A 115,343-nucleotide genomic window follows, 5' to 3' on the forward strand; every position below is an offset into this window, starting at 1 on the left:
TGATCGCCTCTGTTCCGTGCTGTCTTCGAGACGAATGACCGATTCAATGAACGAGTAGCCTCTTCCTTTAACGCTTGCGATATATCGGTTGCCGAATTGGCCATCCCCGAGCGCTTTGCGGATGGCGGCCACGTGAACCCGGAGGCTGCCCTCCTCCACGGTGACGTCCGACCAGACATGATCGATGAGCTCCGCCTTTCCGATGACCTTGCCTGGACGTTCAGCGAGATAGAACAAAATCTCGAATGCCCGACTGCCAAGGGAAAGCGTGACCCCATCACGACGCAGCACCCTCTTGCTACTGGAAAGCTCAAACGGACCAAATCTCAGCGTTCTATGAACACCACTGCCAGACATAGTCCGCTTATGCTCCATTTGACCGCGATGGTTTCGCTTGGTCGTTGGGCTCAGTAGGGTCCGGCCTGTACCGTCGCACTCTTCCAGACCGGCGCGCGGTGGGCGAGGCGCACCACGGTGCAGATCGGATTGACGGAGGCCGCTCCTTGCTGGTCGGGGTAGACGTTGCGGATTGTGATCCCTCGCAATCGACACGGCGCCGAGAATTCCTGGACAGTGCTCAGCCCTGTAAAGATTGCGTACATGCGTGCGGGAAGATTGGGCGCGGCGACATGGAACGAGCCAAATGAACGCGCCTCGTTGGCGCCGCCGTGGCCGGTCGGCCTGCTCGATCGCCCGACATAGATACCGCAACCGAATTTGCCGCAGGAGGTCGAAACCGGCCAAAGGGCCTGTCCGAACGGTCAACGCGCCGGAAGAGATCGCTCGCATCACCGGCCTGCCGCTCACACGTTGCGACGGCCGCGCTCCGAAGAGCGCTGTCGAGCGCTAATTTAATGCTCCATTCGTCGATTTGCGATCCCGGCGGCTCGGCACCTGCAGTGTTAGCCTGCCTTGATCCGCGGAGTTAGATTAGCGAAAAGATGGCCTCGCCATTTGGAAACGCCTGCCAACCTATTGAATTTGCTGGAGGCCATCTTGGCCATTTCTTCCAAATGCGCTTTGAAATCATTACATATCAAGCAGGTTTTGATTCCGCCATTCGGAGGTTCGATCCCTCCCGCCCCAACCATATTTAAACTATTGATTTTATTAGTAAAAAAATCAGAGGCCAGCTTGGCTGGCGGCCGGTTTGGAAATCGGCTCGGACCACCTTGTTCCAGGCTCCGTTATTTTTTTTCTGGGTACTTTTATACCGTCTAGTTTCGAGCCCCGCAGATGGCGCCTGCGCTTCTGATGTGGACGGTCACGCTGTGCTATTCACCCCTGCCACCAGCGATCCGAGGCGACGACATTCGCGATGATCGAGCGAATTTCGACGGCGATGGCCGACCTGGATTCGCTCGATGCGGAATGCGACCGGGTGGTTTGCACCTGGAGGGGCGCTGGCATCTGGAGCTTGAGCGGCAAAGGGAGGCCTGCCTCTCGTTGGACTTCAACTCCAAGACGCTACCAACTTGAAAGGGCGTTTCTGCAGGCCCCGACCGATATGTTCTCTATATTGGCGTGTGGTTGATCGAAGTTGTGCATGGTAGCTCTTCCAGATCGAGCCCGGAATGACGAAGGCGAATCTCGACGATGTTGTCTCTCCCTAAAACCAAGATACGCGTCCTGCTGCTGGAGGGCGTGAACGACTCGGCAGCACGCATGTTCGAAGGCAATGGCTATACCGAGCTGCAACGTCTGCCGAAGGCGCTGGGTGCTGGCGAGCTCAAGCAGGCACTTTCCGGCGTCCATATGCTGGGGATCCGCTCGCGGACACAGTTGACCGCGGAGATCCTGGAGGCTGCCGACCGGCTGATGGTGGTTGGCTGCTTTTCGGTCGGCACCAACCAGGTCGATCTTGATGCCGCGCGACGCTTTGGGATTCCGGTATTCAACGCTCCATACTCCAACACTCGCAGCGTGGCTGAGCTGACCATCGCCGAGATCGTGATGCTGTTGCGCCGGATATTTCCACGGTCGATCTCCGCTCATGCTGGCGGCTGGGACAAGTCCGCCGAGGGTAGCCGCGAGGTGCGCGGCAAGACGTTGGGCATCGTTGGTTATGGCAACATCGGTTCGCAGTTATCGAATCTCGCGGAAGCCATGGGCATGCGCGTGATCTATTTCGATCACACCGACAGATTGCGTCACGGCAATACCGAGCCGGTTGAGACACTGGACGATCTGCTTGCGGCCAGCGACGTCGTTTCACTGCATGTGCCGGAGACGCCGGCCACCGCCAACATGATTGGCGCGGCCCAGCTTGGGCTGATGAAGCCGGGGGCCTATCTGATCAATAACTCGCGCGGCACCGTGGCCGATCTCGATGCGCTGGCAAGCGCCCTGCGTGAGGACCGGCTGGCAGGTGCTGCGGTCGACGTGTTTCCGGTCGAACCGGCGTCGAACAACGACCGCTTCGTCTCGCCGTTGCAAGGCTTGTCCAATGTGATCCTCACGCCGCATGTCGGCGGTTCGACGGAGGAGGCGCAAGATCGTATTGGCGGGGAGGTCGCTCGCAAGCTGATTGATTATTCCGATGTCGGCTCGACCTTCGGCGCGGTCAATTTTCCGCAGGTGCAGTTGCCGGCGCGGCCGACCGGCACGCGCTTCATCCATGTCCACCGCAACGTTCCCGGCGTGATGCGTCAGGTCAACGACGCAGTGTCTCGGCACGGGATCAACATCCAGGCGCAATACCTGCAGACCGACCCGGAAGTCGGCTACGTCGTGCTCGAAACCGACGTTGTCGGCGGTGAAGGCGAGGAGCTGCTGGCCGAGCTGAAGGCTATTCACGGCACGATCCGCGTGCGGGTGCTGTACGACCAGAACCGGCCGCAGGGGTGACGAGATGGCAGTACGTGGCGAAATGCTGTCCTGTTGGCGGTAAGTCGAAAGGGCTTCCATCCGCCTTTGGACCGGTTCGGTGGCAGTGCAACACCGGTTGTGGCGGAAGTGGAATGTTCCGCGGGTGAAGCTCCCGCGGTGGCCGCCAATTGCCTCGTCAAACCCGCTCTACCGGAACGGCGAATACATATCCGACGCCGCGCTCGGTCTGGATCACGCGTGGCGCGCTTGGATCGCGCTCAAGCTTACGCCGCAGTCGGAGAATCTGCACGTCAATGCTGCGGTCGAAGACATCTTCGTGGACGCGGGTCGCCTGCAATAGGTGCTCGCGGCTAAGCGGACGTTGTGGCGCTTCGAGAAAGGCCAGCAGCATCGCGTACTCGCCCTTAGTCAATGCGACCGCGGCGCCGGCCGGGTCCGTAAGCTGCCGGATCCTGCGGTCGAGCTGCCAGCCGGAAAATCGAAATCGGCCACGCTCTGGATCGCGCGCCGGCGTGGCCCTCCCGGCATCGAACCGGCGCAGGATCGCGCGAACACGCGCGAGCAATTCACGCAGGTTGAATGGCTTCGTCAGATAATCGTCGGCGCCAAGCTCGAGACCGACCACTCGATCGATGTCGTCGCGGCGGTGACCCGTGATGATGATCACGGGCACTTCGGAGTTCAAGCGGATCTCCCGAAGAAGATCCAGTCCGTCTTCTAGTCCAAGCCGGAGATCAAGGATCACCAGATTGACCTCGGCACTGCCAAGCCGACCGACCATTTCCTGCCGATTACTTGCTGCCAGGGTCCGGATGTTGTTCTCCGCGAAATAGTTTAGGATCATGCGCTGCAAGGCAGGATCATCTTCCACGACGAGGACGCACACTTGGCGATCAACGCTTCCGCGAGGACCCGGGTCATTCAGTGATGAGCCGCTCATTGCATCCAGTTCCTTCAACGGCACCGCCGGTGGCCGTGTACAGCTGCGGTTTCGCGTGTCTGCTGCTGGCGCTCGTTTGTCTCAGCGCGTTCTCGCCGGCAGACGCTCAATCGCCGGGCTCTGAGGCGCGCGCCGACCGCGAGCCTATCACGCCAATTCCCGCGCCGCGTGCCCAAGACCCACAGCGTGTCCTGCTTGGAGAACGATTGTTCGGCGACCGGCGTCTGTCTCACGATAATACACACAGTTGTTCATCGTGCCACGATATAGGAACCAATGGCGCCAGCGCCAGGATCCACGATACGCGTGAAGGCCAACCGATCGCCCTCAATACGCCGACGGTCTTCAATGCGAGTCTGAACTTCCGCCTGAATTGGGAAGGCAACTTCCGCTCGTTGGAAGAAGGAATCGAGGGCAGTCTTCGCAATCCAGCGATTATGGCGTCGAGCGTTGACGAAGCCCTGGGCAAACTGCGTGCTGACCCCGAAATCGCGGGGCAGTTTCGTGATGCCTATGGAATGGAGCCTGATGTCGCCGCCATGCTGGATGCGATCGCGACATACGAGCGGACATTGGTTACGCCAGATAGCCGCTTCGACCGATGGCTTGCCGGGGAAGCCAACGCCATGACGCCGGACGAGTTGTCGGGTTATCAGGTTTTCAAATCGCTCGGCTGCATCGCCTGCCATCAGGGTGTCAATGTGGGCGGCAATCTGTTTCAACGGCACGGCATCTTCCATCCGTTGGGCTCGCCGGAGCCGGCATTGGTTCGCGTGCCCAGCTTGCGAAATGTGGCGACGACAGCGCCATACTTCCATGATGGCAGCGCGGCCACGTTGCCGGAGGCGGTCAAAGCGATGGGCGTCGCCCAACTCGACCGCGTTTTGACCGATCAGCAAACAGCCGCCATCGTCGCCTTCCTCAACACGCTGACCGGGACATATCGAGGTCAAGCCGTAAGGCCGGCCAACGCCACACCACGCACTGGCTCGCAGATCCCATGAGGAATCTGCCGTTTATTCTCGGGGTTTCATTTCTGCTCGCGCTGCTGACCTGGCTGTTGTTGCGCGGCATAGATACCAACGCGTCCGCTTATGCTGTGACGCTCCAGACGCTCGACGAATATGCGCTTGCCGAGGCCTCGCTTCACCGCGACGTGCTTCAGGCGCGAGCCGGCCTGCTTCGTGACTACGATGCATTTGCTGTCGATGCGCGAGCGATGGACGATGCGGTCAGTCGGCTCCGATCTCACGCACGGGCCGAAGGTCTCGATCCGAAGCCAATTGACCAGCTGGCGTCGGCGGTTGTCGAGCAGGAAGAGCTGCTGGAGCGTTTCAAGACCAGCAACGCATTGTTGCAGAATTCGCTCTCCTATGTAGGCCTGCTCAGCACGAGCCCGGCGTTCCTTGCCAACGACGTGCAACTCGCGCCGGCAACGGGCGCGTTGGCGGCCGCGATCCTCTATTTGTCGCGAGACACCTCATCCGGTGCGATGCGAGCGCTCCAGGAAAAGATCGACCAGTTTGCGCAGCAAATGCCCACCACGGGACCGGACGCGGAATCGGCGCGCGCGATGCTGGCGCATGCACGGCTGCTCTCCGAGCAGCTCCCAGCGGTCGATGAAACGCTGAAGGCCTTCATCGCCGCGGCCAGCACGCATGCCCTGGAGGAGGTCCGCGAACTGTTTTCCCGCCGTCGGTCCGTGGTCGAAGCGGGGGAGCAGCGCTATCGGCTGCTGCTCTACGTTGTCTCCCTGCTGTTGGTCGTCATGCTCGTCATTCTCGGCCTTCGGCTACGAGCTCGGGCGGTGGCGTTGCGTCGGCGGGCAGCATTCGAACACGTCATTGCCGAAAATTCGACGCGTCTGATCAACTGCTCGCCGGCCGAGACCGGGACGCGATTGAAGCAGGTGCTGGGTGAATTCAGTCGGATCATCGACGCGGATCGCGCGTATGTGGTTTTGGACGAGAGGCCGATCCGGGTCCACGCATGGTCGAAGGACGGAGTGACGTTTCCGCCAGGTTGGCCTCGACGGGCCTTGGCGGTGGCCGAGCAGCTCGGCGGAGGGGACGGCGTCACGATTGCCGACGCGAGCGCCTTGCCGCCCGGCGCTATCAGGGATGCATTGGCGGGCACCGGCGTGCGCGCGTGGGCCTGTTTGCCGCTGGTTCGGCCGGGTCGGGTCCAGGGCATCATGGGTTTTGACCGCTTCCGCCCGATACGGAACAAGGTCTCTCCTATCCCGCTCGCGCGGCTTGCCAGTGACGCCGTAGCTAATGCGCTCGAGCGCGAATTTCTGGAACGCGAGCGGACCAAGCTTGCCATGCGGCTGGAGCGGGCACGTCGCATGCAGATGATAGGATCGCTGGCCAGCGGGATCGCGCATAACTTCAACAATATCATCGGTGCGATCCTTGGCTATTCGGAGATGGTGGAGCCGCAAATCACCCGCGGTTCCAAACCGGCACAGCACATCGACGAGATACGCCGGGCCGCCGAGCGCGGTCGCGACCTCGTCGACAATATCCTCACCTTCGGCCGGCGGACCGACGGGCGTGCTCGTCCGGTTCAGGTGCGCACCTTGCTCAACGAGGCGGCCTCGTTGTTGCGTGCCTCGTTGCCGTCGGATGTAGAGCTTGTCTTCGAAGACGTTCCGGCCGACGTCGCCGTATCAGGCGAACCGGCGCAGCTTCAGCAGGTCATTCTCAATCTCTGCACCAACGCCGCGCAAGCGACGACCGATGGCGGTTGTGTCCGCGTGGCCGTGAAACAAGAACAGATGGCCGCTTTCGTGGAGATGAGCGAGGGTGGGCTCTCCCCGGGTCGCTACGTATGCCTTTCCGTCAGCGACAGCGGGAGCGGAATCGATGAACGCGTGGCGCGGCGGATGTTCGAGCCATTCTTCACGACGCGGGTGGCAGGAACTGGCCTTGGTCTCGCAACGGTTCGCGAGATCGTCCGCGATCATGATGGAGCCATCAACGTTCAGAGCGAACCTGGCTGTGGAAGCCGGTTCGAAGTCTGGCTGCCCGCTGTGGCGGCGGACTCCATCGCGGCTGACGGATTGCCGGCGCTTCCGCTTGGACGCGGCGAGACGGTGCTGATCGTCGAAAGCGAGCGGGAACGCTTGCTGCGCGATGAGGAGAAGCTGGCGGCGCTGGGATACGAGCCGGTCGGCTTTGAGGTCGCGGCGGATGCCCTTGCTGCATGCCGTTCCGACGCTGCGCGATTCGATATCATTCTGGTCGGTCACGCCTCGCGGCCCCAGGGCGGGGTGGAATTGGCGCGAGCCCTGCACGAGGTAGCGCCGTTGCAGCCCGTGTTGCTTGCCGTCGCGACTGCCGCCGATGTCAGCATCGATTTGCTGACGGACGCCGGTATCTCCGAAGTGCTGCACTGGCCGCTGGATAACGCCGAACTTGCTGCGGCATTGGACCGCTGCCTGCGAACGCCGGCCAGGTTACAGCCGTAACACGATTACCCTTGCCTGAAATACTTCCGTAGCGCAGGGCCGCCATTTCTGGTGGCCCGCAGCCGTGCATGCGCGCGTCAAGATGACGGAGGTGACAACGGCGACCAGATCGAGCGTTAGCACCAACGAAACCACCACCCCAGGAATGAGCGTTCGCGCTGATTCATCAATCCTCGAAAGGACCGCTTCAATGGCAATCACAGCCAGTTTTTCGGCAGGCTCCGGCGTGCTGACGGTGTTCGACGACGCCCTCGACAACTCCATCGTCGCCAGCCGCGATGCGGCCGGCAACATTCTCATCAACGGCGGCGCGGTGACCATCCTCGGCGGCCGACCGACGGTTGCCAACACCGCGACGATTCAGGTGTTCGGTCAGGCCGGAAACGACACGATCTCGGTCGACGAAGCCAACGGTGCGATGCCGGCGGTGCAACTGTTTGGCGGCGCGGGTAACGACATCCTGATCGGGGGCTCGGGCACTGATCTGCTGTTCGGCGGCGCCGGCAACGATGTCCTGCAAGGCAAGGGCGGGGACGATCTCCTGTTTGGCGGAGACGGCAACGACACCCTGACCGGTGGCACCGGCAGCGACCAGATGTTCGGCGGGGCCGGCAACGACCGCATGATCTGGAATCCGGGCGAGGGCACCGACCTGATGGAAGGCGGCGACGGCATCGATACCGCCGAGGTCAATGGCGGCAACGGCGCCGAAGTCTTTTCGATCACGGCCAACGGCACCCGCGTGCGCTTCGATCGGATTAACCCAGCGCCGTTCTCGCTTGATATCGGAACCACCGAGAACCTCGTGCTTAACATGAACGGCGGTGACGACGTTTTCACCGCCGGAAACGGCCTCGCCAACCTGATCCATCTCACCATCGACGGCGGCGATGGCAACGACACCATTACCGGCGGTGACGGCAGCGACACGCTGATCGGCGGAGCCGGTAACGACGTCATTATCGGCGGCCGCGGCAACGACAGCCTGCTCGGCGGCACCGGCGACGACACCTTCATCTGGAATCCGGGCGACGGCAGCGACACCGTCGAAGGCCAGGACGGCATCGATACGCTGGTCTTCAACGGCGCCAACGTCAGCGAGAACATCAATATCACCGCCAACCACGGCCGCGTGACGTTCAGCCGCGACGTCGCCAGTATCACGATGGATCTCAACGGCATCGAGCACATCGATTTCAACGCGCTCGGCGGCGTCGACAACATCAATGTCGGCGACCTCACCGGAACCGGCGTCACTCAGGTCGCGATCGATCTCGAGTCCACACCTGGCAGTGGCGTCGGCGACGGCGCGGCCGATACCGTGACCGTCAACGGCACCAATGGCAGCGACAACATTCAGGTGACGGGAGCGGGAGGCTCGGTCACGGTCGCCGGCCTGCCCGCAACGGTTACCCTTGCCGGATCAGAGGGGGCCAACGACCAGCTCATCGTCGAGGGTGGTGCTGGCAACGACGTCATCACCGCTGCCGGCCTTGCGGCCGGTGTCATCGGTCTCATCATCGATGGCGGTGCCGGCAACGACACCATCACCGGAAGCCAGGGCAACGACACGCTGATCGGCGGCAACGGCAACGACACCGTGATCGGTGGTCGCGGCAATGATGTCGCGTCGCTTGGCAATGGCAACGACACCTTCGTCTGGAATCCGGGCGACGGCAGCGACACCGTCGAAGGCGGGGCAGGCACCGATACGCTGGTGTTCAACGGCGCCAATGTCGGCGAGAACATCGACATCTCGGCCAATGGCTCGCGGGTGAGGCTGTTCCGCGATGTCGGCAACGTGACCATGGATCTTGGTGGCGTCGAGCACGTCCAGCTCGCTACCCTCGGCGGCGCCGACACGGTCACAGTCAATGACCTCTCCGGAACCGACGCCAAGCAGATCGCAATCGACCTGTCGGCGACGCCGGGCAGCGGTCAGGGCGACGGCGTGGCGGACACCGTGAACGTCAATGGCACCGCCGGTGACGACCGCATCAGCGTCGTCAGCACGGGCTCGTCCATCGTCGTCAACGGATTGGCGGCACAAGTGATGGTCAGTGGTATGGACGCCGGGCTCGATCGGCTTGTCGTCAATGGCGGCGATGGCAACGACACCATCACCGGCAGCGCGGGCAACGACACCGTCATTGGCGGGCGCGGCAATGACGTGGCGAAAATGGGTGCCGGCGACGACACCTTCGTCTGGAACCCGGGCGATGGCAGCGACACCGTGGACGGAGGGGCCGGCAACGACACCCTGCTGTTCAACGGCGCCAACGTCAACGAGAGCATGGATATCACGGCCAGTGGCAGCCATGCGATCTTCAGCCGCGACGTCGGCGTCGTCACCATGGATCTCGATCGCATCGAGACCATCGACGTCAACGCGCTGGGTGGTGCTGATACCATCACGGTGGGCGACCTGTCCAAGACCGACGTGAAGCATGTTGCGATCGACTTGTCCGCGCCTATCGGTAGCGGTCAGGGCGACGGTCAGGTCGACACGGTCGTGATCAACGCCACCAATGGCGACGACGCGATCTCGATCAACGACAACAACGGCGTGATCACGGTGTCGGGTCTGGCGACCGACGTCACGATCACCGGCTTCGAGGCCAACGATCGCATCGTGATCAACGGCCTCGGAGGCGATGACGTCGTCAACGCCTTCGGGCTCGGAGGGGCGATGCAGTTCATCGCCAATGGCGGCGACGGCAACGACATCCTGATCGGCAGCCGCGGCAGCGACACTCTGAGCGGCGGCGCAGGGGATGACACCCTGATTGGCAATGGCGGAACCGACGTTCTCGACGGTGGCACCGGCAACAACCTCCAGTTCCAGGCGGTGATGAATCCCGGCAGTGCCGTGAGTAACGCTTCGTCTGTGGCGAGTGCTGCCCTGCTGGGCCAGTTCATGGCCTCAAGCCTGGTCTCGACGGGGGCTGCACTCGGCGGCATGCCGCTTGCCGATCCTGCGCCTGACCAGCAGCCGCTGCTGACGCAGCCGCACGCGGCCTGACGCAACATCACCCTGGAGAGCATCCATGAGCAACGAAACCAACAGCACGGGACCGGTCGATCAAGGTCTCGAAGCCCTTGTGACGCTGCTGCATCTCCAGGGGGTTGCGGCCGATGCCGGACAGATCGCGCATCGGCTGGGCACGGAGAAGATCGGCACACCGGAGATGCTCCGGTGTGCCAAAGACCTCGGGCTCAAGGCGCGTGCTTGCCGGACCGACTGGTCCCGGCTCGGCAGCACGCCCTTGCCCGCCATCGCGGCCCTGCGCAACGGCGGATTCCTGGTGGTCGCCAAGGCCGCCGAGGGCAAGGTTCTGGTGCAAGCGCCGGCGTCCCGGCCCGCACTGATGACGCAGGACGAACTGGTGTCGGTCTGGGACGGTCAACTGATCCTGATGACCCGTCGCGCCGGTCTGTCGGATATCACTCGCCGCTTCGGCATCGCCTGGTTTCTGGGCGCGATTCACAAATATCGTCATCTGCTCGGTGAGGTGCTGGTCGGATCGTTTTTCCTGCAGCTGTTCGGCCTGGTTTCACCGCTGTTCTTCCAGGTGGTGATCGACAAGGTGCTGGTGCACCGGTCGCTAGCCACCCTCGACGTCCTGGTTCTTGGACTGGTGTCGATTTCGCTGTTCGAGACCGTGCTGGGGATCCTGCGCACCTATCTGTTTTCCCACACCACCAACCGGATCGACGTCGAACTCGGCGCACGCCTGTTTCACCATTTGCTGGCTTTGCCGATGGCCTATTTCCAGGCCCGTCGTGTCGGGGATTCGGTGGCGCGGGTGCGCGAACTGGAGAACATCCGCAATTTTCTCACCAGCTCGGCGTTGACCCTGCTGATCGACCTGTTCTTCACGTTCGTCTTCCTGGGCGTGATGTACTTCTATTCGCCGCTGCTGACGTGGATCGTGATCGGCTCGTTCCCCTTCTATATCGCGATATCGGCCGGGGCGACGCCCCTGTTCCGGCGGCGGCTCGACGAGAAATTCCGGCGTGGTGCCGAGAACCAGGCTTTTCTGGTCGAGAGCGTCAGCGGCATCGAAACACTCAAGGCGATGGCGGTCGAGCCGCAGATGCAGCGCCGTTGGGAAGAGCAACTGGCCGGCTATGTGGCGGCGAGCTTCCGGGTCCTCAGTCTCGGCAACAGCGCGAGCCAGACGGTACAGCTGGTCAGCAAGATCGTCACGGCCAGCATCCTGTATTGCGGTGCCAAGCTCGTCATCGGTGGCGATCTCTCGGTCGGCGAACTTGTCGCCTTCAACATCCTGGCCGGCAGGGTGAGTGCACCGGTGCTGCGCCTGGCGCAGATCTGGCAGGATTTCCACCAGGCACGGTTGTCGATCGCGCGGCTCGGCGACATCCTCAACACCACCGCCGAGCAGACCTATTCGGCCGGGCGGGCGCGGCTGCCGTCGATCCGCGGCGACATCAAATTCGACCACGTCTCGTTTCGCTACCGCGTTGACGGACAGGAAGTGCTGCACGATGTCTCGTTCGAGGTGCCGGCCGGCCAGACCGTCGGCATCGTCGGACCCTCGGGCTCGGGCAAGAGCACGTTCGCCAAGCTGGTGCAGCGGCTCTATGTCCCGGAGCGTGGGCGGGTGCTGGTGGACGGCATGGACCTTGCCATGGCCGATCCAGCGTGGCTGCGCCGCCAGATCGGCATCGTGCTGCAGGAGAACGTGCTGTTCAACCGTTCGGTGCGCGACAATATCGCGCTTGCCGATCCGGCGATGCCGATGGAACGCATCGTTGCGGCGGCGCGGCTCGCCGGAGCGCACGACTTCATTCTCGAACTGGCCGAAGGCTACGATACCGTGGTCGGCGAACGCGGCTCGACGCTTTCGGGCGGTCAGCGGCAGCGCATCGCCATCGCGCGGGCGCTGGTGGGCGATCCGCGCATCCTGATCTTCGACGAGGCGACCAGCGCGCTGGACTACGAGAGCGAGCGCATCGTTCAGCAGAACATGAAGGACATCGCCAAAGGGCGGACGGTGCTGGTGATCGCACACCGGCTCTCGACCGTCCGCGCGGCGGACCGCATCGTCACGCTCGATCGCGGTCGCCTGGTCGAGGACGGCAGCCACGACACGCTGATCAAGACCGGCGGCCGCTACGCGTCGCTGCACCGGTTGCAAGGAGGATTCCATGAAGTCGTCTGAAGCGGCGGTTGCCGCCGGATCCGAGCCACGCGTGATCCCGTTCCGCCCTGCGCAACGCAAAAGCAGCGAGGAACTGGCGTTTCTGCCGGCGGCGCTCGAGATCGTAGAGACGCCACCGTCGCCGTTGGGGCGCGCGACCGCGGCCAGCATCGCCCTGATGTTTTGCGCGGCCTTGCTCTGGGCCTGGTGGGGCACCATCGACATCGTGGCTTCGGCGACCGGAAAAATCCTGCCGGGCGACGGCACCAAGGTGGTGCAGCCGTTCGAGACCGGCGTCGTGCGGTCGATCAGGGTACAGGACGGGCAGGCGGTCAAGGCCGGCGACGTGCTGATCGAACTCGACCCGACCGTGAACGCGGCGGAGCGCGATCATTTGCGCAATGATCTGCTGGCCGAGCGGCTCAACATCGCGCGCGTGCGCGCGGCGCTCGCCGGCAGCGACGATCCCGCTGCCGACTTCACGCCGCCCACCGGGGCCGACCCGGAACTGGTTGCGACCCAGCGTCAGTTGTTGCTCAACCAGGTGACCGAGCAGCGCGCCAAGATCGCGGCACTCCTGCGCCAGCAGGCGCAGAAGGAGGCCGAGCAAGCCACCGCATCGGCGACAATCCACAAGCTTGAGACGATCATTCCGGTGATCCAGTCGCGCGTCGACATTCGCAAGACGCTGGTCGAGAAGGAGCTGGGCTCGAAGCTCGGCTATTTCGAGGTGCTCCAGCTGCTGGTCGAGCAACAGGAAGAGTTCAACGTGCAGAACAGCCATCTGCATGAGACCGAGGCGGCGATCGCGGCGATCCGCGAGACCCGCGGGCAGGCGGCGGCGGAGTATCGGCATACGCTCTCCGACGAACTGGCCAAGTCCGAGCAGAAGGCGAACGGGCTCGCGCAGGACCTGATCAAGGCCGAGCAGAGGACCAGGCTTCAGCAGCTGACGGCTCCCGTCGACGGCGTGGTGCAGCAGCTCGCGATCCACACCATCGGCGGCGTGGTCACGCCGGCGCAGTCGCTGCTGGTGGTCGTGCCGAGCGACAGCCGGCTGGAAATCGAAGCCATGGTGTCGAATCACGACATCGGCTTTGTCCATGCCGGGCAGCAAGCCGAGATCAAGATCGATACCTTCAATTTTACCCGCTACGGGCTCCTGCATGGTCAGGTGCTTTCGGTCTCGCAGGATGCTGTCGTCCGCGATCGTCAGCACGATCGCGCTAGCGATCGCGCTCTGGTGACGCAGAGCGAAACCAGCGAGCCAAAGGGACAGGAACTGAACTACAGCGCGCGCATTTCGCTCGATCGCACCGAAATGCAGATCGACGACAGGATCGTTAGTCTTTCACCCGGCATGGCGGTGACCGTGGAGATCAAGACGGGATCGCGGACGGTCCTGAGCTATCTGCTTTCACCGCTGCTGCGCTACCGCCAGGAAGTCTTGCGCGAGCGCTAGGCCGGCGAGCACTCCGGCTTCGCCGCCGTCAGCCGACCCGTTACGATTAAACTGCAACCAAGCCGAGAAAACCGATGAAGATTCCGACTGCTTTCCTTCGCGCCGTTTCGTTTGCTGCCCTCTGGCTCGTCAGCAGGGCGGCCGCGCAAGAGCCGTTGGCGATTGCGGTGCGCGACAGGACCGTCATCACCACCCTCCATGCCGAGGGCGCGCAGGTCTACGAATGCAAGCCGGACGCTGGGAAATCCCAATCGAGAGTTCGCGCGCTGACTTGGCAATTGCGCGAGCCGATCGCGACGCTCATGCTGGACGGAAAGTCGATTGGACGGCATTACGGCGGACCGAGTTGGGAGCTCACGGACGGTAGTGCGGTGAAGGGCAAGGTCGTCGCCAGCGCGCCCGGCGCAACCTCGAACGACATTCCGTCGCTCGAGCTCGAAGTGGTCGACCAGCGCGGCAACGGTGTGCTGTCGGCCGCGACCGTTGTCCAGCGCATCAACACCGAGGGCGGGGTCGCGCGGGGATCGTGCGAGAGAGCCGGGGACTACCGCAGCGCTCCCTATTCCGCGGACTACGTGTTCCTGCGCAAGAGCGGCTGATGGTACCGGTCCCACGGTACCTCATGGCGCAAGGCTGACGTCCTTTAACCCACCTTGGTATCTTGGATAGGTGATCGCCTGACGCGCGTCGAGCTATCTCTGCTAGTCCGTCCATAACGGCTGATATCGGCGCTTCAAAGATCAAGAGACAGTACGCGAACCTAGCAAGCGGCACCCTCCGGGCCAATGCAAAAGCACGTGGTCGAAGCCCGAATACGACTAGCGCAATCATCGCTAGCTCACTCGGATTCAAAGTTGCCGGCTACGAGCGGCGATCGCCACGTTGTGGAAAATGCGCGAGGCCGCATACTTCAAATGGTTGAACGACGCCAATATAATCAAACGAGTTCTGACGTTCGCTTCCATAGTGCAGCAGCGATCGTCGCGCATAGGCCGGTGCGGCGGGAAATCCCGATGATCGTTCTTCGAGCCGAGTCGCCGAGCCCCGACGAAAGTAGTTTCGTCATTTGGAAACGAGAACTAAGCTATTGAAGTTACTAGAGCGCATTTTGGTGTTTTTTCTAAGCGCGCCTTGATTTCGTTGCATAATCAGACTGATTTTGCTTCCGCTATTCGGAGGTTCGATCCCTCCCGCCCCAGCCAGCAAGCGAATCATTGATTTAATAAAGAAATTGAGCTCCTTCCAGACTGGGGCGTCACCGGCATTTCGAGCGATTTGCCCCGCTATCTGGAAATCTGTGCCGGTTTCGTTTCCATGCCGGTAGGCGACAAGCGCCGAGTCGCCCCCTGACCGGCGATCGTACTGACGAAATAGCGATGGATCCGACGTGGCGAAACCCAGGAAAGCCCGCGCTGCTGCTGGCGCGAAGAAGAAGAAAAGCAAGGGATTGGCGCGCTCCGGGATCTCGTCTTCCTCGCCTCTCGGCATGTTGGCCCTCCATCTCCTCGAGCAATGGAAAAAGTCCGGCCGTGACGGCATCGTTTTCCTTTCTGAAAGCGAGAACAGGGCCGAGCGGTTGGGCAGCGTGCTCCATTCGATCGATCCTTCGCTCGAGGTGCTCGTGTTCCCGAGGCTGAATACCCTGCCATTTGATGGGCTGGAACCGTCTCCGGAGATCGCCGGCAGACGGAGTTCGGTGTTGAGGCGTCTCGCCAGGAGCAAGAAGCCGGTCTTCCTGGTGTCGACCGCGGAGGCGATCATGGAACGGCTGCCGTTACCCGCGAGCTGGGGCCGCCTCAGCATCAGCCTGAAGGTCGGGGCGAGCTATTCCGAGCAGGATCTCAAGGATCGTCTGGAAGCGCTGGGGTACGATCTCGACGAAGAGGCGGATTATCCCGGAAGCGTGCTGTTCCACGGAATGACGTTCGAAGTGTTTCCCGCCGGCGCCCTTGGGCCGTTCAGAATTGAGCATTCCGGTGGAGTGATCCGCAGAATCGCAGGCGTCGATCCGGTCGAACACGACGTCGTCTTCGACACGCAAGAACTACTCATCGATCCGATGTCCGAACGGATCGCGTTGAGAGGCAAGCGGACGCAGCGCGCAGTGCTGCCGGATTATTGCCCTCGCGCTCGCTGGATCGCGGACGCAGGAGTTTTGGGCCACGCCGACAGCTGGCTGGGTACGATCAAGGAGGCTGCCGGCCGCAGGGAGGCGGAGCGCGAGTATTTTGGGCCCGGTGACTGGAAGCGGCTGACCAAGCGCATGAGTGCGCTGCCTCGAAAGGCGGCGTTCATCCCCACGCCTGATTTCTCCAAGGTCGCGTCGTCGCGCAAGGCTCTTCGCGCATTCGTCGCCGACACGCAGCGCGCCGGATCGCGGCTGCTTCTTGTCGCGGCGGTGGAGGACGATTTGCGCGCGATGGAGCGAATGAGCGGGATCAAGACGGAGCGTTTCGCCGACTGGAACGAAGCGGCGAAGGGACGCGGTGGCGACGGGGCATTGCTGGCTGACTTCGACACCGGCTTCATCGGCTCTGGCCGCAAGCCGCTCATCGTCGTGACGGCGACCGACGTGCTCGGCAGCAGGGCCCATCATCCGCAGCCCATGGCAAGGGCCTGGAGTGCGGCTTTCGATCATCCTGATGTGCCGGAGCGAGGCGCGGTTGTCATTCATCTGCACCGGGGGCTCGCCATGCTCGATGGCTTGCAGACCCTCGACATGGGGAAGGGGTCGTCGCGCGAGATGATCAGGCTGGCATTTGCGGGAGATGACGCCGTCCTCGTTCCGCCGGCCGATCTCGCCCTGATCTGGCCGTATGCGGCGGAGCGCGGCAAGCTGGCATTGGACCGGGCCGATGGAAGTACGTGGTGGGCGCGGCGTACCGAGGCGGAGAAAGACATTCAGATTGCCGGCAGGGAGCTTGCCAAACATATCGCCCAACGGCGTCGCCGGCGTGCTCCCAGGCTGGTCGCTCCCGGTCCCGCATACGAGCGGTTTGTCGCGCGCTTTCCATATTTCACGACGGTCGACCAGGCGAAGGCAATTCGCGACGTGCTGGATGATCTCGCATCTGGCCACCCTATGGATCGGGTCGTCTGCGGCGACGTCGGGTTCGGAAAGACGGAGGTTGCGCTGCGCGCGGCGGCGGCCGTTGCGCTGTCGGGCAGACAAGTTGCTGTCGTCGTGCCGACGACCGTTCTGGCAAGGCAGCACGTCGCAACCTTCCGCAAACGGTTCGCCCCGCTTGGCATCGAAGTGGGAAGCTTGTCGCGCGCGACGTCGGCTCAGGAAACGAGGGAGACCAAGGAGGGCCTGCGAAGCGGTAAAATGAAGGTCGTGGTCGGCACACAGGCGATCGCATCGAAGGACGTGAAATTCGCCAAGCTGAGTCTGGTCATTGTCGACGAAGAGCAGCACTTCGGGGCGGCGGAGAAGGTAAAGCTCTCGGGCCTGGCGAAGGGCGTCCATACGCTCTGGATGAGTGCCACGCCGATCCCGCGCACGCTTGCGGCGGGTCTCGCGGGCTTCAGGGATCTCAGCGTGATCGCATCCCCGCCTGTGCATCGGCTGCCGATCGTGACCAAGATCGCGCCACTTTCGGACGCGGCCATTGCCGCTGCATTGCTGCGCGAGCAGCGCCGTCACGGGCAAAGCTTTTTGATCTGTCCGCGTATCCAGGATCTGGAGCCGCTATTGGCGCGCGTGCAGGCGGTCGCCCCGGAGCTCCGCATCGTTTGCCTGCACGGCAAGCTACCCGCCGACGAGATTGACGACCGAATGATGAGTTTCGTCGAAGGCGAGGCGGACGTTCTCCTGGCGACCAATATCGTCGAAAGCGGTCTCGACATTCCGCGGGCGAATACCATCGTGGTCTGCTGGCCGGAAAAGTTCGGTCTGGCACAACTCCATCAGCTCAGGGGACGGGTGGGGCGTGGCGGGACGCGCGCCTTCGCCTCCATGCTGACTGAATCCAGTTCGGAACAATCCGGCAAGCGTTTGGCTGTTCTCGAGGAGTTCAGCAAACCGGGTGCCGGCTTCGCCATCAGCGAGCGCGATCTGGACCTCAGAGGTGCAGGCGATCTGCTCTCCGAGCGGCAATCCGGCCACGTGCAGGTTTTCGGCCCCGTGCTTTATAGCCACCTGCTGAAGCAGGCCTCGGAGAAGACGAACGACCGGGCCGCCGATCTGTGGGTGCCCGACCTCAACCTTCCGCTCGCGGATCTGCTGCCCAGGAGCTACGTGCAATCGGAAACGATGCGCCTTGAAATCTATGGCCGCGCCGCCAGGTGCCGGAGCGAGGACGATCTGGAAGATCTGGAGGAAGAGACCTCGCGCCGCTTCGGCGGACTGCCATCGGCCGGCCGAGATTTCTTCGCGGCGGCGCGCCTCAGGATCGATTGCAAGCGGCGAGGTATCGTGAGGCTCGACGTCGGGCCGGAGGCTGTCGCAGCGACGTTCCTCCCGGGGAGGCTGCCGAAATCCAGAGCGCGATCGCTCCAGCGCGACGGCGATCGCGTGTTCTACTCGGACAAGACCAACGAGCCGCCTTTCGAGCGGATCGACCATCTGCTGGATATTCTGGACGAGTGAGTACGATGTTACTTCAGCGCGTCCTGCCAGTGCATCGCGCGCAGTGGAGATTTTTCGCCGCGCGCCGGCTGTGGAGAACAAACCAATCGGTCGCGTGCGCTGACATCTCGCTGACATGGAAAGCCGCTAGTGCGCATCTGTGGCGATCCGCCGGCTATTGTCGGCCTATTCCGCCGACCCGCATACCGCCTGTCCGAGCGAGAATCGGCGGTATCCAGACCCCGGCTATGTTGTTCAGATACCGCCGTTTTTAGGCGCAACGGGGTGGTGCGAGCCTGGAATCAGCCCCGCTGAAACGGGCTCCGATTTCCACCATCTCAGTAGATTACGCGTTTTGCACACCGTTCCGCCCCGTATTGCCCAAAGTTACGCCAGCTGACGGTATTATAAATATTCTCATTATATTTCAGTGCCTTGCAGAGGCATCGCAGTTCAAATGCCCGTGATATTTGTGCAACATTTGCCCGAAAACAGCCGCAACTCGCACCAAACCGAGCGGTCTTTTGTTGCGTGATCGGGGGCCTTCTGTCTCATATGGAACTGCGACGGAGGGGGGCATCCCAAGGTCGTCCCGTTTTAGGTGGTTCGCTTAAGTCCCTCGCGTTCATGCGGGTGTGTCCGAAGACGCGAAGCGACTAAGCGGGGTTTTAAGGGACAAAGGGAACCAACCTAGGGTGTCTACCCGGCGGATCCGGAACCTTCCCTGAGATAGAGCAACTTGGAGGTTTAACATGAAGATGGTTAAGAGCCTTATCCTCGGCTCGGCGGCGGCACTCGTCGCGGTCGGCGGAGCTCAGGCGGCCGATCTTCCCGTCAAGGCCAAAGCGGTCGAGTACGTGAAGGTTTGCTCCCTGTATGGTCCCGGTTTCTACTACATCCCGGGCACCGACACTTGCATCAAGCTGGGCGGCTACCTGCGTGCAGACGTCGTCATCAACACGAACTCGGATCACACCGGCAACACCTCGGGTGCCGCTGGTGCGAACAACCGTTTCACCAACGGTTACACCTGGCGTTCGCGCGAAGACCTGAACATCGATACGCGCACCGCGACCGAATACGGCGTGGTCCGCACCTTCTTCGATGCGACGTTCTCGTGGACCTCGGACAGCTACGCCGGTCAGGGCAACGGCGCGACCGTTTACTCGCCGATCGGCGCGGTTTCGGCTCCGAACAACGCCAACTCCGGTGCTGTCGCTGCTGGTACGGTCGGCGTGTACTACGCCTTCATCCAGTTCGCCGGCTTCACCATCGGTAAGGCGGTCTCGCAGTTCTCGGCTCCGTGGGCCAACTATCCGGGCAACAACTTCGACGGTCTCGTCGGCGGCGGCGGCACGATCACTGGTGTGAACCAGTTCACCTACACCGCGCAGTTCGGCAACGGCGTGTCGCTGTCTCTGTCGGCTCAGGATCAGACCGCCTACTATCAGGCTGGTGTCTCCAACCTCGGCGCTCCCGTCACCTTCGGCGTGCCCGGCAACACCAACGTGTTCGGCACCAGCGACTACGCCGGCACGATTGCTCCGGACCTCGTCGCGATGCTGCGCGTCGACCAGGCTTGGGGTCTGTTCCAGGCGTCGTTCGCGGCGCATGACAACCACGTGGCCTACTATGGCGGCACTGAGTTGACCGGTCATCCGGACGACAAGTGGGGCTGGGCTGGTCAGTTGGCCTTGTCGATCAAGAACATCCCGACCGGACCTGGCGATACCATCAACTTGCAGGGCGTCTACACCAACGGTGCGACGCGCTACAACATCCAGGACCTCGCCGGTTCGGCTGGTGGCAACACCATCTTCGGCGGCACCAACGTCCCCGGCGCCTACCAGAGCATCGGCTTCGGCATCGCGCCTGACTCGGTGTTCATCAACGGTGGTTCGCAGCAGCTGATCACGACCTACGGCTTCCGCGGTGCCTACGTGCACAACTGGAACCCGAACTGGAACACCAGCATCTACGGTGCCTGGGCCCAGGTTAACTACAACAGCACTTCCAAGGGCTACATCTGCGGCCCGGCCGGCAACGGTGTTGGTGGTTCGCTCAGCAACTTCTTTGGTGCTGGTTCCAACCTGACGTCCTGCAACCCCGATTACAGCATTGCGCAGATCGGCACGCAGACCCAGTGGACCCCGGTCAAGAACCTGACCTTCTCGGCCGACTTCACCTACACCCGTCTGGACCAGAGCTTTGCTGGTACGGTCGCTTTCCCCGGCAGCCCGACGATCGGCAAGCCGGGTGCGATCTACGAGCTGAAGGACCAGAACACTTACACCATGCTGCTCCGCGCTCAGCGCAACTGGTAATACCGGTTGATCTGACTGCGATCTAACAGAGCCCCCGGCGCCAAAACGCCGGGGGTTTTGCTTTATTCGCCGATGCGGCAGCTCTCATAGGACAACCATTTTTTGTACGATGTCGATGTCTCGGTTCGGGCTCAGCGTTGTCATCCATGGGCAACGTGCAGGCGATTGGCCCACAAGCGATCCTTCTCCATTGGAGTACGACTGGTTGGAGCCTGTGGCGCCGCTATGGACCGTGTCGCGCGCCGACGTGCAAGCCGCGGTCGACAATCTCGGCATTGAGCTTTCTCACCACTACGGCAACTACCCATCGTCCCTTGATTGTTCTGTCTGCCCGTCCCCTCTCACCACCAGCCAACTCGAAATCCGTAGTCCACCGCAACTCGGGACCAGTTGGGATGTCAGCACCCGACGAGGGCAGCGAGCTCTGTCTCAGCCGAAGTTGCATGGCGCGGGGACCCGACCTAAACTCTCCTTAGCGTTTATGACAGTGACATGACAGCGACCGATCATCTTGGACGATGCCAATCTCTGGAAGGCCAGAGAAATTCGTTCTGACTAACTGGTGCTCATAACAGTGAACTTTTCTGCTCAGAGGGCGGAACGTCGCTATGTTCGCCACGAAAAGTTACAAAGCCTCCGACCCGGACGAATACACACATCTAATCCGCGGCGGGCGCGTGGAACTGGTTGTGTCGGGACGGGGGGTTTTCAACGCGAGCTTGACGCGGGTCGACCTTGGTCAACTCTGGATGCAGAGAGGGCGAGAAAGCCTACAGCGTACCTTTCGTGTCGTGACGCCGCCGGATCGCGTGATCTTGTGGTTCCTTGCCTCGCCGCAGGCTCCCATGGAGATGCTGTCCTCGCCCATCGGACACCTCGATCTAGGGCTACTCAGTCCCGGCTCAATCGCGTCTCAGCGATCCGCCGCGCCGTCGGAATGGGCCGCGATGTCGCTTCCAGCCGAAGAATTTCACCGTTACTCCACTATTCTGACCGGAAAGGAGGTGTTGTCACACGAAATCCCTCAAGTACTGCGACCCTCACAGCAGCCGCTTCTAGCCCGCCTGCGTCGGCTGCACCGGGCGGCGATCGATCTCTCAGAATTAGCGCAAGAAGTCCTTAGCCATCCGAATGCCGCAACTGGTCTGCAGCAGCACTTGATTGAGGCGGCCTTTGGTGTCCTGGCTCACGCCGACGATCAAATCTCAGTCCCTGGTCACCACCGTCAACGTATCATGGCGCGGTTCGAAGCGTTGATCGAAGCCAACGCTGACCGAGTCCTCTTCGTGACGGAAGTGTGCGAGGCGATCGGTGTAACGGGACGCACGTTCTACAATTGTTGCATGCACGATTTGGGCATGAGTGCGCACCGCTATCTGTCGCTGCGGCGATTACATCAAGCCCATTGGGTGCTGCGCATGGCCGATCCAGCAAATACGACGGTTACCGAGGTCGCGACGCGCTACGGGTTCTGGGAACTAGGCCGATTTTCGAGGATCTACCGCGAGCTGTTTCAGGAGTCACCGTCAGAGACCTTACGGCAGCCGGCCGGTGGGCGGCTCCACGACAAAAACGTCTTTGCCGAGCGAGAATTTTCCAAATCCGCATAGCATTGTGTTCCCGCCAAGCCTGACAATTGTGAGAAGCGAATAACCCGGCTCAGCCAGTTCGGCGCTTGCTCAGCGGCAAGGTGGGCGCGAGCCGTCGGTGGCAGGATTCAAGCCTGATGACCGCGAGCGATGGGCGCACTTTCACCGACATCGAAGACTTCGTGGACGCGGTGCGGGATGCGCGGATCATGCTCGTGGTCACCAGTCCCGGTGTGTTCTGGGCTCGGCTGGCCCAATTGACTCTACCCCACCTGCATCTCCTGGCGGTCAGCGAAAGCCTGCCGCGCGCTGCTTATATTGCATTGAGCCCCGAGCAAGTATGCGTTGGCTTCCCGTTGCAGGTGGACTCATCCTCGGTGTGGTGTGGCGTGAGATTACAGCGCGGTCATATCGTGTTCCACAGCCGCGCGGAGCATTTTCACCAGAGAACAAACGGACCGGCCGAGTGGGGCCTGATATCGATGGATCCTCAGCGACTTGCTGCTACAGGGTTGGCCTTGACGGGACAAGAACTTGTTGCTCCGCCATCGGGCCGGATACTCGACCGGCTCGCCGCGATATTGCGCGTCTGCTTCGACTACATGCGGCCGCCGTGCGTTTCGTCGACAAACACCCGAAGCTCCTTCTGGACCCCGATGTCATCCGAGGTATGCAGCATGATCTGCTAGAAGCTCTGGTCGGCTGCCTCACCTCTGAATTCGAGAGCCATTCAGACGGCCGGGAAGGTCATCAGCGTATCATGGACCGGTTTGAACAGGTCTTGGCAGCTAGTTCTGACCTGCTGATGACCGTGCCGCAGCTATGCACGAACATCGGCGTCTCTGAACGCACCCTGCGGGCGTGCTGTACCGAATTCCTTGGGATCGGTCCCGGTGGTTATCTGCGTCTCAGGCGCCTGAGGTTGGCACGCTTCGCTCTGCGTGCCGGTCGCTCGACCTCGGGCAGCGTGGCCGAATTGGCATGAGGCCAGGATGATCTTCGGAGCTTCGCGCCTTGCCGCAGCTTAGCGGCCGACCTTCGGCAGGTCCCCCCTCCACAAAAATGCGCACCGACTAATTTCTTTCCGGTTTCGCATAGCGGGTGAGACTGCGATCAGTTCAGAGTCAAACCACTTTGTTGTTCTTCAAGGCATGGGAGAGGCTACATGAGAGCAGCTCAAGGAAGTCTACTCAAGCGGCTAGTTCTGGATCAGTGTAACCACAAGCGGCCGAGCGATTGCTTGATGATGCAACATCGAGTGAGGAAACCACAATGAGCAGGTTCAGAGCAATCTCGGGCGCTCTTGTCGTGTTGTGTGGCGCCGCCGCCGTTACGGTTGCGAGCACGCCGACGGCTGCGCAGCAGCAGAAACGGCCCAACATCGTGATGCTGATGAGCGACGATACAGGGTGGAACGATCTTGGTGTCTATGGGGGTGGCGCAAATCTTGGTCACCCGACCCCGAATCTTGATAGGATAGCCAAGGAAGGCGCGATGTTCACAAGCTGGTACGGCCAGGCGAGCTGTACGGCTGGCCGCGCTTCGTTCTTGACGGGGCGCATCCCCATCCGCTCGGCGCTTTCGGTGGTGGTGGGTCCGGGCGATGAGAATTTTCTGCACAAGGAGACGCCAACCATCGCTGAGTTCTTTAAGAAGAACGACTACTCCACTTACTACTCGGGCAAATGGCACCTCGGCGATAAGCCCGAAGCGTATCCGATAGAGCACGGCTTCGACGAGATGAAGGCGTTCGCAGCCTACTATCCCGGTGTCTATACCTACAGCGACACGTCGGTGTGGTTCCACCCCTGGTTTCCTTCATTCAACGCGGATTTCAAGAAGGAATACTTCGAAATCGTAAACATGTACGAATGGGATGGCGTGGCCGGTCAGCCACCGAGGAAGGGCGCGTATATCGACTGGAATTACCTTGCCACGTTCGATGTTCGCCAAACTGACTTTGCAATCGATTACATCAAGAAGCACGCCAAAGACGACAAGCCGTTCTTCATGGACGTGAATTTCTTGAAAATGCACAACCCCAACAATCCGGCGCCGCAGTTCGCTGGAAAAACACGCCTTGGTCGATACTCGGACTCGATGCTTGAGCTTGACTCGAACGTCGGGCGAATCCTTGATGAAATTCGAGCCGATGCGCCGAATACTATCGTGATCTTCAGTGCAGACAATGGCGCGTGGCAGGACGCATGGCCCGACGCTGGCACCCACCCATTCCGCGGCGAGAAGGGCACGCCGTTCGAAGCGGGCTGGCGCGTGCCGGGCATCATGTGGTGGCCGGGCCACATTCCGGCTGGCGCGCAATTAGGTGAGATGATGTCGCATATCGACTGTTGGGCGACCCTCGCGAAGATGGTCGGCTTGACTCCGCCGCCGCACGGCGCATGGACCGACAACAACGGCAAGCCGATCTATTTCGACAGCATCGACAACAGCGCGTACATTCTCGGTCAGGCAAAACACTCGGCCCGAAAGACGTGGGTGTACATCAATGGTGAGACCTTCGGGGCAGTACGAGCGGATATTGGAGACGATCCCGACAATCCCGACCTCAACATCGCGTGGAAGTACGTTTTCACCGCAAAGGACACATGGCTTGGTCCGACACAGACTTTGGGCGGTATCGGCGCGGTCTACAATCTCACCATGGACCCCTATGAGAAATACGACATGATGTTTAACGGTGCGGTGGCAACGCGTGCGCTGACGAACTCACCGGGAAAATATGCCGGAATGGATAACGGATGGGCCATGGCGCTCCTGGAACCGGTGATCCTGGAGTTCGACAAATCGATCGTCGATTTCCCGAACATCAAGCGCATAGCCGGTGGAGCATCTAACGATCAGATACCCAATCTCCAGAACCCGGAAAATCCGGTTCCGGCACTCGATCTGAAGAAGCCGCACCGACACATGGGCGGAATGCAGGACTGAAGTCAGTCGAAGCAAAATCCCAAGCCATCTCTTGCGGGCCACTTCTCTTCGAGGCGGCCCGCAAATTTCTTCTGGCAAGCAAATGAAGTCATGTCCGCTCGTGGCCCATCGCGTCACTTCGCGGCGACGCAGCAATTCGGTCGCTTCGGATCGAAGCGGACATTCAGCGAAGCGCTACCACAGAACCGATTTTATGAGTACGCGCCCTAGCTAGGGCCTGTACTCATACACTCGGGATGTTCGCTTTCGACGGGAAAGGCGGACATTCGGCCGCGCCCCCGGAATGCCGCCTTGTGACCCAACTCGGAGATGTCCGCACGCCTGCGGAGTGTCTATTGGCTGATTGCGTTGCTACCGCCGCGCCAGATTGATCCTTCAGCATGGCGCCGGTGGCCGTGTCACCGGCGCTGCTACTTCGTGAATCTGGGCCTTGTGGATGTCGGCGGCGTTGGCGCCGCGGGCTGAAGATTGAACGTCAGCCAGACATTCCAGCCTGCCGGCCGATTTTCATTGGCGAATTCGCCGTAGCCCTTCAGGTTCAGATATCCCTGCATGTCGCCGACCGGGAAAATGTAGCCGACCTGCGGGCCGACGCCGACCACGCGCGACCGAAAGCAGCCGACGCGATCGCCGGAGCCGCTGTCGCATCCGAGCCCCTGATAGACGTAACCGACGAGGCCGACCTGCCACTGCTTGGTCAGGAATTGCGACGCGCCCCAGTCGAGGTGCATGTCGACGCCGCTTTGATAGTCAGTGGAGGGATTGACGAAGTTGTAGGTGAATCCCAGCACCGTCGAAAATTCATGCCCGGTCTTTGGATCGAAATAGGTGTAGCCGCCGCCCGCGTCGATTGCCCAGTGCCCAATCCCCATATTCGCCAGGCGGGTCGACTGGTAGGCGCCAGCCGGGAGGTCGGCGGTAACGTACGTCATGTAATTGTTGACGCCGGCATTCCAGCGCAGCGCGAACTGCGGGATCAGGTCGCCGAATGCAATGAGCGAGCTGTCGATGCTGTCAAACCGGGAGAAGGGGGACGTGGCGCCGCCCGGTCCCGTCAATGTCCCCACAAGCGATCCAGCGAGCGAGGTGGAGTTGGATCCGTAGGCCGCCAACAGGGTGGCAGAGGCCTGACCGCCAAGCACCGGTGTCGCAAAAGTATAAGTCCCGGCCAGAAAACCAATATTCACATTCGCATTGACGGTCGCGTTCACGTTGGCCGTCAGATTGGCGGGAAAGCGACCAATCGTGATTTCGCGCGACCGCGCCACGTCGCCGCCGGCGGAAACAGAGGTGTGATAATAAATCGAGGTCATCGACCAGCCCGGCGCCTGCTGCGGAACAGCCGCGAGGCTGCCAAAAAATCCGGGTACCCAAAAGCTGATGCCATTTTCATCGGCGCGAGCCGCTTGGGTGGAAAGCACCAGCAGAGCGGCAAGCGCCCCAACACTGAAATGCCACTGCGAAAAAAATCTGCGTCCCAAACCAGGTCCAAGGTACCGCATCGCTGATCCCCGACTCTCGCGATCCCGCCATTGCTCCGGCAGGGTAGAAACTCTCGGAAATAATAAGCTGACGCCGCCGTTGGTCCATGCGAAATCGGCATACTTGCGTTCAGCCGGCCTTTTATTGAAAGGCTGTGTCCATGGCGCTACAGCCTTGGCAGTTTTTGCATAGTCGTCAGGGGCTCTCGATAATGAAGAGGCGACCTAGCTCGATTGATCCAGATCAATATGAGGATGCGTTGATGGAAGCATCTTATCTTGTCTAGTTCGTAGACGCTGTGTAGTCGGCCTCGCACTTCAGATACTCGATCGTCTTTTGACTGACCAAGGCGTGAAACCGTCCCCCAAGCAATCGGCGAGCTAGAAAGCTGCCTAGAGATTCTTGCTCGGGGCAGCGTTCGTAACTTTGAAACTCGTTCAGTGCGAGTAGCCCATGCACGACGTTGGCGTTGCGGCAGGCGTACCTTTGTCGGATGGGCCCAGCCAAAGGGGCATGATCTGGATTCCGGGCGGCACGTTCCGCATGGGCTCCGACAGGCACTATGCCGAAGAGGCGCCGGTCCATCGCGTCTCGGTGAGCGGCTTCTGGATGGACCGGACGCCGGTCACCAATCGCGATTTTCGCAAGTTCGTCAACGCAACAGGCTACGTGACATTCGCGGAGACGCGGCCTGACGCAAAGGACTATCCAGGCGCGCTGCCGCACATGCTCAAGGCAGGCTCGCTGGTTTTCACGCCACCGAAGTGTCCGGTCGATTTGCGCGACTGGTCGCAATGGTGGAGTTTCAAATTTGGCGCCAACTGGCGCCGGCCATACGGCCCCCGCAGTTCGATCAGCGGCCTCGACGATCATCCCGTGGTCCACATTGCCTATCGTGATGCTGAGGCCTACGCGGCGTGGGCTGGCAAGGACTTGCCGACCGAAGCCGAATGGGAGTTTGCCGCGCGTGGCGGACTCGACGGCGCGGAATTCGCTTGGGGTGACGAGCAACTTCCCGGCGGCAGGCACATGGCGAATACCTGGCAGGGCAATTTCCCGCACCAGAATCTGGTGGCTGATGGCTTCGAACGCACCTCGCCCGTCACCGCATTCCCGGTCAATGGCTACGGCCTTCATGACATGATCGGCAATGTCTGGGAATGGACGGCTGATTGGTATTCACAGAAGCACGACGCAGACGCCCCGAAAGCCTGCTGCATCCCGCAAAATCCCCGCGGCGGGTCCGAGGGCGCGAGCTACGACTCTCGTCAGCCGAACCTCAGGATTCCACGCAAGGTGCTTAAAGGCGGCTCGCATCTTTGCGCCCCCAGCTACTGCCGCCGCTATCGTCCGGCCGCGCGTCATGCCGAGCCGATCGACACCTCAGCAAGCCATGTCGGCTTCAGGTGCATCACCAGGAAGAGGATCACGTCATGAGTAACGATACGATTCCGGAAAAGCCTGAGATGAGCACGGGACCCACCAGCGCAGGATTGAAACGCCGCGATCTCTTGTTGAGCGGCAGTTCGCTCGTCGCGGCGTCCGCGCTCTCGGCCGTCGGACTGACAAGCGTCGCGCAAGCGCAGCAACCGGCAACGGCGCCCGCCGGACAACGGCCGAACATCGTCGTCATCATGGGTGACGACATCGGCATCTGGAATATCGGCGCCTACCACCGCGGCATGATGGCGGGCCGGACGCCGAATCTCGACAAGATCGCCGCAGAAGGCATGCTGTTTACCGATTATTACGCCGAGGCGAGCTGCACCGCAGGCCGCGCCAACTTCATCACCGGCGAGCTACCGATCCGCACCGGCATGACAACGGTCGGCCAGGCCGGCGCACCCACAGGCATACCCGCGCAGGCCGTAACCATCGCTACCGCGCTGAAAGGAATGGGTTACGCCACCGGCCAGTTCGGCAAGAACCACCTTGGCGACAAAAACGAGTTTCTGCCGACGGTGCACGGTTTCGACGAGTTCTTTGGCTACCTGTATCACCTCGATGCGATGGAAGATCCAGCGCATCCCGCCTATCCTCAGGAGTTGCTGAACACCGTCGGTCCACGCAACATGGTCCATTGTTATGCGACCAATGTCGACGACGCTACCGTGGATCCACGCTGGGGCAAGGTCGGCAAACAGAAGATCGAGGACGCGGGCACGCTCTATCCCAAGCGGATGGAAACCGTGGACGACGAAATCCGCGACTTGGCGCTCAAGTTCATCGACAAGGCCAAGGCCGACAACAAGCCGTTCTTCCTGTGGCTCAATCCGACCCGCATGCACATCGTCACCCATCTGTCGCCGAAGTACGAAGCGCTGCGCAACTCCAAGAACGGCTGGTCCATCCATGAGGCCGGCATGGCGCAGCTCGACGACGATGTCGGCATAGTAATGCAAAAGCTCAAGGACATGGGCGTGGATGACAACACCATTGTCATCTTCACAACCGATAACGGCACCGAGGTCTTCACTTGGCCGGATGGCGGACAGACGCCTTTCGCGCAGAGCAAAGGTACTGTCATGGAAGGCGGTTTCCGCGCGCCGGCGATGATCCGCTGGCCGGGCAAGGTGCCGGCGGGCAAGATCGAGAACGGCATCATCTCCGGGCTGGACTGGTTTCCGACCCTCCTTGCGGCGGCCGGCAACCCGAACATTGTCGAAGAGCTGAAGAAGGGCAAGCAGATCGGTGACACGACCTACAAATGTCATCTGGACGGCTATAACCAGACGGACATGATTACCGGCAAGGGGCCGTCGAATCGGCACGAAATCTGGTACTTCGGGGAAAGCGAACTGGGTGCCGTGCGCATCGACGACTACAAGTATCGCTTCATCGACCAGCCTGGAGGCTGGCTGGGTGAAAAAACCAAGCCTGACGTGCCCTACCTGATTAACCTTCGCCTCGATCCTTTCGAGCGAACGGGATGGCCCGATAGCGGGACCAAATACGGCGCGCAACAATACTTCGACTGGTTCAAATTCGAATTCTGGCGCTTTGTGTTTGTTCAGCAGCAGGTGGAAAAGCTGGCGATGACGGCGATCGAGTTTCCGCCGATGCAGAAAGGCGCGAGTTTCAATCTCGATTCCGTGAAGGCGAAAATCGAGGCCGCCAGGACGGCGATGGCAAAATAACATGTATTCATGATCAGCATGGTGGGGGCGGCGTCGAGGCCGCCCCGCTCCGCGCTCGGCGCAACTGGTAATACCGGTTGATCTGGCTGCGATCTAACAGAGCCCCCGGCGCCAACACGCCGGGGGTTTTGCTTTTCGGGCTAGCGATCGTGCGTCACGCCGCGAGCAGGTCGCGCACCATCGGCACCACCTTGCTGCCGTAGAGTTCGATGCTCTTCATCAGCTTCTCGTGCGGCAGCGGGCCGGCCGAGTATTTCAGCTGGAAGCGCGCAGTGCCGAGCGCCTTCACGGTCGCCGCGATCTTGCGGGCCACGGTTTCGGGGGCGCCGACATAGAGCGAGCCGTGCTCGGCCTCAGCCACGAACTCGTCGCGGCCCATTGGCGGCCAGCCGCGCTCCTTGCCGATGCGGTCGCGCATGACCTTGTAGTCCGGCCACAGCTCCTCCCTGGCTTGCGCGTCCGTCTCGGCGACATAGCCCGGCGAATGGACGCCGATCGGCTGCGGCGCCCGGCCGAACTGCTGGTAGGCGCGTTGGTGCAGGTCGACATAGGGCGCAAAGCGCCTGGGATCGCCGCCGATGATGGCGAGCATCAGCGGCAGGTCGTAATGCGCGGCGCGCACCACCGATTCGGGGCTGCCGCCGACGCCGATCCAGGTCTTCAGCCGGCCGTGCTCGACCGGCGGATAGACCGACTGGTTGCCGAGCGGCGGCCGCAGCTTGCCCTGCCAGGTCACCGGCTCCTGCTTCAAGACCTCGGTGAACAGGTCGAGCTTCTCCTCGAAGAGCTCGTTGTATTGCTTGAGGTCGAAGCCGAACAGCGGGAACGATTCGGTGAAGGAGCCGCGGCCGAGAATCACCTCGGCGCGGCCGTTCGAGAGCGCGTCGACGGTGGCGAAGCGCTGGAACACGCGGATCGGATCGTCCGAGCTCAGCACGGTCACCGCGGAGCCGAGGCGGATGTTCTGCGTGCGCGCGGCGATCGCGGCCAGCACGGTCTCGGGGGTGGAGATCGCAAAATCGGCCCGGTGGTGCTCGCCGAGCCCGATGAAATCGATCCCGAGTTGATCGGCCAGCACCGCCTCGTCGACGACGTTGCGGATCACCTGGGCATGCGGCAGCGGTGCCCCGGCGGCGTCCTTGGTGACGTCGCCGAATGTATCGAGCCCGAATTCAAGGGAGGTGGTCATCAGTCAGTCCGGTTGTCGGCGCGGCGGAGCATCCGCCGCGGGCCACCCATCGCACGCAGGTTGAGAAGTCGCATTGCGGACGTGTCCGCAACCTGCGCTGTGGAGCCTTCGGTTGGAGATACCGGGAAGCTAAGGACCGTTCACGGTGGAACAAGGCCACGTGGCGAAACGCTGGGTTTCCGTCCGGCTGGCTGGCGGCGCCGTCAGAACGACTCCGCCCACGGCCGCAGGTCGAGCTCCAGCGTCCAGGCGCTGCGATGCTGGTGGTGAAGCACCCAATAGGCCTCCGCGATGGCCGCGATGTTGAGCAGCCCATCCGGGCCGCGATCGTCCTTCAACTGCGGACGCATGCTCAGCAGCCGATCGCCCTCGATGCCGCCGTCGACCACGACATGGCCGACATGGATGCCCTGCGGCCCGAATTCGCGCGCCACGCTCTGCGCCATCGCGCGCAACGCGGCCTTCGCCGAAGCAAACGGCGAGTAGTTGGCCTTGCCGCGCAGCGAGCCGCTGGCGCCGGTGAACACCAGCGTGCCGCCGCGGCGCGCCAGCAGAGCGGGGATCGCGGCCTGCGCCAGTTGGAAACCGCCGAGCGCATGTTCGCGCCAGTGCTCCTCGAAACGCTGTTCGCTGACCTTGAGGAACGGCGCCGGCCGGTTGGAGCCGGCATTGTGCACGGCCATCGCGAGCGGCGCGAGCTTCCCGGCCGCCTCGACGAAGCGGGCCACATCCGCGGCAATCGAGGCATCGCCCACGACATGGGTGACCCTGGCGCCATCAGCTGCGAGTTCGGCGGCGGTCACGGCGAGCTTCTCGGCATTGCGGCCGGCGATCGCGACGGGATAGCCGCCGGCGGCAAAGCGCCGCGCGATCGCGGCGCCGAGGCCGTGCGATGCGCCGACGCCGGCAATCAGCACGCTTCCCTGCACGGCGGTCGGCTCGAGCGCGGTTCGGTCGTTCATGGCTCACTCCATCATGCTGCCCGCAGCGCGGGCGAAATCATTCGTCCGAGGCCATCGCGACGATGCCGTCGCGCACCGTGCGCAGGATGGCGTCGGACCGCCTCTGATCGGTGAGGACGCGCGAGACCGCGATCGCACCGATCATAGCGCTCACCGCCACGATTGCGCGGGCATCGTCATCGTCGCCGAACGCATCAGCGACCTTGGCGATGAAGGCTTCGATGTGCGGTTCCATCACCGCGCGGCATTGCTCGTCGGCGCGGCCGACATCCGAGATCAACGCGCCGATCGCGCAGCCTGTCTTGCGGGAGTCGCGATGGGTGCGGCTGAGATAGCTTCGCGCCAGTGAATTGACGCTGACCGGCTTGTCGGGATCGCGCGACGCGCGCGCCGTCGCTTCGCCCGCATTCAGCGCCTGTTCCAGCGCCGCGGCGATCAGGTCCGACCGCGAGGCGAAGTGCCCGTAGAAGCCGCCATGGGTCAATTTCACCTGCTGCATCAGGCTGCCGATGCTGAGCGCGTCGAGCCCCGCGTCGCGGATCTGCGTCGCGGCCTCGTTCAGAATGCGCTCGCGGCTCCTGGCCTTGTCGGCCTGGGAATGGCCCATCTCGCATCGCCCCTGTTTGACTCTCTTTCTGGATTATGGCCATCATGCATCTGGATGACAACTATCATCCAGAATATTTGTCAGTCACAAAGCAGGGAGGAGCAGATGTCCGGCAGCGCGAGCGAGGGGCGGGTCCGTCACGAGCGGCATGACCGCATCCTGAAGATCATCATCGACAATCCCGCGAAGAAGAACGCCTTCAGCCCGGAGATGATGTCTGAACTGTCCGACGCGCTGACGCTGCTCGACAATGACGACGGCCTGTGGGTCGGCGTGCTCTGCGCCGCCGGTGGCAGTTTCACCGCCGGCCTCGACATGCCGAAATTCTTCGGTCCGACCGCATCGCGCAAGCCGTTGCCGGAGGGCAATGTCGATCCGTTCGGCTTGTCGAAGCGGTGCCGGAAGCCGATCGTCACGGCGGTGCAGGGCATCGTGTTCACCGTCGGCATCGAGATGATGCTGGCCGGCGATATCGTCGTCGCCGCGGACGACAGCCGTTTCTGCCAGATGGAGGCGAAGCGCGGCATCGCGCCGCTGGCGGGCGCGCATTTCCGCTACATCAGCCGCGCCGGATGGGGCGATGCGATGTATCATTTGCTGCTGTGCGACGAGTTCTCCGCTGCCGAGGCCCATCGGATCGGCCTCGTGCAGGAGGTCGTGCCGGCAGGTCAGCAGATCGAACGTGCGATGGAACTGGCAGCAATCATCGCGCGAAACGCGCCGCTCGGAATCCAGGTGACGAAGGAGGCGGGCCGCAAGTTCATCGAAGCCGGCGAGCAGGCGGCGATCGCAATCATTCCGCAGATCCGCGAACGCGTGCTCAACACCGCCGATGCGGCCGAAGGCATCAAGTCGTTTGTCGAACGGCGCGCTGCGGTGTTCCTGGGACGTTAGTACCAGGGACGTTCGCGGCGTTCACGGTACGTGCTCTGACAAGGCTTGGTTGTGGCAATGATGTCGCAGCCGCATCAATTTCGATCACGACGATCGTGCGACGACTCTTGTCGAGATTCGTCGAATCAGTGAGATTCGATTCCATACTTAAATTCAATTGCGTCCTGCTTTGACTCCAGCGTCGGGTGAGGAATCTCATGACAAGCGCACGCGTCATCGTCGTCGGGAACAACAAGGGCGGCTCGGGCAAGTCGACAATTGCCATGCACGTCGCCATCGCGCTGATCAAGGCGGGTCAGCGTGTCGCCACCATCGATCTCGACAACAAGCAGAAGTCGCTGACGCACTATGTCGAGAACCGGCGCGACTGGGCGCGGGAGTCCTCGCTCGATCTCGGCATCCCGACGCATATGTGCTTCGAGACGGTCGGCGGCAGGAGCAGCGAGGTCGAGACGCTCGGCCGCAGCGCGCTTGCCGAGATCGTCGAGCGGCTCAGCCGGTCGCATGACTTCGTCGTCATCGACTGCCCCGGCCATGACACTTATCTGACGACGTTCACGCATTCGCTGGCGAATACGTTGATCACGCCGCTCAACGACAGCTTTCTCGATTTCGACGTGCTCGGCACCGTCGATCCGAACGACTTCAAGGTGACCGGCATCAGCCACTATTCGAAGATGGTGGAGGAAGCGCGGCGCGAGCGCAGCGCGCATGAGCTGCCGGCGTTCGAATGGGTGGTGCTACGCAACCGTCTCTCCACGCTCGGCTCGCGCAACAAACGCCTGGTCGGCGAGGCCCTGAGCGAGCTGTCGAAGACGCTGAATTTCCGCCTGGTCGATGGATTGGCCGAACGGGTGATCTTCCGCGAATTCTATCCGCGCGGACTGACGGCGATCGACGACATCGATCAGTTCGCGCGTGGTGGCCGACCGACCATGTCACACGTCACCGCATGGCTTGAGATGGAGCGGCTGATGACCGCGATCATGCTCGGCCATCTTGTGGTACGCCCACTCGAATCCGCCGACGCCGGCCGCGACGCCGCGTAAGACGGCGTCGGGGGCTACGGGCAATTGGTGTTGCCGGCATCGGCGACGGTCAGAAACGTGATCGTTCTGGGTGCGAAGACCATTGTCCCGGGAGCGGTCGCGTCGCCGTGCAGCGCGGGAATCCGGTCCGCGGTCCCAAGCAAAAGCGTCGCGCCGTTGAGCTGGACGTTGCCGTCTGCGGGCGTGGCGCTCGCCAGGGTGTAACGTTGCGAGCCGGCCGGCAGCGTCAGCTTGCGCCTTATTCGCCGATCATTGTTGATGACGAGCAGGGCAATTCCGCCCGGCATGTCGCGCGCGCAGTGCGCATAGACGTGGAAGCCGTGACGGTCAGCGATACCGGCATTCAGCACAGTTGTTCCCATCAATCGGCGCCATAGCAACGCCGCCCAGTAGTTCGGCCGCGGCAGATGGGTTTGTTCGTCGAGCAGCCCATAGTCGCTCGCGGCGAGCGTGTTGTGCATCACCACCTGGACGCCGGCCTTGGCAAGGCGCCCGAGCTGATCGAGGTAGCGGAACGTATCGATGAACGTCGCGGCCCAGCGGTTGCCGCCGCACGCGGTCTCTGCGGTCTCGGTCAGCCAGATCGGCTTGTCCGGTGCAAGCTGGTCGCGCAGCGCCTGGTAGAAGGCGAATGTCTTGCCGGAGCGTGCCAGCCATTCGTCCGACAATGCTCGCTTCGGCGTGCGATCGCCGGCGCATCGGGCCGAGAGCGCGCCATAGTGATGATAGGAGACCGTGTCGATGCCCACAGCCGTTGCCGCGAACAGCGCTTGAGCATCCGCACCTGTGCCGATCGTGCCCGGGCCGAGGATCGTCACGTCAGGCGCGGTGTCCTTCATGAATGCGCGGAACGCGGCAAAGTCCCGGCCGTAGGCCGCGGCGTCGTAACCCTCAGGGGCGCCGCCGATGGCGGGCAGATCGGGCTCGTTCATGAACTCGGCTGCGGCGATGTGGCCGCCGGCCGATCGTGTGACGTCGAGAAAGCGGCGGGCCTGCTCCGGAAGCCATCGCCCCGCAGCGTCACGCGTGCCGGCACTGATCGCAAAGGACGTGACGATAGGCGCGTCGACGGCGTGCGAGAAGTCGATCGCGTCGCGCCATTGTTGCCGTGTCAGCACGCCGTTGAAGCCGGCCGGCGGCGCGGATGGCGGCGTCTCGGACTCCGCAACGAACGTGCTGTTGGCCCAGGTTCCGCTGATGCGGAGATAGGCCGGAGAGAGCGCCGCGGCGAGGTTTCGCAGCCTGGCATCATGCAGATCAATCGGCGTACGCGCCGCAAACCGCTCCGCGTCTGGACGCGAACGTGTCCTGGCGGCTGCATAGGGCTTCCAGAATCGTCCGCCGGTCACTTCGACCATCTCGATATTGTAGGACTGGAAGCGCGGGTCGATCGTCGCGACGCGCGGCATGGTCGCAGCGTCGAGCCTCAGCTCCGCCGCGGTCGCCGTCGTGCAGACGAAGGCAGTCGCGGCGCAGACGATGGATGCGAGGCATCGAAGCGGGTAGGCCGAGTAGTCGCGCACGGGTCCTCGCGGCGTTCCGAATTGGGTCGGTTCAGAATGCCGCCGCGGCCTGTTCGAATCAACGCGGCAACGGGTCCTGCGGCTCGTTGGCGATGCGCTCCCACAGCGCGCGGATCATGTCCTTCATGACCAGCGCGTCGTGCCAGCGGTCGGACAATTCCCTGCCGTCGGGTCCGGTGATTGCGTAGGGCGAGGGACCGAGCTCGCACAGGAAGGTCAGGGTCGCATCGGGGCCGGCACGCTTGCGCCAGGAGCGGATGGCGTAGTCCCACCAGTCCGTGAACAGCGACACCCAGCCCTGATGCTGCGGAAAGCCGAGCGAGATCTGCACCTGCTCGCGGCTCGCGATGCGGCCGTGGATGCCCCAGGCATTGTCGAGGATGCGGTGGATCATCGCGTGGTTGACGTCGTCGACCGGCCAGGCGAATTCACGCCCGACCAAATAGTGCGAGAGATCGGCGGTCAGCCGCAGATCGGGAAAGCAGTCGAGCAAATCGAGCGTAAAGAACAGGTCGGTCGTCATGCGGTCGCGGTGGGTCTCGACATGCACGGCAACGCCGGCTTCCGCGGCAAGCCGCCGCCAGCCTTCGAGCAGGGGAATGCAATCGGCGAGCAGGCGCGGACGAATGTCCGGCTGCAGGTTGACATGATCGGCGCCGAGCTGCGCCACCAGCTCAAGCACCGGCTTAAGATCGTCGACCCGCTTCGGGTAGCATTGCGCCTGCCAGATCATGCCGTGCGCGCGAAGGAAGCCCGTCACCTCGCGCGCGAAGGCGGGATCGATGAAGCGCACGCCGGCGCCGTCAAACCCGGCATCGCGGATCATCGCGAGCTGGGTTTGCAGCGGCCATTCGCCCTCATCGGCCAGCCGTCGCTCCATCGCCCAGAGCGACTGCAGGACACGCAGTTGCTGCGCCACCGATCAGGCTCGCGCCGGGATCGCCGCGGGCAGCTCGGCTTGTTCGCTCGCGTCGGCGGCGATGTTCTCCTGATAGGTCTCGGGCCCGATCCAGATCGCAACCACCGTGCAGGCCGACAGGAACATGGCGTAGCAGGCAACCGGCCACCAGGTGCCGTAGGCGGCCACCAGCGCGGTGGCGACGAACGGTGCCGGGCCGCCCGACAGCAGCGAGCCGAGCTCGCGGGCGAAGGCAAAGCCGGCGAAGCGGCGCTGCGGCGGGAACAGCTCGGCGAAATACGCCGCCTGCGGCCCGAACATCGCCGCCGTCACCACGGCGCGCGCCAGGATGAAGGCGAGCGCGATCATGATCCACTGCTTGGTGCCGACCATCCAGAAGAACGGGAACGCGAGCGCGACGCCGGCCAGCGCGCCGAACATGTAGACCGGCCGCCGTCCGATCCGGTCCGACAAGGCCGCAAAGCCGAGGATCGCAAACAGCTCGACCGTGAAGGCCAGCATCAAGGCGCTGAGCGCATCGGCTTTCGGCACGCCCAAGGTGGTGATGATGTAGCTCAGCCCAAACACCGGGAAGAAATAGCCGAGCCCGTTCTCGGCCATGCGCGCGCCGAGCACGACGAAGAAGTTGCGCGGATGCCGGCGTAACGCCTCCATTGCCGGATTGCTCTCGACCTTGCCGCGCGCGACCACCGCATTGGTATAGACCGGCGTCTCGGTGATCCGCATGCGGACGAAGATGCCGACGACGATCAGGAGGAAGCTCGCCAGAAAGGGCAGGCGCCAGCCCCAGCTCATCAAATCCTCGCGCGGCAGCATCGTCACCAGCGCGAAGGCGGCGGCGGCGAGCAGATTGCCGACGGACACGCCGAGCGGCGCGAAGCCGCCCCAGAAGCCGCGATGCTTCGGCGGCGCGTTCTCGACCAGGTAGATCACCGCGCCGCCATACTCGGCGCCGGCGCCGAGACCCTGGATGACGCGCATCGCGACCAGCAGGATCGGCGCCCAGACACCGATCTGCGCATAGGTCGGCAGGAAGCCGATCGCGGTGGTGCCGATGCCGATCATCAGAAGGGTTGCGACCAGCACCGGCTTGCGGCCGTAGCGATCGCCGAGGATGCCGAACACCAGGCCGCCGATCGGCCGCACCACGAAGCCGACGCCGAAGGTCAGGAACGACAGCAGCGTGCCGACGACCGGATCGCTCTTTGGAAAGAACAGCTCGCCGAACACCAGCGCGGCCGCGGTGCCGTAGAGGAAGAAATCATACCATTCGAGCGCGGAGCCGATGCTTGCGGCCAGGATCACACGCAGGCGCGATGTGCTGGCACCCTCTCTTGCCATCTTGGTCATTCGTTTCCCCGTTATGTCTGTTTTTATGGTCGTCTTGTTCGAGCGCGATCGCGTGGTTCCGGATCATGCTCGTGAAAGCAGTAATGCCCGCGGCTTGGCCCGCGGGCATTGTCGTCGGTCTTAAGCGGCGCGCGTGAAGTAGGATTTCTTCGCAGCTGACTGGGTCTCGTAGATCGATCCCTGCCGTTTGGCCGGCGGCAGTGGCATCCGCACCGGCACCTCGGTGAGCCGCGGGGCGACCACCGGCGGACCCGCCAGCAGGCGGCTGTTGAACTCGTCAAAATCCTTCACGCCCAGGAGCGGCCAGGCGTCGCTGGCGGCGACTTCATAGAGCAGGAGGTTGCGCGGCCGGTCCGATGTGTTGGTCGCCGAGCCGTGCAGCGCGCGGACATGATGGAACGACATGCTGCCGGCCTTGCCCATGCAGGGCACCGCGCGCTTGATGTCGCCCTCGATCTGGTCCGGATCGATCAGGCCCGCGAAGTGGCCGTCCTCGCCGTGGTGATCCCACATCGTGCTGCCGGTGTGCGATCCCGGCGTCACCAGCATCGGGCCGTTCTCGATATCGCAATCGTCGAGCAGCACGCCGATCGCGAGGATGTCGTCATTGGTGTGCGGATAGAACGCCCAGTCCTGATGCCACTCCACCGGCGAGCCGTATTGCGCCGACTTCATGTTGAGTTTTGAGCCGTGCAGGCGAAGCCCGGGGCCGATCAGTCTGGTCAGGATCGAGATCACGGCGGGGCTGCGGATGATCTCGTCGAAGATCGGGTGCACCTTGTGCGGCGCCTTGATGCGGCGGACGCGGGGGGTCTCCGGCGTATGGCCCGGCTCGAGGTCGTAGACGTCGGTATGCTCGCTGACCGAGGCGGCGCCGGCCACCAGCTCTGCGAGCACCGTGCGCACTTTGGCGAGGGTCCCCTGGTTGAGCACCTCGGGGACCACGATCACCCCATCGCGCTTGTAGGCTTGGGCCTGCTCGTCCGAAATCATGCTGTTTCTCCGATTTTGTTCCATGTTAGCGCTAACATGAGGCGATGCTAGCGCTAACATAATGGCTTGGCAACCCGGAATCGTGCAGGGTCTGTCCATGAGCTCCGATGTGACTGCCCCCCGGACTGGCCCAGCGGACGCCGCACCCACCCTCTCGGAGGTGGCCAAGCGTGCCGGCGTTTCCTCGATCACGGTGAGCCGGGTGGTGCGGATGCCCGACCTGGTCGCCCCGGAGACCCGGGCGCGGGTCGAACTGGCGATGCGCGACCTCGGCTATGTCCCGAACCTGGTGGCGGGCGCGTTGGCGAGTGCGCGGACCAATTCGGTCGGCGTGCTGGTGCCGACCATCGCCAACTCGATCTTCGCCGACACGGTGCAGGGCCTGTCCGACAAGCTCGAGCCGCTCGGCTTCTCGGTGATCCTGGCGCAGTCGCGCTACGACGCGGTGCGCGAGGACCGCGTGCTGGCGGCGCTGCTGTCGCGGCGGCCTGAGGCGATCATCATGGTTGGCTCGCCCGCCACGGCGGAGGGCAGCCGCCTGCTGCGCAACGCGCGCATCCCGATCGTCGAGACCTGGGATCTGCCGGCAAACCCGATCGACGCGGTCGCGGGCTTCGACAATTACAAGGCTGGTGTTGCCGTCGCAAAGCATCTGGTTGCGCAGGGACGCAAGCAGCTTGCCTTCATCGGCGGCGACGATCCGCGCGGCACCCGCCGCTGGCTCGGCTTCAGGGACGAGGCCCTGGCAAGCGGCCTCGCCGAGCCGCGCCGGCTGATCCTGGACCGCAAGGATTCGGGAAGCGTGGCGGCGCATGCCCGCCTGCCTGGTGTCGATGCGGTGTTTGCCGCCAACGATGCGCATGCGATCGGCTTTATGTCAGGGCTGCGCAAGGCCGGGGTGCTGCGCGAAGGGCCTGCATCGGCGCAGCCGGTCGCAGTAATCGGGCTCGGCGATCTCGAAATGGGCCAGCTGATCTCGCCGACGCTGAGCACGATCAGCGTGCATGGCGATGCGATCGGCCGCACTGCGGCGACGCTGACGCTGGAGCGCGGCGGCGAGCGCCGCATCGATCTCGGCTTCGAGCTGGTGCTGCGCGACAGCGGCTAGAGCGTTTTCGAGCGAAGTGGACACCGGTTCGCGTAAAGAAAACGCGTCAAAACAAGAATCTAGAGCCTTGGTTCTGATTCAATCAGAACCGAGCTCTAGCGATGCTGGAGCCGCTTAGCCCTTCTTGTCTGCGGTCCAGCGATCGATGCCGGCGAACATTGCCGCGACCAGGCACCCGGCGATGATGCCGAAGGTCAGATCCTTGAACACCGTCAGCGCGAAGGTCGTGATCAGCACCGCGGCGCTGCGCCGATCCCTGATCAAGCGCAGGAATTCCTCCTTCTCTGCCATGTACCAGCACACCACGACCAGGACCGCGGCCAGCGCAGAGAGCGGAATGTAGCTCGCAAGCGGCGCGGCGAGCATCATGAACGACAGCAGAAAGGCCGAGTGCATCATGCCGGACAGCGGGCTGCACGCTCCGGCACGGATATTGGTCGCGGTGCGGGCGATCGTGCCGGTGACGCTGATCCCGCCGAACAAAGCGGAAGCGATGTTGGCGATGCCCTGCGCCACCAGCTCCATGTTGGAGCGGTGCTTGCGGCCGGTCATGCTGTCGGCGACCTTTGCCGAGAGCAGGCTCTCGACGCCGCCGAGCAGCGTGAAGGAGAGCGACGCCGGCAGGATTTGCAGCAGCAGCGCCCACGAGAACTCCGGCACATGCGGCACCGGCAGGCCGCGTGGGATTTCACCGAACCGGCTGCCGATGGTTTCGACCGGCAGATGCAGCAGCACGACCGCAATCGACGCGAGCACGATCGCGATCAGCATCGCCGGCCAGGTTGGCCGCCATGCGCGCAGCACGAAGATCACGGCCGCCGAGCCGGCGCCGACCGCGAGCGCGGACCAGCTCAAGGTCGGAAGCGCGTGGCCGAGCGCTGCGAGCTTCGGCAGAAGCGGCCCGGGCTCGGCACCGGCAAGCGTCAGCCCGCCCAGATCGCGCAGCTGGCTCGCCAGAATGGTGACTGCGATTCCGCAGGTGAAACCGACGGTGACGGGGTGCGGGATGTAGCGGATCAGCGATCCAAGTCCCGAGGCGCCGATCAGCGTCAGCATCAGGCCGGACACCAGCACGGTAAGCATGAGGCCCTCGACACCGAACTGCGCGGCCGTTGCCGCGACGAGGACGATGAAGGCGCCGGCCGGTCCGCCGATCTGAAAGCGGCTGCCGCCCAGCGCGGAGACCAGGAAGCCGCCGACGATGGCGGTGAACAGCCCGCGCTCCGGCGTCACGCCCGAAGCCACTGCGATTGCCATCGACAGCGGCAATGCCACCACAGCCACCGTCAGCCCGGCCATCACATCATGTCGGAAGGCGGCAACGCCGTAGCCTTCGGTCAGCGTGGTGACAAGCTTGGGACGATAGAGATGTGCCGTGGAGGAGCCGTCAGGCATGGGGATGACCGCAGGGAAGGGGATGAAGGAAATTGGCGGAGCGGGAGCGGGCAGTTGCGTTCATTCGGCAATCTTCCGGTAGATCGCCGCGGCGCGGCGCAGCAGCTGGCTCTTGCGTTTGCGCTCGTGCACGCGCTGGTGCCTGGCCTTGCCTTCGTCGGCGCCCTGATCCAGTGCATCGGCACTTTCGAACAGCTTGCGGCGGACCTCGTCATCGTTCAGTTCGCCGAGCAGCTGCTGTCCCTTGCGCAGATGCTTCAGCACGTTGCGCCACGATGCATAGACATCGGCAGGCAATCCGCCTTCCGAGAACTCGATGGCGTAACGCAGCCGCTTGCTGGCGAGGCGGACGCGGTGGCGCTTGTTCTTGCCCATGCCTTGCAGCCCGCGGCTCTTGTGACACAGCTTGCCATGCCATTGCGCCAGCCGACGCGCGTGAAAGACCGAGACCGGCACGGCGCGCCGTTGCGCCGCGCGGGGATCCTGCCGCGTGGTCCAGGGGCCGCTGCCGACCCAGTCCCACATGCCGTCGAACCATTGCCAGTACCGGTCGCTTTGCAGCGCCTCCCTGAGGGCTTCGAACGCATCGGTTCGTGCCGTCATCAGCATGCGCTCTTCGGGCAAGCCCTTGCTGTTCTCGATCGCGACGTCGAGATCGCGCGTTGCGCCGAGATAGGCGCTGAGCCATTTCAGCTCGGATTTCAGTCGCGTCCATTCGCTGTCCGCCACCATCGGGCCGTAGAACGCGATCGCAGCCTTCAGCCGCGTCAGTGCAATACGGGTCTGGTGGAGGGCTGCGGGATCGCCGGAGCTCAAGGCCTCGTGGTTGGTCGCGACTTCCTCGAGGCATTCGGACAGGATCAGGCGAAACGCAGTCTCACAACGCATGGCCTCGCTGAGATGCCGCGGCCGCTTCGGGCGGACAACGCGCTCCCTGGCCGGACTTGCCGCTAACGTCATGACACTCTCGTGACCCCGCCGGAACCGTGAGGCAACGGGCGGCTCCCGGACGGAAAGATTTCCCGTTTGATCGATCGCGATCAAGGGTTTTCTGCTGAACCGCAGCGCAACGATCCGGCGGCGCGATCAAAATGTCGCAATACACCCGGTGGAGGGCGCCCGTTCTGGCCGGTATGCTGCGCGCGCGGTGCTGGAGGGCGAAAAACCACCGGATATTTCGTACGCGAAGTATCTTGATATTTCGCATACGAAATATATAACGGCGGCATGAGAGCGGAACACCGGCTGATCTTTCTTCTGACCGTGGCCTATCGGCGGCTGCAGCGCGCCATCGACCAGGAGACGTCCGCGCACGATCTGACGTCGGCCCAGGCCGGCGTGCTGTTCTTTCTCGGGCGCAATGATGGCGCGCTGATCGGCGACGTCTCGCAGGCGCTCGACATCGTGCCGTCGGCGATGAGCGGGCTCGCCGACCGGATGGAACGTGCCGGCCTCGTGAAGCGCCGGCGCGACGGCGAGGATGGGCGCAGCCAGCGGCTGTATCTGACCGTGGCGGGGCAGGAACTCGGCAAGCGCGCCGCGACGCGGACCAGGGTGATCAACAACCGCCTGATGGACGGGTTCTCGGAAGCGGAAATCGACGTGGTGTCGCGCTGGCTGACCAGCCTGCAAGAGAAATTCCCGAAGGACAAAGACGGCTAGAGCGTTTTCAAGCGAAGTGGGTACCGGTCCGCGTGAAGCAAACGCCTCGAACAGGAAGCAAGCAACAGGAGCAAGACATGAGTGAAGTGGTCGTAGCGCTGGACGGTGGCGTTCTCACCGTGACGATGGCGCGTCCGGACAAGAAGAACGCGATCACCAACGCGATGTATGGCGCGATGGCGGACGCGCTCGAGCGCGCGGAAGGCGACTCCTCGATCCGCGCCGTGCTGTTGCAGGGCGACGGCGACAGCTTTACCGCGGGCAACGATCTCGCCGATTTCGCCGCGGTGTCGCGTGGCGTACAGGGCGAGCGTCACGTGACGCGGTTCCTTGCCGGCCTCGCCAAGGCGACGCGGCCGCTGGTTGCCGCCGTGCAGGGCAATGCGGTCGGCATCGGCACCACCATGCTGTTGCATTGCGACCTCGTTTACCTCGCGCCGACCGCGCGGTTGATCACGCCGTTCGTCAACCTCGCGCTGGTGCCGGAGGCGGCTTCGACCTATCTGCTGCCGCAGCGGATCGGCTACGCACGGGCCTATGCGATGTTCGCGCTCGGCGAGCCGCTCGAGGCGGAGACGGCTGTTGCGATCGGTCTTGCCAATGCGGTCGTGCCGCTCGAAGATCTCCGCGCCAAGGCCCGCGCGGCGGCCGACGCACTGGCGAAGCGGCCGTTCGGCTCGCTCCAGCACACCAAGGCGCTGATGCGCGACCCCGCCAGGATCAGCGCGCAAATGGCGCGCGAGGGCGAGATCTTCCAGGAACGGCTGATGAGCGCGGAGGCGCGCGAGGCGTTTGCCGCCTTTGCCGAGCGCCGCCAGCCTGATTTTTCCAAGATCGCCGGGTAACCCCAGAGCTTGGGGCCGCCCCGCATGGGCGGCCCCATCACTTCGGGGTTGACGGCTTCGCCGCCATCGCACATCTCGTGTCACAGCACAGCGCAACCCGGCGAGGCGAGCATGAGCGACAGTCATACGTTGCGCGGCGAGAAGATCGCCGCGACCATTTCGGCACAGGGCACCGAATTGTCGTCGCTCAGGAATGCCGAGGGGACCGAATTGCTGTGGCAGGCCGGCCCGCAATGGCCGCGCCACGCGCCGATCCTGTTCCCGATCGTCGGCCGATTGAAGAACGACACGCTGCGCCACAACGGCAAGACCTATCCGATGACGCAGCACGGCTTTGCGCGGGACCGCCGCTTTGCCTGGATGGAGCAGGGCCCGCGATCCTGCAAGCTGGCGCTGACCGACGATGCGGAAACGCGGGCACGCTATCCCTTCACCTTCAGGCTCGAGGTCACCTACACCGTTGATGGCGCCGATCTCGACGTCGGCTTCGACATCGTCAACACCGGCAACGAGATGCTGCCGGCCTCGCTCGGCGGTCACCCCGCTTTCAACTGGCCGCTGGTGCCGGGGCTGCCGAAGGAGGCTTACACGCTGACCTTCTCCAAGACTGAACCCGCGCCGATCCGGCGGTTGAAGGATGGATTGATGCGGCGGCAGCCTGAACCCAATCCGGTCAAGGGCAGAACGCTTGCGCTGTCGGAGGAGCTGTTCGATGACGACGCGATGGTCTTCGATCAGGTCGCAAGTACATCGATCCTCTTCACGGCGACACTAGGCCCGGCAGCAGCCACGCAAGGCCCGGCGATCGAAATGTCCTGGCGCGGCTTTCGCGAACTCGGCATCTGGTCGAAGCTCGGCGGCGCGCCGTTTCTCTGCATCGAGCCGTGGCACGGTTTTGCCAGCCCCGCGGATTTCGACGGCGAGTTCGCCGACAAGCCGGGCCTGATGCACATCGCGCCCGGCGCGCGTCAGTCGCTGAGCTATCGCGTTCGCGTCAGCTGACGGCCTGCTCTCGCGATCAGCTCAATGCGCGCGGGGGCCGAGCGCGCTCGTGAGCGCGCCGACCGACGGCGGATTTTCGTGAGCCCAGGCCTCGTGCGCGGCGAGATCGCGGTAATGCTCGGCCATGCGTAGCAGTCGGTCGCGGATGCCGGTATCTTCCTCGCCCTTGGCCTGATCGGCCAGCTGCGCGGCGCGTTCGAGAAGCGTTTTCGGATCGATCACGACATGCTCCAAATCCGGTTTCGCCAAGCGGACAACTGTTTACAGCCAAGCACAGTTCCTGCCATGGCTTGATGACAGCGCGTTCAGAGCTGGAACAAGCCAAGTCCTTCAAAACCGAGCCCTTCCATGACATCGCGCTTGGTGCGCTCAGTGATCTCGCGCGCCCTCAGGGTTCCGCGCCTGATCACGTCAGCGACGTAGTCGCGATCGGTCGCCAGCTCAGCGCGCCGGGTTCGGATTGGTGCGATCAGGGCTTGCAGAATGTCCTCCAGCCGCCGCTTGACGGTGGCGTCGCCAAGCCCGCCGCGCCGATAATGCGCCTTCAGTTCCTCGACGGCATGATGATCGTCGTCGAACGCGTCGAGATAGGTGAAGACGACATTGCCTTCGACCTTGCCGGGGTCGGCGACGCGCAGGTGATCCGGATCGGTGAACATCGCGCGCACCGCGGACGAGATATCATCGGGCGAGGCCGAAAGCGGAATTGCGTTGCCCGCGGATTTGCTCATCTTCGCGCGCCCATCGACGCCGGGCAGCCGTCCAGCGCGCGGGATGATGGCTTCGGCTTCTGGCAGCAATGGCCTGCCGGCGAGCGCGTTGACGCGCCTGATAATCTCGTTGGTCTGCTCGATCAGGGGCGCCTGGTCCTCGCCGACCGGCACGACCGTGGCCCGGAACGCCGTGATATCGGCGGCCTGCGCCACCGGATAGCACAGGAAGCCGGCCGGGATATCGCGTCCGAAGCCGCGGGCGCGGATCTCGTCCTTGATGGTGGGATTGCGTTCCAGCCGCGCCACGGTGACGAGGTTGAGGTAGAGCATCGACAGTTCCGCCAACGCCGGTAGCTGCGATTGCAGGCAGATCGAGGTGCGCTCCGGATCGATCCCGACGGCAAGATAATCCAGCGCGACCTCGATGACGTTGCGGCTGACCTTGCCGATGTCGTGCGCATTGTCGGTCAAAGCCTGCATGTCGGCGAGCAGCAGGAACTGCTGATGGCTGTCCTGGAACTCAAGACGGCTTCGCAGTGAGCCCACGTAATGGCCGAGATGCAGCGGCCCGGTGGTGCGGTCGCCGGTGAGGATGATCGGTTTGGTCATGGTATCTCCATTCGGTTGAATGGGGACACCGCATGCGGGCTGGATGAGATGAAAAAGGCCGCCCCATGCGGCGGCCCCGAAAATGCATGAACGCGTTTCGGCCCGCCTGTCAGTCGGCGAGCCACCAGAAATTGCTGATGAGGATCGAGCGGTTCATGCCACAAGCGGTAGGGCAAACACGCGATGCGGTCAAGACATTGCCAGCCCTAGTTGAACGCCATGCCGCCGCTCATCGCAATGGTCTGTCCGGTCATGTAGGGATTGTTGACCAGCAGCATCACGGCCTGCGCGACCTCCTCGGCGGTGCCGAAGCGGCCGATCGGGATCCGGCTGACGAGGCCGCTCTGTCCCTTCATCATGTCGGTCTCGATCAGCGAGGGCGCGACGGCGTTGACGGTGATGCCTTCCTTGACGAGGCGCGCGGCATAGCCGCGGGTCAGGCCCTCCATCGCCGCCTTTGACGCGTTGTAATGCGGTCCGATGGAGCCTGCGCCGCGCGCAGCACCGGAGGAGATGTTGACGATGCGGCCCCATTTCCGCGTCCGCATCATCGGCAGCACCGCCTGCGTGCAGAAAAACGCCGATTTGAGATTGACCGTGATGGTGCGGTCGAAATCCTCTTCGGTGAGGTCGTCGACGCCCCGGACGATGGCGATGCCGGCATTGTTGACGAGGATGTCGACCGGGCCGAGCTCGGATTTGGCGCGCTCGACCAGGCGGGTGACAGCGCCAGCTTCCGAGACGTCGGCGGCGATCGCGACGGCCCGGCCGCCGGCGGCAATGATGCCCTTCGCCAGCGTCTCCGCCTCAGCCGAGCGTTCGCGATAATTGATCGCGACGGCGGCGCCGGCGTCCGCCAGCTGCTTTACGATCGCAGCGCCGATGCCGCGCGAGCCGCCGGTCACCAGCGCCACATGTCCATGCAGACTGTTTGTTGTCATCGCCTCACCCTGTTTGACGTGCTGCGGCAGGTTCGCAAACTGGGAGGCGAGGTGCAACGCAACCCTGCTCAAATCTGCGTTGCCGCGGGCCGCATGCGGCGTAAAACCGGCGTTCCCGGCCGGAATCGGCCTTGCGTCCGGCGCGGGGCGGCGGCAATGGTTGGGGCGTCACTCCTTCCAGCCCACCCACGAGAGATCGATGAGCAAACTGATTGTCCGCGCCGGCGAGTTCACCTTTGACGCCCGTTTCGAGGAGCAGCTGGCGCCGAAGACGGTCGCCGCCTTCCGCAAGGCGATGCCGTTCGAGAGCCAGGCAATCCATGTGCGCTGGAGCGGCGAGGGCGTCTGGATGCCGCTCGGCGATCTCGATTTCGGCGTCTCCTACGAGAACCACACCAGCTATCCGGCGCCGGGCCAGATCATCCTCTATCCCGGCGGCATCAGCGAGACCGAGATCCTGCTCGCCTATGGTGGCGTGCACTTCGCCAGCAAGATGGGCCAGCTCGCCGGCAATCATTTCATCACGCTGACCTCGGGGCTGGAAAACCTCACCACCTTCGGCAAGACCGTGTTGTGGAAGGGCGCGCAGCAGATCCGCATCGAGGAAATCTGATGTGACCGAGGCCCGCTACCCGCGCGATCTCCGCGGCTACGGCCGCAATCCGCCCGATCCGAAATGGCCCGACGCTGGGCGCGTCGCCGTGCAGTTCGTGGTCAATTTCGAGGAAGGCGGCGAGAACAACATCCTGCATGGGGATCGCGCCTCGGAAGCATTCCTGTCCGACGTCTTGGGCGCGCAGCCCTGGGTCGGCCAGCGTCACGCCAATATCGAGACCATGTTCGAGTATGGCTCGCGCGCTGGCTTCTGGCGGCTGTGGCGGATGTTCACCGAGCGCAAGCTGCCGGCCACGGTGTTCGGCGTCGCGATGGCGCTGAAGCGCAATCCGGACGTGGTTGCGGCGATGCAGGAGGCGGGCTGGGATATCGCGAGCCACAGCCTGCGCTGGGTCGAGCACAAGGACATGTCGGAGGATGAGGAGCGCGCGGAGATCGCGCGCGCCATGGCCGTGCATACCGAGGCGACCGGCGCGCGGCCGCTCGGCTGGTACACCGGCCGCTCCTCGATCAACACGCTGCGGCTTTTGATGGAGACCGGCGGCCTGCGCTATCTCTGCGATTCCTATGCCGACGATCTGCCGTACTGGATCAAGGCGCCGGGGACCGAGCCGCATCTCGTGATCCCCTACACGCTCGATGCCAACGACATGCGCTTCATCAACGCGCAGGGCTTTGGCGGCGGCGACGAGTTCTACACCTACCTGAAAGACAGTTTTGACGTGCTCTATGCCGAGGGCGCGACGCGACCGAAGATGATGTCGGTCGGCCTGCATTGCCGGGTCGTCGGCCGTCCCGGCCGCGCCGCCGCGCTGATGCGCTTCCTCGATTACATCCAGAAGCACGAGCGGGTCTGGGTGCCGACCCGGCTTGCGATCGCCGAGCACTGGCACGCCAATCTGAAGCATCTCGCCGCGGACGCGTTCGAGATCGGCTGATTTGCGATGGAGCGTTTGGGGGCTCTCCTTCACCTCGCCCCGCGTGCGGCAGGGCTGTCCGGGAAAGCTCAGCCATAGCAGAACTCCATCTGGTTGGCGGAGGCTGTGGGTTTGCTGGGGCTGGGGTTGCTGGGCGGAGGCTTGTCGATAGTGGCAAGGGATCGGCGGGTGAACAGGAACTGGCCGACAAGTTCGGCCAGCCTGAGGGGAAGCATTTTGATGCAGTTGGCCCGCGCAGCGATGCGTAGCAGCAGGTAGGCAATCATCGCTGCAAGCACTTGCAGGCGGATCGCATTGTCGTTGGTGCCGAGAAACTTGCGGATATCGAGATGCTGCTTGATCCAGCGGAATAGCAGTTCGATCTGCCACCGGCTCTTGTAGAGGGCGGCGATCTCGACGGCCGTTCGCGTCATATCGTTGGTGAGAAGCGTGATCACGCCGCCGTTCTCCCGCCTGACCTTGATGCGCCGCAGTGGTATCGGCAGTCGCGAGTCGCCTTTGCTGGTGAGCTTCACCTCGTCATCGGCGATGACCTTGAAGCCATCGCCCTTGCGCTTGCGATTAGTGCGTCGCTTGATCTTGCGGAGACGCATGCTTGTCTTCGCCCGGGTGACGAAAAAAGCCTTGCTGTCATTGATCTTCTGCCACCAGTCGAAGCGGCAATATCCCTTATCGAACACGTAGGTTGTGCCCACCTGGATAGGGACATGGCGACCGATCTCGATGTCATTGACGTTCGCATCCGTCACCTCGACGCAGTCCGGGACATCGCCCTTGGGATCGTAGACCATATGCAGCTTCATGCCACGGATGCGGCCGTTCCACGCCGCCCAGGTGCAGAGCTTGCCCAGCGGGATCGGACTGGCGTCGATCAGGCGCACCATCTCCTGGCCTTCGCTCCGCAACTGCCGGCTTGCCATCGCTGATAGTCTGGCAAAGGTTTGCGCAAAAACGCCGGACGGGCGGCGGGCATTGGCATCCGATAGCGTCGAGCGGGACAACCTGCCGGTGCCCAGATGATAGTGGTGCTGAGGATTGGCGTTGAAGCCGGCCACCACGGCGCGCAGGCTGTCGTGACTGCTCAGCTGCGCATAGATCAGCGCCACCAGGTGATCCCAACTCCTGAACGATTTGTCGTAGGCATCCCCGTCCAGACGATCCACAGCCGTCTGAAACTGCCGTCGATTGATCGGTTCAAGCAGCCTTCCAAAAATGCTATCGCGGAATCGCATGCTCGGCCTTCTGTGTCTCGACAACCAGAAAAGGCCGATTTGCCTCGGTCTTGCCGAGCATGCACCGCGACATAGTGAATCATTCCCCGGACAGCCCTGCGCGTGCGGGGAGAGGTCGGATCGCATGAAATGCGATCCGGGTGAGGGGGATCCACCGCGAGGCCCCCTGTTAGTGAATATGCAGCAGCAGCCCCTCACCCCAACCCTCTCCCCGTAAGAACGGGGCGAGGGAGCGCGGTGCCGTTGCGGCTGCTTCAGCTCCTAATGCCCCGCCATGTGGCGGCCGATCTCGGTCAGGTCAGCCTCGCTGGCGCTGACGTCGTGGACGAAGGCGCCGTGGAACATCACGACCAGCCGGTCCGACAATTCCAGCAGCTCGTCGAGATCTTCGCTGACCAGCAGCACCGCCGCGCCGCGGTTGCGGGCGGCCATGATCTCGGCGTGGATCTGCGCCACCGCCGCGAAGTCGAGCCCGAAGCACGGATTGGCGGCGATCAGCACCTCGACATCGCCCGAGAGTTCGCGCGCCAGCACTGCGCGCTGCACGTTGCCGCCCGACAGCGCCGCGATCGGCGTATCAGGCGTGCGGGTCTTGATCTTGTAGCGGTTGATCTTGCGCTCGGCATCCTGGCGGAATGCTGCGCGGTTCAGCCACCAGCCGCCGCGTGCGAACGGGACGCGGTCGAATTCACGGAACGCGATGTTGTCGGCGACGCTCATGCCGCCCACGCAGGCGTTCTTCAGCGGCTCCTCCGGCAATAGCGACATCTTGTGGCGGCGCATCTCCTCGCGGCTCGCCGCGTAACTCTCGCCCTGGACACGGATCACGCCGCTCTCGGCTTCGCGCTGGCCGGCCAGCACCTCGACCAGCTGGCGCTGGCCGTTGCCGGAGACGCCGGCGATGCCGACGATCTCGCCGCTCTTCACGGTCAGCGACACGCCGCGCACGGCGATCGCGCCGGCATCGTCGCGCGCGGTGAGCTTGTCGAGCTCGAGCCGCGGCGCGCCGGTCTCGCCGGTGCGCGGCGGCTGCACCGTCAACTGCTCGGCGCCGATCATGGTGCGCGCCATCTCGTCGGGCGTCAGGTCGGCAACCCGGCCGGTGCCGGCGAGCTTGCCGCGGCGCAGGATCGTGACGTCGTCGGCAAACGCCATCACCTCGCGGAACTTGTGCGTGATCATCAGGATGGTCAGTTCGCCCGCGACCACCATCGCGCGCAGCATGCCGAGCACCTCGTCGGCTTCGCCCGGCGTCAGCACCGAGGTCGGCTCGTCCAGGATCAGGAATCGGCGCTTCAGATAGAGCTGCTTGAGGATCTCGCATTTCTGCCGTTCGCCGGCGGAGATGTCGGAGACTCTCGCGTCGAGCGGCACCTTGAACGGCATCCGCGCTAGGAAGGCCTCGAGCTCTTTCTTCTCCTTGCGCCAGTCCACGACGGCCGGAACGTCGTCGCGCGCCAGCACCAGGTTTTCCGCAACTGTCATGGCCGGCACCAGCGTAAAGTGTTGGTAGACCATGCCGAGCCCGAGTGCGTGGGCATCCTTCGGATTGGCGATGGTCTGTTGGCGGTCACCGACGATGATCTCGCCTTCGGTGGCGTGGTAATAGCCCATGATGCATTTCACGAGCGTGCTCTTCCCGGCGCCGTTCTCGCCGAGCAGCGCATGGAACGAGCCGGGACGCACCTTGAGCTCGACATTGTCGAGCGCTGTGAAATCGCCGAACCGCATCGTCATGGCGATGGCGTCGACGCCGAATGCGCCTGATGGTAGCGGCGGCTCGCCGATGATCACGACAGCGCCCCGATCAGGTCGGTGGATTTCGCCACCGCGCCGAACACGCCGCCCTGCATCTTGATCATCTTCAGCGCGTGGTCGTGGTTGCTCCGGTCGGTCGCGCCGCAGCAATCCTCGACCAGCACGCATTCGAAGCCGCGGTCATTGGCCTCGCGCATCGTGGTGTGGACGCAGACGTCGGTGGTGATGCCGGTCAGCACGATGTTCTCGATGCCGCGCAGCCGCAGCATCAGCTCGAGGTCGGTGGCGCAGAACGAGCCCTTGCCGGGCTTGTCGATGATCGGCTCGCCCGGCAACGGCGCAAGATCGGGGATGATGTCCCAGCCGGGCTCGCCGCGCACCAGGATGCGGCCGCAGGGGCCGGGATCGCCGATGCCGGCGCCGATCTGGCGTGAGCGCCAGCGCTTGTTGGCGGGCAGGTCGGCCAGATCGGGCCGGTGGCCTTCGCGGGTGTGGATGATGTGAAAGCCCTGCGCCCGCATCACGGCGAGCAGCTTCTTGATCGGCTCGATCGGCGCCCGGGTCAGCGAAAGGTCGTAGCCCATCTTGTCGACATAGCCGCCGACACCGCAGAAATCGGTCTGCATGTCGATGATGATCAGCGCGGTGTTCTCAGGCCGCAGGTCGCCATTGTAGGGCCAGGCGTAGGGCTCAGATTTGATGAAGCGCTCGGGCATGGAATGATCTCGCGAGATGCTATCGGGTGATGGACAATTCGGCCGGCGCGCCGGTCAGCGTGCGCTTCGGCGAGCAGGTGATGATCATGATCGCCAGGGTCAGGATGTAGGGCGCGGCGTTGAACAAATGATAGCCGGAGGTGATGCCGACCGATTGCAGCGCCGGCCCGAGCGCGGCGGCACCGCCAAAGGCGAGCGAGGCCCACAGGCAGAGCATCGGGTCCCAGCGCGCGAAGATCACCAGCGCCACCGCGGTGATACCCTGGCCCGATGAGAGCCCTTCGTTCCAGCTGCCTGGATAGAACAGCGACAGAAACGAGCCGCCGATGCCGGCGAGGAAGCCGCCGACCATGGTGGCGCGCAGCCGGATCAACAGCACCGAATGGCCCATCGCACGCGCCGCGTCCGCGCTTTCGCCGGCGGTGCGGATCAACAGGCCCCAGCGCGTGGTCTTGAACGCCCAATAGAGCAGCGGCGCGATCGCAACGCCGATCAGGAACAGCACGTTGATGCGCAGCGCCGCGCGCAGTTGCGGGATGTCGCTCCACCAGCCGAAATCGATCGCCGGCAATCTTGGGGCAGTGGGCTCGATCAGCGGCTTGCCGAGGAAGAAGGCAAGCCCGGTGCCGAGCAGCATCAGCGCGATGCCGACCGCGATGTCGTTGACCCGCGGCAACGAGCAGATGCCGGCATGCAGCGCGCCGAACAGGGCGCCGGTGATCCCGGCGGCGAGCACGCCGAGCCATGGCGAGCCGGAGAGATAGGAGATGCCGTAGGCACTCATCGCGCCCATCACCAGCGTGCCCTCGAGACCGAGATTGATGCGGCCAGATCGCTCGGTGATGCATTCGCCGAGGCTGACGAACAGGAACGGCGTCGAGACACGGATGGCGCCGCCGAACACGGCGAGCGGAACGGTCCAGAGCCCGAGCGAAGCATCCGCCATGTCAGGATTTTCCCTTCAGGAAGCCGATCCGCCCGTAGAGCGCATCGCTCGCCAGCACGAACACGAAGATGATGCCCTGCAGCACCAGCACCGAGGCGTCGGGCAGGCCGAGCCGCCGCTGCAACAGGCCGCCGGAGGCCGAGATGCCGCCGAGCAGGATCGCCACCGGAATGATCGCCAGCGGATTCTGCCGCGCCAGGAACGCGACGAGGATGCCGGTGAAGCCGTAGCCGGCGGCGAGGTTGGCGTTGGTGCGGCCCTGCACGGCCGCGACCTCGATCATGCCGGCAAGCCCGGCGCAGCTGCCGGCAAGGAAGCAGATGGTCAGGATCAGCTTGCCGACGGAAAGCCCCACGATCTTGGCGGCGCGGATGTTGCCGCCGGCGACGCGCGCGGCGAAGCCGAAGGTGGTGTGATAGATCAAGATGTAGGCGGCGACGGCGGCGATCAGCCCGAACACCAGGCCCCAATGCACGTCGGTGCCGGGAATGCTGCCGATCATGTTGGCGGCGCCGATCTCGCGCGTCGATGGTTTGTTGAGGCTCGCCGGATCGCGCATCGGCCCCTCGACCAGATGGTTGAGGATCGCCAGCGCGATATAGACCAGCAGCAGGCTCGAAATCGTCTCGTTGACCCCGCGATATTGCCGTAGTCCGCCGGACAGCGTGATCCACAGCCCGCCGCCGATCATGCCCGCGATCACCATCGCGATCTGTACCACGATCGGCGCCGCGCCTTGCACAGCCAGGGCGGCTGCGGTCGCCGACAGCGCGCCGATCAGGAGCGCGCCTTCGCCACCGATGATCACCATGCCGAGCTGCGCCGGCAGCGCCGTGCACAGCGCGGTCAGGATCAAGGGCGCGGCGCGGGTCAGCGTGTTCTGCCACGAGAACCAGGTGCCGAACGCGCCGTAATACATGTAGAAATAGAGGTCGAGCGGGTTCTTGCCGTAGAGCGCGACAAAGCCGCCGAATACCGCGAGCGCGCCGATCAGCGCCGCGCCCGGGATCAGGATGTACTCGATGCTCGCGCCGTAGCGCTGGAGAAATCCGGGATCGGCGGCCGGAGCAACGCCGCCGGCCGCCTCCACCGATTCCGCCGCCTCCGTCGTCACGCGGTGGCTCCGATCACGCCCTCGACCAGATAATCCATCTTCTCGAGTTCGGGATCCTGCTGGCCGCGGTCGGTGCCACCAGCGATCACCGTCTTGCCCTTGTTGTCGGCGATCGGGCCTTTGAAGATGGTGAACTCGCCGGCCATGAACTTGGCCTTGACGTCGTCGGCATGCTTGCGCGCTTCCGCCGAGACCATCTCGCCATAGGGCGAGACCTTGACGATCTCTTCCTTCAGGCCGCCGCGATAGAAGTTCGGGATCGCTTCGCCCGCCGTGATCATCTTGACGAATTTCGGATAGAGCGCCTCCCAATTCCACTCGGCGCCGGTCAGATAGGCCTTCGGCGCCAGCGGCGACTGGTTGACGTGATAGCCGCAGACCATGGCGCCGCGGCGCGCGGCGTTCTCGACCATCGTCTTCGGTCCGTCGACATGGCAGGTCAGCACGTCGACGCCCTGGTCGATCAGGCTGTTGGTCGCCTCGGCTTCCTTGACCGGCATCGACCAGTCGCCGGTGAAGATCACCTGCGTGGTCGCCTTCGGATTGGCGAGCCGGGCGCCGAGCGTGAACGCGTTGATGTTGCGCAGCACCTGCGGGATCGGCTTGGCCGCGACGAAGCCGAGCTTGCTGCTCTTGGTCGAATAGCCGGCGACGATGCCGGAGATGTATTGGGCTTCGTCGATGTAGCCGAAATAGCTGCCGGCGCTCTTCGGGTCCTTGTCCGACCACAGGCCGCCGCAATGCTCGAAACGTAGTTTCGGAAACTTGGCCGCCATCTTGAGCACGTGCGGGTTGTAGTAGCCGAACGAGGTCGGAAACAGCAGCGTCGCGCCGTCGAGGTTGATCATGGACTCGATGGTCTTCTCGACCGCATCGGTCTCCGGCACCTTCTCTTCCTCGACCACCTTGATGCCGGGCAGCTTCTTCACCGCCGCCGCGCCCTGGGCGTGGGCCTGGTTGTAGCCGTAGTCGTCGCGCGACCCGACATAGATGAAGCCGATCGTGGTTTCCGCTGCAGCCGCGCCGCGAATGCCGACCGTGCCGCCGAGCGCCAGCGCGGCGCTTCCCTGCAATAAATTCCGTCTTGAAATCCTGCCAAAATCCATCGCGTGCTCCCTCCGGCGGGGTCCGGCCCGCCTGTCCTTGTCGCAACCGTCGTGACGGCGGCGCTCAGACGGAGTGTCGCAAGCTTCGTGCCAGAGCATGTTTGGCAATCAAGATTCGGTAAGTAATTGGATATGAATGGAAATAAGGATCAACGTGAGCGGCATCGGATGTCGATCGAGGTTGATCTGCCTATTTTATGAGCGATCAATCGCCGTTGTATGCAATGCCGTTAAGCACCCGCCAACCGCCGGGCGGCCGCTGCGCCCCCGGTCGGGATCGGCTCCGGGCACCCGATTTGCCGGCTGGTGAATCGGACCGGGCCTGCTACGAGTGAAGCGGGCTGCGGCGTCGGGTTGGACTGATGGGAAACAGTATGAGCGAGAAGAAACCGTCCTCGAATCCGTCCTGCCTTGGCGACGCGATCGTGGCGCGGATCGATCAACTCGCGACAATCTCCGAGACGCCGGAGCAACTGGCGCGCGTCTTCCTCACCGACGAGCATCGCAAGGCGGCCGATCTCATCCTGTCCTGGATGCGCGAGGCCGGCATGAGTGCGCATCTCGACGCCATCGGCAATGTCTGTGGGCGCTACGAGGGCGAGCGGCCGCACCTGCCGGCCCTGATGCTCGGCTCGCATTACGACACCGTGCGCGACGCCGGCAGATGGGACGGCCCGCTCGGCGTCATCACCGCGATCGCTTGCGTCGCCGATCTGAACCGGCGCGGCAGGCGGCTGCCATTCGCGATCGAGATCGTGGGTTTTGCCGACGAGGAGGGCGTGCGCTTCGCCTCGACCCTGCTCGGCAGCCGCGCGGTGGCCGGTACGTTCGATGAGAGCGTGCTCAACACGCGCGATCGGGCCGGAACGTCGATGCGCGACGCGCTGATCGCCTTCGGGCTCGATCCCGATCATATCGGCAAGGCGGCGCGCGCCCGCCGCGAGCTGTTCGGCTATGTCGAGCTGCACATCGAACAGGGCCCCGTGCTGGAAGAGAAGGCGCTGCCGGTCGGCGTCGTCACCGCGATTTCAGGCGCGACCCGGCTCGCCGCCAATCTCACCGGCGTCGCCGGCCATGCCGGCACTGTGCCGATGCCGCTGCGGCGTGACGCGCTGGCGGGCGCCGCCGAATGCATCGTCGCGATCGAGGAATTCTGCAGGAGCGACGAAGCCGGCCTGGTCGGCACCGTCGGCTATATCGACGCCATGCCCGGCGCCACCAACGTGATATCAGGCAAGGTGTCCTTTACGATGGACATCCGCTCGCAGAGCGACATGCATCGCAAGCGCGCGGTTGCCGACATCGTGCGGCAGATCGAGGCGATCGCAAGACGCCGCGAGCTCGCACTGCAGATCGATGTCACCCATGAGAACCGCAGCGTGCCCTGCGCGCCGTGGCTGAAAACCCAGATCGCCGAGGCCGTCGCGGCCGAGGGCCATGCCGTGTTCGAGCTGCCGAGCGGGGCAGGGCATGACGGGATGGCAATGGTCGATGTCGCCGATATCGGCATGATCTTCGTGCGCTGCCGCGGCGGCATCAGCCACAATCCGGCCGAACACGTCGAACTCGCCGATGCCGACACCGCCGCGCGGGTGCTGCTGCGTGTCATCGAGAATTTCCGGCCGCGCGACGCGGCGAACAGCTGAAGCTGGCGCGCTTGGCGGTCAGTGCCGCATCGGCATGCGCGGTACCCTGCCTTGATTTCGCCATGGTCCGGCTCGTGCCGAATTTGGACAGGTCTGACCGCCGCTCCCGGCCTGGTTGAGGCTCTTTGCGGGCTCGCCGTGAAGCGCTAGACTTGCGTCAACGGGGGAAAGGACATGAGGTCGTCCGTCGTCCAGGACGTTCAGTTCCCAAAACAACCGGCGCTGCAGCTGATCTATGACACTGCGCCGATCGGTCTTGCCTACCTTTCTCCCGATTGCCGTTACCTTCAGATCAACCAGCGGCTCACCGAGATCTGCGGCATTTCGGTCGAAGGTCATCTCGGACGTACGGTGCATGATTGCGTGCCCGCGCTGGCCACGGCGGTCGAGGGTATCGTCCGGTCGATCATGGAGACCGGAGAGCCCGTGACCGGAGTGGAGGTTTACGGCCAGCGTCCGGGCCACAATGACGAGCGATGCTGGATCACGCATTGGCATCCGCAGCGTGAACCGAACGGCAGCATCGTCGGTGTCAATGTCGCGGCCGAAGAGATCACGGATCGCAAGCGCAGCGAACGCGAGATCCGTGCCGCCCGCGACGCGGCCGAGAAGGCCTTGCACCATCTGCAGGAGACCCAGGCGTCCCTGATCGAGGCGGAAAAGCTTGCGGCGCTGGGACGGCTGGTGGCGGGCGTCGCGCACGAGATCAACAGTCCGGTCGGCACCAGCCTCACGGTCGCCTCGGTCCTTGAGCAGAAATGCGCCGACTTCGCCGCCGAAGCGGCGCGCGGCAAGCTGAAGCGCTCCAGCCTGAGCGATTTCATCGAGGTTGTCGAAAGCGCATCGTCGCTGCTGGTCGGCAATCTCAAGCGCGCCGCGGATCTTGTGCAATCATTCAAGCAGGTGGCCGTCGATCGAAGCTATTTCGACCGCAGCCGGTTCGATCTCGGCAAGGCGACCGAGCAGGTGCTTTCGAACCTGCGGCCGGCCTTGCCGAAGAACAATCTGGCGCTCGAGGTCGATTGCCCGCCCGGTCTTGCGATGAACAGCTATCCCGGCCCTTACGGCCAGGTGCTGACCAATCTGTTCGTCAATTCGGTCGCGCACGCCTTTCCGGATGGCAAAGGCGGCACCATTGCGATCCGGCTGCGTGCGTCAGGCACAGACCACGTGAAAATCCTGTTCGCCGACGATGGCTGCGGGATGGACCGCGACGTGCTGCGGCAAGCCTTCGATCCATTCTTCACCACGCGCCGCGACATCGGCCGGATCGGGCTCGGCCTCCACATCGTCCACAATATCGTCACCAACCGGCTGGGCGGAGAGCTCCATCTCGACAGTTCCCCGGGCAGGGGGACGAGCGTCCGGATCACGCTGCCACGCGTGGCGCCGCAGCGCGGGACCGACAGTTGACGCCCAAAGGGGGCGTCGAGAAGGAAATACTCCCCGGCCTCCGGACCGGAAAAGGTCCTTCCAAGTAACCGCCGCAAAAGGCATTCCACTACCCTTGCTTCCGGCCCCATCGTCGCGACATTCTCCTGACATTCCCTGGTGGTCACGACATGAGCCAATCCGCATTCGATCCCTTCGGCGAGCCGGTCCCCGCGGTCGATCCTTCGATCGCGAGCGAGGGCGTGTCGAAATGGCTGAAGACCGCAGGCACCAGCGTGTTCTGGGTGCTGGTGGCCGGCATCGTGCTGGCCCGCGCCGTCTATTTCGAGCCCGGCGTGTTCAGCTTCGAGCGTGCCGTTGCCTGGGCGCAGGGTCTGTTCGCCGCGCTCTAGCCGCCGGCATCCGCGGCGCCGTCTTCGCCGCTTGCGTCTCCCGAATGATCCCCTCGAACGCGACCGCCGCCGGCACGTCCAGCCGGCCGGGCGATTTCAGCTGCCAGAGCGTGCGCTCGATGTGGACGCCCTTGATCGGGATTACCCGCAATTTCCCAAGCCTGACCTGATCGTCGATCGTCGCAACAGACACGATGGCGACGCCGACGCCTGATGCCACCGCCTGCTTGATCGCCTCGGTGCTGCCGATCTCGAGCGTCCGCTGCGGCTCGACGCGGTGGGCGGCGAGCGCCTGCGCGACCACCTCGCGGGTGCCTGAGCCCGGCTCGCGCACGATCAGGATCTCATCGTTCAGCGAGCGAATGTCGATTGGCGCTTGAGCCGCCGCGAAGCGGTGATCGGGTGCCGCGATCAGCGCCATCACATCGGTGCGCCAGGCTGCGCTGGTCAGGTTCTCGTCCTCCACCGGCCCCTCGACCAGGGCGATCTCGATCTCATGCCCCAGCATCAGCGCGGCGATATCGAAGGTGTTGGCGCTCACCACATGCAGGTCGATGCCGGGAAAGGCGCGGTGGAAGACGCCGAGATATTCCGGGATCATATAGGTCGCGATCGTCGTGCTGGCGCCGATGCGCAGCGAGCCGCTGTCGAGGTTGCGCAGCGCCTGCAACTCGTCCTCGGCGGCACGCTCGGCCGCGAACAGCGTTTCGGCATGCCGCGCCAGCGCCGCGCCCTCCCGGGTCGGTCGCACCCCCTTCGGCGTGCGGTCGAGCAGACGGCAGCCGACCTGCAGCTCAAAATCCCGCACGCCCTTGGAGATCGCCGGCTGGCTGATGTGCAGGAGCTCGGCGGCGCGGGAGAAACTCCCCGTTTTCGCCACGGCCGCGAACAGGCGGAGCAGATGCAGGTTGAGGGACATAACTTCTCTCTATCGGGGCAGTCCGAAAATATATTAGCCAAGCGGCGTCCTCTGGCGCATAAAATCTTCTCCGAAAAGAGGATTCCGTGCCGGAACAAGAACGAGACCAGGGGCAGAAGCAGGGGGCGCTGAAGCGCATTTTCCGGCTCATTCCGGGCATTCTGCTCTGCGGGGTGGTCACGGTCATCTCGCTCGGCATCCAGGCCGCCGAGGAGCGCGTTTTCGACCATCCCTATATCGAGGCGCTGGTGGTCGCGATCCTGCTCGGCATGGCGGTGCGCACCGCCTGGGCGCCATCGGAGCGCTGGCGCTCGGGCATTGCCTTCAGCGCCAAGCAGCTGCTCGAGGTCGCGGTGATGTTGCTCGGCGCGTCGATCAGCTTCGCCGCGATCGTGGCCTCGGGTTATGTCCTGATCGGCGCCATCGCCGTGACCGTCGTGATCATGCTGGCGGTGAGCTATGGGCTGAGCCGCCTGCTCGGGCTCAAGACCAAACTTGCGATCCTGATCGCCTGCGGCAATTCGATCTGCGGCAACTCCGCGATCGCAGCGGTGGCGCCCGTGATCGGGGCCGATGGCGACGACATCGCCTCGTCGATCTCGTTCACCGCCATTCTGGGCGTGCTGATGGTGCTCGGCTTGCCGCTGCTGATCCCGCTGTTGAAGCTGACCGCGACGCAATACGGCATCCTCGCCGGGCTCACGGTCTATGCCGTGCCGCAGGTGCTGGCGGCGACCGTGCCGGCCGGCATCGTCTCGACCCAGATCGGCACGCTGGTGAAGTTGGTGCGGGTGTTGATGCTGGGCCCGATCGTGGTCGGTCTCTCACTGTTCGTGGCGCGGCGGCGCAAGGCCGGTACCGCCAAGGCCGGCGACACAAAGGCGGCGTCGATCAGCCCGTTCAAGCTGGTGCCCTGGTTCATCATCGGCTTTCTGGTGCTGGCCGCGCTGCGCTCGTTCCAGCTCGTGCCTGACATCGCGATTGTGCCGGTCACCAAGACGGCGGCGATCCTCACCGTCGTCTCGATGGCAGCCCTTGGGCTCGGCGTCGATGTGCGCGTGCTCTCGACCGTCGGCGGCCGGGTGACAGCAGCGGTCACGCTGTCGCTGCTGCTACTGCTGGGCCTCAGCATCGGCCTCGTGCATTTCTTCAAGTAGAGCATGATGAGATCAGGTTGAGCTGGAAGGGTGTCGAAAGTTCACCTCTCCCTTGGGAGAGGTCGATTTGCGCAGCAAATCGGGTGAGGGGTTACGGTCTATCGAAAGAGCAAGAGCCCTCACCCGGATTGCACCGGACGATGCATCGCATCGCCGAGAGCAATCCGACCTCTCCCCGACGGGGAGAGGTGAACCGAAAGCGCGGCAAGCCGAGTCAACCAAAACTCATACCGCTCTAGCCGGCTACTCGGCGGCCTTCGCGGTCTTGCCGAACACCCGTGTCGGCGCAGCAAAGCCGCAGGACGTGCCGTCGGTGATCTTGACCTGATCTTCCCAGGGCAGGCGGAAGCGGCCGGACACCATGTCCTGCATGAAGGTGTAGGGGCAATCCATCGCGCCGCCCTTCACCGCGACATAGCCGCGGTGCCAGAGCTGATAGATGTTGTTCTCGACGCCCCAGTTGATCCGCGCCTCGCGCACGAGGTCGGGCCGCACCTCGGCGGTGATGATCTCGTCGGCACGTCCCGTGGTGCCGTGCGCGATGATGCTGCCGTCGAAATTGACGATCATGCCTTCGCCCATCGAATCGAACGATCCATCCGAGCCGCACATGCAGACATTGGCTGTCACCATCAGGTTCTGGAACGCGTTGGCCTGGTTGGTGAAGCGCCAGCTGTTGCGGATCGGCGCGGTGTAGCCTGCGGTGCGGATCATGATCTCCGCGCCCTTGTAGGCGCATTCGCGCGCCATTTCCGGGAACATGCCGTCGTGACAGATGATCAGTGCGATCTTCGCGCCGTTCGGTCCGTCGATCACGGGAATGCCGATATCGCCCGGCTCCCACGGCTCGACCGGAATCCAGGGATGGAGTTTGCGATAATAGAGCTTGATCTCGCCGTGGTCGTCGATGATCAGCCCTGAATTGTAGGGATTGCCGCGCGGGTTGAACTCCATGATGGAGAAGCAGCCCCAGATCTTGTGGTCGATGCAGGCCTTCTTGAACGCCGCGACTTCAGGCCCGTCGAGCCGGCACATGATCTCCGGATTGGTGTCCATCGACAGGCCGTGCAGCGAATATTCGGGGAACACCACAAGATCCATGGTGCCGAGATTGCGCCGCGCCTTGCCGACCATCCAGACGATGCGTTCGGTCTGTCGCGCCAGATCGGCCTTGGTCGCGACCACGGGCAGTTGCAGCTGCACCAGTCCGATCACCACGCCGTTGGGTGATTTGTTGAGACCGCCAAGTCCATTCATGCCTGTCCTCCCGCTTGTTTGAGACGCTTGGGTCTTTTCGCGAACGATCAACGTCGTTCGATCCGGCTCTCGGCTAGCAACGATCATGCCAGCATCATTGTTGCATGATGGCATGCGGTTTGCTTAATCAGGCGCGGGTCTTTTCGCATTCGAGGCATGCGTCATGGCGGATTCAAGCGGGACAATCGCGGCGGAGCCGGAGCCGATCGCGCTCGACTGGAGCAAGACCGCGCTCGTCATCATCGATATGCAGCGCGATTTCATGGAGCCCGGCGGCTTCGGCGAGACGCTCGGCAACGACGTCAGCCAGCTTGCCCGCGCGGTGAGGCCGATCGCCGCGGTGCTCGCGGCGGTGCGCGACGCAGGGCTGCTCGTGGTCCACACGCGGGAGGGCCATCTGCCTGACCTCTCGGACGCGCCGCCGGCAAAGCTCGAGCGCGGCGCGCCGTCACTGCGGATCGGCGATCCCGGGCCGATGGGACGAATTCTGATCCGCGGCGAAGCCGGCCACGACATCATCCCCGAGCTCTATCCGCTCGACAGCGAGATCGTGATCGACAAGCCCGGCAAGGGCGCGTTCTACGCCACCGAATTCGGCGACATCCTGCAGAAATACGGCGTCGAGAATCTGCTGGTGTGCGGCGTCACCACCGAAGTCTGCGTCAACACAACGGTGCGCGAGGCCAACGACCGCGGCTACCGCTGCGTCGTGATCTCCGACGGCTGCGCGTCCTACTTCCCGGAATTCCACGAGATGGGCCTGAAGATGATCAAGGCCCAGGGCGGCATTTTCGGCTGGGTCGCCGATTCTGCCGCCGTGTTGAAGGCGCTCGCTGCCTAGAGCAAGATGAGATGGGATGCGGACTCATTAATGTGTGAAGACGGTCCCGGGTCGTTGCGTTCAGTGCCGAAGAATGCGAGGCGTCGTGCCGAACAGTTGAGGCCCGTACCTAGCCCTTCGCGGCGGGTACGGGCGGCACCGGCAGAATGATTTCGGAAGCGACCTTCCAGTCCTTCCCGACGCGAAGCCAATTGATGATCATTAGAAACGGCCTGGCTGTTCCATCCTGCCCCGCATAAGAGACCGTGATGTTCATCGGCACGTAGGACTCGGCGACGTCGCGCGTCAGGCCGACAACCTTGAGCTTCGAATAATCCGGCTCGAGCACGACCGGACCGGAGCTACCGATATCATGCAGCTTTTGATCAACCGCCTCGGTGCCCCAAAAGCCGGCCCAGTTCCCTTCGGACTGGATCGCGCTCTTGGCCACCAACAGGGTCGAGGGCGATTGCCAGAACATCCCATGCAGAGCCTTGAAATCGTGGTTGTTGGCCAATTCCATCAGCCTGCCGAACTTCGATTTTATCGCGCTGAGAGTAGCAGCATCCAGCGGCTCTTTCCTGACGGCGGGAGCAGACGCGACATTCCCGGTGGCAAGAGCCGAGGCAGCGAGAGTGACAAGAAGTGTCTTGTACATGCAGGAATTTCCCTTCGAATGTCTGGCTCGCGTCATGACAACACCCGCCGCGTTCCGCGATTGGTATGAGTTACCACTTCCATCGGCCGAAGGCGTCATCAGGACGTTTTAGCTCGCACATTCGCTTAGCAAGGTTGCGATTTTCGTATCGAGATTTCGGGCGACGGCAAGGGCTTCGGCGCTGCCATAATGCAGCAGATAACTCTCCATTTTGTCATAAGAGACGTGCACGCCATCGGGACGCTCATCGATGAGCACAGTGACTGGAGCGTAGGATCCAGCATCGGGCACGTGCTTGACCATTTCTTTCATGATGAGTGGATTGCCGATCACAAGCCGTATGATCCTGGGCGTCTTGGATCCGGTTTCGCGACGTAGAATGTCGCCCAGGTCAAATTCTGCGAAGAGCATAAGGTCTGTTCGGCCGAGGCCGCTTTGTACAACGCGCTCCAAATCCGGGAAGGATTTTGTCGCCCTCGTCTCCTTGAAAAATTCGACCATGTTGGGGTGCCCGACCGCAGACTTGAGCGCAGCCACAACAGCGTCGAATGGTTTTGAGCTCGTGAGGCTGAAACGCTCCACCTCGACTTTGACGATTGTCATTTGTCCTCCGTAACAACTCTCATGGATAAAGTGCCTGATCGCGTCGGAACGCGCCGGGTGTCATACAGCCGCGGACTGCGCATCCACGAAGGTCCGGACGTGGCTGACGAACATCTCGTGGTGCTGAAACAGGGCGCCGTGCCCTGAATCGGGATAGAGGACCAGCTGAGCGTTGCTGAGCTCCTTGAACATTGCGTAGGCGTTGTTCGCGGGCAGCATCGTGTCGTGGCTGCCGCTGACCACAAGGGCGGGTTGGTGGATGGCGCGCAGAATGGCGTGCCCGGGGTCAGGTGTGGCGCACCATGTGATCAGCGCCTTGGCCTGCGGATCGGTTACCGCGCTGCCGTTATCGGTGTCCCGATCGTCCTTGCGCACCTTCGTCCGCTTCAGGAAGGCCAAGCCGGACGACCGGCTGGCGGATGAATTTGTGAAGAACAGCGGCAGACGGGGATCCGGCGCATCGGTTTGCGAAAACGCTTCCCGCAGAACCGCCAGCAGGTGTTCCTCTCCGCCTTTCGGCGCGGTACCGACGAGGATGAGCTTGCGGACGAGCCGTCCGTGCTCGGCGGCGATCTGCTGGGCGATGCAGCCGCCGAGGGAAAAGCCCAGCAGGTCGACCTCAGAAAGACCGAGCAGATTGATGAAGGCGACTGCATCTCTTGCCATCGCTGCGATATTGTCGGGCGTTTGGCCGGTCGAGCGACCGACCCCGGCGTTGTCGAATGCGATTACAGGGCGATCGGTGGCGAGAGCGTTGACGACGGCGGGATCCCATGCATCGATGTTGCCCGAGAAGTGCTGCAGGAGAACAAGCGGCGTTCCGGTAGCGGAGCCGAGGCGGCGATAGGCGAAGCGGATTCCGTGGCCTTCGATGTAGCGGGTCGGCGCCGTTTCGAGCGTGGCGGCGTCCTGGCTCGCGATGTCGGGTTGAGTCATGTCATCCTCCGGATGCTTGGCATAAAATATTCGAGTGGGGGACCGGCGCGACGCAGCGACCGAGGCCTTCCTTCGGGAGGCGCTGGCGCTTCCGCGGCCTTGGCTGGTTTTCGCCGTCGCGGTCCGATGAGTACTGAATTCTCTGAGCGAGCGTGCGCACTCCCGGCGCGAAAGCGCCGGGAGCGGTACCGTCACTTCGAGAGCGCGGCCTTTTCGATGACCTCGGCAACTTGCTTCGCATGGACGACGAGCGAGGCATGGCTGCCGGCGACTTCCGTGGTCTGAGCCTTCATCCTGGCTGCGAACGACTTCTGGGCCTCGGGCGCGAGGACTTTGTCCTTCGTGCTGATGACATAGAACGTCGGCTTGTCGTGCCAGGCCGCAATGTCGACGGGGGCTTCGAACGCAACGTGATTCAACGGAAGCTGCGAGTTGGCCAGGTGCTCAGCGATTTCCGGAGGAAGGTCGGCCGCGACGGCTGACGGAAACACTTTGGGATCGATGTACAAATTGCCCTTCGCGTCGGGATGGATCGCATTGCCGCCTTCGGTCGGCGGGCCGGCCTTTGCCAGCGACGCCAGGGATTCGCCCACCTCCGGCGCGAAGGCGGAAACATAGACCAGCGCCGAGACCTTGGGATCGTTGCCGGCTTCCGTGATCACCACGCCGCCCCATGAATGGCCGACGAGAACGGTCTTGCCATCCTGCTTCGCAAGCGCCTGTTTGGTGGCATCGACATCAGCGGCGAGCGAGGTGAGCGGATTTTCCACGAGCGTGACGCTGTAGCCCTTCTTCGTGAGAATATCGGCAACGGGCTGCCAGCTCGTCTGGTCCACGAAAGCGCCGTGCACGAGCACGATGTTGTGGGCTGCTCCCTTGGGCAGTTCGGCGGAATGGGCGGAGCCGACCAAGGTCGATCCGGCCAGGAGTGCGGTGGCGGCTGAGAGGAGGATATTTCGCATTGATTGTTCCTGTTGGCATGTCGGACGAACACTGTCCGGGGGACTGGACAGGCGTTTCCCAGCAAGGTCGCGGTTCTTCCATCTGCCGTTGGCTAAATGGTTGCCGTACGTGATGTCGGCCCGCCGCGACGTGACCTATTCCGCCGGCCTTTCGGACGATAGAGATCAATCGTCCGGATGTTGTGTCCTATCGTCCACCGGTCTAATCTCGGCGACATGGATATCCTCGCCCAAGTGCTCGATCGCGTTCGTCTCAGCGGGACGCTGCTCTTTCACTTCGAGCTCGGCCATCCCTGGCATCTTGAGTTGCCGGCGCGCCCCTACGCCCTGTTTCACTATCTCAGCCAGGGCTCGGCGACCTTCGCGCTCGAACAGGGAGAGGAAATCCAGATGACCGAGGGCGATTTTGTCGTCATCACACGCGGAGAGCCCCACGTCTTTTATTCGGATCGCCGGGCCGAGCCGTTGCGGATTATGGATATCGATCGATCGTCGCCGCGTCTTGGCGTCGTTCGTCACGGCGGCCGTGCAAAGCCGCTCTCGACCATGATTTGCGGAAATTTCACGGTGTCACGGCCACTGTTTGGTAGCGTGCTGGAGCTACTTCCGCCCGTGCTCCTGCTGAAGCCGACGGCGGACGGTGGTTGGCTTGAAGCAATCTTGCGCCGCATGGTCAGCGAGTCCGCGCTCGAGCGTCCTGGCCAACGCGTCGCGCTTTCACGACTGACGGAAGTGCTCTTTGTCGAGGTGCTCCGAAACTGGATCGCGTCTCTCAGCCCCGGACAAGGCGGCTGGCTCGGGGCCATATCTGATCCGCATATCGGACCGGCGCTCAAGCTGATTCACGAAAACCCGGAGCGCCCCTGGACCCTGAGCGACCTTGGCCACCGCGTGGGGCTCGGCCGCTCGGTATTTTCCGCGCGCTTTACCAGGCTCGTCGGCCAGTCCATGCACCGCTATGTGATCGAACGCCGGATGGCGGAAGCAGCGTTCCTGCTCGAAACCAGCGACGAGCCGATCGCACGAATTGCGAGCCGGGTCGGTTACGAGACAGCGGCAGCGTTTTCGAAGCTGTTCCACCGGCATCACGGCCTATCGCCTGGCCGGTACCGAGCGGCTCGACGATCTGACGGCGGAGGAAGGCAAGGGGACGTTCAGGAAGCAGAAGTTGCCGAATGCCCTTGGCCCAGATGTCCGCATTTCGGAATATTAGAAGAATGTGCCTGAGTTGCCCGACGTGTCAAGTTGCCTGGTCGAACGCCGGACGCCGCCGGCTACTTTGCATGGGGTTGTTTTCGATATTTTGGCAGCGCGCCCTGCGACGGCCCCATAAGTTCATATCGCTCTAACCGCCTTTCACCGCGCCGGCGGTGAGCCCGGCGACGATCTGCCGCTGCGCCATCACGGTGAGCAGCAACACCGGTGCCGTCACGATCAGCGCGGCGGCGGCGAGCGGGCCCCAGCTCAGCTGGTCGAACGAGATCATGTTGTAGACTGCGACCGGCAGCGTGCGGGTCTCGCGCCCGGCCAGCACGATGCCGAACACGAAATTGTTCCAGGAGAAGATCACCGCGAGGATGAAGGCGACCGCGAGCCCGGGCCTGGCGATCGGCAGCGCGACATGGCGGAACACCTGCCAGCGGGTGGCGCCGTCGATCAATGCGGCTTCCTCCAGCTCCAGCGGCGTGGTCTCGAAATAGCCGATCATGATCCAGATCACGATCGGCACCGTGACCACGAGATGGATGATGATCTGCGGCACCAGCGTGCCGAGCAGGCCGAGCCACTGGAACAGCAGGAACAGCGGGATCAGGTACGACAGGCCCGGCGTGATGCGCGCGATCAGAATCACGATCGCCGATTTATGCGCGGCCATCCGGGCAATGCCGTAGCCGGCGGGCACGCCGACCAGCATCGCGAGGCCGGTGGCGCAACCGGTGACAACAAGGCTGTTGGTGAAATAGGTCAGGAAGCGGTTGGAGGCGAACACGTCGGCGTAGTTCTTCCACGCGAAATGCTCCGGGATGAACACCGGCGGATAGGAGGCGTTGTCGATCTCGAACTTCAGCGACAGCGACGCCATCCAGAGGAAGAACAGGATCGCCGGCGAGACGATGACGAACACCGACAGCCACAGCCCGATCCGGCCCAGAATCTGACGCAAAGCCATCTGACGCGGGTTCATGCGCCGTCTCCGAGCTCTGACGTCCACAGCATGCGCTTGCGTAAGTAAAGCAGCAGCGCTGCGAGCGCGACGATCAGAAGGAAGAACACCACCGCGATCGCCGAGCCGTAGCCGAGGTCGTAATAGACGAAGGCGACGCTGTAGAGATAGACGTTGATGGTTTCCGACGCCGAGCCCGGCCCGCCCTGGGTGATCGCGAAGATGATGTCGAAACTCTTCACCGCGTCGATCATGCGGATCATGCCGGCGATGAACAGGAACGGCATGATCAAAGGCAGCGTGATGAAGCGGAACACCTGCCAGAAATTGGCGCCGTCGATCTGCGCGCTCTCATAGGGTTCGGTCGGGATCGCGGCGAGGCCGCCGAGCACGATCAGCATCACCAGCGGCGTCCATTGCCAGGTCTCCACCAGCACCAGCGACGGGATCACGGTCGCCGGGTTGAACACCCAGAGCTGCGGCGGCAGGCCGACCAGCGACAGCAGATAGTTCAGCACGCCAAGCTGCGGGTGGAACATCATGGTCCACACCAGCGCGATCGCCACGGGAGTGGCCATCATCGGCATGATGAAGATGCCGCGCCAGAAGCCGCGCGCGGCGAACTTCTGGTGAAACACCACCGCCGCCAGCGTGCCGAACACCAACGGCAGCAGCACCGACAGCGCCGTGTAGGACAGCGTGTGCCCGACCGCCTCGACGAAGCGCGGATCGGTCGGCAGCCGCAAATAATTGGCAAGCCCGACGAAGGTGGTCGGCGAGCCGACCTTCCATTCCTGCATGCTCATCCAGATCGTGAACACCCACGGAAAGATGATCACCGCCAGCACCACGACGAGCGCTGGAATCACGAACGGCCAGTAGGACGGCGGACGCCATTCACGCGCCGGCGCGGCGTCTCCAGAGCCATCGGCTCTGGACTCTTGCTTTGACGCGTTTTCTTCACGCGAACCGGTACCCACTTCGCTTGAAAACGCTTTTGCCGCCGGCTCAGCCTGTGTCACCACGCTCACGCTTTTTCACTGCGCTCCAGGATCGGCCGGAATTGCTCGTGCGCCTTCTTCAGCTCGGTGGCGGGATCGGCGCCTGACAGCGTCGCGGTCAGCGCCGCACCGACGATGTCGCGGAATTCGGCGACCGGGATGATGACGGGCAGGCCGAGCTTCGAGATCTTGGCGGAGTCGATCACCGATTGCAGCCATTCCTTGGTCTTCACGCCCTTGGCGACCTCGGCATCGTCGACGATGGAGTTGCGGAACGGCACGCCGCCGCCGGCTTGCAGCAGGCGGGCGCCCTGTCCCCGCGAGACCACCCATTGGCAGAGCAGATAGGCCGCTTCCTTGTTCTTGCTCGCCGCGGCGATGCCGATGCCGTCGCCATAGGTCGAGGAGAACTTGCCCTTGGGTCCGGCGGGCACCAGCGTGTAGCCGACCTTGCCGACGATGCGCGAGGCGGCGGGATCTTCCAGTGGCGGCGCCCAGCCGTCGGCATCGATCCACATCGCCGAGCGTCCCTGCGTGAACGAGGCCATCGACTCCATCCAGTTGAAGCCGGCGACGCCGGGCGGCGCGCATTTGGTCAGCAGCCGCTGATAGAGTTTTGTGGCCTCGATCGCCTCGGGGCCGTCGGTCAGGATGTTGCCCTTGGCATCGAGGAATTCGCCGCCAAAGTTCAGGTAGAAGTTGGTCCACATCGCCATGTTGGCATTGCGCAGGCCGCGGCCGACGAAGCCGTAGATGCCTTCCTTCGGATCGGTCAGCTTTTCGGCGGCGACCGCCATCTCCTCCAGCGTCTTCGGGACCTCGACGCCCTTCTTCTGGAACAACTCCTTGTTGCAGTAGAGGATGAAATAGTCGACCGACCACGGCAGCGAGAACATCTGGCCCTTGTCGTTGCGCGCATATTGCAGGCCGGCCGCGGAGAAATCGCTCTCGATCAGGTCCGGCGGCGTCAGGCTCGGGTCCTTGAGATAGCCGCTCATATCGGCGAGCCAGCCGCCCTTCTCGAACTGCCGCTTCTGCACGTGATAGCTCAGGTGAACCACGTCGAAGCTCGGCTTGCCCGAGGACAGCTCGATGACGCATTTCTGGCGCTGCTGCTGCTCGGGAATCTGCTCCGACTCGACCTTGATGCCGGAGAGCTCGGTGAATTCCTTGATGTATTTTTGCAGATTGTCGCCACGCGGCCCCTTGGCGAGGATCACCTCGAGCGTGGTGCCGGAATATTTCTTCCAGTTGACCTCGGCGCGGGCCGGAAATCCGGTCAATCCAACCGCGCCGGCGGCGGCGGTGCCGGCCAGCATCTGCCGGCGCGAGATCAGGTGATGCGACATGTTTCTCTCCCAGACGGTTCTTGTTTGGGAGGGATACTAGCGTCTCAACTCGATCTGCCTAGTCCCACATGCGCGACGCCGCTGCATAACGCCGCGCCGCGCATGTAATGTAATGGCAGCTATGCCTTGACGAAGGCGAGCAGGGTGCCATTGCCGGCAGCCGGCGGCACGGTGATGCTGGCGCCGCTCTTCACGCCGCTCGTGCCCAGCGCTTTCTCGGTCGCGGCAAGGTCGGCCGCGATCACGAGGCCGGCGCCGCCGCGCTCAGACAGGCCATCCAGCGATACGCCGGGGTAGCGCTTGCCGAGTTGGTCTTTGGTCAGGAACACGAAGTCGGCGCGGTCGCCGCCGGACGGCACTGCAACGGCACCGTCGGCATCGTGCCTGACGGCGATATCGATCATCCTGGAGAGATGCGCGGCATCGGTCGCGGGATCGGGCGAGACGATCAGCACCTGCTTGAGGCGTTTTGCCCCATTGGCGTGCGTCATCAATTCAGGAATCCACACCGTCTCGCGCGTCTTGTGCTGGCAGGCGAAGATGCGGACGCCGCCGGGCGCTTCCGCGGTCGGCCACTGGAAGGTGCGGAATTTCGCCGCCGAGACCGTGCCGTTCGGCAGCATCACCGGGCGTTCGAAATCGGTCGGCCCGACCGGCGTATAACCGCGGGCGCGGATCTCCTCGGCGCCGGCAGCGGAATCCACCGCGGTGAATGCGATGCGTTCGATGCCTTCGCCGCGCTTCTCCAGGAAGGCGCGCGCCGGCGCATTGTGCTCCGTCGGCGTCAGCACGCCGAGCAATTCCATGTAATCGGGATCAAACATGATGGTGTAGTTGCCCGATCCCATATGCGCGCTGTGGGTGCCGCGCGGCGACACGGTGAAGCCGAGCCGCTTGTAATTCTCGGCGGCCTTGTCGAGGTCCTTGACCATGACCACGGCGTGATCGATTCCGATGACGTTCTTGAGTGCCACTTGTTGTCTTCCCGGCTGGAATGAGGGATTGGCTTTTGTTTTGACGCGTTTTCTTCACGCGAACCGGTATCCACTTCGCTCGAAAACGCTATAAATCTAACCAGAACGATCGGGCGCCCGCAAGAAAGGATCATGATGAGCAGCAATGCCGTGCGCTCGCCCAATTCGCTCTGGGCAGCAGTGACGCCATCCGGCCCTGATTGTCCCGAACTGACCGGCGCGCAGCAGGCCGACGTCGTCATCATCGGCGGCGGTTTCACTGGTCTATCGACCGCGCTGCATCTGCGCGAGGCCAATGTCGACGTCGCGATCGTCGAGGCTGCGGAGCCGGGCTGGGGCGCCTCCGGCCGCAACAACGGCCAGGTAATTCCGACGCTGTCGCGTCCCGATCCCGATGACATCATTGCCAGGCACGGCGCGGCTGGCGAGCGCTTCGTCGCGATGCTGCGAGACAGTGCGTCCATGCTGTTCGACGTCGTCAAGCGCTACGACATCGCGGCCGAGCAAGAGCAGGCCGGCTGGGTGCAGCCGGTGCATTCGCCCGGCCGCATCAAGATCGCGGAGCGGCGGGTGCAGCAATGGTCGAAATTCGGCGCGCCGGTCGAACTGCTGTCGCGCGATCAGACCAGGGACATGCTCGGCTCGGATGCGTGGTATGGCGGCTTCTGGAACCGGACCGGCGGTCACGTCAATCCGCTGGCGCTGGCGCGTGGCCTTGCGCGCACCGTGCTCGGCCTCGGTGCGCGGATCTATGCCCGTTCGCCCGCGACGAGTTTCGAGCGCCGTGGTGACCGCTGGGTGGTGAAGACCGAGCAGGGCGAAATCTCCGGCCGCGCGCTGGTGGTCGCGACCAATGCCTATAGCGGCGAGTTCACCAAATCGCTGGTGCCGGAGATCGCAACCGAGGTGATGCCGGTGCTGTCGTGGCAGATGGCGACCCAGCCGCTGTCGGACAATGTCCGCAAGACCATCATCCCCGCCAGGCAGGCGATGTCGGACACCCATGGCGAGCTGTATTTTGCGCGCTACGACGCGCGCAATCGGCTCGTCACCGGCGGCGCCGTGCTCGGCCCGGGCGACAAGACCGCGCGGCTCAAGGCGCGGGTGACCGAGCGGCTGCAGCTGATATGGCCGCAGATCGGCGACGTGTCCTTCGACTATGTCTGGAACGGCTATGTCGGGATGACGGCGGATTTCCTGCCGCGTATGCACCGGCTGGGACCGAACGCCTATGGCTGGACCGGCTGCAACGGCCGCGCGGTGGCGCTGACGATTCCACTCGGCCGCGAATTGGCGCGGGCGGTCCAGGGCGTGCCGGAAAGCGAGCTAGCGCTGCCGTTCACCGAGCCGGTGCAGTATGTGGCGCACGGACTCCTGCGCAAGCTCGCGCCGTGGATGCTGGTGCTGTACCGGCGCCGCGATGCACAGGAGCTGGTCAAGGGCGATCGCTTCGAGCTGCTGCGCTGGGCGGAGTATTTCCTGGCTTCGCGCCGCTCACGGTGAACGCGGACCAACGCTACGCGATGCCCTGATTAGGCGATCAAGGCATCGCGCTTGCGCGTGAAGTCGCCGCCGGGGATCGCTGACAGCAGCGCCTGCGTGTAGGGATGCTGCGGCCTGCCGAACACCTCCGCGGTCGGCCCTTGCTCGACCACGGCGCCATCCTTCATCACGGCGACCAGATCGCAGATTTGTGCAGCAACCCGCAGATCGTGAGTGATGAAGATGATGGAGAGGCCGAGCTGCTGGCGCAGTCCGGCGAGCAGTTTCAGCACCTGCGCCTGCACCGAGACGTCGAGCGCCGAGACCGGCTCGTCGGCGACCAGCACGTCCGGCTTCAGCGCCAGCGCCCGCGCGAGCCCGATGCGCTGCCGCTGCCCGCCGGAAAATTCGTGCGGGAAGCGGTCGCCGGCGGACGGGTCGAGGCCGACCAGTTCGAACAGCCTTCGTGCTTCCGCGATCGCCGTTGTGCGGTCGGTGCCGTGCACGATCGGTCCTTGCGCCACCAGCTCGGCCGCCTTGCGGCGCGGGTTGAGCGAGGCGAACGGATCCTGGAACACCATCTGGATGTGGCGGGTCTCGCGCCTGATCTCCTCGCGTGTCAGCTTCGCCCAGTCCTTGCCGTCGAGCACGATCGATCCGGTGTCGGGATCGATCAGTCGCACGATGCAGCGCGCGAGCGTCGATTTGCCGGAGCCGGACTCACCGACGATGCCGAGCGTCGCGCCGCGCGGCAAATGCAGCGAGACGTTCTTGACTGCTTCCGTGATCCGCGCGCCGCGGCCGAGGAAGCCGCCGGTGCGGTAGGTTTTGGAGACGCCGTCGATGGTCAGGATGTCCTTGCCGGAAAGGATGCGCGGCGGCGGCGCCTTCAGCGGCGGAACCGCTGATATGAGTTGCTTCGTATAGGCATGCTGCGGATCGCTCAGCACCTTGTCGGCGGCGCCTTGCTCGACAATCGCGCCATGCTGCATCACCACGACGCGATCGGCGATCTCGGCGACGACGCCGAAATCATGGGTGATGAACAGCACCGCCGTCTTCTTGCGCTGCTGCAGGTCGCGGATCAGCTTCAGGATTTGCGCCTGCGTCGTGACGTCGAGCGCGGTGGTCGGCTCGTCCGCGATCAAAAGCTTGGGGTCGAGCGCCAGCGCCATCGCGATCATGGCGCGCTGGCGCTGGCCGCCGGAGAGCTCGTGCGGATAGGCCTTTGCGGCAGCCTTGGGGTCGGGGATGCGGACGTCCTCGAGCAGCGCCAACACGCGCGCATTGATTTCGGCCTTCGACAGGCCGGTGTGAATCGAGAACATCTCGCCGATCTGGTCGCCGATGGTGCGCAGCGGATTGAGTGCAGTCATCGGCTCCTGGAAGATCATCGCGATTCCGGCGCCGCGCACCTCGCGCATCTCGGCACTATCTGCGGCGCAGAGGTTGCGCCCATCGAATATCATCCGGCCCTGTTCGATGGTCACCTCATTCGGCAGCAGCCGCATGATGGCGTTCGCCATCATCGATTTGCCGGAGCCGGACTCGCCGACCACGCAGAGGATTTCATTCGATGCAATCGACAGGGAAACGTCGGCCAGCGCGTGCGGCCGGTCGGCGCCTTTGGGCAGGCGCACCGTCAGTCCGTTGAGCGAAAGGACGGTCTCGCTCATCGGCTCTTCAGCCTCGGATTGAGCGCATCGTTGAGGCCCTGGCCGACCAGCGACACCGCGAGCACGGTGACCAGGATCGCAATGCCGGGGATTGCCGAGACGTACCATTGCACGCGGAGCACATCGCGGCCGAGCCCGATCAGATTGCCCCAGGAGGCGACGTTGGGGTCGGACAGCCTCAGGAACGCCAGCGCGCTTTCCAGGAGGATCGCGACCGCCATCACCACGCTGGCATAGACGATCACGGGCGGCAGCGCGCTGGGCAGGATCTCGCCGAGGATCAGCTGGACGTCCTTCATGCCGAGCGTCTTGCCGGCCTGCACGAATTCCCGGTTGCGCAGCGACAGGAATTCGGCGCGGGTCAGCCGCGCAGGCGCCGGCCACGACACCACGCCGACCGCGATGGTTACCGTGGTCAGCGTCGAACCGAACACCGCGACCAAGACCAGCAGCAGCACGAAGTTCGGCAGGGTCTGGAACGCCTCGGTGATCCGCATCAGCACATTGTCGACCCAGCCGCCGTAATAGCCGGCGAAGGCGCCGACCAGGATGCCGATCAGGATCGCGATCACGGTGGCGACGCCGCCGATCAGGAGCGATATCCGCGCGCCGTAAAAGATTTGAGCTGCGATGTCGCGGCCGGAATTGTCGGTGCCGAGCAGGAAGCGCGGATTGGAGAATGGCCAGATCAGCGGCCGGCCCGCCAAAGCGAGGGGATCGCGCGGATAGAGCAAACCGGCGCTGATCGCCATCGCGATCACAAGCAGCAGCAGGATCAGGCCGATCACCGCGGCCGGGCTGCGGAAGTAGCGTTTCACCGCGTCCATCGTCAGCCCTCCGCCGCGATGCGCGGATCGAGCCGCGCGTAGAGCAGGTCGACGACGAAGTTCACGATGATGACCAGCAGCGCGGACACGAAGACGATGCCGAGCAGGGTGTTGAGGTCGCGCTGCACCACCGATTCATATGCGAGCCGGCCGAGGCCGGGCAGCGAGAACACGCTCTCCACCACGACCGAGCCGCCGAGCATGGTGCCGGCCTGAAGTCCGATCAGCGTCACCATCGGCAGCAGCGCGTTGCGTAGCACATGGCGGGTGATGACATGGGTCTCGTCGAGACCCTTGGCCCGGGCGGTGCGCACGAAATCGAGGTTCAAGACCTCCAGCATCGAGGCCCGCATAATGCGCAGATAGATCGCCAGAAAGATCAGCCCGAGCGTCAGCGTCGGCAGCACCAGATGGGCGGCGATATCGAGCACGCGCCAGATCCCGGTCTGCACCGTGCCGATGTCCTCGAAGCCGCCCGGCGGCAACCATTGCAGATAGACCGAGAACACCACGATCGCCATCAGCCCGAACCAGAATGAGGGGGTGGCGTAGAAGATCAGGCCGAGGGTGGAGATCATGGTATCCGGCCAGCGGTTGACGCCGCGCGCGGCGATCACGCCGAACAGCAGGCCGAAGAAGAACGCGAACGACAGCGACGCGGTCATCAACAGGATGGTCGGCGGCAGCCGCTCCAGGATCACGGTCGCCACCGGCTTGCCGTAGATCGAGGAGAAGCCGAGATCGAGCCGCACCAGCCGCCACAGATAGTTGGCGAGCTGCGCCGGCACCGAGAGGTCGAGCCCGTAGAACTTGCGCAATTCCTTTGCGGTCGCTGCATCGCCGCCGCCCATCTGCGCCATCAGCGCATCGACGGTGTCGCCCGGCGCCAGCTGCAACAGCAGGAACACGCCGATCAGGATCAGGAACAGGGTCGGGATCGAGGCAGCAAGCCGCCGCCCCGCAAGGCTCAGGATACGCATGCGTTATCTATAGCGTGTTCAGACGACGTGGACACCGGTCTGCATCGGATTGGCGCAGGTCTCTCGGTCACCTCGCCCCGCTTGCGGGGAGAGGTCGGATCGCATCGCACGATGCGATCCGGGTGAGGGGGTACAGGTCTATCGATAGACTAATCTCGCGGAGACGGCCCCTCACCCCAACCCTCTCCCCGTGAAGAACGGGGAGAGGGAGAAGGAGCCTCAGGCCGAAAGCCAGAGATCGTGCCAGCTCGCTGAGCCCCAGCGCGGCGTGTTGGAGTGGTTGCGCGCCTTGGCCGTGATCACGGTGACGAAGATCTGCTCGATCGGCATCCAGACCGGCAGCTCGGTGTTCACCTCCTTGACGAAATCGGCATAGAGCGCCTTGCGCTTGGCCGGATCGACTTCGGTCGCGGCATCGTCGATGGTCTTGTCGACGGTCTTGTCCTCCCAGCCCCACTGGTTGGTCCACGGCGCGCCCTTGGGCTGGCCGGAGCGGTACCACACCGTGGTCGAGACCGCGGGGTCGTTGCGGTACTGGTGCCAGCCGGTCGCGAGATCGAAGGCGTGCTCGTCATAGACCTGCTTGAGGAAGCCGCCGCCGTCGTTGCGCACGATGTCGACCTGGATGCCGACTTCTCCCAGCGACTGCTGGATGAAGGTCGACCACAGCGAGATGTCCTCGCCCCACGGCGCCGGCAGCAATTTGAGCGAGAAGCGGTTGCCGCCGGAGGCCTTGAAGCCGGCCTCGTCGAGCAGCGCGATCGCCTTGGCCTTGTCGTATGGATATTGCGGCGTGTTCGGCCCGGGATAGAAGTCGGTCGAGGTCGAGGGGATCGGCCCGGTGCCGAGCTTGGCGAAATCGCCGAGGAAATTGTCGATGAAGAACGGTACGTTGACCGCATGCGCGATGGCGCGGCGGACGCGGATGTCGGACAGTTCCTTGCGGCGGAAGTTGAACTCGATGGTGTTGGTGCGGGCGTTGCCCTCATTGCCCTTGGTCGCGACGATGAAGCGCTTGTCCTTGCCGAGCCGCGCCATGTCCGAGATCGTCAGCCCCGAGAACGGGCTGTAGTGCAGCTCGCCGGCCTCCATCTGCGCGGCCGCGGCGGCGCGGTCGGTGATCACCTTCCAGACGATGCGGTCGAGATAGGGCGCGTTCGGCCGCCAATAGTCCGGGTTGCGGTCGGCGATGATGTATTGCCCGCGCTCATATTTGACGAATTTGAACGGGCCGGTGCCGACCGGCGCCAGATTGGTCGGGTTCTGCCTGATGTCGCCGCTCTCATAGAGATGCTTTGCCGAGACGTAGCCGAGGTCGGGCAGGGCGCGGAGCAGGAGGTTCAACGGCATCGGCCGCTCGTAGCGGAAGATCGCGGTCTGCGGATCGGGCGTGTCGACCGCGGTGAGGAACAGCTGCAGCGTCGATCCGTAGTTGAGGATCTTCTTCCACATGTTCATCGCGGTGAAAGCGACGTCCTCCGAGGTGAACGGCTTGCCGTCGTGCCAGGTGACGCCCTTGCGCAGCTTGAAGGTGACGGTCTTGCCGTCAGGCGCCGCCTCCCAGCTCTCGGCGAGCACGCCGATCGGCTGTCCCTGGGCGTCGAGGTCGACCAGATTCTCCTGAATCTTGCCGCCGATGATGTAGACGCCGGTCGAGGCCTGGATGCTCGGGTTGAGCTGGCGCTGCTCTGCGCCGTAATGGACGTTGAACACGCCGCCCTTGCGCGGGGTTTCCTGCGCGAATGCCCGCATCGGATTGATGACATTGGCCGCAATCGCGGCCGAGGTCAGCAGGGCCGTGCGGCGGTTAATCTCAAGGCGGGTCAAATCCATACGCGGGTCTCCAGAACTTACATAAGGGCACGTATCGGCCGGCCAGCTGGTCGGTTGTGGCGGCCTTTGACGATGTTACGATGGAATGGGAACCCGAGTCATTTTCTAATGCCTCGCCCTTTTGGAGGATCGTTTCCGAAACCTGAAGTGGCGTGTCGCAGCGCGTCGCAACCCGAATTGCGCGCCGCATTGTCGCTCCCGGACGCTTCAAGGTGTGTGCGGTGATTCTCTCGGGGGCCTGTTTCGGGAGCCCCGAAGCCGCGCAAACCCTGTAATTTTAGGGGTCGGAAGCACCTTGACTTGAAAAAACACTGGAAAAATCCCTGATTCGGGGGCTGTCCACAGCGATATTGCTGTGGGGAGTGCAGAAAACACTGTTTTTCTCGGCGTTTTCCGCCATATCGTGCCCATTCCAGAATCAATGGAGCAACCATGGCTACCCAATTGTCGAAGTCGCAAGTGATCGAGAAGATCGCGACCACCACCGAACTCTCCAAGCGCGACGTCAAGAACGTCTTGGACTCGCTTGTCGATGTCGGCCACAAGGAGCTGAAGAAGGCCGGGGTATTCCTCGTCCCCGGCTTCGCGAAGTTCGTTGTCGTCAAGAAGCCTGCGACCAAGGCGCGCAAGGGCACCAACCCCTTCACCGGCGAAGAGATGATGTTCAAGGCCAAGCCGGCCCGGAAGATCGTCCGCGCTCGGCCGGTCAAGGCCGCCAAGGACGCGGTTTAAGATGAAAGGCCTCCGGTGACGGAGGCCTTTTGCTTTTGAGCCGTCGCTTCCTGCCGTAGGTTGCCAGCTGCGTTTTCGAGCGAAGTGGACACCGGTTCGCGTGAAGAAAACGCGCCAAAGCAAAATCTGGAGCTTCGGTTCTGGTTGAACCGGAACCGGAGCTCTAGACCACCGGCGATCGGCCACCATCGACATTGATGGCGGTGCCGGTGATGTAGGAGCCTTGCTCCGAGGCCAGGAAGCAGGCGAGGTTGGCGAACTCCTCCGCCGTGCCGATGCGGCCGAGCGGCGTGCCCTTGGCAAGACCCTTGGCGAATTCCCCGAAATCCGTGTCCGGCGCCTGGGCGGCGTGCCGCTTGACCCATTGATCGCTCATGATCAGGCCGACCAGGAGCGCATTGACCAGGATGTTGTGCTCGCCGCCTTCGTTGGCCATCACCTTGGTCAGCGCCATGCCGGCGGCGCGCGACACCGAGGTCGGCGCGGAATTGCCGGCCGGCGCCTTGGCAAAGGTGTTGAGCACGTTGATGATGCGGCCCCATTTGCGCTGCTTCATGCCGCCCCAGACAAGCCGGCTGAAGCGGATCGCGGCAAACAGCTTCAGGTCGAGGTCCTCCTGCCAGTCCTCGTCGCTGATGCTCTCGAAAGCCAGCGTGCGCGCCGTGCCGGCGTTGTTGACCAGCACGTCGATCTTGCCGAGATCGGCCACGATCCGGTCATGCGCCTTGGTGATGTCGGCGGCCTTCGCGACGTCGCAGACGTAATCGCGTACCACGAGGCCATCCCTGGCAAGCGCTTCGCGCGCCGCGGCGAGGTCGGCGGCGCCGCGGGCGAGGATCGCGACCCTGGCGCCGGATTCCGCAAACCGCCGCGCAACCGCAATCCCGATGCCCTTGCTGCCGCCGGTGACCACGGCGACGCGGTCTTTCATTGATAGGTTCATTGTTGTTCTCCCTGGGCATGATCCCGGCGAGAACGCTATCAAACCGACAATGCGACCAACAAGGTCATGCAGAGCAGGTGTGCCGTGACGATTAGTGCGAGATGGAGCGGGCCGGACATCGGATGTCTCCATTATGGGGCGCGGACGAATGCCAAGTGAGGTGAGCACCGCCGCTCAGGCTTCCTCCCCTTTGAAAGGGGGAGGGCGGGTGGGGGTTGCTCGCCGCGGGCGCTGGCGTCTGCGGAGGCAGGATCCCCACCCGGTTTGCTGCGCAAACCGATCTCCCCTTTTTAAGGGGAGGTGAAGACGCCGCTAGTTCAAGCTTGCGCCCGCCGTAAAGCTGCGGTCGACGGCCTTGCTGACATCGAGCGTCTTGCCGAGGATGCCGTAGCGCGTGGCGCGATCGGATGCGGCCTGCACTTCCTTCACCACGGCCTCGTCGATTGCGATCGGTGAGGTCTTCTGCGCTGTGTAGGCGGCGAGCAGCACGTCCTCCGGCAGTTTGGTCAGCTCGGCCGTGTTCCTGGCGTATTCGGCGACATGGTCGAGCGACCACAGCCGCGCCTTGTTGAGCCGCTGCACCAGATCCTGCACCGCCGCGCGCTTGGTCGCGATCGCGTTGTCGGAGGCGACGATGAAGGTGATGGTCGGCGTCAGTCCCTCGCCGTCGGCGACGACCCGCGCGTTGTCCTTCAGCGTGGCATACGAGATACAGGGCTCCCACACCGCCCAGGCGTCGATCGAGCCGGCGAGCAGCGCGATCTTGGCGTCGACCGGGCCGAGCGGCGCGAAGGTAGCATCCTCGATCTTGCTGCCGGCCTTCTCCAGCGTCGCGTTGATCAGGAACTGGCCCCAGCCGCCCCGCGTGCCGGCGAGCCGCTTGCCCCTGAGATCGGCCGCCGTCTTGATCGGCGAATCCCCACGCACCAGGATCGCCTGCGTCCGCGCGTCGGAGCGCGTGCCGCCGATCGCCTTGATCGGCGCGCCCGACGCATAGACCGTGAGGAACGACAGGTCGCCGGTGTAGCCGACGTCGAGCGCGCCGGCATTGATTGCCTCCAGGATCGGTGCTGCGGCCGGAAATTCCGACCACTCGATCTTGTAGGGCAGGCCCTTGGCGAGGCCGGAAATCTCGAGCAGCGAGCGGTTGCCACCCTTCTGGTCGCCGACCCGCAGCACGATCGCGTCAGTCGCGAACGCCGCTGCTGATGTCGACAGCGTGATCGCGGCGGCAAACAGCGCGGCCGCGGTGCGGCGGGTGAAGGTATAAGGAGGGCCCGAGCGGGTCAGTTTGCGCATATGACTTTTCTTTCCGAGAAGTTCGCTGCGCGGCGGAACGCGCGGCAGCGTTTGATCGAGTCTATGAGCAAGCCGTTCGCCGTCAACGAAACGGAAATCTGAATTCGCTCCCCGCACGGCAAGGATGATCTCGTCAAGCGTGCCGCGCGTAGAAGACATCGCGCACGCGGCCGCAAAACGCTCAAATTTGATGCAGTCGCGGTGACGACGCCGCATGTCGCGCGTCGCGATAACAGCAAAATCCTTTCATCGTTGCGCGATGCGATCGTGGAGATATCAGCTGTCGCGCCGACAACATTCGAAATTCCATTTCATTGACGATGAACTTGTCGCGCCGCATCATTTGCGCGTTGCTTTGAGTGCAATAGCGCCGGAGAAATCCGCTTTTTCTAAAACCATGAGCTTCGAACGACGGGGCGCGCAGACGACGACGTTTTGCGCGCGGGGCGGAGCCTTGCCGAAATGCAGGAGTGAACATGTCTGTCGACAACAAGAAGACGGTGATGGATCGCCGCACATTGCTGCGTGCGGGCGCCGCTGCGGCCTTTGGCGCGCCGATCGGGGCCTATAGCGCGCAGGCCTTCGCGCCGCGGGCGATCACGCCGGCGATCGACTTCTCGGAATTCCCGATCTGCAAGACCGTATCCGATGCGCCGCCTCTGACCGGCGCGCCGCGCAAGCTGAAACTGTCCTGGAACGCCGGCGCGGTCTGCCTCGCGCCGCTGCCGGTCGCGATCGACCATGGCTTCTTCCAGAAGCAGAACCTCGACGTCGAGCTCGTCAACTATTCCGGCTCGACCGACCAGCTGCTGGAGGCGATCGCCACCGGCAAGAGCGACGCCGGTCTCGGCATGGCGCTGCGCTGGCTGAAGCCGCTGGAGCAGGGCTTTGACGTCAAGATCGCCGCCGGCACCCACGGCGGCTGCATGCGCGTCCTGACCCGCACCAGCTCCGGCGTCGACAAGCTCGCCGATCTCAAGGGCAAGATTGTCGCGGTCGGCGACCTTGCCGGACCCGACAAGAACTTCTTCTCGATCCAGCTCTCCAAGCTCGGCATCGACCCGGTCAAGGATGTCGACTGGCGCGCCTATCCCGGCAACCTGCTCAATGTCGCGGTCGAGAAGGGCGAGGTGCAGGCCTTCCTGTCGTCGGACCCGCTGGCCTATCTCTGGCTGAAGGACGCGCAGTACAAGGAGGTCGCCTCCAATCTCGACGGCGAGTACCGTGACAAGAGCTGCTGCATCGTCGGCCTGCGCGGCAGTTTGGTACGGGAAGAGCCTCACGTCGCGCGCGCCGTCACCCAGGCGCTGCTCGATGCCGCCATGTTCACCTCGCAGAACCCGGACAAGGCGGCGAAATCGTTCCAGCCCTATGCGCCGAAGGCGGCGAGCCTCGCCGATCTCGAGGCGATGGCGCGCTACCACACCCATCACCATCATCCGACCGGCGCGGTGCTCAAGAGCGAACTGAAGGGCTACGCCGACGATTTGAAATCGGTGCAGGTGTTCAAGCAGAGCACCGACACGGCCAAATTCGCGGAGCGGATCTATGTCGACGTATTCAGTGTCTGACACGACGGCCGCGGCCGCGCCGCGCGCCACGGTCACGTTCTCGAACCTCTCCGGCAGCTATGGCGTCGGGCTCGCGGCGAGCCTCGCCTGGCTCGCCTTCGGCCTGTCGTGCCTGTATTGGCCTGATGTCGGCGACTGGTCGCGGACCTCGTCGCTCGGCATCGGCGCCATCGTGATCGCGGCCTTCATCCTGTTCGGCACATTTGCCGCCGATTATCTCGGCAGCGCCGGGCAGGCGCTGCGCAAGCGGGCGCCATGGTTGGTGGCCTTCGGCGCGTTCGTGACGCTCTGGGAGGTCGCCACCGCGAAATTCGCCTGGCTGCCGCTGCCGTTCTTCCCGCCGCCGCAGTCGATCCTCGAGGTCTACACCGACGATCTGCCGAAACTGCTCGACAGCGTGTTCGCCTCGATCAAGCTGCAGCTCGGCGGCTACGTCATCGGCGCGACGGTCGGCTTCGTGACTGGCGTCTCGATCGGCTGGTCGCAGAAGATCGGCTACTGGGTGCATCCGGTGCTGCGCTTCATCGGCCCGCTGCCGGCCACCGCCTGGCTGCCGATCGCCTTCTTCACGTTCCCGTCGAGCTGGAGCGCCTCGACCTTCCTGATCGCGCTCGCCACCGGTTTCCCGGTGACGGTCTTGACCTGGTCGGGTGTCGCCAGCGTCAGCAGCGCCTATTACGACGTCGCGCGCACGCTCGGCGCCAAGCCCTCATTCCTGGTGCTGAAGGTCGCGATCCCGGCGGCGTTGCCGCATGTGTTCGTCGGCCTGTTCATGGGGCTCGGCTCGTCCTTTGCCGTGCTCGTTGTCGCCGAGATGATCGGCGTCAAGGCCGGGCTCGGCTGGTACCTGCAATGGGCGCAAGGCTGGGCGGCCTATGCCAACATGTATGCGGCGCTGATCGTGATGTCGCTGCTCTGCTCCGGCGCGATCACGCTGCTGTTCCGCACCCGCGACCGCCTGCTGGTCTGGCAGAAGGGCGTCGTCAAATGGTAGTGCAATCCGCCGCCGAGGCGATCACCTATCCCGCGGTCGGCGCCGAGCTCGACATCGAAGGCGTCAGCCATGCCTTCGACATCGACGGAGCTGTTCTGCCGGTGCTCGACAATGTCAATCTTTCGATCGCGCCGGGCGAGTTCGTCGCGCTGCTCGGTCCGTCGGGCTGCGGCAAGTCGACCTTGCTGCGGCTGGTGGCCGGGCTGGAGAAGCCGCGCAGCGGCACGCTGCGCGAGGATGAAGTGCGGATTGCCGGCCCGCATCCGTCGCGCGTCGTCGTGTTCCAGGATCCGACGCTGTTTCCGTGGCGCTCGGTCTGGGACAATGTCGCGCTCGGGCTTGAGGCACAGGGCATCCTGAAGGCGCAGCGGCACCGGGTCGATGCTGTCATCGAGCTGGTCGGCCTGTCGTCGTTCCGGAATGCCTATCCGCACCAGCTCTCCGGCGGCATGGCGCAGCGCGTGGCGCTGGCGCGTGCGCTGGTCAACGATCCGAAAATCCTGGTGCTCGACGAGCCGCTCGGCAAGCTCGACTCGCTGACGCGGATCGCGATGCAGTCCGAGCTCGTCGCATTGTGGCAGCGCAAGGGCTTTACCACGCTGCTGGTCACCCATGATGTCGAGGAAGCGCTGGTGCTCGCCAACCGCGTCATCGTGCTCTCCGACCGGCCGGCGCGGATCAAGGCCGACATCGCTGTCGCCCGGCCATACCCGCGGCATCGCGGCGATCCTTATCTGGCCGAGTTGCGCAAGCAGATCCTCGGTCTGCTCGGGCTGGAGGCGACATGGTGACGACAGCGGCGAGGGAGCTGCCGCCGGCGAACGAGCCGGAGCACATCGCGCGCGCGTTGCGGCTTGCCGAGGTATTTGCCGCGCGTGCACCCGCACATGACCGCGACGCCAGCTTTCCGTTCGAGAATTTCGTTGACCTTTCGCGCGAAGGGCTGCTGGCGCTGACCGTGCCGGCGGCGCTCGGCGGCGGCGGAGCGGGCGCCCGCGATGCCACCCGCGTGCTCGGCATCATCGGCAAGGCCGATCCGTCGACCGCGCTGGTGCTGTCGATGCATTATATCCAGCATCTGGTGATGGCGCGCAGCACGCGCTGGCCCACCCGTCTGTCGCGCAAGCTCGCCAAGGAGACCGTCGAGGGCGTGGCGTTGATCAATGCGTTGCGCGTCGAGCCCGAGCTCGGTTCGCCCGCGCGCGGCGGCCTGCCGGCGACAACGGCGCGTCGCACCGAGACCGGCTGGCGGCTGACCGGCCGCAAGATCTATTCGACCGGCGCGCCGATCCTGAAATGGTACGCGGTCTGGGCGAAGACCGACGAGGCGGAGACCCGTGTCGGACTGTTTCTGGTTCCCGCCGGGCTTCCCGGAACGCGGATCGAGGAAAGCTGGGATCATCTCGGCCTGCGCGCCAGCGGCAGCCACACAGTGGTCTTCGACGACGTGTTGTTTCCGCTGGATTACGAGATCGACGTCCGCAAGCCCGACGACTGGAAGGTTCCTGACGTCACCCATGCGACCGTGCACGCGATCTTCGTCGCCGCGATCTATGACGGTATCGCCCGTGCGGCCCGCGACTGGCTGGTCAAATTCCTGAAGGAACGGGTGCCCGCCAATCTCGGCGCGCCGCTGGCGACGCTGCCGCGCATGCAGGAGGTTGTCGGCGGGATTGAAGCGCGGCTGGCGGTCAATGCCCGCCTGATCGACAGCTTTGCAACCGATTTCGATGACGGCTTCCCGCTTTCCGCGATCGAGTCTAACATCATCAAGCTGACGGTGACCAATAACGCCGCAGCAGTGGTGGAGGATGCCTTGTCGCTGACCAGCAATCACGGCCTGTCGCGAACCAATCCGCTGGAGCGGCATTACCGTGACGTGCTGTGCGGCCGCGTCCATACCCCGCAGGACGATGCCACCCGTGTCTCCGCCGGACGCTCCGCGCTGGGCGTCTGAAAACAATAGCCAACAACAACGGAGTTTCCCGTCATGCCGGTCGAGTTCATCGGCTTCATCACCAACAACAATGCCTCCGAGACCATCGTCCGCACAGGCCCGGTGCTCGATCCGCCCTATATCGAGACGGTCGCCAAGGCCCATGAGCTCGCCGGCTTCGATCGCGCGCTGCTGGCATTCCACTCGACGACGCCGGACGCATTGCAGGTCGCGCAGCATGTGCTGACCATCACCAAGCAGCTGAAGGTGATGATCGCGCAGCGGCCGGGCTTCACCGCGCCGACATTGCTGGCGCGTCAGCTCGCGACGCTGGATCAGTTCTATGGCGGCCGCGTCTCGCTGCACGTCATCACCGGCGGCAACGCCATCGAGCTGCGCCAGGACGGCAACACGCTCGACGACAAGGACGAGCGCTACGCCCGCACCAGCGAATTCCTCGACGTGGTGCGGCTGGAATGGACCAGCCAGAAGCCGTTCAACTACAGCGGCAAGTATTACAACGTCGAGAACGGTTTCTCGCAGGTGAAGCCGCTGCAGAAGGGCGGCATCTACACCTTCGTCGGCGGCGGCTCGGACGCCGCGGTCGAGGTCGCCGGCAAGCACGCCGACACCTTCGCGCTGTGGGGTGAATCCTACGCCCAGGTGCGCGACGTCACCGCGCGGGTGCGCGCCGCTGCGGCCAGGCATGGCCGGCCGACGCCGCGCTTCAGCCTGTCGGTGCGGCCGATCCTGGCCGACACCGAGGAGAAGGCGTGGGCGAAGGCGGAGCATATCCTCGAGCGCGCCACCGCGCTGCAGGACCAGACCGGTTATCGCCGCCCCAACCACGCGACCGACGGTGCCAAGCGGCTGCTGGCGCTCGCCGATCAGGGCACCCGGATCGACAAGCGGCTGTGGACCGAGATCGCAAAACTCACCGGCGCCAACAGCAACACCACCGCGCTGGTCGGCACGCCCGAGCAGGTCGCCGAGGTGTTCGCCGACTATTACGATCTCGGCGTCAGCCACTTCCTGATCCGCGGTTTCGATCCGCTGGTCGATGCCATCGACTACGGCCGTGAGCTGATCCCGCTGACCCGCAGGCTGATCGAAGCACGCGACCAGCAGCGGGGGATCGCGGCCGAATGATCCGTCTCATTGTCGCGGCGGCGCTTGCGCTCGCCAGCATCGATGCAGCCTTCGCGCAGACCACGCTGCGCGTCGGCGACCAGAAGGGCAATTCGCAGGCCGTGATGGAAGCAGCCGGCGTGCTCAAGGATGTTCCCTACAAGATCGAATGGAAGGAGTTCGCCGCGGCGGCGCCGCTGCTGGAGGCGCTAGGGGCGGGTGCGATCGACACCGGCCTGGTCGGCGACGCGCCGTTCACCTTTGCGGCCGCCGCGAAAATTCCGGTCAAGGCGATCGCGGCTGTCAGGCAGTCGCGCGACGGGCTCGCGATCGTGGTGCCGGAGAACTCCGCGATCAAGAGCTTTGACGATCTGCGCGGCAAGAAGATCGCAACCGGCCGCGGCTCGATCGGCCATCAGTTGATCCTGGCGGCGCTGGAAGCGAAGGGATGGCAGGCGGCCGACGTGCAGATCGTGTTCCTCGCGCCGTCGGATGCGAAGGTCGCCTACACGCAAGGCTCGGTCGACGCCTGGTCGACCTGGGAGCCCTATGTCAGCCAGGAGGAGGTGCTGTTCAAGTCGCGCCGCGTCATCACGGCCGACGGCATCACGCCCGGCCTCGGCTTCCAGGTCGCGACACCTGACGCGATCAAGGACAAGCGCGCCGAGCTCGAGGATTTCGTGCGCCGCCTCGCGGCCGCGCGCGCCTGGTCGCAGAACAATGTCGAGGGGTACGCGGCGACCTGGGGCAGGCTGATGAACATCCCGCCCGCAGTGCCGCTGAACTGGCTGACGCGGGCAAAAATCCGCATCGCGCCGATCGACGACGGCGTCGTGGCCGACGAGCAGAAGACCATCGATCTCTACGACCGCTGGGGCCTGATTCGGCAGCAGGTCAGCGCCGCCGACATCGTCGACCGGTCGTTTGGCGCAGCCGTGGAGAAGGGCGCGGGGTTGTAGCGCGCTTAAGCGCCGCATCGGCATTGCAGTCCCTCTCCCGCTTGCGGGGGAGGGCCGGGGTGGGGGCTCTCTCCGCGTGTCATATCGTGGAGAGAGCCCCCACCCGGATCGCATCTGGCGATGCGATCCGACCTCCCCCGCAAGCGGGAGAGGTGATCGGTCTGCGGAAGCGATCTGGTCAACGCGCCGCTAACGAATCCGTGATCCCTCAAAACATCCATTCGGTCCGCAAGCGCCGCCCAGCAAGGATTTTCCCCGTTCGGCGCCTTCCAAAACCGCAACGTTGCTATTTTCGCCGCGGCCTTGTCGTACCCACCGGCGCTGCCAAGATCAGACGGACGAACAATCGAGTCCGGGAGATCACCATGGGCCTTCAACAAACTCGCATCGAGTCGCTGCCGTTTGTGACCGCTGAACTGAACTATCTCGCACCGACGCCGGGCAAGCCCCGGACCTACGCTTTCGATCCGCCGCCCGGCGAAGCCAAATCCACCGCGCTGCCCGAAGCCCACAACGTTCCGATCTTTGACGGCCGCCTGATCGCCGACAGTTTCTCGTTGACCGCGAGGGCTTTGCGCTGGTCAAGCATCCGACCAGCGTGAAGGACTATTACGACGACAACGAAGTCCGCAACGTCTACTACCCCGCCGTCGAAGCCTTCCTGAAGGCGACGCTGAAGGCGGACCGCGTCTTCGTCTTCGACCATACCGTGCGCAAGCGCGTCGAGGGTGCAGCGGATATCCGCGGCGGCGGCCCGCGCCAGCCCGCGACGCGCGTTCACGTCGACCAGACCGCAATCTCCGGCCACAACCGCGTGTTCGAGCACCTGCCCAATGAAGCCAATGAACTCGTCAAGGGGCGCGTCCAGGTGATCAACCTGTGGCGTCCGATCCGCGGTCCCCTGCGCGATTCACCGCTCGCGATGGCTGACGGCACCACGGTGGCGCCGGAGGATCTGATCGCCTCCGACCTGATCTATCCGAACCGCAGCGGCGAGACCTATTCGGTGAAGTACAATCCGAACCATCGCTGGTTCTACATTCCCGAGATGACGCCGGACGAGGCGATCCTGCTGAAATGCTACGACTCGGCGACCGACGGCCGCACGCGATTTGGGCCGCACACGGCGTTTGTCGATCCGACCACGCCGGCGGACGCCGCGCCGCGCGAGAGCATCGAGCTGCGTACGCTGGTGTTCCATAAGCAGTAAGGGTGAAGAGTAGCCGCGAGATAGGTGCGCTCCCTCTCCCGCTTGCGGGGGAGGTAAAGTTGCACTGCCTCTAAAGTTGGCACCCCGCACCCAATAGTGTTACGCCCTCCCGAAAGCGCTCAGGGAAGAGGCGATTCGTGGATGGCGTGGTGACGAAGGAAGAGGCGGGGATCGGTTTCCGCGCCCTGGTTCTTGCGCTTCTGGCGTTGGCCTCTGGCCACATGCTGTCGACGCTGCTGCGCACGATCCCGGCGATCAGCCTCGATCTGATGGCGCGGGATTTCGGCACCTCGCCGCAGGCGCTGGCGAGCCTCACCTCGATCTATCATTTCTCCTTTGCCGCCTCGCAAATCCCGGTCGGCGCCGCGATGGACCGTTTTGGCGTGCGGCCGGTGTCGCTCAGCCTGCTTGCCGGCACCGTGGTCGGAACACTGGTCTCGGCGATTGCGACGGGTCCTGCCAGCTTCGTGCTCGGACAATTCATGCTCGGCGTCGCCACCTCGGGCATGCTGATGTGCCCGATGACGCTGGCGGCCAAGCAGATGTCGGCGGCGAAGTTCGGCCTGTGGTCCGGGCTGATCCTCTCGATCGGCAATATCGGCATGCTGCTGTCGGCGAGCCCGCTGGCCTTCGTGGTCGATCAGTTCGGCTGGCGCGCCGGCTTCTGGGTTTCTGCCGGTTTCGGCATTGTGGTGCTGATCGCGGTGTTTGCACTGGTGCCGCGGCAGCCGGCAGCGCATGCGGACGATTCCTCGCCGCTGCAGCAGATGGCCGAGGTGCTGCGGCTCGGCCTGTCGCGCGGCCTGCGCGGTTTGATCGCACTGTCGCTGGTGTCGCTCGGCGCCTCGCTGGTGCTGCGCGGCCTGTGGGGCGGGCCGTGGCTGATGGATGTGAAGGGGTTGAGCCGCATCGAGGCCGGCAATGTGCTCGGCCTGTTCACGCTGGCGATGATCGTTGGGCCGGCCTGCATCGGCGCCTTCGATCGCAAGTTCGGACATCGCCGCGCCATGGTGGCATCAACGCATGCCGTTGCCGCGCTGCTGCTCGTGCTGATGGCGGCCGGCGCGCCGCATTTCCCGGTTTCGAACCTGCTTGGCGTTGCCGTGATGCCGTCGCAATATGATCTGGTGCTGCTGATCCTGATCGGGCTCGCGACCTCGGCGCAGCCGCTGATCTACGGCATGACGCGGCAGCTGGTCGACGCCCAGAACACCGGCAAGGCGCTGTCGTCGGTCAATCTCGCCTTCTTCCTGGGCGCGGCGTTGCTGCAATCGAGCACCGCCGGCGTCGCGGCGCTGTTCGGACTGCCGGCGGTGCTGCTGTTCATCGCCGGTGCGCTGGTGATCGGGATCGTGTTGTTCCTGGTTTACACCAGGGCCTAGAGCATCGGTTCTGATTGAATCAGGACCGATGCTCTGTTTTTTTGTTTTGACGCGTTTTCTTCACGCGAACCGGCGTTCACTTCGCTCGAAAACGCTTTAGATCGTCTGCGCCTGCTTGCGGATTTCGTCGGCAAGCGGTTTCAAGGCACCGAGCCCGCGTGGCCCCACGAGGCTGTAGCCTGTGCCATCGTCAGCCCAGGACAGGCCGGCCACGTCACCGCCCGAATGCGGGGCCATCGCGGCGTTCTTGTCTGACGTCATCGGACGGGTCAGGACCACAAGCCGGTCGCCGCGATCGTCGTCGTACATGAACATCGCCGCAGGGCCGTGCGCGGTCGGCACCACGCGTCCGCCCATGAAGCGATAGCCCGACTTCGTCAGGTCCGGCAGCTTGACCGGCTGACGCAACCGGTTGGAGACCCATTGCACAAGCTCGGCGCTGTCGCGCAGCTCGACCGGCCGCGTGCGATCGGAGGCGTACACCTTGTAGGAATCGCTCGCTTCCTCAGCGAGCGCTGCAATCCCGCCGGCTGGCGCCAGCGTCGCGCCACGGATCACCCAGCCGCCGAGGCCGCCGATCGAAATCATCAGCATGGCCGCGATGGCCCAGCGCCATGACGCGGGACGGCGGCGCGGGCTCTCGATCATCCTGGCGAGGTTGAGCTGCGGCGGCAGCGGCTCCTCGGCAATCGGCAGCAATGCCGATCGCAGAAGGGTGCGCTGATTGGAGTAGGCTTCTATGCGCCTGGCCACATCAGGATGCTTCTCCAGATAGGCGCCGACTTCCGCCTCGCGCTCCGGTTCGAGCGCGCGATCCACATAGGCGTGCAGATCGTCTTCGGTGATGGGTCGATTGCTCATGTCTTGTTCCGCAACTGCACGATATTATGATTCAGCTGGCCTGACGTCCCCTCCAGCTCGTGATGGAGCCGCTCGCGGGCGCGCGCCAGGCGCGACATCACCGTGCCAATCGGCACACCGAGCACCTTCGCGGCATCGGCATAGGACAGATCCTCGACGCCGACGAGCAGGAGCACTGCACGCTGGTCATGCGGAAGCTTTGCGAGCTTCGCCATGACATCGCGATACATCACCTTATGCTCCTGTTCCGCCTCCTGACCGAATGTATCCTCGTTGGTTTCGTCGATCGCGACATGGACGCCGCGTCCCGTTGCGCGGCGAAACTGGTTGATGGCGAGATTATGCAGGATCGCGAACAGCCACGGCCGCGGATTGTCCGACCGCCGCTGCTCCCAGTGAGTGACGGCGCGTTCGAGGCAGTCCTGCACCAGGTCGTCGGCCGCCGCGTGATCGCGGACCAGGGCCCGCGCATACCGCCGCAAGGCGGGTATCAGCGGCTCGACCAGGCGCAGCATGTCGTTCATGGCGTTTGCACCTGAATGACCGCGCCGAGCTTCGTCGGTTCGCCTGACGTGATGACGAGATAGCGTCGTTCGGCCTTGGCTGCGCTCTGCACGATCTGGCGGATCGGTCCCGTGACGTTGACGATGGCGGAGCCGGCGGGATTGGTCATGAAGGCTGCGAGAGGCTCCACCGATCCCGTGCCATCGGCACGTTCGGCCAATCCTAGCACGTAGTGCTGCTTGGGTTCGAGCCCGGTGACCGATGCCTGCAGCACCTGGATCAGCCCCTGGTCGAACAGCGAGACGCTGGTCGGCGGCTTGTCACTCTTGGCGTTCTTCTTCGGCGCGAGCGCGAGATGGGCGGCTTGGCCGGCGACGCCGAGCGCCTGCAGGTTCTGGCGGTCATCCGGATTCGGCGCGGCGTTCGGCACATAGGCGATGGCCTGCGGCGCCTGGCCGATCGGGATGTTGGCGATCACCTTGTTGGTCGCGGTGTCGATCGCGGCCAACGCATCGGCATTCTCGAGACCAACATAGATCCTTGTGCCGTCGCCGGACGGCCAGACACCATGCGGGAGATTGCCCACGGGAATGGTCGCGACTTCCGAGAAGTCGTCGGTTCGAAACACCTTGACCTGGTTGGTACCGCCGATGGTCACGTAGGCGAATGTGCCTTTGGAGGTCCTGGCGAAATTGACGTGATTGGTGATCGGGCCGGTGTCGATGGTCTTGATCGGGTTGAACGGCGGCTTGGCGTTGAACACCTGCGTCTTGCCGGTATCCTTCAGCGTGAACCACACCTGCTCGCCATCGGGTGAAGCCGCGATGTTCGGGCAGAACGGGCTTTCCTGCTTCACTTTCCCGACGATCTGATGGTCGGCCACCGAGACCACGTCGGTCTCCGGATTGAACGACGAGCAGATATAGCCGTACTTGCCGTCCGGCGAGAAGATCTGCATGCCCGGTCCGGCCGGCACCTCGATCCGCATCGTTTCCTTGAACGTCTTTGCGTCGATCACCGAGATGTAGTTTTCGCCGCGAACGGTGACCCAGACCTCCTTGCCGTCGGGCGTGAAGAAGGCCTCGTGCGGCGAGCGCCCGACGTAAGTGGTGTGCTTGACCGAGTTGGTTGCTGTGTCGATGAAGGTCACCGAGTTGGAGCCGATCGACACCACCGCAAGGGTTTGATGATCGGGTGAGTAGCCCATGCCGTGAACCAGCACCTGTCCCTTGTAGAGTGGGCTGAAATTGCCCGGTTGCGGATCGCCGAGCCGGATCACGCCGAGCAGCTTGTTGTCGACCGGATCGGTGACGGACACCGTGTTCGAGAACTGCTCGGCGGCATAGACGCGGTCGTGATGGCTGATCGCAATGTCGGGCGAGGATGCCGCGTCCGGCGCCTGTCCGGCGAAGGCGGAACTCGATATCGCCAGCACGGTCGTGGCCAGCAGGCACTTCAGGACTTGACGGTTCATCGTTCGAAAACTCCTAGTTCTTCATTCCGTGGGACATGTTCATGTGATCGTGAGCCGCGGCGGGCGCCGCGCTCGGCTGCGTCGGGGCGGGCGCGGATGCCGTGACCGGATCACCGATCGCAAGTTTCATGGCGTCGATCTCCTGCTGCTGCTCGACGATGATCTCCTGCGCGATCCGCCGCAGTTGCTCGTTCTTGCCGTAGCGGAGCTCGATCACGGCCATGTCGATCGCGCCCTGATGATGCGGCGTCATCATCGCAACGAAGTCGCGATCGATATCGCCGCTCGGCTTGGCGGCCATGTCATTCATCATCTTGGTCATCGCGGCATCGTTTTCCGCGAGGAAGGCGCTCTCCTCAGTCGACTGCGCGGTCTGGTCCGGATGATGGGCGTCTTGCGCGAACGCCGCGGCGGCGACAAAGGCGAGCAGGACGGACGCGCCGAGCGGCGCGAGAGCGGGTCTGAAGGATCGAGGAAGCATCTACGTTTACCCTGGGGTTGTCGGGGAAGCCCGAGCGGTCCGGCCTCGGGGCCGGCTTGCATGGGTGGGACGCAGCAGCGTGAGTTCTATTCCGTCGCCGGGTAGTCTCTTCTCGATCACGACTTGCTGATCGACGGAATGACCCGTTGCCGCCGAGCCGACCGATTTGCGATCGGCAAGCCGCTGGCTATAAGAAGGAATTCCGGTTCCGGTGGGCCGGTTCCCCGATCCTCCCCGCGCCATCCGGGCGCCAACAACGGCCAAGATGTCCGCCAAGATCGATCCGATCACCCGCTCCGTCGTCCAGCACCGCCTGTCGTCGATCGTGAAGGAAATGGGCGAAGCCATGCTTCGCACCTCCTATTCGCAGATCCTCAATTCCAGCCGCGATTTTTCGCTGGCGATCTGCGACACGGGCGGGCGGCTGATCGCGCAGGCCGATCACATCCCGGTGCATGTCGGCGCCTTGCCGTGGGCGACGCTCGCGGTCGAGGAGCGCTTCAAGGATGTCGCACCGGGCGATGTCATCCTGCTCAACGATCCCTATCAGGGCGGCAGCCATCTGCCCGATCTCACCGCCTTCGTGCCGGTGTTCGATGGCGGCAAGCGGCTGCTCTGGACCATCGTGCGTGCGCATCAGAGCGACATCGGCGGCGCCACCCACGGCGCCTACAATCCGGCCGCCACCGAGATCTATCAGGAAGGCATTCGCATTCCGCCGATCAAACTCTACGAGGCCGGTAAGCCGCGCGAGGATCTGCTCGACCTTCTGGCGTTGAACATCCGCAATCCCAGGGAATTCCGCGGCGACCTCGCGGCGATGCTCGGCGCTGCACATCTCGGCGAGCGCCGCGTCTCAAAACTGTTCAGCGAGTTCGGCGCCGAGACGGTCGAAGCTGCGATCGAGGCCATTCTCGACGCCACCGAGCAGCAGACCCGCGCCGTGGTGTCGACCTGGAAGGACGGCGTGTTCTACGGCGAGGCGCTGCTCGACGATGACGGCCACGGCCGCACCGACATCAAGATCGCGGCCAAAGTGACCAAGAAAGGCAGTGACATCGAGGTCGATCTCACCGGCTCCGATCCGCAATCGACCAGTTTTGTGAACTCCTCGCACGCCAACATGCAGGCCGCGGTCGCGATGGCCTTTGCCTATCTGATCGATGCCGACATCCCGAAAAACACCGGCGCGCTGCGGCCGCTGAAGGTGGTGGCGAAGCAGGGCACGATTGTGTGGGCCGATCCCGGCCGTCCCGTGACCTTGTGCACCAGCCATCCGTCCAACGAGATCGTCGAAGCGATCATCAAGGCGATGTCGGCGTCCTGTCCGGACCGCGTGATGGGCGGCTGGGGCCGCAGATTCCGCATCGCGATTCAGGGCGAAGACCCGCGTAACGGGCGTAACTTCATCTGGCACATGTTCCAGGCGCGGCCCGGCGGCGGCGCATCGCCCGGCGGCGACGGCTATTCATCGATCGGCGAGTGGCACTCGGTCGGTGGCCTCAAATTCGGCAGCATCGAGGTCGCCGAGGTGCGCTTTCCGCTGCATTTCCGCCAGCACGAATTCCGGCCGGATTCCGGAGGCGACGGCCAGCATCGAGGCGGGCTCGGCGTCGCGCTCGACATGGTGCCGGAGACGGCAAAGCCCGCCAAGGGCAACACCGCCGGCGACGGCGCGCGCCACGGCCCCTGCGGCATGCTCGGCGGTAAGGACGGCGAGCCGCATCGTTACCGGCTGCTGTCTGAGGGACGCGAGCCGCGCGTCCTCAAGACCAAGGAGGTCGGCATCGAGCTGCGTCCCGGCGATTGCCTGGAGATCCGCTCCTCCGGTGGCGGCGGCTGGGGTCCGCCGGAGAAGCGATCGGCGGAGGCGCGGGCGCGCGACACCGCGCAGGGTCTGGTTTCGAAAGCGGTATAGGGCAGCGATGTACACGATTGGGGTAGACGTCGGCGGCACCTACACCGACCTGGTTGCAACTGACAAAACCGGGCGCACGGTTTTCGCGAAATCACCGTCCACGCCGGCCGATCAATCGATCGGTGTCATGGCGGGACTGGAGGAATTGGCGCGCCGGCTCGGCGTGACGCGCGCGGCAATGCTGGCCGCGACCGATCGCCTGGTGCACGGCACGACAGTTGCGACCAACGCGCTGCTGGAACGCAAGGGCGCCAGGGTTGCGCTGTTGACCACCGAGGGCCATCGCGACGTCGTCGAGATGCGCGAAGGGTTGAAGCCGGATCGCTACGACCTGCGTACGCCGCCGCCGGAGCCGCTGGTGCCGCGCGAGCGCCGCTTCGGCGTGCGCGAGCGGCTGAAGGCCGACGGCAGTGCCGCGGTTGCGCTGGATGCCGCAGCCCTCGGCGAGGTCATCGCCGAGGTGAAACGCTCCGGCGCCAACTCGGTCGCGGTCTGCTTCCTGCACGCCTATCTCAACCCGACGCATGAGCTCGCCGCGGTCGAACGGCTCGCCAGGGAGTTGCCCGATGTCAGCGTGTCGCGCTCCAGTGACGTGCTGCCGCAGATCAAGGAATATGAGCGCGTCTCGACCACGATCGTGAACGCCTATGTCGAACCGACGGTGCGGCGCTATCTCACCAATTTGGAACGCAGCCTGCATGAAGCCGGCTTCAAGGGCTCGCTGTTCGTGGTGCTGTCGCATGGCGGCATGGCGCCGGTGGAAGAGGCCTCGCGGCTCGCTGCCGGCACCGTGCTGTCGGGTCCTGCCGGCGGCATCTCCGGCAGCCGCCGCTGCGCGGAGATGCTTGGGATTCCCGACCTCGTGCCGTTCGACATGGGCGGCACCTCGACCGACATTTCGTTGATCGCAGACGGCGAGGCCTCGCTCTCCGCCGACGGCATGCTGGCGGGCCAGCGCATCGCGTTGCGCAGCCTCGACATCGCCAGCATCGCGGCCGGCGGCGGCTCGATCGCCGGTGTCGACGGCAGCCGCACGCTGCGCGTGGGGCCGGAGAGCGCAGGCTCGGTGCCGGGGCCGGCCTGCTACGGCAATGGCGGCACCGCGGCCACGGTCACCGACGCCAATGTCGTGCTCGGCTATCTCGATGCCGCCGCCTTCATGGGCGGCGCACGCCCGCTCGATCGCGCGGCCTCGGAAGCGGCCGTCGATCGGATTGCCGAAGCGCTGGAGCTGTCGCGGATCGAGGCTGCCGCCGGCATCTACAAGATGATCAATCTGAAGATGGCCGACGGCATCCGCCTGATGACGCTGCGCCGTGGCGTCGATCCCAGGCGCTTCGCGCTGCTCAGCTTCGGCGGCGCCGCCGGGATGCATGCCGCCGAGGTCGCGCGCGAGCTCGAGATCAAGCGCATCATCGTGCCGACGGTTGCCTCCGTGCTGTCGGCCTGGGGCATGCTGACCAGCGATTTGCGTTACGAGGTCAGCCGCACCCATTATGGCGCGGGCCGGATTTCCGCCGATGAGGTGTGTAAGCTGTTCGCCGGACTCGAAGAGCAGGCGGCTGGCCGGCTGCGCGACTGGTTCAAGGGCGATATCGCGATCGAGCGCTCGGCGGAGATGCGCTATGGCGAGCAGGTGTTCGAGATCGATGTGCCGCTTGGCGACCTCGATCTCGGCGCCGCCGACCTGGTGGCGCAGATCGAGGACCGCTTCCATCGCCGCCACGAGGAACTCTACACCTATGCCTCGCGCGGGCAGGAGGTGGTGTTCGTCAATGCCCGTGTCGCCGCGGTCGGCAAGGTTGCGCGCGGCGGCGGCGATGTCGGCGAGGCTGCGTCAGCTGTGCCCTGCGCGCCGCGCGGCAAGCGGCAGGCCTGGCTCAGTGCCTGGCGCGAGGTGCCGGTCTATGCGCTCGACGATCTCAAGCCCGGCCATTCGCTGGCCGGCCCGGCGATTATCGAGGCCGAAACCACGACGGTTCTGGTCGGCAATGGCGACCGCGTCGCGGTCAATGCGTTGGGATGGCTCGACATAACATTGCGCTGAGGTGAGCCTCCGCCATCAACATTTCATTGTCCCGGTGTTGCCTTGGGCGATAAGGTCGAGTCCTCGGGAGGAGCGCCGGTCGCTGCCGGCGTTTGTGGCGATGTTGATGCAAACAAAAAGACAAACGGCGCTTTCGATATCTCTTGTCTTCGCAGCGATGCTCGCGGCGGCGCCGCTCGCCGCGCAGCAGGCGCCGCAAGCCGCCGGCGGTGAGATCCGTGTCGGCAATGTGATGCCATACACCGGGCCGCTCGCTGCGTTCGCCACCATCGGGCGGGCGGAAGCGGCCTATTTCGACATGGTCAACGAGCATGGCGGCATCAACGGCCGCAAGGTCAAATTCGTATCGGTCGATGACAGCTCCAATCCGAAGACCGCGATGGAGCAGACCCGCGATCTCGTCGAGAAGCAGGACGTGCTGTTGATGTTCGGCTCGTTCGGCACGCCGAGCAACCTCGCCGTGCGAAAGTACCTCAACGAGAAGAATATCCCGCAGCTATTCGTCGCCTCCGGCGACGAGGAATGGGCGCATCCGAGGACGTTTCCCTGGACCATGGGCTGGCAGCCGACCTTCCGCGCCGAGGGGCGGATCTACGCCAATTACATCCAGGCCGCCTATCCGTCGCGCAAGATCGCGGTGCTCTGGCAGAACGACCAGTTCGGCCGCGATCTGTTCCGGGGTTTGCAGGAGGGGCTCGGCGACACTGCCGGCATGATCGTCGCCGATCTCGCCTTCGACGCGTCGGAGACCAGGATCGAGAACCAGCTCGGGATATTGAAGGACTCCGGCGCCGACATCCTGGTGTTCGACGGCGCGCCGGCGATCGCGGCGCGCGCGATCCGCATCGTGGCCGGGATGGATTGGCATCCGGTGTTCATCCTCGACAATGCGTCGGCCTCGATCGCCAGCGCCTTGCAGCCGGCCGGCCTGCAGAATTCACTCGGCGTGATCTCGACCTCGTTCCTCAAGGACGCCGGCGACGCCTCCTGGAAGGACGATCCGCATATCAAGGCGTGGTCCGACTTCATGGACAGATATTTCCCCGACGGCGGCAAGGACGACATCTACGCCATGTTCGGCTATGCCGCCGCCGATACGCTGCACCAGGTCTTGCGCCAATGCGGCGATGATTTCTCCCGCGAGAACATCATGCGGCAGGCGGCCTCGCTGAAGGACTATCAAAGCCCGATCGCGCTGCCCGGGATCGTGATCAACACCGGGCCGAAGGATTTCCGCCCGATCAAGCAGATGCGGCTGGTGCAGTTCGACGGCAACGCCTGGCAGCCGATCGGCGACGTGGTCGATAGCGCGTTCACGACCGTGCGGGACGATAATTAGTTCTTGTCGTCCCGGCGAAGGCCGGGACCCATTACCCAACTGGAAGTTATTTTGCTCCGCTGGGGCGTTGATACCGCTCACATCGCAGAGCGGTGGTTATGGGTCCCTGCTCCCGTGCGCAATTGCGCACTAGGCCGGGACGACGGCGTGGGGAGAGCTACTTCTTCAACCCATAATTCAACAACCCGCCCTTGTTCTTCGGCGGATGCGCGCGCAGGCTTTCCTCGTTCGGCTCGGTGCCCCAGCCCGGTCGATCCGGGATCACGAGATGACCGTCGATAAACTCCGGCACGTGGGTGAACAATTCGTGGTCCCAGGCCAGGCGGTCGATATCGGTCTCCATGATGCGCAGGTTCGGCACCGCCGCGCAGAAATGCGCGTTCATCATGGTGCAGAGGTGGCCGTAGAAATTATGCGGCGCGACGTTGACCTCGAAATGCTCGGCGGCCGCGGCGATCTTCATCGACTGCCAGACCCCGTTCCACGGCGTGTCGATGATCGCGACGTCCATCGCCTGCTCGGTGAAGTAGGGCAGGAATTCGCGTAAGCCCAAGAGCGTCTCGCATGACGAGATCGGGTGCGGGCTCTGGCGGCGGATGTAGCCGAGCGCCTGCGGGTTGAAGGTGTCGATCTCGACCCAGAACATGTCCATCTTCTCGATCGCGCGCAGGATCTTGAGATAGCCTTCGGTCTTGGCGTTGAAGTTGAGGTCGAGCAGCAGATCGACATCCGGCCCGGCGCCGTCGCGGATCGCCTCCAGATGCATGCAGAGATTGCGCAGCACCGTGCGGTCGACATTGATCTCGGGCTGGAACGGCGCGCCGAAACCGGGTCGCCAGCCCATCGGCTTGCCGTCGGTGTAGACGAAGATGTTGGTCTTCATCGCCGAGAATTTCTTCTCGCGCACCTCGGCCCCGATCGCCTTGACGCCGTCGAGGTCGGTGATCGCCGGCTTGTACCAGTCGGGATGATTGATGCGCCAGGTCGCGCAATGCGACCAGTACACCCGCACGCGGTCGCGGATCTTGCCGCCGAGCAAATCGTAGCAGGGCACGCCGAGCGCCTTGGCCTTGACGTCAAGCAGCGCGTTCTCGATGGCACCTAACGCCAGCGCCACCACGCCGCCGGCGGCGGGACGCGTCGCGGCGAACAGCTCGACATAGATCCGCTCATGCTCGAAGGCGTTCTTGCCGATCACCCGCGCCGACAGCCGCTCGATCGCCGCGGTGACGCCGGGCGCGCCAAAGCCCTCGTCATATTCGCTCCAGCCGACCAGCCCGTCTGACGTCGTCACCTTAACGAAGTGATAATTCCGCCAGCCGGCATCGCAGGCGAGCGTTTCGACGCTTTTGATCGTGGGTGATATGCTCATGGTTTCCTGCCCGGCTTGTTGTTGGTGTTGGGCGGATACCAACAACGGATCGCCTGACGCGTCAATTCGCGCCAGGGCAGGGCGACAATGCGTACAGGTGGGTGCTGCGACATACGGACGTTGGTGTTAGCTCGCTTTGCTGTCCCGTCACCCTGAGGAGCGCGCTCTTGCGCGCGTCTCGAAGGGTCGACGGCCCGGCTTTCTCCGTACGGAAAGGGCGGGGCCGCGCATCCTTCGAGACGCCGCTTCGCGGCTCCTCAGGATGACGGGGGGAGAGCAGTCACAGGCCGGAACAGCGTCGGCTTTTGCCGTTCGAACGTCTTGCGGCCGCGCCTGAAGCCCAGGAGCACGTCGGGCAGTTCGGCGATCGCGTTGGTTGCGCTGTCGGTGTCGAGCACGACGATGTCGGCGGGGTTGCCGACTGCGATGCCGTAATCCCTGAGATTCATCAGCCGCGCCGGCAGCTCGGTGACGAGATCGAGGCAGGCATCGAACTCGCCGATCCCGGCATGCGCGGCATTGGCGTAGAGATTGGCCATCCGCAGCAGCGACGCGTCGCCGAACGGCGTGAAGGGATTTTGCACATTGTTGGTCGCGACCGAGCACAGCACGCCATCGGCGACCAGGCGATGCGCGGCGGTGAGGCCGCGCGGCGCATTGTGGGTGGCCTCACGCCCCATCAGATAGAGGTCGGTCGCCGGCAGTACGGTGACCGCGACGCCGGCCGCGGCGAGGCGCGCGCTCGCCGTCTTCAGCCGCTCGGGCGGCAGCGCGGAGAGTTTTGTCGCGTGCCCGATCGCGACGCGCCCGTGATAGTTGCGCCGCTCGGTTTGCCGGCAGACTTCCTCCATGTGCCACCAGGAGGGATCGAGGTCGAAATCGAGATGCAGGTCGACATCGATATCGAACTGCTGCGCCAGGTCGAAGATGCGCGCGATCTGCGCGTTCGGATCGCTGTCGACATAAGGACAGCCGCCGATCGCCTCGGCACCGTCGTTGAGCGCCGCGACCAACAGCTCATCAGTGCCGGGATCGTTGGTCAGGCCTTCCTGCGGGAAGACACAAAGAGAAAGATCGAGCGCCCAGGCATAGTCGCGCTTCAGCGCCTTGACCGCTTCGAAGCCACGCAGCCCGATCCGCGGGTCGGCCTCGACATGGGTCCGCATCCGCGTGGTGCCTGCGGTGATCGCTCGCTCGATCACTTTTGCGCCGCGGGCATAGACGTCTTCGACCGTGAAGTCGCGCTTCATCGCCGCCACCGCGCGGATGGCCTCGGCGACGCCGGCATGGTCGTGGCCGCAGCGGCCGAGCAGGCAGGCCTTGTCGAGATGGATATGGGTGTCGACGAAGCCGGGCAGCGCCAGCCGTCCCGCGAGGTCGATCTCGACGGCCTCGCAGGAGAGGTGCGGCGCGATCGCGGCGATCCGGCCGCCGGCGACGCCGATATCGACCGTCGACGCGGAGGTGCGCGTCACGGCATGACGGAAGACCAGGTCGAAGGCAGGTTTCGCAATCATCGAGAGCAGATTTCAGGTTGGTCTCAGCCTAGCGGAAGGGCAGGGAAGCGGCAGCACCAGATTGTGTGCAGTTTGTCAGTCAGATTGTCCAAAAAATATGCATACACTTTGCCGACCGGATTGTAGAGTTTTGCGAATTCCTGGAGGCCCGCCATGTCCGTCACCGCCAAAGCCGATGCCCACCCGCTGTCCGATGCCGAGATCGTCGAAGCCTGCCTGACCGCGTCGATGATCCCCGACCCCGATGCGGCGGCGGCCTATATGAAGCCTGGCACGGTGATCACCTTCACCGGCGGGCGCGAATTCGACCATCCGCGCGGGCCGACCGGCTTCAACGCCAAGCGCTATCGCTGGGTGAAGAAGCGGATGGACCGGTTCGACGTCTGCCCCGGCGCGGGCGAGACCGTCGTCTACAGCGTCGGCACGCTCTACGGCGAGTGGATCGACGGCACACCGTTCGAAGGCAACCGCTATGTCGACCGCTTCGTGGTCAAAGGTGGCCAGATCGTCAAGATGGACGTCTGGAACGACAGCGCCGAGCGGATCCTGGTGCAGCGAGGGATCGAGGCTTAGGCGCAGCGCACTTTTCCCGTCATCCTGAGGAGCCGCGAAGCGGCGTCTCGAAGGATGCACGGCCCGGCTGGTGGCCGTCGATCCTTCGAGACGGCCGCGTTGCGGCCTCCTCAGGATGACGGTGATAGAGCGCGGCTGTCGTCAGTTCCGCCCACCTTCGGCAGCTTCACCATCCGGTCTGCACCCGCCTCGTCCGCCGCCCCATAAGGGCAATATTAACCGCATCTGCCTTACCTGTTCTCCCGTTCAGCGGGAGAGCCGTCCAGTGCGCAATCGTGGTGGTGTTCGAGACACCATAGGCCTGAAGAGCCGGGTTCTGGTCACCGCGATCTTTCTGGCATCGGGCGCGGCATCCCTGATCCTTCAGGTGCTCTGGTTCAAGCAACTGCAATTCGTGCTGGGAAGTGCCACCGTCTCGGTCAGCGTCACGGTGGCGAGCTTCTTTTTCGGTCTCTCGCTGGGCAGCGCGCTCGGCGGCCGGATCGCCGACACGGTCAGCCGCCCCCTGAAAATCTACGGCTTCCTCGAACTCGCCCTCGCAGTCGTTTCCCTGGCGGTGACCGCGTTCCTGTCGCACTGGTCGACATGGGTGGGCTGGCTGTCGCCGATGCTGGACCTGGAGTCTCCATTCCGGTTGCCGCTGATGGTCGCGCTGTCGCTCGCCATCCTGTCGCTGCCGACGATGTTGATGGGCGCGACGCTGCCGTTCCTGGTGAAATTCCTGACCCGCACGCAAACGGACCTCGCCAATCGCATCGGCCTGCTCTACGGGTTCAACACCCTCGGCGCCGCTATCGGCACGCTCGTTGTCGGCTTTGTCCTGATGGGCCTCTGGGGGATCACGGGATCGAGCCTGGTTGCCGCGGCGCTGTACATCTGCGTCGGCGGCGTGGCCCTCGTAGTTGCGCGCAACGCAAGCCCGCTGTCGCCGGTCACGGCAGCCGCGCCGGTGCAAACCGAAGGGCGGGAGCACGGCAGGACGTCCATCCTGATCGGGATCTTCGCGTGCTCCGGTTTCGTGTCGATCACCTATGAAGTCGTCTGGTTCCGCTTCCTGACCAATGTCAGCACCTCGAGCGTTTTCGCTTTCTCGGGCATGCTCGGCGTTTACCTGCTGGGCCTGGTGATCGGCGCCCTGATCTGCGCCAGGCTGCTCGCGCCGCGCAAGGATCAATTGCTGCGCTACTTCGCCGTGACGCAGCTGCTGATCGCGGTTGCGGCCACGCTGACCGTCGCAATCCTCGGCAAGGCGCGTACTGTGGGAGCAGTGCTGTCTCCCATCGTGTCGGGCCTGCTCCCGGTCCCGGTGCAGCAGCTTTTGGGCGGTGACGTTTCATTCTTCCTGATCTGCGCCGTTGCCCTGTTGCTGCCGACCACGCTGATCGGCATCAGTTTTCCGCTGGCCAGCGAACTGACCGTGATGCAGATGAGCGCACTGGGCCGCAGGGTAGGCACGCTCTACGCCTTGAACACGATCGGTGGCGTCCTCGGCTCGCTGGCGGCGGGATTCCTTCTGATTCCCTATCTGGGCAGCCAGGGGGCGCTCACCGCACTGATTGTTCTGAACGTCCTGCTGTTTGTCGCGACGACACTATCGCAACCGGCTCTTCTGAGAGAAGGCAGCCTGTGGCGGCAAGGGGCAATCGCCGCAAGCGTCATCGCCTTTGCGCTCTTGCTCCTCACCCCACACTATCTGGAACGGGTCCTGACCGCGATCGAAGGCGCTGATGTCCTCGAGCTGCGAGAAACGCGGCAAGCAACATTTGCGGTGGTCGAGTATCGCGAAAAGGCGGCAGGAACCTATCAGCAATTGGTGGTGAATTCGAAAAGCTATGCCAACAACCGTCCCGAGGGCAGACGCTACATGGCCGCGATGGGGCACTATCCTATTCTGCTGCACCGGGGCCCGGTTGAAACGGCTGTCGTGATCTGCATCGGGACCGGAACCACGGTGGGCGCGGTGAGCACCCATCAGGAACTAAAATCCATCGACGCGGTCGATCTGGCCTCGACGGTCTTCGAGTTTGCGCCGCATTTTGTGCCGATCAACCAGCAGTTCTATCAGAATCCCAGGGTTCATCAGATCGTCGCGGACGGGCGCCACTTCCTGCTCGGGACAAAGGAGACGTTCGACGTCATCACCCTCGAGCCCCCGCCGCCCCACGACGCCGGCGTCATCAACCTCTACACCGAGGAATTCTATGCGCTGGCAAAGCAGAGGATGCGCCTCGGCGGCGTTCTCGCGCAATGGGTGCCGCTGGATTTCAACCGCGGCATTCTTCCGAAGATGATCCTCAAGGCCATGATGGGCCAGTTCAAGCATGTCTCGCTGTGGCTGCCGTCCAGAATGGAAGGCGTGGCGATCGCCTCCGATGAACCCTTGAACATCGATCCTCGCGCGCTCGCCATGCGGATGTCCGCGCCCGCGGTGGCTGAAGACCTGACCGCAAACGGCCTGCGCTCGCCAGAGGATTTCCTGGCGACATTCATCGCCGCTGATGAAAAGCTCGCGGCCTTTGTCGGCGATGTGCCGAGCCTCACCGATGATCGGCCGCGCCTCGAATATTATAACTGGTATCCGCTGAGTTCGATCAGCGTGGACGAATTGAAGCGCCTCCGCGAGCCCGTCGAGGACTATCTTGCCCCTCATTCCATCGACGAGGCCCGTCTCGACACCGCGCGCACGGTGGCCGATGCGATTCTGGATGAGCACAGAGCCACGGCTGACGGCGACAAATCCGCCGCCCGTGCAGCGCTTCGCCTGGCCGTCAAGCTGCAGCCGGACAATTCCTATGTCGGCTTCCTGGACCGCAAGCTGCGCGAGTGAGCGGGTAGCATCCGGCACCAGGTGACGACTCTTTCCCCGTCATCCTGAGGAGGCCGCGCAGCGGCCGTCTCGAAGGGTCGACGGCCCGGCCGGTGGCCGTGCATCCTTCGAGACGCGCTACGCGCTCCTCAGGATGACGGGGATAGAGTAGCCGCAACCGTCAGCGCCGCACCGCCTTCGGCAGCTTGACCACCCGATCGCTGGTCGCCTCATCCGCATAGGGCGCCAGAATATCCAGCAGATCCCGCCCGCGCTGCGGGCTCGGTGCGACCAGCGCGCGGGTGGCGACGGAATCCAGATGGTGGTGCATCAGCTCCATCACCTTGGCGACGTCGCCCTTCACCAGCGCAGCGATGATCGCGCGGTGCTCATTGATCGCGCATTCCGTGGAGTGCGGCCGGCTGTACAGCGACAGCGTCAGGCAGCAGCGATAGGCGACTTCGCTGACATAACGCACCAGGATCGGGCTGTTGGTCATCTGGGCGAGCAGGATGTGGAATTCCGTGGCGAGCCGGATCGAGACCGCGTCGGTGCCGTCGCGGGCGCGATCCTCGGCGTCGACATGGGCGGTGAGTTCGGCGACCTGCGCCTTGGTCAGCTTGCCGGCGAGCTGCCGCACCACCAGCCGCTCCAGCTCGATGCGGATGTCGAAGGCATCGCGCGCCTCCTGCCAGCTCGGCGTCGCCACCACCGCGATGCGGTTGCGGCGCAGCTCGACGAGGCCTTCCGCGGCCAATTGCCCGAGCGCGTGCCGCGCAATGGTGCGGCTGACGCCGAAACGCTCGCCGAGCGAATCTTCGGGCAGTTTTGCGCCGGGCTCCAGCGCCTGCTCGATGATCGCGCGCCGCAGCGCGCGGCAGATCACGCTGACCTTGTCTGACGATTCAGCCGTCTTGCTGTTGCCGGCGCGCCCCGCCATCGCCGCGATTCCCTCTCGAAGGTGCTTCGAACGCCTCTTTATCATACCGGCGAAACAATCGGGCGCTCGAATTGCATGCAGTTTTGGCCGCCGATTGCCTAAAAGGAATCCCGCGTTTTGCCTGCTGATCGCGCGATCCCCTTGATTTTCAACGGGCGGCGCGCTGGCATCCAGCTTGCATGCACTTTGCTCGTGATGCGCATGCAACCAAATTCCGAATTTGCCGGCGAGCCTGTTGCCGCCGGATCTGCGCCGACCGCGATCGAGCTGTCGGAAGCCTCCGTGACCTTCGGCCGCGGCGCCCGCGCCGTGCCGGCTCTGTCCACGACCACGCTGCGGATCGCCGATGGCGAGTTCGTCGCGCTGGTCGGCCCATCCGGCTGCGGCAAGTCCACCATCCTGCGGCTGGTGTCGGGCCTGGTGCGGCCGACCACCGGCGTCGTCATCGTCGGCGGCCGCGAGGTCGCGGCGCGCGCGCTGCGGGTCGGCATGGCGTTCCAGAACCCGACCATGCTGCCGTGGATGACGATCGAAAAGAACATCATGCTGCCGCTGAAGATCGTCGAGCCGTTCCGCTCGCAGTTCCGCCGGCTGCGCAAGACCGAGTTCCGCGACAAGGCCAATGCGCTGCTCGAGCAGGTCGGGCTGAAAGGGTTTGGCGGCCGCTATCCCTGGCAGCTCTCCGGCGGCATGCTCCAGCGCGCCAATCTGTGCCGCGCGCTGATCCATGAGCCGCGCATGCTGCTGCTCGACGAGCCGTTCGGCGCGCTCGACCAGTTCACCCGCGAGGAGCTGTGGGGAATCCTGCAAGCGCTCTGGATGACGCACAAGCCGACCGTGCTGCTGGTCACCCATGACCTGCGCGAGGCCGGCTTCCTCGCCAACCGCATCTGCGTGATGAGCGCGCGGCCCGGCCGCATCCTCGACGACTCCAGCGTCGACTTCGCGCGCCCGCGCACCGTGGCGATGACCTTTGAGCCCGATTTTGTCGCGCTCAACCAGAAACTCCGCGCCTTCATCGTCGATGCGCGCACCGCTGCGCAAGAGGGAGCCTGACCATGTCCGTGTCAGATATCAGGCAGAAGGCCTGGTCCGCGGCCCTGATCGTGCTGTTCTTCGTCGCCTGGGAGCTGTTCTGCCTGATGACGGGGATGTCGGATCTCGTGCTGCCGCGGCCGTCGCAGATCTTCGTCACGCTGTTCGAGAAATTCCCGATCCTTTGGCCGCACATCATCCAGACATTGGTCACCACCATGATCGGCTTCGTGCTCGGCGTGGCGCTGGGCGTCGCACTCGGCGCCGTGATCGGGGTGTCAAAGACCGCCTACGACACCTGCTATCCGCTGCTGGTCGGCTTCTCGTCGATCCCGAAGGTCGCGGTGGTGCCGATCTTCGTGCTGTGGTTCGGCTCCGGCACGGTGCCCGCTGTGTTGACCTCGCTGTCGATCTGCTTCTTCCCGATCGTCGTCAACATCGCCACCGGTCTTGCCACCACCGAGCCCGAGCTCGAGGATGTCCTGAAGGCGCTCGGCGCCAGCAAGTTCGACATCCTCTGGAATGTCGGCCTGCCGCGGACGATGCCGTTCTTCTTTGCCTCGCTGAAGGTCGCGGTGTCCTACGCCTTTGTCGGCGCGGTGCTGTCGGAGACCGTCGCCTCGAACCGCGGCATCGGCAACGTGATGATGACGGCGTCCTCCAATTTCAATGTGCCGCTGGTGTTCGCCGGGCTGTTCGTGCTCGCCGGCCTCGGTGTCGCGCTCTACGTCCTGTTCTCGCTGATCGAGGGCCAGGTCACGGGCTGGGCGACGCGCAAGGACAACGTCATCGCCACCTGAAGGTTGTTTCGTCCATCGCTGGAGTTGAGGAGGTCGTCATGCTGAAGACAATAGGCGCTGCGCTCGTGGGATTGGCTCTGGTCGCGGGAGCGGCGCGTGCCGAGGAAACCACCATCAAGTTCACGCTGGGCTGGAAGACGCAAGGCAGCGATGCGGCGTTCTTCTATGCGAAGGACAATGGCTACTTCAAGGAGGAAGGCCTCAACGTCGTGATTGACCAGGGCGAGGGCTCCGGCGCGACGGTGACGCGCATCATGTCGGGCGCCTATGACGCCGGCTTCGGCGACGTCAACGCCATCATCCAGAATGCCTCGACCAGGCCGCAGGATGCGCCTGTGATGGTCTACATGATGTGGAACCAGCCGCCGTTCGCGATCGTCGCCAAGAATTCGAGCGGCATCAAGTCGATCAAGGATTTCGAGGGCCACACGCTCGGCGGCGCGCAGGGCACGCCGACCACGCGGCTGCTGCCGGTGTTCGTGCACAAGAACGGGCTCGACGGCGAGAAGATCAAGATCTCCAACATGGCGCCGAACCTGCAGGAGCCGATGCTGATCAAGGGTGACATCGATGCCGCGCTGGTCTTCAACATCACGAGTTACTTTAATCTCGTGCTGAACCGCCAGGATCCCGACAAGGACTTCAAATGGTTCTCGTTCGGCGATTACGGGCTCGATCTCTATTCCAATGGCGTGATGGTGTCGCGCAAGCTGATCGCCTCGAACCCGAAGGCGGTGGCCGGCCTGGTGCGTGCCATCAACAAGGGCGCGATCGCGGTTGCCAAGGACCAGAATGCCGGCATGAAGGCCGCGCTGAACTATGACAATCTGATCAATGTCGATGTCGAGAAGCGCCGGCTGCAATATTCCTTCGAGAAGCTGATCGCCTCGCCGGAGATGAAGGACATCGGTGTCGGCGACATCAAGGACGACCGCATGGTCCGCAACATCGGCTTCATCGTCGAGGGCTACCAGCTCGCCCGTGCGCCGACCCCGGCGGAAGTGTTTTCACGCTAATTTCTGCCGCCGCGCGCGGAGCGGGAGCTGGTGTACACTGCGAACTGAGCTTACTCGTCATTGCGAGGAGCGAAGCGACGAAGCAATCCATCTCTCCTCGTGTTGAGACCTGGATTGCTTCGCTGCGCTCGCAATGACGGCGGAGGTTAGCGATGGACGTCACGGCAACCCGTCTGTTTTCTGGACCTGACCGCGGCACGCGCGACAATGTCGTGCTCCGCCACGACGGCGGCGTCATCACCGACATCTCCGAAGCCACGAGCCCAGCGACAGGCCCGCGCTCCCTCATCCTCCCCGCCTTCGTCAACGCCCACGACCACGCCCGCCCGCGGGCGTCCGCCTTCGGCGCGGTCGGCATGCCGCTGGAGAGCTGGATCCTGCGCACGGTGGTGGGCACGCCGGTCGATCCTTGTTTCGCCGCGGCCTCCGCGCTGGCGCGCGCGGCGCAGGCCGGCTGCGCGGCGATGATGGTGCACTACACCCGGCCGAGCGGCATCATGCCGCTGCTCGACGAGACCAGAGCGATTGCGCGGGCCGCCGGCGATGTCGGCATCCGCATCGGCTTTGCGATCGCGGTGCGCGACCAGAACCCGATCGTCTATGGCGACAGCGAACCGGTGCTCGCAAGTCTCGCCAGCGACGACCGCAAGACGATCGAGGAGCTGTTCGTCCGCGCGCCGATGTCGCCAAAGGCCTATATCGAGCTGACCGATGCCATCGCCGCGGCGATCGGCGGGCCGAAGGTCGATGTGCAGCTCGGGCCCGCGGGGGTACAGTGGTGCTCGAAGCCGCTCTTGGAGGCGGTCGCGGACAATTCCGCGCACACCGGCCGCCGCATCCACATGCATCTGCTCGAGACGATCTATCAGCGTGCCTGGGCCGATCAGCATTTTCCCGGCGGCATCGTCCGCTATCTCCGCGACATCGGCTTCCTCTCCGGGCGGCTGACGCTCGCGCATTGCATCCATGCCCGGCCCGACGAGATCGAGATGATCGCAGCGTCAGGCGCGCGCATCGTCACCAATTACTCCTCCAACCTGCATCTGCGGTCCGGGCTGGCGCCGATCGCGGCGGCGCACGCTTGCGGCTGCGCGATTGCGGTCGGCGTCGATGGTCTGGCGCTCGATGAGGATGACGATGTGCTGCGCGAGACGCGCCTGGTGCAGATGATGCAGGGCGGTCTCGGCTTTCAGCGCACCTGGACGGCGCAGGATTTCTTCGCGCTCGCGATCGGCAACGGCCGCCGCGTCACCGGTGCGCCGGCCGACTTCGTCCGCATCGATCTCGACCGCCTCGAGGGCGATCAGATCTTGCCGGCCGATCCGATCGATCTCTTGTTCGCGCGCGGCAATGCGTCGCTGGTCCGCGACGTGGTCGTCAACGGACGCACCATCGTCAGCAATGGTCGGTGCGTGGGTGTCGACCTTCCTGCCATCGAGCAGGAACTGCGTGGCCTCTACCGGGCGAGCGCGGCCACATACGCGCATGTGCTGGGCGCATGGCCGCGGCTTTCAGTATCGTTGCAAGACTGGTTCGAGACACAACTCACCTGCAACTAAGCTGAGAGCATTCGCTTCGCATCGCGCGGCAAGCGCGGTCGGCCGCGCGAATTCCGTCAAACGGAAGAAAATTCCACTTGCATCACTTTCGGCGCACGGCTTCAAGTTCAAACAGAAGCGCAAGGCTGGAATCGATCATGTCCTTCAAGAAATTGCTGATTGCCAACCGCGGTGAGATCGCGATCCGTATCGTCCGTGCCGCGGCCGACAGCGGTATTGCAACCGTCGCGATCTATCCCGCCGATGATGCGGCCTCGTTGCATGTCCGCGCCGCCGACGATGCCTGCGAGATCCCCGGCCGCGGCGCGCGCGCCTATCTGGACATCGAGGCGGTGATCGCGGCGGCCAAGGCTGCGGGCTGCGATGCGCTGCATCCGGGCTATGGTTTCCTCAGCGAGAACACGGAGCTGGCGCGGCGCTGTGCCGAGGAAAAGATCACCTTCGTCGGCCCGTCGCCGGAGGCGCTCGATCTGTTCGGCGACAAGGCCAAGGCAAAGGACCTCGCCAAGAAATGCGGCGTGCCGATCATTGCCGGCACCGCCGGCGCGACCTCGCTCGACGAGGCAAAAGCCTTCTTCGCCTCGCTCGGCGCGAACGCCGCGGTGATGATCAAGGCGATCGCCGGCGGCGGCGGGCGGGGCATGCGGGTGGTCGAGGATGCCGCAAAACTCGAGGAGGCCTATGCGCGCTGCCAGTCGGAAGCCAAGGCGGCGTTCGGCAACGATGCCGTCTATGTCGAGCGGCTGATCCGCAAGGCGCGCCATATCGAGGTGCAGATCATCGGCGACCGTCACGGCGCCATCAGCCATCTCTGGGAGCGCGAATGCACCATCCAGCGCCGCAACCAGAAGCTCATCGAGGTGGCGCCGAGCCCGTCGCTGAGCGATGGCTTGCGCGTCCGCATTATCGAGGCGGCAAAGCAGCTCGCGTCGGCCGCGCGCTACGACAATCTCGGCACCTTCGAGTTCCTGGTCGATGACGAGGCAGAGGAAAGCAAAGGCGAAGGCGAGGGTGCCTTCGCCTTCATCGAGGCCAATCCGCGGCTGCAGGTCGAGCACACCGTCACCGAGGCGGTGCTCGGCGTCGATCTCGTCCGTTCGCAGCTCGCGGTCGCCGCCGGCGCCACGCTGGCCTCACTTGGGCTGGCACAATCAGCGGTGCCGCTGCCGCGCGGCTATGCCATGCAGCTCCGCGTCAACATGGAGGTGATGGACGAGAAGGGCGTGACGAAGCCGACCGGCGGCACGCTCAGTGTGTTCGACCTGCCGTCCGGCCCCGGCGTCCGCGTCGATACGTTCGGCTATTCCGGCTACCGGACGAGTGCCGCGTTCGACTCGCTGCTGGCAAAGGTGATCGTGCATTCGCCGAGCCAAAAATGGTCCGACGTGGTGCACAAGGCGTCGCGCACCTTGCGCGAATTCCGCATCGGCGGCGTTGCGACCAACATCCCCTTGCTCGGTGCCATCCTGGCGCATCAGAGTTTTGCGCGGAACAAGATCAGCACCAATTTCATCGATACCCATGTGGCGGCGCTGGTCGGCACGGCGAACGACCTCGCGGCGCCACTGGTCGAGGTGAGCGAGGCCGCAGCGACGAAGGCCGTCGCCACTGAGGCGGCACCCGAGGGCTCGCTGCCGGTGCCCGCGCCGCTGCAGGGCACGATCGTGGCGATCGAGGTCGCGGAGGGCGATCTGGTCCGTCCCGGCCAGCAGATCGCGGTGCTGGAATCGATGAAGATGGAGCATCTCGTCACAGCGCCGCATGGCGGCCGGGTGACGAAGATCGCAGGTGGTCCCGGCATCACCCTGATGCATGGCGAGCCGATCCTGTTCCTCGAGCCTGCCGAGGTCGACGGCCATCATGCGGCGGAAGAGGCCGCGATCGATCTTGATCACATCCGCCCTGATCTGGCCGAGCTGATCGCGCGCAAGGCGATCACGCTGGACGAGAACCGTCCGGCCTCGGTGGAGCGCCGCCGCAAGACCAACCAGCGCACCGCGCGCGAGAACATCGCGCAGCTGGTCGATGAGGGCTCGTTCGTCGAATACGGCTCGCTCGCGATCGCCGCACAACGCCGCCGACGCAAGGTCGAGGACCTCATCAAGAACACGCCGGCCGATGGGTTGATTTCCGGCGTTGCTACCGTCAACGCGAAAGACTTCGGTCCCGAAGGCGCGCGCTGCATGGTGATCTCGTATGACTACACCGTGCTGGCCGGCACCCAGGGCCACATGAACCACAAGAAGATCGATCGCATGCTCTCGCTGACGGAGCAGTGGCGGCTTCCGCTGGTGTTCTACGCCGAGGGCGGCGGCGGCCGTCCCGGCGATACCGACCGGCTCGGCATGACCGGCCTCGACGGTCCGTCCTTCGTGCAGTTCGCAAAACTCTCCGGGCTCGTGCCTGTGGTCGGCGTGGTCTCTGGCTATTGCTTCGCCGGTAACGCCGCGATGCTCGGCGTCTGCGATGTCATCATCGCCACCAAGAATGCCTCGATCGGCATGGGTGGCCCAGCGATGATCGAGGGCGGTGGGCTTGGTGTCTATCATCCGGCCGAGGTCGGCCCTGTGTCGTTCCAGTCGCCGAACGGCGTGATCGACATCCTCGTGGAGGACGAGGAAGAGGCGACGGCGGTGGCGCAGAAATATCTGTCCTACTTCCAGGGCGCGGTGAAGGACTGGACCGCGCCGGACCAGCGGCTGCTGCGCCGCGCGATCCCGGAAAATCGTCTGCGGGTCTATGACATCCGCAATGTGATCGACCTGATCGCCGACGAGGGCTCGGTGCTGGAGATCCGGCGCGATTTCGGCGTCGGCATGATCACCGCTTTCATCCGCATCGAAGGCAAGCCGTTCGGCCTGATCGCCAACAATCCAAAGCATCTTGGCGGCGCGATCGATGCTGCGGCCGGCGACAAGGCCGCGCGCTTCATGCAGCTCTGCGACGCCTTCGACATACCGATCGTCTCGCTCTGCGACACGCCGGGCTTCATGGTCGGGCCCGAGGCCGAGAAGACCGCGATCGTGCGCCATGTCGCGCGGATGTTCGTCACCGGCGCCAGCATCACGGTGCCGCTGTTCGGAATCGTGCTGCGCAAGGGCTACGGTCTCGGCGCGCAATCGATGATCGGCGGCGGCTTCCACGCCTCGTTCTTCACGGTGGCGTGGCCGACCGGCGAGTTCGGCGGCATGGGCCTCGAAGGCTATGTCCGCCTCGGCTTCCGCAAGGAGATGGAGGCGATCGCGGACCCCCTCGAACGCGAGAAATATTTCCAGACCAAGGTCGCCGAGCTCTACGCCAACGGCAAGGCCGTCTCGATCGCGTCGGTCTTGGAGATCGACGAGGTGATCGACCCCGCCGACACCAGGCACTGGATCATGGCCGGCCTCCGCTCGGTGCCGAAGGTGGAGCCGCGGACCCACCGCAAAAGGCCGTGCATCGATGCGTGGTAGGGAAGCTGGATGCGTAGGATGGGTAGAGCGAAGCGAAACCCATCAATTCTTCATCCGCGGTGCAATAATGGGTATCGCTTTGCTCCACCCATCTTACGGGGTTGAATTCGGAGAGCGCACGTCGTGCGGCACCCCTCTCCCTAACCCTCTCCCGTAAGGGGAGAGGGAACCCTTCCGCCGGTGTCTCTCTCACGCGAGAACGCGGACGTATGATTCACAGGCCGCGCCACACACGCAGTGTCGTCCCGGCGAAGGCCGGGACCCATAACCACAAATGCTGCTTGTTGCGCGTCGTTGGAATGACGAGTCCCGTTCACTACATCCGCCGCGGCGTATGGGTCCCGGCCTTCGCCGGGACG

The 115,343-nt window shown here is 64.0% G+C and carries 93 protein-coding genes and 2 pseudogenes (1 of these 95 only partly in view); 49 read left to right on the top strand and 46 right to left on the bottom strand.

Annotated elements, in window-relative coordinates:
* Both G6P99_RS14230 and G6P99_RS14235 read right to left on the bottom strand, forming a co-directional pair.
* Positions 1-291 carry the 5' portion of a winged helix-turn-helix domain-containing protein gene (locus G6P99_RS14230; RefSeq protein WP_165128585.1) on the bottom strand. Its footprint begins 1,722 nt before the window's first position, so the window shows 291 of its 2,013 coding nt (coding positions 1-291); it begins with the start codon at positions 289-291; the stop codon falls past the left edge of the window.
* Positions 292-407: 116 nt separating this feature from the next.
* The gene (locus tag G6P99_RS14235) at positions 408-545 is read right to left on the bottom strand and encodes a hypothetical protein (protein WP_165128587.1); all 138 of its coding nucleotides are present in this window, start codon (positions 543-545) and stop codon (positions 408-410) included.
* A gap of 1,051 nt (positions 546-1,596) precedes the next feature.
* Here G6P99_RS14235 and serA point away from each other — a divergent pair.
* Entirely contained in the window at positions 1,597-2,847 is a 1,251-nt protein-coding gene (gene serA / locus G6P99_RS14240; RefSeq protein WP_035976037.1) for a phosphoglycerate dehydrogenase, read from the top strand.
* Between the two features lie 157 nt (positions 2,848-3,004).
* Here serA and G6P99_RS14245 read toward each other — a convergent pair whose 3' ends face one another.
* Positions 3,005-3,769, bottom strand: coding sequence for a response regulator (locus G6P99_RS14245; RefSeq protein ID WP_035976035.1), 765 nt, complete (start codon positions 3,767-3,769; stop codon positions 3,005-3,007).
* Between the two features lie 206 nt (positions 3,770-3,975).
* On the opposite strand from G6P99_RS14245, the gene G6P99_RS14250 reads away from it, so the two are divergent.
* The 6 genes from G6P99_RS14250 (at position 3,976) to G6P99_RS14275 (ending at position 14,467) form a co-directional block, all read left to right on the top strand.
* Positions 3,976-4,773 (top strand): cytochrome-c peroxidase, encoded by a 798-nt coding sequence (locus G6P99_RS14250; RefSeq protein WP_334262029.1) that lies wholly within the window; start codon positions 3,976-3,978, stop codon positions 4,771-4,773.
* Positions 4,770-7,241 (top strand): two-component system VirA-like sensor kinase, encoded by a 2,472-nt coding sequence (locus G6P99_RS14255; protein WP_029078298.1) that lies wholly within the window; start codon positions 4,770-4,772, stop codon positions 7,239-7,241. Before G6P99_RS14250 ends, G6P99_RS14255 begins: the two co-directional genes overlap by 4 nt.
* A gap of 190 nt (positions 7,242-7,431) precedes the next feature.
* Positions 7,432-10,263 (top strand): beta strand repeat-containing protein, encoded by a 2,832-nt coding sequence (locus tag G6P99_RS14260; protein WP_165128589.1) that lies wholly within the window; start codon positions 7,432-7,434, stop codon positions 10,261-10,263.
* 25 nt (positions 10,264-10,288) lie between these two features.
* Positions 10,289-12,427 carry a type I secretion system permease/ATPase gene (locus G6P99_RS14265; RefSeq protein WP_165128591.1) on the top strand — a complete coding sequence of 713 codons (2,139 nt, stop codon included), beginning with the start codon at positions 10,289-10,291 and terminating at the stop codon, positions 12,425-12,427.
* Positions 12,414-13,868 (top strand): HlyD family type I secretion periplasmic adaptor subunit, encoded by a 1,455-nt coding sequence (locus G6P99_RS14270; RefSeq protein ID WP_029078296.1) that lies wholly within the window; start codon positions 12,414-12,416, stop codon positions 13,866-13,868. The genes G6P99_RS14265 and G6P99_RS14270 overlap by 14 nt, the downstream gene beginning before the upstream one ends.
* A gap of 74 nt (positions 13,869-13,942) precedes the next feature.
* The gene (locus G6P99_RS14275) at positions 13,943-14,467 is read left to right on the top strand and encodes a DUF3455 domain-containing protein (protein WP_029078295.1); all 525 of its coding nucleotides are present in this window, start codon (positions 13,943-13,945) and stop codon (positions 14,465-14,467) included.
* A gap of 463 nt (positions 14,468-14,930) precedes the next feature.
* On the opposite strand, the gene G6P99_RS14280 is transcribed toward G6P99_RS14275, so the two are convergent.
* On the bottom strand, positions 14,931-15,356 hold the full coding sequence (locus G6P99_RS14280) for a hypothetical protein (protein WP_029078294.1): 426 nt from the start codon (positions 15,354-15,356) through the stop codon (positions 14,931-14,933).
* Here G6P99_RS14280 and G6P99_RS14285 point away from each other — a divergent pair.
* From G6P99_RS14285 to G6P99_RS14310, 6 genes are all read left to right on the top strand, one after another.
* Positions 15,355-18,459 (top strand): helicase-related protein, encoded by a 3,105-nt coding sequence (locus tag G6P99_RS14285; RefSeq protein ID WP_029078293.1) that lies wholly within the window; start codon positions 15,355-15,357, stop codon positions 18,457-18,459. The genes G6P99_RS14280 and G6P99_RS14285 overlap by 2 nt on opposite strands.
* 731 nt (positions 18,460-19,190) lie before the next feature.
* The gene (locus tag G6P99_RS14290; protein ID WP_029078292.1) at positions 19,191-20,762 is read left to right on the top strand and encodes a porin; all 1,572 of its coding nucleotides are present in this window, start codon (positions 19,191-19,193) and stop codon (positions 20,760-20,762) included.
* A gap of 608 nt (positions 20,763-21,370) precedes the next feature.
* Complete coding sequence (locus tag G6P99_RS14295; RefSeq protein WP_165128593.1) at positions 21,371-22,372, top strand: AraC family transcriptional regulator; 1,002 nt, start codon at positions 21,371-21,373, stop codon at positions 22,370-22,372.
* Between the two features lie 116 nt (positions 22,373-22,488).
* A complete protein-coding gene (locus G6P99_RS14300; protein WP_165128595.1) occupies positions 22,489-23,040 on the top strand; it encodes a hypothetical protein in 552 nt (183 codons plus the stop codon).
* A complete protein-coding gene (locus tag G6P99_RS14305; protein WP_165128597.1) occupies positions 23,022-23,336 on the top strand; it encodes a helix-turn-helix domain-containing protein in 315 nt (104 codons plus the stop codon). Before G6P99_RS14300 ends, G6P99_RS14305 begins: the two co-directional genes overlap by 19 nt.
* A gap of 287 nt (positions 23,337-23,623) precedes the next feature.
* Complete coding sequence (locus tag G6P99_RS14310; RefSeq protein ID WP_165128599.1) at positions 23,624-25,303, top strand: arylsulfatase; 1,680 nt, start codon at positions 23,624-23,626, stop codon at positions 25,301-25,303.
* Between the two features lie 410 nt (positions 25,304-25,713).
* Here the strand turns inward: G6P99_RS14310 and G6P99_RS14315 are convergent, their stop codons facing one another.
* On the bottom strand, positions 25,714-26,784 hold the full coding sequence (locus G6P99_RS14315) for a SphA family protein (RefSeq protein WP_029078289.1): 1,071 nt from the start codon (positions 26,782-26,784) through the stop codon (positions 25,714-25,716).
* Positions 26,785-27,298: 514 nt separating this feature from the next.
* On the opposite strand from G6P99_RS14315, the gene G6P99_RS14320 reads away from it, so the two are divergent.
* Positions 27,299-28,222, top strand: coding sequence for a formylglycine-generating enzyme family protein (locus G6P99_RS14320; protein ID WP_371261122.1), 924 nt, complete (start codon positions 27,299-27,301; stop codon positions 28,220-28,222).
* A 29-nt stretch (positions 28,223-28,251) separates the two neighbouring features.
* Entirely contained in the window at positions 28,252-29,922 is a 1,671-nt protein-coding gene (locus tag G6P99_RS14325) for an arylsulfatase (protein ID WP_198031110.1), read from the top strand.
* A 154-nt stretch (positions 29,923-30,076) separates the two neighbouring features.
* On the opposite strand, the gene G6P99_RS14330 is transcribed toward G6P99_RS14325, so the two are convergent.
* The 3 genes from G6P99_RS14330 to G6P99_RS14340 form a co-directional block, all read right to left on the bottom strand.
* On the bottom strand, positions 30,077-31,111 hold the full coding sequence (locus G6P99_RS14330) for an LLM class flavin-dependent oxidoreductase (protein ID WP_029078286.1): 1,035 nt from the start codon (positions 31,109-31,111) through the stop codon (positions 30,077-30,079).
* A gap of 203 nt (positions 31,112-31,314) precedes the next feature.
* A complete protein-coding gene (locus G6P99_RS14335; RefSeq protein WP_035976030.1) occupies positions 31,315-32,073 on the bottom strand; it encodes an SDR family NAD(P)-dependent oxidoreductase in 759 nt (252 codons plus the stop codon).
* 37 nt (positions 32,074-32,110) lie between these two features.
* A complete protein-coding gene (locus tag G6P99_RS14340; protein WP_029078284.1) occupies positions 32,111-32,680 on the bottom strand; it encodes a TetR/AcrR family transcriptional regulator in 570 nt (189 codons plus the stop codon).
* 105 nt (positions 32,681-32,785) lie between these two features.
* Here G6P99_RS14340 and G6P99_RS14345 point away from each other — a divergent pair, with 105 nt between their 5' ends.
* Together G6P99_RS14345 and G6P99_RS14350 are read left to right on the top strand one after the other, a co-directional pair.
* On the top strand, positions 32,786-33,574 hold the full coding sequence (locus G6P99_RS14345; RefSeq protein WP_029078283.1) for a crotonase/enoyl-CoA hydratase family protein: 789 nt from the start codon (positions 32,786-32,788) through the stop codon (positions 33,572-33,574).
* A gap of 197 nt (positions 33,575-33,771) precedes the next feature.
* Positions 33,772-34,623 carry a division plane positioning ATPase MipZ gene (locus tag G6P99_RS14350; RefSeq protein ID WP_035976103.1) on the top strand — a complete coding sequence of 284 codons (852 nt, stop codon included), beginning with the start codon at positions 33,772-33,774 and terminating at the stop codon, positions 34,621-34,623.
* Between the two features lie 14 nt (positions 34,624-34,637).
* On the opposite strand, the gene G6P99_RS14355 is transcribed toward G6P99_RS14350, so the two are convergent.
* The 4 genes from G6P99_RS14355 to G6P99_RS14370 all read right to left on the bottom strand — a co-directional run bounded on the left by G6P99_RS14355 (position 34,638) and on the right by G6P99_RS14370 (position 39,408).
* Positions 34,638-36,146, bottom strand: a complete 1,509-nt coding sequence (locus G6P99_RS14355) for a hypothetical protein (RefSeq protein WP_165128601.1) — start codon at positions 36,144-36,146, stop codon at positions 34,638-34,640.
* Positions 36,147-36,204: 58 nt separating this feature from the next.
* Positions 36,205-37,065: a sugar phosphate isomerase/epimerase family protein gene (locus G6P99_RS14360; protein ID WP_029078281.1), complete on the bottom strand. Its 861-nt coding sequence runs from the start codon at positions 37,063-37,065 to the stop codon at positions 36,205-36,207.
* A 3-nt stretch (positions 37,066-37,068) separates the two neighbouring features.
* Entirely contained in the window at positions 37,069-38,415 is a 1,347-nt protein-coding gene (locus G6P99_RS14365; RefSeq protein ID WP_029078280.1) for an MFS transporter, read from the bottom strand.
* A gap of 120 nt (positions 38,416-38,535) precedes the next feature.
* Positions 38,536-39,408, bottom strand: coding sequence for a phytanoyl-CoA dioxygenase family protein (locus G6P99_RS14370; protein WP_029078279.1), 873 nt, complete (start codon positions 39,406-39,408; stop codon positions 38,536-38,538).
* A 109-nt stretch (positions 39,409-39,517) separates the two neighbouring features.
* Between G6P99_RS14370 and G6P99_RS14375 the strand changes: the two genes are divergently transcribed.
* Positions 39,518-40,516 (top strand): LacI family DNA-binding transcriptional regulator, encoded by a 999-nt coding sequence (locus G6P99_RS14375; protein WP_029078278.1) that lies wholly within the window; start codon positions 39,518-39,520, stop codon positions 40,514-40,516.
* 156 nt (positions 40,517-40,672) lie between these two features.
* Here G6P99_RS14375 and G6P99_RS14380 read toward each other — a convergent pair.
* A pseudogene (locus G6P99_RS14380) lies at positions 40,673-41,911 on the bottom strand (SulP family inorganic anion transporter); the annotation flags it as partial.
* Positions 41,912-41,971: 60 nt separating this feature from the next.
* Positions 41,972-42,871 carry a CHAD domain-containing protein gene (locus G6P99_RS14385; protein WP_246709543.1) on the bottom strand — a complete coding sequence of 300 codons (900 nt, stop codon included), beginning with the start codon at positions 42,869-42,871 and terminating at the stop codon, positions 41,972-41,974.
* 267 nt (positions 42,872-43,138) lie between these two features.
* On the opposite strand from G6P99_RS14385, the gene G6P99_RS14390 reads away from it, so the two are divergent.
* The 3 genes from G6P99_RS14390 to G6P99_RS14400 all read left to right on the top strand — a co-directional run bounded on the left by G6P99_RS14390 (position 43,139) and on the right by G6P99_RS14400 (position 45,420).
* Positions 43,139-43,573, top strand: a complete 435-nt coding sequence (locus G6P99_RS14390; protein ID WP_165128603.1) for a MarR family winged helix-turn-helix transcriptional regulator — start codon at positions 43,139-43,141, stop codon at positions 43,571-43,573.
* A 77-nt stretch (positions 43,574-43,650) separates the two neighbouring features.
* Positions 43,651-44,418 (top strand): enoyl-CoA hydratase-related protein, encoded by a 768-nt coding sequence (locus tag G6P99_RS14395; RefSeq protein ID WP_029078274.1) that lies wholly within the window; start codon positions 43,651-43,653, stop codon positions 44,416-44,418.
* Between the two features lie 111 nt (positions 44,419-44,529).
* A complete protein-coding gene (locus tag G6P99_RS14400) occupies positions 44,530-45,420 on the top strand; it encodes an aldose 1-epimerase family protein (protein WP_165128605.1) in 891 nt (296 codons plus the stop codon).
* A gap of 21 nt (positions 45,421-45,441) precedes the next feature.
* On the opposite strand, the gene G6P99_RS14405 is transcribed toward G6P99_RS14400, so the two are convergent.
* The 3 genes from G6P99_RS14405 to G6P99_RS14415 form a co-directional block, all read right to left on the bottom strand.
* Positions 45,442-45,642 carry a hypothetical protein gene (locus G6P99_RS14405; RefSeq protein ID WP_029078272.1) on the bottom strand — a complete coding sequence of 67 codons (201 nt, stop codon included), beginning with the start codon at positions 45,640-45,642 and terminating at the stop codon, positions 45,442-45,444.
* A gap of 83 nt (positions 45,643-45,725) precedes the next feature.
* Positions 45,726-46,742 carry a tryptophan--tRNA ligase gene (trpS, locus tag G6P99_RS14410; RefSeq protein ID WP_165128607.1) on the bottom strand — a complete coding sequence of 339 codons (1,017 nt, stop codon included), beginning with the start codon at positions 46,740-46,742 and terminating at the stop codon, positions 45,726-45,728.
* A gap of 206 nt (positions 46,743-46,948) precedes the next feature.
* Entirely contained in the window at positions 46,949-47,683 is a 735-nt protein-coding gene (locus tag G6P99_RS14415; RefSeq protein WP_029078270.1) for an SDR family NAD(P)-dependent oxidoreductase, read from the bottom strand.
* 199 nt (positions 47,684-47,882) lie between these two features.
* Here G6P99_RS14415 and G6P99_RS14420 point away from each other — a divergent pair, with 199 nt between their 5' ends.
* Together G6P99_RS14420 and puuE are read left to right on the top strand one after the other, a co-directional pair.
* On the top strand, positions 47,883-48,296 hold the full coding sequence (locus G6P99_RS14420) for a DUF3830 family protein (protein WP_029078269.1): 414 nt from the start codon (positions 47,883-47,885) through the stop codon (positions 48,294-48,296).
* Position 48,297: 1 nt separating this feature from the next.
* Positions 48,298-49,236 carry an allantoinase PuuE gene (gene puuE, locus G6P99_RS14425; RefSeq protein WP_165128609.1) on the top strand — a complete coding sequence of 313 codons (939 nt, stop codon included), beginning with the start codon at positions 48,298-48,300 and terminating at the stop codon, positions 49,234-49,236.
* Between the two features lie 68 nt (positions 49,237-49,304).
* On the opposite strand, the gene G6P99_RS14430 is transcribed toward puuE, so the two are convergent.
* From G6P99_RS14430 to G6P99_RS14455, 6 genes are all read right to left on the bottom strand, one after another.
* A complete protein-coding gene (locus G6P99_RS14430) occupies positions 49,305-50,468 on the bottom strand; it encodes an IS4 family transposase (RefSeq protein WP_165125720.1) in 1,164 nt (387 codons plus the stop codon).
* Between the two features lie 261 nt (positions 50,469-50,729).
* The gene (locus tag G6P99_RS14435) at positions 50,730-52,262 is read right to left on the bottom strand and encodes an ABC transporter ATP-binding protein (RefSeq protein WP_029078267.1); all 1,533 of its coding nucleotides are present in this window, start codon (positions 52,260-52,262) and stop codon (positions 50,730-50,732) included.
* Positions 52,259-52,942 (bottom strand): cysteine hydrolase family protein, encoded by a 684-nt coding sequence (locus tag G6P99_RS14440; protein ID WP_029078266.1) that lies wholly within the window; start codon positions 52,940-52,942, stop codon positions 52,259-52,261. The genes G6P99_RS14435 and G6P99_RS14440 overlap by 4 nt, the downstream gene beginning before the upstream one ends.
* A 19-nt stretch (positions 52,943-52,961) precedes the next feature.
* Positions 52,962-53,888, bottom strand: a complete 927-nt coding sequence (locus G6P99_RS14445; RefSeq protein WP_029078265.1) for an ABC transporter permease — start codon at positions 53,886-53,888, stop codon at positions 52,962-52,964.
* A 1-nt stretch (position 53,889) separates the two neighbouring features.
* Positions 53,890-55,002 carry an ABC transporter permease gene (locus tag G6P99_RS14450; RefSeq protein ID WP_029078264.1) on the bottom strand — a complete coding sequence of 371 codons (1,113 nt, stop codon included), beginning with the start codon at positions 55,000-55,002 and terminating at the stop codon, positions 53,890-53,892.
* Complete coding sequence (locus G6P99_RS14455) at positions 54,999-56,108, bottom strand: BMP family ABC transporter substrate-binding protein (RefSeq protein WP_029078263.1); 1,110 nt, start codon at positions 56,106-56,108, stop codon at positions 54,999-55,001. The genes G6P99_RS14450 and G6P99_RS14455 overlap by 4 nt, the downstream gene beginning before the upstream one ends.
* A gap of 374 nt (positions 56,109-56,482) precedes the next feature.
* Between G6P99_RS14455 and G6P99_RS14460 the strand changes: the two genes are divergently transcribed.
* The 3 genes from G6P99_RS14460 to G6P99_RS14470 all read left to right on the top strand — a co-directional run bounded on the left by G6P99_RS14460 (position 56,483) and on the right by G6P99_RS14470 (position 59,538).
* Positions 56,483-57,754, top strand: a complete 1,272-nt coding sequence (locus G6P99_RS14460; protein ID WP_035976025.1) for an allantoate amidohydrolase — start codon at positions 56,483-56,485, stop codon at positions 57,752-57,754.
* A 174-nt stretch (positions 57,755-57,928) separates the two neighbouring features.
* The gene (locus tag G6P99_RS14465; RefSeq protein WP_029078261.1) at positions 57,929-59,167 is read left to right on the top strand and encodes an ATP-binding protein; all 1,239 of its coding nucleotides are present in this window, start codon (positions 57,929-57,931) and stop codon (positions 59,165-59,167) included.
* Positions 59,168-59,316: 149 nt separating this feature from the next.
* Positions 59,317-59,538 (top strand): hypothetical protein, encoded by a 222-nt coding sequence (locus G6P99_RS14470; protein ID WP_029078260.1) that lies wholly within the window; start codon positions 59,317-59,319, stop codon positions 59,536-59,538.
* On the opposite strand, the gene G6P99_RS14475 is transcribed toward G6P99_RS14470, so the two are convergent.
* Positions 59,486-60,457: a LysR family transcriptional regulator gene (locus tag G6P99_RS14475; protein ID WP_029078259.1), complete on the bottom strand. Its 972-nt coding sequence runs from the start codon at positions 60,455-60,457 to the stop codon at positions 59,486-59,488. The two genes, G6P99_RS14470 and G6P99_RS14475, sit on opposite strands and share 53 nt — an antisense overlap.
* Before the next feature lie 86 nt (positions 60,458-60,543).
* Here G6P99_RS14475 and G6P99_RS14480 point away from each other — a divergent pair, with 86 nt between their 5' ends.
* Positions 60,544-61,614, top strand: a complete 1,071-nt coding sequence (locus G6P99_RS14480; RefSeq protein ID WP_165128611.1) for a YeiH family protein — start codon at positions 60,544-60,546, stop codon at positions 61,612-61,614.
* A gap of 243 nt (positions 61,615-61,857) precedes the next feature.
* Here G6P99_RS14480 and G6P99_RS14485 read toward each other — a convergent pair whose 3' ends face one another.
* On the bottom strand, positions 61,858-62,871 hold the full coding sequence (locus G6P99_RS14485) for a formamidase (protein WP_029078257.1): 1,014 nt from the start codon (positions 62,869-62,871) through the stop codon (positions 61,858-61,860).
* 163 nt (positions 62,872-63,034) lie between these two features.
* On the opposite strand from G6P99_RS14485, the gene G6P99_RS14490 reads away from it, so the two are divergent.
* A complete protein-coding gene (locus tag G6P99_RS14490; RefSeq protein ID WP_029078256.1) occupies positions 63,035-63,712 on the top strand; it encodes a cysteine hydrolase family protein in 678 nt (225 codons plus the stop codon).
* Positions 63,713-63,821: 109 nt separating this feature from the next.
* Here the strand turns inward: G6P99_RS14490 and G6P99_RS14495 are convergent, their stop codons facing one another.
* The 4 genes from G6P99_RS14495 to G6P99_RS14510 form a co-directional block, all read right to left on the bottom strand.
* Positions 63,822-64,349, bottom strand: coding sequence for a hypothetical protein (locus tag G6P99_RS14495; RefSeq protein ID WP_029078255.1), 528 nt, complete (start codon positions 64,347-64,349; stop codon positions 63,822-63,824).
* Between the two features lie 108 nt (positions 64,350-64,457).
* Entirely contained in the window at positions 64,458-64,952 is a 495-nt protein-coding gene (locus G6P99_RS14500) for a DUF302 domain-containing protein (RefSeq protein WP_029078254.1), read from the bottom strand.
* A 60-nt stretch (positions 64,953-65,012) separates the two neighbouring features.
* Positions 65,013-65,888, bottom strand: coding sequence for an alpha/beta fold hydrolase (locus tag G6P99_RS14505; RefSeq protein ID WP_029078253.1), 876 nt, complete (start codon positions 65,886-65,888; stop codon positions 65,013-65,015).
* A gap of 191 nt (positions 65,889-66,079) precedes the next feature.
* Entirely contained in the window at positions 66,080-66,850 is a 771-nt protein-coding gene (locus G6P99_RS14510) for an alpha/beta fold hydrolase (RefSeq protein ID WP_029078252.1), read from the bottom strand.
* A gap of 216 nt (positions 66,851-67,066) precedes the next feature.
* Here G6P99_RS14510 and G6P99_RS14515 point away from each other — a divergent pair, with 216 nt between their 5' ends.
* Positions 67,067-68,077, top strand: a complete 1,011-nt coding sequence (locus tag G6P99_RS14515; RefSeq protein WP_165128613.1) for an AraC family transcriptional regulator — start codon at positions 67,067-67,069, stop codon at positions 68,075-68,077.
* Positions 68,078-68,195: 118 nt separating this feature from the next.
* Here G6P99_RS14515 and G6P99_RS14520 read toward each other — a convergent pair whose 3' ends face one another.
* The 4 genes from G6P99_RS14520 to G6P99_RS14535 all read right to left on the bottom strand — a co-directional run bounded on the left by G6P99_RS14520 (position 68,196) and on the right by G6P99_RS14535 (position 72,338).
* On the bottom strand, positions 68,196-69,020 hold the full coding sequence (locus G6P99_RS14520; protein WP_029078250.1) for a carbohydrate ABC transporter permease: 825 nt from the start codon (positions 69,018-69,020) through the stop codon (positions 68,196-68,198).
* An 11-nt stretch (positions 69,021-69,031) separates the two neighbouring features.
* Positions 69,032-69,883 (bottom strand): carbohydrate ABC transporter permease, encoded by an 852-nt coding sequence (locus G6P99_RS14525; protein ID WP_246709544.1) that lies wholly within the window; start codon positions 69,881-69,883, stop codon positions 69,032-69,034.
* A gap of 158 nt (positions 69,884-70,041) precedes the next feature.
* The gene (locus G6P99_RS14530) at positions 70,042-71,364 is read right to left on the bottom strand and encodes an ABC transporter substrate-binding protein (RefSeq protein ID WP_165128617.1); all 1,323 of its coding nucleotides are present in this window, start codon (positions 71,362-71,364) and stop codon (positions 70,042-70,044) included.
* A 119-nt stretch (positions 71,365-71,483) separates the two neighbouring features.
* The gene (locus G6P99_RS14535) at positions 71,484-72,338 is read right to left on the bottom strand and encodes a VOC family protein (protein ID WP_029078247.1); all 855 of its coding nucleotides are present in this window, start codon (positions 72,336-72,338) and stop codon (positions 71,484-71,486) included.
* A 135-nt stretch (positions 72,339-72,473) separates the two neighbouring features.
* Here G6P99_RS14535 and G6P99_RS14540 point away from each other — a divergent pair, with 135 nt between their 5' ends.
* Positions 72,474-73,841, top strand: coding sequence for an NAD(P)/FAD-dependent oxidoreductase (locus G6P99_RS14540; protein WP_029078246.1), 1,368 nt, complete (start codon positions 72,474-72,476; stop codon positions 73,839-73,841).
* Positions 73,842-73,870: 29 nt separating this feature from the next.
* Here G6P99_RS14540 and G6P99_RS14545 read toward each other — a convergent pair whose 3' ends face one another.
* The 4 genes from G6P99_RS14545 to G6P99_RS14560 all read right to left on the bottom strand — a co-directional run bounded on the left by G6P99_RS14545 (position 73,871) and on the right by G6P99_RS14560 (position 79,136).
* Positions 73,871-75,496, bottom strand: a complete 1,626-nt coding sequence (locus tag G6P99_RS14545; protein WP_029078245.1) for an ABC transporter ATP-binding protein — start codon at positions 75,494-75,496, stop codon at positions 73,871-73,873.
* Entirely contained in the window at positions 75,493-76,323 is an 831-nt protein-coding gene (locus tag G6P99_RS14550) for an ABC transporter permease (RefSeq protein WP_029078244.1), read from the bottom strand. The genes G6P99_RS14545 and G6P99_RS14550 overlap by 4 nt, the downstream gene beginning before the upstream one ends.
* A 2-nt stretch (positions 76,324-76,325) precedes the next feature.
* Positions 76,326-77,303, bottom strand: a complete 978-nt coding sequence (locus tag G6P99_RS14555) for an ABC transporter permease (protein WP_029078243.1) — start codon at positions 77,301-77,303, stop codon at positions 76,326-76,328.
* A 219-nt stretch (positions 77,304-77,522) separates the two neighbouring features.
* Entirely contained in the window at positions 77,523-79,136 is a 1,614-nt protein-coding gene (locus G6P99_RS14560; RefSeq protein ID WP_029078242.1) for an ABC transporter substrate-binding protein, read from the bottom strand.
* Between the two features lie 432 nt (positions 79,137-79,568).
* Here G6P99_RS14560 and G6P99_RS14565 point away from each other — a divergent pair, with 432 nt between their 5' ends.
* A complete protein-coding gene (locus G6P99_RS14565; RefSeq protein WP_021077434.1) occupies positions 79,569-79,868 on the top strand; it encodes an HU family DNA-binding protein in 300 nt (99 codons plus the stop codon).
* Positions 79,869-80,031: 163 nt separating this feature from the next.
* Here the strand turns inward: G6P99_RS14565 and G6P99_RS14570 are convergent, their stop codons facing one another.
* Together G6P99_RS14570 and G6P99_RS14575 are read right to left on the bottom strand one after the other, a co-directional pair.
* Positions 80,032-80,811 carry an SDR family oxidoreductase gene (locus G6P99_RS14570; protein WP_029078241.1) on the bottom strand — a complete coding sequence of 260 codons (780 nt, stop codon included), beginning with the start codon at positions 80,809-80,811 and terminating at the stop codon, positions 80,032-80,034.
* Between the two features lie 312 nt (positions 80,812-81,123).
* Complete coding sequence (locus tag G6P99_RS14575) at positions 81,124-82,110, bottom strand: ABC transporter substrate-binding protein (protein ID WP_156928347.1); 987 nt, start codon at positions 82,108-82,110, stop codon at positions 81,124-81,126.
* A 476-nt stretch (positions 82,111-82,586) separates the two neighbouring features.
* On the opposite strand from G6P99_RS14575, the gene G6P99_RS14580 reads away from it, so the two are divergent.
* From G6P99_RS14580 to G6P99_RS14615, 8 genes and pseudogenes are all read left to right on the top strand, one after another.
* Positions 82,587-83,681, top strand: a complete 1,095-nt coding sequence (locus G6P99_RS14580) for an ABC transporter substrate-binding protein (protein WP_029078239.1) — start codon at positions 82,587-82,589, stop codon at positions 83,679-83,681.
* The gene (locus G6P99_RS14585; protein WP_029078238.1) at positions 83,659-84,675 is read left to right on the top strand and encodes an ABC transporter permease; all 1,017 of its coding nucleotides are present in this window, start codon (positions 83,659-83,661) and stop codon (positions 84,673-84,675) included. Before G6P99_RS14580 ends, G6P99_RS14585 begins: the two co-directional genes overlap by 23 nt.
* Positions 84,669-85,466, top strand: coding sequence for an ABC transporter ATP-binding protein (locus G6P99_RS14590; RefSeq protein ID WP_029078237.1), 798 nt, complete (start codon positions 84,669-84,671; stop codon positions 85,464-85,466). Before G6P99_RS14585 ends, G6P99_RS14590 begins: the two co-directional genes overlap by 7 nt.
* Complete coding sequence (locus tag G6P99_RS14595) at positions 85,460-86,632, top strand: acyl-CoA dehydrogenase family protein (protein ID WP_029078236.1); 1,173 nt, start codon at positions 85,460-85,462, stop codon at positions 86,630-86,632. Before G6P99_RS14590 ends, G6P99_RS14595 begins: the two co-directional genes overlap by 7 nt.
* Before the next feature lie 33 nt (positions 86,633-86,665).
* Positions 86,666-87,760, top strand: coding sequence for an LLM class flavin-dependent oxidoreductase (locus tag G6P99_RS14600; protein ID WP_029078235.1), 1,095 nt, complete (start codon positions 86,666-86,668; stop codon positions 87,758-87,760).
* Positions 87,757-88,698, top strand: a complete 942-nt coding sequence (locus G6P99_RS14605) for an ABC transporter substrate-binding protein (protein WP_165128619.1) — start codon at positions 87,757-87,759, stop codon at positions 88,696-88,698. The genes G6P99_RS14600 and G6P99_RS14605 overlap by 4 nt, the downstream gene beginning before the upstream one ends.
* Before the next feature lie 365 nt (positions 88,699-89,063).
* A pseudogene (locus tag G6P99_RS14610) lies at positions 89,064-89,908 on the top strand (CmcJ/NvfI family oxidoreductase).
* A 146-nt stretch (positions 89,909-90,054) separates the two neighbouring features.
* The gene (locus G6P99_RS14615) at positions 90,055-91,290 is read left to right on the top strand and encodes an MFS transporter (RefSeq protein ID WP_029078233.1); all 1,236 of its coding nucleotides are present in this window, start codon (positions 90,055-90,057) and stop codon (positions 91,288-91,290) included.
* Positions 91,291-91,386: 96 nt separating this feature from the next.
* On the opposite strand, the gene G6P99_RS14620 is transcribed toward G6P99_RS14615, so the two are convergent.
* The 4 genes from G6P99_RS14620 to G6P99_RS14635 are packed head-to-tail and all read right to left on the bottom strand — an operon-like array spanning position 91,387 to position 94,610.
* Positions 91,387-92,151, bottom strand: a complete 765-nt coding sequence (locus tag G6P99_RS14620; protein ID WP_029078232.1) for an anti-sigma factor family protein — start codon at positions 92,149-92,151, stop codon at positions 91,387-91,389.
* Positions 92,148-92,675 carry an RNA polymerase sigma factor gene (locus G6P99_RS14625; RefSeq protein ID WP_029078231.1) on the bottom strand — a complete coding sequence of 176 codons (528 nt, stop codon included), beginning with the start codon at positions 92,673-92,675 and terminating at the stop codon, positions 92,148-92,150. Before G6P99_RS14625 ends, G6P99_RS14620 begins: the two co-directional genes overlap by 4 nt.
* Entirely contained in the window at positions 92,672-94,129 is a 1,458-nt protein-coding gene (locus G6P99_RS14630) for a YncE family protein (protein WP_029078230.1), read from the bottom strand. The genes G6P99_RS14625 and G6P99_RS14630 overlap by 4 nt, the downstream gene beginning before the upstream one ends.
* A gap of 13 nt (positions 94,130-94,142) precedes the next feature.
* Positions 94,143-94,610 (bottom strand): DUF305 domain-containing protein, encoded by a 468-nt coding sequence (locus G6P99_RS14635; RefSeq protein WP_029078229.1) that lies wholly within the window; start codon positions 94,608-94,610, stop codon positions 94,143-94,145.
* Positions 94,611-94,875: 265 nt separating this feature from the next.
* On the opposite strand from G6P99_RS14635, the gene G6P99_RS14640 reads away from it, so the two are divergent.
* The 3 genes from G6P99_RS14640 (at position 94,876) to G6P99_RS14650 (ending at position 99,914) form a co-directional block, all read left to right on the top strand.
* Positions 94,876-96,528 carry a hydantoinase B/oxoprolinase family protein gene (locus G6P99_RS14640; protein ID WP_165128621.1) on the top strand — a complete coding sequence of 551 codons (1,653 nt, stop codon included), beginning with the start codon at positions 94,876-94,878 and terminating at the stop codon, positions 96,526-96,528.
* 7 nt (positions 96,529-96,535) lie between these two features.
* Entirely contained in the window at positions 96,536-98,575 is a 2,040-nt protein-coding gene (locus G6P99_RS14645; protein ID WP_029078227.1) for a hydantoinase/oxoprolinase family protein, read from the top strand.
* Between the two features lie 106 nt (positions 98,576-98,681).
* Positions 98,682-99,914, top strand: coding sequence for an ABC transporter substrate-binding protein (locus tag G6P99_RS14650; RefSeq protein WP_165128623.1), 1,233 nt, complete (start codon positions 98,682-98,684; stop codon positions 99,912-99,914).
* A gap of 157 nt (positions 99,915-100,071) precedes the next feature.
* On the opposite strand, the gene G6P99_RS14655 is transcribed toward G6P99_RS14650, so the two are convergent.
* Complete coding sequence (locus G6P99_RS14655; RefSeq protein WP_029078225.1) at positions 100,072-101,286, bottom strand: mandelate racemase/muconate lactonizing enzyme family protein; 1,215 nt, start codon at positions 101,284-101,286, stop codon at positions 100,072-100,074.
* A gap of 257 nt (positions 101,287-101,543) precedes the next feature.
* On the bottom strand, positions 101,544-102,803 hold the full coding sequence (locus G6P99_RS14660; protein WP_029078224.1) for an amidohydrolase family protein: 1,260 nt from the start codon (positions 102,801-102,803) through the stop codon (positions 101,544-101,546).
* A gap of 153 nt (positions 102,804-102,956) precedes the next feature.
* Between G6P99_RS14660 and G6P99_RS14665 the strand changes: the two genes are divergently transcribed.
* Together G6P99_RS14665 and G6P99_RS14670 are read left to right on the top strand one after the other, a co-directional pair.
* Entirely contained in the window at positions 102,957-103,376 is a 420-nt protein-coding gene (locus G6P99_RS14665; RefSeq protein WP_029078223.1) for a hypothetical protein, read from the top strand.
* Positions 103,377-103,641: 265 nt separating this feature from the next.
* Entirely contained in the window at positions 103,642-106,203 is a 2,562-nt protein-coding gene (locus G6P99_RS14670; protein WP_029078222.1) for a fused MFS/spermidine synthase, read from the top strand.
* 160 nt (positions 106,204-106,363) lie between these two features.
* Here G6P99_RS14670 and G6P99_RS14675 read toward each other — a convergent pair whose 3' ends face one another.
* Positions 106,364-107,122 (bottom strand): GntR family transcriptional regulator, encoded by a 759-nt coding sequence (locus G6P99_RS14675; protein ID WP_029078221.1) that lies wholly within the window; start codon positions 107,120-107,122, stop codon positions 106,364-106,366.
* A 201-nt stretch (positions 107,123-107,323) separates the two neighbouring features.
* Here G6P99_RS14675 and G6P99_RS14680 point away from each other — a divergent pair, with 201 nt between their 5' ends.
* The 5 genes from G6P99_RS14680 (at position 107,324) to G6P99_RS14700 (ending at position 114,984) form a co-directional block, all read left to right on the top strand.
* A complete protein-coding gene (locus tag G6P99_RS14680) occupies positions 107,324-108,178 on the top strand; it encodes an ABC transporter ATP-binding protein (RefSeq protein ID WP_051345999.1) in 855 nt (284 codons plus the stop codon).
* A 2-nt stretch (positions 108,179-108,180) separates the two neighbouring features.
* On the top strand, positions 108,181-108,957 hold the full coding sequence (locus G6P99_RS14685; protein WP_029078219.1) for an ABC transporter permease: 777 nt from the start codon (positions 108,181-108,183) through the stop codon (positions 108,955-108,957).
* Positions 108,958-108,995: 38 nt separating this feature from the next.
* A complete protein-coding gene (locus tag G6P99_RS14690) occupies positions 108,996-109,973 on the top strand; it encodes an ABC transporter substrate-binding protein (protein WP_165128625.1) in 978 nt (325 codons plus the stop codon).
* A gap of 152 nt (positions 109,974-110,125) precedes the next feature.
* Positions 110,126-111,532, top strand: a complete 1,407-nt coding sequence (locus G6P99_RS14695; RefSeq protein ID WP_029078217.1) for an amidohydrolase family protein — start codon at positions 110,126-110,128, stop codon at positions 111,530-111,532.
* A gap of 137 nt (positions 111,533-111,669) precedes the next feature.
* Positions 111,670-114,984 carry a carboxyl transferase domain-containing protein gene (locus G6P99_RS14700; RefSeq protein ID WP_165128627.1) on the top strand — a complete coding sequence of 1,105 codons (3,315 nt, stop codon included), beginning with the start codon at positions 111,670-111,672 and terminating at the stop codon, positions 114,982-114,984.
* Positions 114,985-115,343: the final 359 nt, after the last annotated feature.

The sequence above is a fragment of the Bradyrhizobium sp. 6(2017) genome (assembly GCF_011058295.2).
GTDB classification, from domain to species: Bacteria; Pseudomonadota; Alphaproteobacteria; order Rhizobiales; family Xanthobacteraceae; genus Bradyrhizobium; species Bradyrhizobium septentrionale.

Excerpts from the sequence above, each read along its gene's own strand:
- serA (WP_035976037.1), top strand. The coding sequence starts at position 1,597 with ATGTTGTCTCTCCCTAAAACCAAGATACGCGTCCTGCTGCTGGAGGGC.
- G6P99_RS14245 (WP_035976035.1), bottom strand. The coding sequence starts at position 3,769 with ATGAGCGGCTCATCACTGAATGACCCGGGTCCTCGCGGAAGCGTTGAT.
- G6P99_RS14255 (WP_029078298.1), top strand. The coding sequence starts at position 4,770 with ATGAGGAATCTGCCGTTTATTCTCGGGGTTTCATTTCTGCTCGCGCTG.
- G6P99_RS14260 (WP_165128589.1), top strand. The coding sequence starts at position 7,432 with ATGGCAATCACAGCCAGTTTTTCGGCAGGCTCCGGCGTGCTGACGGTG.
- G6P99_RS14265 (WP_165128591.1), top strand. The coding sequence starts at position 10,289 with ATGAGCAACGAAACCAACAGCACGGGACCGGTCGATCAAGGTCTCGAA.
- G6P99_RS14270 (WP_029078296.1), top strand. The coding sequence starts at position 12,414 with ATGAAGTCGTCTGAAGCGGCGGTTGCCGCCGGATCCGAGCCACGCGTG.
- G6P99_RS14275 (WP_029078295.1), top strand. The coding sequence starts at position 13,943 with ATGAAGATTCCGACTGCTTTCCTTCGCGCCGTTTCGTTTGCTGCCCTC.
- G6P99_RS14285 (WP_029078293.1), top strand. The coding sequence starts at position 15,355 with ATGTTGGCCCTCCATCTCCTCGAGCAATGGAAAAAGTCCGGCCGTGAC.
- G6P99_RS14280 (WP_029078294.1), bottom strand. The coding sequence starts at position 15,356 with ATGCCGAGAGGCGAGGAAGACGAGATCCCGGAGCGCGCCAATCCCTTG.
- G6P99_RS14290 (WP_029078292.1), top strand. The coding sequence starts at position 19,191 with ATGAAGATGGTTAAGAGCCTTATCCTCGGCTCGGCGGCGGCACTCGTC.
- G6P99_RS14295 (WP_165128593.1), top strand. The coding sequence starts at position 21,371 with ATGTTCGCCACGAAAAGTTACAAAGCCTCCGACCCGGACGAATACACA.
- G6P99_RS14300 (WP_165128595.1), top strand. The coding sequence starts at position 22,489 with ATGACCGCGAGCGATGGGCGCACTTTCACCGACATCGAAGACTTCGTG.
- G6P99_RS14305 (WP_165128597.1), top strand. The coding sequence starts at position 23,022 with ATGCAGCATGATCTGCTAGAAGCTCTGGTCGGCTGCCTCACCTCTGAA.
- G6P99_RS14310 (WP_165128599.1), top strand. The coding sequence starts at position 23,624 with ATGAGCAGGTTCAGAGCAATCTCGGGCGCTCTTGTCGTGTTGTGTGGC.
- G6P99_RS14320 (WP_371261122.1), top strand. The coding sequence starts at position 27,299 with ATGATCTGGATTCCGGGCGGCACGTTCCGCATGGGCTCCGACAGGCAC.
- G6P99_RS14325 (WP_198031110.1), top strand. The coding sequence starts at position 28,252 with ATGAGCACGGGACCCACCAGCGCAGGATTGAAACGCCGCGATCTCTTG.
- G6P99_RS14330 (WP_029078286.1), bottom strand. The coding sequence starts at position 31,111 with ATGACCACCTCCCTTGAATTCGGGCTCGATACATTCGGCGACGTCACC.
- G6P99_RS14335 (WP_035976030.1), bottom strand. The coding sequence starts at position 32,073 with ATGAACGACCGAACCGCGCTCGAGCCGACCGCCGTGCAGGGAAGCGTG.
- G6P99_RS14340 (WP_029078284.1), bottom strand. The coding sequence starts at position 32,680 with ATGGGCCATTCCCAGGCCGACAAGGCCAGGAGCCGCGAGCGCATTCTG.
- G6P99_RS14345 (WP_029078283.1), top strand. The coding sequence starts at position 32,786 with ATGTCCGGCAGCGCGAGCGAGGGGCGGGTCCGTCACGAGCGGCATGAC.
- G6P99_RS14350 (WP_035976103.1), top strand. The coding sequence starts at position 33,772 with ATGACAAGCGCACGCGTCATCGTCGTCGGGAACAACAAGGGCGGCTCG.
- G6P99_RS14365 (WP_029078280.1), bottom strand. The coding sequence starts at position 38,415 with ATGACCAAGATGGCAAGAGAGGGTGCCAGCACATCGCGCCTGCGTGTG.
- G6P99_RS14370 (WP_029078279.1), bottom strand. The coding sequence starts at position 39,408 with ATGATTTCGGACGAGCAGGCCCAAGCCTACAAGCGCGATGGGGTGATC.
- G6P99_RS14385 (WP_246709543.1), bottom strand. The coding sequence starts at position 42,871 with ATGACGTTAGCGGCAAGTCCGGCCAGGGAGCGCGTTGTCCGCCCGAAG.
- G6P99_RS14390 (WP_165128603.1), top strand. The coding sequence starts at position 43,139 with ATGAGAGCGGAACACCGGCTGATCTTTCTTCTGACCGTGGCCTATCGG.
- G6P99_RS14395 (WP_029078274.1), top strand. The coding sequence starts at position 43,651 with ATGAGTGAAGTGGTCGTAGCGCTGGACGGTGGCGTTCTCACCGTGACG.
- G6P99_RS14400 (WP_165128605.1), top strand. The coding sequence starts at position 44,530 with ATGAGCGACAGTCATACGTTGCGCGGCGAGAAGATCGCCGCGACCATT.
- trpS (WP_165128607.1), bottom strand. The coding sequence starts at position 46,742 with ATGACCAAACCGATCATCCTCACCGGCGACCGCACCACCGGGCCGCTG.
- G6P99_RS14415 (WP_029078270.1), bottom strand. The coding sequence starts at position 47,683 with ATGACAACAAACAGTCTGCATGGACATGTGGCGCTGGTGACCGGCGGC.
- G6P99_RS14420 (WP_029078269.1), top strand. The coding sequence starts at position 47,883 with ATGAGCAAACTGATTGTCCGCGCCGGCGAGTTCACCTTTGACGCCCGT.
- G6P99_RS14430 (WP_165125720.1), bottom strand. The coding sequence starts at position 50,468 with ATGCGATTCCGCGATAGCATTTTTGGAAGGCTGCTTGAACCGATCAAT.
- G6P99_RS14440 (WP_029078266.1), bottom strand. The coding sequence starts at position 52,942 with ATGCCCGAGCGCTTCATCAAATCTGAGCCCTACGCCTGGCCCTACAAT.
- G6P99_RS14445 (WP_029078265.1), bottom strand. The coding sequence starts at position 53,888 with ATGGCGGATGCTTCGCTCGGGCTCTGGACCGTTCCGCTCGCCGTGTTC.
- G6P99_RS14455 (WP_029078263.1), bottom strand. The coding sequence starts at position 56,108 with ATGGATTTTGGCAGGATTTCAAGACGGAATTTATTGCAGGGAAGCGCC.
- G6P99_RS14460 (WP_035976025.1), top strand. The coding sequence starts at position 56,483 with ATGAGCGAGAAGAAACCGTCCTCGAATCCGTCCTGCCTTGGCGACGCG.
- G6P99_RS14465 (WP_029078261.1), top strand. The coding sequence starts at position 57,929 with ATGAGGTCGTCCGTCGTCCAGGACGTTCAGTTCCCAAAACAACCGGCG.
- G6P99_RS14470 (WP_029078260.1), top strand. The coding sequence starts at position 59,317 with ATGAGCCAATCCGCATTCGATCCCTTCGGCGAGCCGGTCCCCGCGGTC.
- G6P99_RS14475 (WP_029078259.1), bottom strand. The coding sequence starts at position 60,457 with ATGTCCCTCAACCTGCATCTGCTCCGCCTGTTCGCGGCCGTGGCGAAA.
- G6P99_RS14485 (WP_029078257.1), bottom strand. The coding sequence starts at position 62,871 with ATGAATGGACTTGGCGGTCTCAACAAATCACCCAACGGCGTGGTGATC.
- G6P99_RS14490 (WP_029078256.1), top strand. The coding sequence starts at position 63,035 with ATGGCGGATTCAAGCGGGACAATCGCGGCGGAGCCGGAGCCGATCGCG.
- G6P99_RS14495 (WP_029078255.1), bottom strand. The coding sequence starts at position 64,349 with ATGTACAAGACACTTCTTGTCACTCTCGCTGCCTCGGCTCTTGCCACC.
- G6P99_RS14500 (WP_029078254.1), bottom strand. The coding sequence starts at position 64,952 with ATGACAATCGTCAAAGTCGAGGTGGAGCGTTTCAGCCTCACGAGCTCA.
- G6P99_RS14505 (WP_029078253.1), bottom strand. The coding sequence starts at position 65,888 with ATGACTCAACCCGACATCGCGAGCCAGGACGCCGCCACGCTCGAAACG.
- G6P99_RS14510 (WP_029078252.1), bottom strand. The coding sequence starts at position 66,850 with ATGCGAAATATCCTCCTCTCAGCCGCCACCGCACTCCTGGCCGGATCG.
- G6P99_RS14515 (WP_165128613.1), top strand. The coding sequence starts at position 67,067 with ATGGATATCCTCGCCCAAGTGCTCGATCGCGTTCGTCTCAGCGGGACG.
- G6P99_RS14520 (WP_029078250.1), bottom strand. The coding sequence starts at position 69,020 with ATGGCTTTGCGTCAGATTCTGGGCCGGATCGGGCTGTGGCTGTCGGTG.
- G6P99_RS14530 (WP_165128617.1), bottom strand. The coding sequence starts at position 71,364 with ATGTCGCATCACCTGATCTCGCGCCGGCAGATGCTGGCCGGCACCGCC.
- G6P99_RS14540 (WP_029078246.1), top strand. The coding sequence starts at position 72,474 with ATGAGCAGCAATGCCGTGCGCTCGCCCAATTCGCTCTGGGCAGCAGTG.
- G6P99_RS14545 (WP_029078245.1), bottom strand. The coding sequence starts at position 75,496 with ATGAGCGAGACCGTCCTTTCGCTCAACGGACTGACGGTGCGCCTGCCC.
- G6P99_RS14550 (WP_029078244.1), bottom strand. The coding sequence starts at position 76,323 with ATGGACGCGGTGAAACGCTACTTCCGCAGCCCGGCCGCGGTGATCGGC.
- G6P99_RS14555 (WP_029078243.1), bottom strand. The coding sequence starts at position 77,303 with ATGCGTATCCTGAGCCTTGCGGGGCGGCGGCTTGCTGCCTCGATCCCG.
- G6P99_RS14560 (WP_029078242.1), bottom strand. The coding sequence starts at position 79,136 with ATGGATTTGACCCGCCTTGAGATTAACCGCCGCACGGCCCTGCTGACC.
- G6P99_RS14565 (WP_021077434.1), top strand. The coding sequence starts at position 79,569 with ATGGCTACCCAATTGTCGAAGTCGCAAGTGATCGAGAAGATCGCGACC.
- G6P99_RS14570 (WP_029078241.1), bottom strand. The coding sequence starts at position 80,811 with ATGAACCTATCAATGAAAGACCGCGTCGCCGTGGTCACCGGCGGCAGC.
- G6P99_RS14575 (WP_156928347.1), bottom strand. The coding sequence starts at position 82,110 with ATGCGCAAACTGACCCGCTCGGGCCCTCCTTATACCTTCACCCGCCGC.
- G6P99_RS14580 (WP_029078239.1), top strand. The coding sequence starts at position 82,587 with ATGTCTGTCGACAACAAGAAGACGGTGATGGATCGCCGCACATTGCTG.
- G6P99_RS14585 (WP_029078238.1), top strand. The coding sequence starts at position 83,659 with ATGTCGACGTATTCAGTGTCTGACACGACGGCCGCGGCCGCGCCGCGC.
- G6P99_RS14590 (WP_029078237.1), top strand. The coding sequence starts at position 84,669 with ATGGTAGTGCAATCCGCCGCCGAGGCGATCACCTATCCCGCGGTCGGC.
- G6P99_RS14595 (WP_029078236.1), top strand. The coding sequence starts at position 85,460 with ATGGTGACGACAGCGGCGAGGGAGCTGCCGCCGGCGAACGAGCCGGAG.
- G6P99_RS14600 (WP_029078235.1), top strand. The coding sequence starts at position 86,666 with ATGCCGGTCGAGTTCATCGGCTTCATCACCAACAACAATGCCTCCGAG.
- G6P99_RS14605 (WP_165128619.1), top strand. The coding sequence starts at position 87,757 with ATGATCCGTCTCATTGTCGCGGCGGCGCTTGCGCTCGCCAGCATCGAT.
- G6P99_RS14620 (WP_029078232.1), bottom strand. The coding sequence starts at position 92,151 with ATGAGCAATCGACCCATCACCGAAGACGATCTGCACGCCTATGTGGAT.
- G6P99_RS14625 (WP_029078231.1), bottom strand. The coding sequence starts at position 92,675 with ATGAACGACATGCTGCGCCTGGTCGAGCCGCTGATACCCGCCTTGCGG.
- G6P99_RS14630 (WP_029078230.1), bottom strand. The coding sequence starts at position 94,129 with ATGAACCGTCAAGTCCTGAAGTGCCTGCTGGCCACGACCGTGCTGGCG.
- G6P99_RS14635 (WP_029078229.1), bottom strand. The coding sequence starts at position 94,610 with ATGCTTCCTCGATCCTTCAGACCCGCTCTCGCGCCGCTCGGCGCGTCC.
- G6P99_RS14640 (WP_165128621.1), top strand. The coding sequence starts at position 94,876 with ATGTCCGCCAAGATCGATCCGATCACCCGCTCCGTCGTCCAGCACCGC.
- G6P99_RS14645 (WP_029078227.1), top strand. The coding sequence starts at position 96,536 with ATGTACACGATTGGGGTAGACGTCGGCGGCACCTACACCGACCTGGTT.
- G6P99_RS14650 (WP_165128623.1), top strand. The coding sequence starts at position 98,682 with ATGCAAACAAAAAGACAAACGGCGCTTTCGATATCTCTTGTCTTCGCA.
- G6P99_RS14655 (WP_029078225.1), bottom strand. The coding sequence starts at position 101,286 with ATGAGCATATCACCCACGATCAAAAGCGTCGAAACGCTCGCCTGCGAT.
- G6P99_RS14660 (WP_029078224.1), bottom strand. The coding sequence starts at position 102,803 with ATGATTGCGAAACCTGCCTTCGACCTGGTCTTCCGTCATGCCGTGACG.
- G6P99_RS14665 (WP_029078223.1), top strand. The coding sequence starts at position 102,957 with ATGTCCGTCACCGCCAAAGCCGATGCCCACCCGCTGTCCGATGCCGAG.
- G6P99_RS14675 (WP_029078221.1), bottom strand. The coding sequence starts at position 107,122 with ATGGCGGGGCGCGCCGGCAACAGCAAGACGGCTGAATCGTCAGACAAG.
- G6P99_RS14680 (WP_051345999.1), top strand. The coding sequence starts at position 107,324 with ATGCAACCAAATTCCGAATTTGCCGGCGAGCCTGTTGCCGCCGGATCT.
- G6P99_RS14685 (WP_029078219.1), top strand. The coding sequence starts at position 108,181 with ATGTCCGTGTCAGATATCAGGCAGAAGGCCTGGTCCGCGGCCCTGATC.
- G6P99_RS14690 (WP_165128625.1), top strand. The coding sequence starts at position 108,996 with ATGCTGAAGACAATAGGCGCTGCGCTCGTGGGATTGGCTCTGGTCGCG.
- G6P99_RS14695 (WP_029078217.1), top strand. The coding sequence starts at position 110,126 with ATGGACGTCACGGCAACCCGTCTGTTTTCTGGACCTGACCGCGGCACG.
- G6P99_RS14700 (WP_165128627.1), top strand. The coding sequence starts at position 111,670 with ATGTCCTTCAAGAAATTGCTGATTGCCAACCGCGGTGAGATCGCGATC.